The 115,343-nt window shown below is 71.0% G+C and carries 63 protein-coding genes, 1 tRNA gene and 2 pseudogenes (2 of these 66 cut by a window edge); 39 read left to right on the plus strand and 27 right to left on the minus strand.

What is annotated here, in order from left to right; translation table 11 throughout:
- Window positions 1–355, minus strand: the 5' portion of a protein-coding gene (locus ACX114_RS17925) for a hypothetical protein (protein WP_459299322.1). 77 nt of this gene lie to the left of the window's left edge; the window shows 355 of its 432 coding nt (coding positions 1–355); it begins with the start codon at window positions 353–355; its stop codon lies beyond the left edge, outside the window.
- Between the two features lie 219 nt (window positions 356–574).
- On the opposite strand from ACX114_RS17925, the gene ACX114_RS17930 reads away from it, so the two are divergent.
- The 5 genes from ACX114_RS17930 to ACX114_RS17950 all read left to right on the plus strand — a co-directional run bounded on the left by ACX114_RS17930 (window position 575) and on the right by ACX114_RS17950 (window position 9,334).
- Entirely contained in the window at window positions 575–2,935 is a 2,361-nt protein-coding gene (locus ACX114_RS17930; protein WP_459299324.1) for an FdhF/YdeP family oxidoreductase, read from the plus strand.
- Window positions 2,936–2,940: 5 nt separating this feature from the next.
- The gene (locus ACX114_RS17935; protein ID WP_459299326.1) at window positions 2,941–5,166 is read left to right on the plus strand and encodes a hypothetical protein; all 2,226 of its coding nucleotides are present in this window, start codon (window positions 2,941–2,943) and stop codon (window positions 5,164–5,166) included.
- A gap of 187 nt (window positions 5,167–5,353) precedes the next feature.
- On the plus strand, window positions 5,354–7,108 hold the full coding sequence (locus tag ACX114_RS17940) for a hypothetical protein (protein WP_459299328.1): 1,755 nt from the start codon (window positions 5,354–5,356) through the stop codon (window positions 7,106–7,108).
- A 48-nt stretch (window positions 7,109–7,156) separates the two neighbouring features.
- Entirely contained in the window at window positions 7,157–8,401 is a 1,245-nt protein-coding gene (locus ACX114_RS17945; protein WP_459299330.1) for a sigma-54 interaction domain-containing protein, read from the plus strand.
- Between the two features lie 60 nt (window positions 8,402–8,461).
- Window positions 8,462–9,334 (plus strand): MaoC family dehydratase, encoded by an 873-nt coding sequence (locus ACX114_RS17950; RefSeq protein ID WP_459299332.1) that lies wholly within the window; start codon window positions 8,462–8,464, stop codon window positions 9,332–9,334.
- 48 nt (window positions 9,335–9,382) lie between these two features.
- Here ACX114_RS17950 and ACX114_RS17955 read toward each other — a convergent pair whose 3' ends face one another.
- Window positions 9,383–9,619 carry a helix-turn-helix domain-containing protein gene (locus ACX114_RS17955; RefSeq protein ID WP_043321491.1) on the minus strand — a complete coding sequence of 79 codons (237 nt, stop codon included), beginning with the start codon at window positions 9,617–9,619 and terminating at the stop codon, window positions 9,383–9,385.
- A 332-nt stretch (window positions 9,620–9,951) separates the two neighbouring features.
- On the opposite strand from ACX114_RS17955, the gene ACX114_RS17960 reads away from it, so the two are divergent.
- The 6 genes from ACX114_RS17960 to ACX114_RS17985 all read left to right on the plus strand — a co-directional run bounded on the left by ACX114_RS17960 (window position 9,952) and on the right by ACX114_RS17985 (window position 16,135).
- The gene (locus tag ACX114_RS17960) at window positions 9,952–10,359 is read left to right on the plus strand and encodes a (deoxy)nucleoside triphosphate pyrophosphohydrolase (protein ID WP_459299334.1); all 408 of its coding nucleotides are present in this window, start codon (window positions 9,952–9,954) and stop codon (window positions 10,357–10,359) included.
- Window positions 10,360–10,466: 107 nt separating this feature from the next.
- Window positions 10,467–11,300 (plus strand): hypothetical protein, encoded by an 834-nt coding sequence (locus tag ACX114_RS17965; protein WP_459300193.1) that lies wholly within the window; start codon window positions 10,467–10,469, stop codon window positions 11,298–11,300.
- A 148-nt stretch (window positions 11,301–11,448) separates the two neighbouring features.
- Window positions 11,449–13,494, plus strand: a complete 2,046-nt coding sequence (ftsH, locus tag ACX114_RS17970) for an ATP-dependent zinc metalloprotease FtsH (protein ID WP_459300195.1) — start codon at window positions 11,449–11,451, stop codon at window positions 13,492–13,494.
- Between the two features lie 105 nt (window positions 13,495–13,599).
- Window positions 13,600–13,848, plus strand: coding sequence for an RNA polymerase sigma factor region1.1 domain-containing protein (locus tag ACX114_RS17975; protein ID WP_014396380.1), 249 nt, complete (start codon window positions 13,600–13,602; stop codon window positions 13,846–13,848).
- 84 nt (window positions 13,849–13,932) lie between these two features.
- Entirely contained in the window at window positions 13,933–14,520 is a 588-nt protein-coding gene (locus ACX114_RS17980) for a nucleotide exchange factor GrpE (RefSeq protein ID WP_459299337.1), read from the plus strand.
- A 79-nt stretch (window positions 14,521–14,599) separates the two neighbouring features.
- Window positions 14,600–16,135, plus strand: coding sequence for a trypsin-like peptidase domain-containing protein (locus ACX114_RS17985; RefSeq protein WP_459299339.1), 1,536 nt, complete (start codon window positions 14,600–14,602; stop codon window positions 16,133–16,135).
- A gap of 21 nt (window positions 16,136–16,156) precedes the next feature.
- Here ACX114_RS17985 and ACX114_RS17990 read toward each other — a convergent pair whose 3' ends face one another.
- Window positions 16,157–16,792, minus strand: coding sequence for a DUF6066 family protein (locus ACX114_RS17990; protein ID WP_459299341.1), 636 nt, complete (start codon window positions 16,790–16,792; stop codon window positions 16,157–16,159).
- Window positions 16,793–16,988: 196 nt separating this feature from the next.
- Between ACX114_RS17990 and ACX114_RS17995 the strand changes: the two genes are divergently transcribed.
- Window positions 16,989–17,348 (plus strand): PilZ domain-containing protein, encoded by a 360-nt coding sequence (locus ACX114_RS17995; protein WP_014396384.1) that lies wholly within the window; start codon window positions 16,989–16,991, stop codon window positions 17,346–17,348.
- Between the two features lie 83 nt (window positions 17,349–17,431).
- On the opposite strand, the gene ACX114_RS18000 is transcribed toward ACX114_RS17995, so the two are convergent.
- The gene (locus ACX114_RS18000; RefSeq protein ID WP_459299343.1) at window positions 17,432–18,982 is read right to left on the minus strand and encodes a Glu/Leu/Phe/Val family dehydrogenase; all 1,551 of its coding nucleotides are present in this window, start codon (window positions 18,980–18,982) and stop codon (window positions 17,432–17,434) included.
- A 297-nt stretch (window positions 18,983–19,279) separates the two neighbouring features.
- Between ACX114_RS18000 and ACX114_RS18005 the strand changes: the two genes are divergently transcribed.
- From ACX114_RS18005 to ACX114_RS18020, 4 genes and pseudogenes are all read left to right on the plus strand, one after another.
- A tRNA-Thr gene (locus ACX114_RS18005) sits at window positions 19,280–19,355 on the plus strand.
- Window positions 19,356–19,422: 67 nt separating this feature from the next.
- Window positions 19,423–20,519 (plus strand): annotated as a pseudogene (gene sitA5 / locus ACX114_RS18010) (SitA5 family polymorphic toxin).
- On the plus strand, window positions 20,516–20,866 hold the full coding sequence (locus ACX114_RS18015) for a DUF2019 domain-containing protein (RefSeq protein WP_459299345.1): 351 nt from the start codon (window positions 20,516–20,518) through the stop codon (window positions 20,864–20,866). Before sitA5 ends, ACX114_RS18015 begins: the two are co-directional and overlap by 4 nt.
- 220 nt (window positions 20,867–21,086) lie before the next feature.
- Window positions 21,087–21,860 (plus strand): ferredoxin--NADP reductase, encoded by a 774-nt coding sequence (locus tag ACX114_RS18020; protein ID WP_459299347.1) that lies wholly within the window; start codon window positions 21,087–21,089, stop codon window positions 21,858–21,860.
- A gap of 18 nt (window positions 21,861–21,878) precedes the next feature.
- Here ACX114_RS18020 and ACX114_RS18025 read toward each other — a convergent pair whose 3' ends face one another.
- Entirely contained in the window at window positions 21,879–22,112 is a 234-nt protein-coding gene (locus tag ACX114_RS18025) for a tautomerase family protein (RefSeq protein WP_121711566.1), read from the minus strand.
- Window positions 22,113–22,299: 187 nt separating this feature from the next.
- On the opposite strand from ACX114_RS18025, the gene ACX114_RS18030 reads away from it, so the two are divergent.
- From ACX114_RS18030 to ACX114_RS18040, 3 genes are all read left to right on the plus strand, one after another.
- On the plus strand, window positions 22,300–22,548 hold the full coding sequence (locus tag ACX114_RS18030) for a hypothetical protein (RefSeq protein WP_459299349.1): 249 nt from the start codon (window positions 22,300–22,302) through the stop codon (window positions 22,546–22,548).
- A gap of 58 nt (window positions 22,549–22,606) precedes the next feature.
- Window positions 22,607–23,815: an erythromycin esterase family protein gene (locus tag ACX114_RS18035; RefSeq protein WP_459299351.1), complete on the plus strand. Its 1,209-nt coding sequence runs from the start codon at window positions 22,607–22,609 to the stop codon at window positions 23,813–23,815.
- Between the two features lie 113 nt (window positions 23,816–23,928).
- Entirely contained in the window at window positions 23,929–25,152 is a 1,224-nt protein-coding gene (locus ACX114_RS18040) for a DcaP family trimeric outer membrane transporter (RefSeq protein WP_459299353.1), read from the plus strand.
- Window positions 25,153–25,155: 3 nt separating this feature from the next.
- Here ACX114_RS18040 and glsA read toward each other — a convergent pair whose 3' ends face one another.
- The gene (gene glsA, locus ACX114_RS18045) at window positions 25,156–26,214 is read right to left on the minus strand and encodes a glutaminase A (protein ID WP_459299355.1); all 1,059 of its coding nucleotides are present in this window, start codon (window positions 26,212–26,214) and stop codon (window positions 25,156–25,158) included.
- Window positions 26,215–26,345: 131 nt separating this feature from the next.
- On the opposite strand from glsA, the gene ACX114_RS18050 reads away from it, so the two are divergent.
- Window positions 26,346–27,440, plus strand: a complete 1,095-nt coding sequence (locus ACX114_RS18050; RefSeq protein ID WP_459299357.1) for an amidohydrolase family protein — start codon at window positions 26,346–26,348, stop codon at window positions 27,438–27,440.
- 8 nt (window positions 27,441–27,448) lie between these two features.
- A complete protein-coding gene (locus ACX114_RS18055) occupies window positions 27,449–28,795 on the plus strand; it encodes a hypothetical protein (RefSeq protein ID WP_459299359.1) in 1,347 nt (448 codons plus the stop codon).
- Between the two features lie 31 nt (window positions 28,796–28,826).
- On the opposite strand, the gene ACX114_RS18060 is transcribed toward ACX114_RS18055, so the two are convergent.
- The 7 genes from ACX114_RS18060 to ACX114_RS18090 form a co-directional block, all read right to left on the minus strand.
- Window positions 28,827–29,933: a type II asparaginase gene (locus ACX114_RS18060; protein ID WP_459299361.1), complete on the minus strand. Its 1,107-nt coding sequence runs from the start codon at window positions 29,931–29,933 to the stop codon at window positions 28,827–28,829.
- A gap of 89 nt (window positions 29,934–30,022) precedes the next feature.
- Window positions 30,023–31,165 carry a hypothetical protein gene (locus ACX114_RS18065; protein ID WP_459299363.1) on the minus strand — a complete coding sequence of 381 codons (1,143 nt, stop codon included), beginning with the start codon at window positions 31,163–31,165 and terminating at the stop codon, window positions 30,023–30,025.
- A gap of 72 nt (window positions 31,166–31,237) precedes the next feature.
- On the minus strand, window positions 31,238–31,858 hold the full coding sequence (locus tag ACX114_RS18070) for an FMN-binding negative transcriptional regulator (protein WP_459299365.1): 621 nt from the start codon (window positions 31,856–31,858) through the stop codon (window positions 31,238–31,240).
- Window positions 31,859–31,907: 49 nt separating this feature from the next.
- On the minus strand, window positions 31,908–32,705 hold the full coding sequence (locus ACX114_RS18075) for a DUF3014 domain-containing protein (protein ID WP_459299367.1): 798 nt from the start codon (window positions 32,703–32,705) through the stop codon (window positions 31,908–31,910).
- A gap of 35 nt (window positions 32,706–32,740) precedes the next feature.
- A complete protein-coding gene (locus tag ACX114_RS18080; protein ID WP_459299369.1) occupies window positions 32,741–33,265 on the minus strand; it encodes an OmpA family protein in 525 nt (174 codons plus the stop codon).
- Window positions 33,266–33,354: 89 nt separating this feature from the next.
- On the minus strand, window positions 33,355–34,728 hold the full coding sequence (locus tag ACX114_RS18085) for a sigma-54-dependent transcriptional regulator (protein ID WP_459299371.1): 1,374 nt from the start codon (window positions 34,726–34,728) through the stop codon (window positions 33,355–33,357).
- Entirely contained in the window at window positions 34,718–36,835 is a 2,118-nt protein-coding gene (locus ACX114_RS18090) for an ATP-binding protein (protein ID WP_459299373.1), read from the minus strand. Before ACX114_RS18090 ends, ACX114_RS18085 begins: the two co-directional genes overlap by 11 nt.
- Window positions 36,836–37,006: 171 nt before the next feature.
- Here ACX114_RS18090 and ACX114_RS18095 point away from each other — a divergent pair, with 171 nt between their 5' ends.
- Window positions 37,007–37,558, plus strand: a complete 552-nt coding sequence (locus tag ACX114_RS18095; RefSeq protein WP_459299375.1) for a glutathione peroxidase — start codon at window positions 37,007–37,009, stop codon at window positions 37,556–37,558.
- A gap of 2 nt (window positions 37,559–37,560) precedes the next feature.
- On the opposite strand, the gene ACX114_RS18100 is transcribed toward ACX114_RS18095, so the two are convergent.
- Window positions 37,561–38,262 carry an MBL fold metallo-hydrolase gene (locus tag ACX114_RS18100; RefSeq protein WP_459299377.1) on the minus strand — a complete coding sequence of 234 codons (702 nt, stop codon included), beginning with the start codon at window positions 38,260–38,262 and terminating at the stop codon, window positions 37,561–37,563.
- Window positions 38,263–38,439: 177 nt separating this feature from the next.
- On the opposite strand from ACX114_RS18100, the gene ACX114_RS18105 reads away from it, so the two are divergent.
- The 6 genes from ACX114_RS18105 to ACX114_RS18130 all read left to right on the plus strand — a co-directional run bounded on the left by ACX114_RS18105 (window position 38,440) and on the right by ACX114_RS18130 (window position 46,264).
- Window positions 38,440–39,678: an NAD(P)/FAD-dependent oxidoreductase gene (locus tag ACX114_RS18105; protein WP_459299379.1), complete on the plus strand. Its 1,239-nt coding sequence runs from the start codon at window positions 38,440–38,442 to the stop codon at window positions 39,676–39,678.
- A gap of 26 nt (window positions 39,679–39,704) precedes the next feature.
- Window positions 39,705–40,373 (plus strand): carbonic anhydrase, encoded by a 669-nt coding sequence (locus ACX114_RS18110; protein ID WP_459299381.1) that lies wholly within the window; start codon window positions 39,705–39,707, stop codon window positions 40,371–40,373.
- Window positions 40,373–42,097, plus strand: a complete 1,725-nt coding sequence (locus tag ACX114_RS18115) for a sigma 54-interacting transcriptional regulator (RefSeq protein WP_459299383.1) — start codon at window positions 40,373–40,375, stop codon at window positions 42,095–42,097. Before ACX114_RS18110 ends, ACX114_RS18115 begins: the two co-directional genes overlap by 1 nt.
- 618 nt (window positions 42,098–42,715) lie before the next feature.
- Window positions 42,716–44,659: a serine/threonine-protein kinase gene (locus ACX114_RS18120; protein WP_459299385.1), complete on the plus strand. Its 1,944-nt coding sequence runs from the start codon at window positions 42,716–42,718 to the stop codon at window positions 44,657–44,659.
- On the plus strand, window positions 44,656–45,366 hold the full coding sequence (locus ACX114_RS18125; protein WP_459299387.1) for a hypothetical protein: 711 nt from the start codon (window positions 44,656–44,658) through the stop codon (window positions 45,364–45,366). Before ACX114_RS18120 ends, ACX114_RS18125 begins: the two co-directional genes overlap by 4 nt.
- A gap of 73 nt (window positions 45,367–45,439) precedes the next feature.
- Window positions 45,440–46,264 (plus strand): GNAT family N-acetyltransferase, encoded by an 825-nt coding sequence (locus ACX114_RS18130; RefSeq protein ID WP_459299389.1) that lies wholly within the window; start codon window positions 45,440–45,442, stop codon window positions 46,262–46,264.
- A 10-nt stretch (window positions 46,265–46,274) separates the two neighbouring features.
- Here ACX114_RS18130 and ACX114_RS18135 read toward each other — a convergent pair whose 3' ends face one another.
- From ACX114_RS18135 to ACX114_RS18145, 3 genes and pseudogenes are all read right to left on the minus strand, one after another.
- Complete coding sequence (locus ACX114_RS18135) at window positions 46,275–47,630, minus strand: GON domain-containing protein (RefSeq protein WP_459299391.1); 1,356 nt, start codon at window positions 47,628–47,630, stop codon at window positions 46,275–46,277.
- A gap of 185 nt (window positions 47,631–47,815) precedes the next feature.
- The gene (locus ACX114_RS18140; RefSeq protein ID WP_459299393.1) at window positions 47,816–68,290 is read right to left on the minus strand and encodes a non-ribosomal peptide synthase/polyketide synthase; all 20,475 of its coding nucleotides are present in this window, start codon (window positions 68,288–68,290) and stop codon (window positions 47,816–47,818) included.
- Window positions 68,291–68,376: 86 nt separating this feature from the next.
- A pseudogene (locus ACX114_RS18145) lies at window positions 68,377–80,265 on the minus strand (non-ribosomal peptide synthase/polyketide synthase); the annotation flags it as partial.
- A 285-nt stretch (window positions 80,266–80,550) separates the two neighbouring features.
- Between ACX114_RS18145 and ACX114_RS18150 the strand changes: the two are divergent.
- Window positions 80,551–81,024 (plus strand): GNAT family N-acetyltransferase, encoded by a 474-nt coding sequence (locus ACX114_RS18150; RefSeq protein ID WP_459299395.1) that lies wholly within the window; start codon window positions 80,551–80,553, stop codon window positions 81,022–81,024.
- 4 nt (window positions 81,025–81,028) lie between these two features.
- Here ACX114_RS18150 and ACX114_RS18155 read toward each other — a convergent pair whose 3' ends face one another.
- Entirely contained in the window at window positions 81,029–82,081 is a 1,053-nt protein-coding gene (locus ACX114_RS18155) for an oxidoreductase (protein WP_459299397.1), read from the minus strand.
- Window positions 82,082–82,131: 50 nt separating this feature from the next.
- On the opposite strand from ACX114_RS18155, the gene ACX114_RS18160 reads away from it, so the two are divergent.
- A complete protein-coding gene (locus ACX114_RS18160) occupies window positions 82,132–83,154 on the plus strand; it encodes an isopenicillin N synthase family dioxygenase (protein ID WP_459299399.1) in 1,023 nt (340 codons plus the stop codon).
- Window positions 83,155–83,161: 7 nt separating this feature from the next.
- Here ACX114_RS18160 and ACX114_RS18165 read toward each other — a convergent pair whose 3' ends face one another.
- The 3 genes from ACX114_RS18165 to ACX114_RS18175 all read right to left on the minus strand — a co-directional run bounded on the left by ACX114_RS18165 (window position 83,162) and on the right by ACX114_RS18175 (window position 84,914).
- Window positions 83,162–83,803: an RNA polymerase sigma factor gene (locus ACX114_RS18165; RefSeq protein ID WP_459299401.1), complete on the minus strand. Its 642-nt coding sequence runs from the start codon at window positions 83,801–83,803 to the stop codon at window positions 83,162–83,164.
- Between the two features lie 86 nt (window positions 83,804–83,889).
- Window positions 83,890–84,366, minus strand: coding sequence for a redoxin domain-containing protein (locus ACX114_RS18170; RefSeq protein ID WP_459299403.1), 477 nt, complete (start codon window positions 84,364–84,366; stop codon window positions 83,890–83,892).
- On the minus strand, window positions 84,363–84,914 hold the full coding sequence (locus ACX114_RS18175) for a carboxymuconolactone decarboxylase family protein (RefSeq protein WP_459299405.1): 552 nt from the start codon (window positions 84,912–84,914) through the stop codon (window positions 84,363–84,365). Before ACX114_RS18175 ends, ACX114_RS18170 begins: the two co-directional genes overlap by 4 nt.
- 278 nt (window positions 84,915–85,192) lie before the next feature.
- Between ACX114_RS18175 and ACX114_RS18180 the strand changes: the two genes are divergently transcribed.
- The 8 genes from ACX114_RS18180 to ACX114_RS18215 all read left to right on the plus strand — a co-directional run bounded on the left by ACX114_RS18180 (window position 85,193) and on the right by ACX114_RS18215 (window position 106,922).
- A complete protein-coding gene (locus tag ACX114_RS18180) occupies window positions 85,193–85,768 on the plus strand; it encodes a carboxymuconolactone decarboxylase family protein (protein WP_459299407.1) in 576 nt (191 codons plus the stop codon).
- Window positions 85,769–86,011: 243 nt separating this feature from the next.
- Window positions 86,012–91,522 (plus strand): acyltransferase domain-containing protein, encoded by a 5,511-nt coding sequence (locus ACX114_RS18185; protein ID WP_459299409.1) that lies wholly within the window; start codon window positions 86,012–86,014, stop codon window positions 91,520–91,522.
- 2 nt (window positions 91,523–91,524) lie between these two features.
- Complete coding sequence (locus ACX114_RS18190; RefSeq protein ID WP_459299411.1) at window positions 91,525–94,551, plus strand: type I polyketide synthase; 3,027 nt, start codon at window positions 91,525–91,527, stop codon at window positions 94,549–94,551.
- Window positions 94,548–102,596, plus strand: coding sequence for a hybrid non-ribosomal peptide synthetase/type I polyketide synthase (locus ACX114_RS18195; protein WP_459299413.1), 8,049 nt, complete (start codon window positions 94,548–94,550; stop codon window positions 102,594–102,596). Before ACX114_RS18190 ends, ACX114_RS18195 begins: the two co-directional genes overlap by 4 nt.
- A 50-nt stretch (window positions 102,597–102,646) precedes the next feature.
- Complete coding sequence (locus tag ACX114_RS18200) at window positions 102,647–103,597, plus strand: hypothetical protein (RefSeq protein WP_459299415.1); 951 nt, start codon at window positions 102,647–102,649, stop codon at window positions 103,595–103,597.
- An 87-nt stretch (window positions 103,598–103,684) separates the two neighbouring features.
- Window positions 103,685–104,965: a WD40/YVTN/BNR-like repeat-containing protein gene (locus ACX114_RS18205; protein WP_459299417.1), complete on the plus strand. Its 1,281-nt coding sequence runs from the start codon at window positions 103,685–103,687 to the stop codon at window positions 104,963–104,965.
- A 17-nt stretch (window positions 104,966–104,982) separates the two neighbouring features.
- Window positions 104,983–106,230, plus strand: coding sequence for a beta-propeller fold lactonase family protein (locus tag ACX114_RS18210; protein WP_459300197.1), 1,248 nt, complete (start codon window positions 104,983–104,985; stop codon window positions 106,228–106,230).
- Window positions 106,227–106,922: a c-type cytochrome gene (locus ACX114_RS18215; RefSeq protein WP_459299419.1), complete on the plus strand. Its 696-nt coding sequence runs from the start codon at window positions 106,227–106,229 to the stop codon at window positions 106,920–106,922. Before ACX114_RS18210 ends, ACX114_RS18215 begins: the two co-directional genes overlap by 4 nt.
- 1 nt (window position 106,923) lies before the next feature.
- Here ACX114_RS18215 and ACX114_RS18220 read toward each other — a convergent pair whose 3' ends face one another.
- The 6 genes from ACX114_RS18220 to ACX114_RS18245 form a co-directional block, all read right to left on the minus strand.
- Window positions 106,924–107,946, minus strand: coding sequence for a ferritin-like domain-containing protein (locus ACX114_RS18220; RefSeq protein WP_459299421.1), 1,023 nt, complete (start codon window positions 107,944–107,946; stop codon window positions 106,924–106,926).
- 592 nt (window positions 107,947–108,538) lie between these two features.
- On the minus strand, window positions 108,539–109,789 hold the full coding sequence (locus tag ACX114_RS18225) for a hydroxymethylglutaryl-CoA synthase family protein (RefSeq protein WP_459299423.1): 1,251 nt from the start codon (window positions 109,787–109,789) through the stop codon (window positions 108,539–108,541).
- A gap of 42 nt (window positions 109,790–109,831) precedes the next feature.
- Window positions 109,832–110,869 (minus strand): zinc-binding dehydrogenase, encoded by a 1,038-nt coding sequence (locus ACX114_RS18230; RefSeq protein WP_459299425.1) that lies wholly within the window; start codon window positions 110,867–110,869, stop codon window positions 109,832–109,834.
- Window positions 110,870–110,915: 46 nt separating this feature from the next.
- On the minus strand, window positions 110,916–111,662 hold the full coding sequence (locus ACX114_RS18235) for a CoA-transferase subunit beta (RefSeq protein WP_459299427.1): 747 nt from the start codon (window positions 111,660–111,662) through the stop codon (window positions 110,916–110,918).
- Window positions 111,659–112,459, minus strand: coding sequence for a CoA transferase subunit A (locus tag ACX114_RS18240; RefSeq protein WP_459299429.1), 801 nt, complete (start codon window positions 112,457–112,459; stop codon window positions 111,659–111,661). The genes ACX114_RS18235 and ACX114_RS18240 overlap by 4 nt, the downstream gene beginning before the upstream one ends.
- Window positions 112,456–113,139: a TetR/AcrR family transcriptional regulator gene (locus ACX114_RS18245; protein ID WP_459299431.1), complete on the minus strand. Its 684-nt coding sequence runs from the start codon at window positions 113,137–113,139 to the stop codon at window positions 112,456–112,458. The genes ACX114_RS18240 and ACX114_RS18245 overlap by 4 nt, the downstream gene beginning before the upstream one ends.
- A gap of 199 nt (window positions 113,140–113,338) precedes the next feature.
- Here ACX114_RS18245 and ACX114_RS18250 point away from each other — a divergent pair, with 199 nt between their 5' ends.
- Window positions 113,339–115,343, plus strand: partial view of an ATP-binding protein gene (locus ACX114_RS18250; protein ID WP_459299433.1) — the 5' portion only. Its footprint extends 128 nt past the window's final position; only the first 2,005 of its 2,133 coding nucleotides appear in the window; its start codon is at window positions 113,339–113,341; the stop codon falls past the right edge of the window.

The following is a 115,343-nucleotide window of genomic DNA, read 5'->3' on the forward strand; positions in this document are numbered from 1 at the left end:
CCACGGGCAGGCTCAGCGCGTACGCGGTGCCCGAGCAGCCGGTGCAGATGAACGCGCCGTTGCGGCGGATGTTCCAGATGCCGCTGATGTCGTCCACGGTGGTGGAGATGGCCGGCGAGCCCACCAGCTCGAAGTCGTACTCGTTGCCGCCCGCGAACCCGTGGAAGTTCACGAACGCGGTGTTGGTGGACTGGTTCCAGGCGACGACGGTGTTGGAGCTCGTCACCGTGTAGCGCCCGGTGTTGTCGGCGACGTAGAGGCCGCGGCTGGACCAGATGCTGTGGACCACCGGCGCGGCCAGGGCGGGGAGCGACAGGAACAGCGCGGCGACGATGACGGAACGGAAGGCCTTCATGGGGGATGCCTCCTGATGCGGGGTTGACGCGGAGCGCCGGGGGGCACTCCGCGTGAAACCCATGCTGCATGATCCCCGTGAGGCTTGAAAGAGTGGTTTTCCGTGGAGTTGTGGGGACTCAGGATTGCGGGTGCGCGTCCACGTCACGGCCGGGCCGGGGCCCCGGGCCTGCCGGGAAGGCGCGGGCGCGGTAGAGTCCCGCCCGCGCAGAGGTGGGACATGGATCAGGGACAGGACGGGAAGGGGAGCGCGTTGGCGGTGCCGGCGGCCCAGCCTCCGTTGGAGAACCGGGCTCCGGACGTGGGGCCGGTGAAGACGGTGGCGGGCGGCGTGCCGGCGGTGCTGAGCGCGTTCAAGCACGTGCTGGGCGAGGCAGGCCCGTGGCGCGGCGGCAAGCTCATCTGGAAGGTCAACCAGCAGGACGGCTTCGACTGTCCGGGCTGCGCGTGGCCGGACCCCTCCCACCGGTCCGTGCAGGAGTACTGCGAGAACGGCGCGAAGGCGCTGGCGGAGGAGGGCACGCAGGAGCGCGTGACGCCGGAGTTCTTCCGCGACTGGAGCGTGGCGCGGCTCGCGGAGCAATCCGACCTGTGGCTGGGCAAGGCGGGCCGGCTCACGCACCCCATGGTGCTGCGCGAGGGCTCGGCGCACTACGAGCCCATCTCCTGGGATGACGCCTTCGCGCTGGTGGCGGAGGAGTTGAACGCGCTGGGCTCACCGGACGAGGCGGCCTTCTACACGTCTGGCCGCACGAGCAACGAAGCGGCGTTCCTGTACCAGTTGTTCGTGCGGCAGTTCGGCACCAACAACCTGCCGGACTGCTCGAACATGTGCCACGAGTCGAGCGGCACGGGACTGTCGGAGACGATTGGCATTGGCAAGGGGTCGGTGACGCTGGAGGACTTCGACCACGCGCAGGCCATCTTCGTCATCGGGCAGAACCCGGGCACCAACCACCCGCGCATGCTGACGGCGCTCCAGGCCGCCGCGCGCAGGGGCTGTGAGATTGTCAGCGTCAACCCGCTGCCGGAGACGGGGCTCAACCGCTTCAAGCACCCGCAGGAGGTGCTGCACCTGTTCGGCCCGGGCACGGCGCTGAACAAGCTGTTCCTCCAGGTGCGCATCAACGGCGACGTGGCGCTCCTCCAGGGCCTGGGCAAGGCGCTGCTGGACCGCGAGGCGAAGGCGCCGGGCACGGTGGTGGACCGGGCCTTCGTCGAGGGCAAGACGACGGGCTTCGACGCGTACGTGGAGCACCTGGCCACGGTGTCCTGGGACGACGTGGTGGAGCAGAGCGGAGTGCCTCGCGAGCAGATTGAAGAGGCCGCGGACATCCTGGCGCGCTCGGAGCGCACCATCTTCTGCTGGGCCATGGGGCTCACGCAGCACAAGAACGCGGTGGGCAACGTGCAGGAGATCGTGAACCTCACGCTCCTACGCGGCAGCATCGGCAAGCAGGGCGCGGGCGTGTGCCCGGTGCGCGGTCACAGCAACGTGCAGGGCGACCGCACCATGGGCATCTGGGAGCACGCGAAGCCCGAGTTCATGGACGCGCTGTCGAAGGAGTTCGGCTTCGCGCCGCCGCGCCACACCGGCCTGGACACGGTGGGGACCATCCAGGCGCTGCACGACGGGCGCGTGAAGGTGTTCTTCGCCATGGGCGGCAACTTCCTGTCCGCCACGCCGGACACGGAGTTCACCGCGCAAGCGCTCCGTCGCGCGCGGCTCACGGTGCACGTGTCCACGAAGCTCAACCGCGCGCACCTGGTGCATGGCCGGCGCGCGCTCATCCTCCCGTGCCTGGGGCGGACCGAGCACGACGTGCAGGCGTCGGGGCGGCAGTTCGTGACGGTGGAGGACTCGATGGGGATGGTGCACGCGTCGCGCGGCGCCGTGGCCCCCGCGTCCGAGCACCTGCTCAGCGAGCCCGTCATCGTGGCCCGGCTGGCGCAGGCCGTGCTGGGGGCGCGCTCGAAGGTGTCGTGGATGTCCCTGGTGGAGGACTACGACCGGGTGCGCGAGTTGATCCAGCGGTGCATCCCGGGCTTCGAGGACTTCAACCGCCGCGTGCACCAGCCCGGCGGGTTCGCGCTGCCCAACGGTCCGCGCGAGGGCCGCTTCACGACGAAGGACGGCAAGGCGCACTTCACGGTGCACGCGATGCCGCGCCACCGGCTGGAGCCCGGGCAGCTCATGATGATGACGCTGCGCTCGCATGATCAGTACAACACCACCGTGTACGGGCTGGACGACCGCTACCGGGGCATCCACCAGGGCCGGCGCGTGGTGTTCCTGCACCCGGAGGACGTGAAGGCGCGCGGGCTGACGGCGGGGCAGAAGGTGGACCTCACCAGCCACTTCCAGGGCGAGACGCGGGTGGCGCGCGAGTTCCTGGTGGTGCCGTACAACATCCCCCGCCAGTGCGCGGCGACGTACTTCCCGGAAGCGAACGTGCTGGTGCCGGTGGGCAGCTTCGCGGAGAAGAGCCGCACGCCCACGTCCAAGTCCGTGATCATCACCGTGGCCCCCAGCCCCGAGCCCTCCGCCCTGGTGCCCGCGAGCACGTCGAGGTCCGGGTGAGCGTCATGCCGTCGGTTGAAGCCTCCTCCTGGCCGGAGCCGCTCCAGGCCCTCCACGCGCGCGTCGCCGCGACGGCGCCGCAAGAGGCCGTGGCGTCGAGCGCGGAGTGGCGCGAGGACTTCGCCCGCTGGGTGCGCGGGGCTTCGCTGGAGGAGCGCACGCGCGCCCAGGCCGCCGCGTGGGAGCGGCTGTCCCCGGGCGAGCGCACCCCGGCCGAGCTCCTCTTCCTCCTGGCCTCGCTCAGCGAGCTGCTCTGGCCCTACGAGGAGCCGCGCGCGGGGCTCTTGAAGCAGCTGATCGCGAGGCGCGACGCGGCGGTGGCGGCGCTCCGCGAGGCGGGCGACACGGAGAGCGCCGAGCGCGTCCAGCGGGAGAGCACCCTCACGATCTCCACGGTGCTCACGCGCCACCTCAAGCGCCACCCGGAGGCGCTGTCGACGCTGGTTCGCGACGTGCCCTGCACCTACGACGGCCGCGCGCTGCGCTTCCAGGACTCGGTGGAGGTGGACCTCAAGTACGTCATGGGCACGGGCGCGAAGTCCGTGGACCTGCTGGAGCAGCTGCGCTCGCTGCTCCCCGACACCCGCGACGGGGGCCGCGACAAGCTCACCGACTTCATCCGCACGCGCGCCGCGCGCATCCCATGGCGTGAGGCGAGTGAGGTGCTGGGCGAGCGCCTCTTCGCGCTGGCCACGTCGCAGGACGGCCGCAGCGGCATGCGCGGCTTCCTCGCGTGCTACCCCAATGGGCGCAAGGAGCCGGACTGGTGCTCGCGAGCGGGGCTCCTGCTGGCGCGCACCGTGGAGGTGGGCGGACCGCCCGCGGTGGTGGAGAACCTCTGCGACCTGCTCACGCTCTTCGACGCGCCTCCGGTGGACGGCCTGCGTGGCGCACTGGGCGCGCTCGTGCAGAGCGACTTCGAGACGGCCGCCGACCTGGGCCACGCGCGCTTCGTGCTCGACCACTGCCAGGGCACGATGCGCAAGGCCGAGCCCGCGCTGGCGCTCACGCTCCTGTGGCTGGAGGAGCGCCTGTTCCGCGCCTCCGTGCGGCGTGGCGTGCCGGAGGCCTTCGAGCGGCGCACCCGCGCCCGCGCGAAGCTGGAGTCGCTGCCCGGCTTCACGCACCTGGTGTGGTTGGCGGAGGAGTGCGCGGAGATGTGGCCGCGCTTCCGCACGCCCGCGCGGCCCGGTCTGGATGGGTTGGTCGCCTGGCGCAAGGAGATCAGCTGGCGCATGGGCCGCAAGCCCGTGCTGCGCAAGGCGGCCATCGAGTTCCTCCTGTGGTGCGCACCCGATGAGGCCTCGTCGGAGGCGGAACTCACCACGCTGTCGCTCGTCCGCAACGCGACGGATCGGCGGCTGGTGCGCAAGATGTTGGAGCATCCGTCTCCCCGGGCCCGCTTCCGCGCCCGCTCGCTCCAGTCCTACCTCCAGGCCGGAGCAGGGCAGGACAAGCACGCACCTCCCTCCGAGGCTTCCGAGCCCTCGACGCTCACGGCCTCCCTGCGCCACCTGCACGTGACGCGCGCGGTGCCCCTGGGTGGACGCACCTGGCTGCGTGACCGCGACCTGGAGGACGTGCTCGTGGGCGCGGTGGGACGCGTGGAGGCGGAGGCCGCCCAGCGCCATCTCCAGCGCTTCCGTGAGGAGACGCCGGAGCTGATCTCGGGCCTGCTCGAAGGGCTGCGCTCGGAATTGGCGCATGTGCAGGCGGCGCTGGGGTCGCTGGTGGCGTCGCCGCTGTCGCTGTCCATGACGGTGCACCGCCACCCGGAGCCTTCTCCGGAGGCCGCGTCGGAGATCGCCTTCATCGTGTCCGTGGAGCGCGAGGGCTTCGTGCGCACGCGCCGGGTCGTCCGCGTGCCGGTGGCGAAGCTGGAGCAGCGCGGAGAGGGGCAGTGGCTGCCTACGTTCCGCCTGGGCCGCGAGCGCCTGGACGCGCTGCTCTCCCGCACGGAGGCCGCGTTCTGCCTCTTCCTGGTGCCCGCCTTCGTGCGACCGGAGCTGTGGGTGATGCCGGCCCGGCTGGCCCGGGCCTCGATGGAGACGCAGGGCGCCCTGTCCGGCGTGCCGCGCGAGGCCGCGCAGGGGGCCTCCCGGTCCCTGGCGCAGTGGCTGGTCTATGACGTGCTGGGCCTGTGGGTGGGCGACGAGCGCCCCGACGTCATCGACGCCTCCCGCGAGGGGGACGCTGGCGCCGGCTTCGTGGTCGACCTCACCGTCCGCTGACCGCTCCGGAAATGCCCCGGGAAATGTCCGGGAATATCCAGAAGCCCCGGCGTAAAGGCCCACGAGGGGTGCTGGAACACGCCTGGGAGGGGTCCCGGGTCACAGGTCCGTCCGTCGGCTGACGGAAAGGGCATGCCTCCACGCGCGCGTCGTCGCCGTGTCTCCAGGGAAGCGAGAGGCATTCATCATGAAGACTTCATTGCGTGCGGCGTGGGCCCTGCTGGGCCTGGCCGCCACGGTCGGACTGGGTGCGTGTGGTGAGGGCACCGGAGTAAACGCCGAGCACCGGCTCGTGTCGTCCTCCGGCGAGCCCGTGCTCGCGCAGCAGACGTCGGCGCTGTCGGACACGCTGGAGCAGTACGCGGCCAAGTGCGACGCGGCCATCGGCGCCACGGTGCCGGACTTCAACTGCGAATTGGGCACGCTCGTACCCACGACGAACCACCTCAATGGCAAGTGTGACCGGCCCAACCGGCTCAACGAGCAGTGCGACCCGGGCAGCCGCTTCCAGGTGCTGAAGGAGACGGCGGACGTGTCCATCGTCGCGCACTGCCGCAAGCAGGGGAACGCGGCGAACTACTACGGCGACATCGCCGTCATCCAGACGAACAAGAAGAACGGCGCCACCTGCTTCTACCAGGCGCTGGGCACGCTCTACGGCGCGGACGTGAAGGCGCCCTCCAAGGGCACGGGCGCGTGGAGCTGGAAGACGCCCGCGGACACGGCGTCCATCCGCTGCGTGCGCTGCCATGACAACGGGGCGCTCATCCGCTCGCCGTACCTGACGCAGCTGACGGGCGTGAACAAGCTGCCGGGCACGGGGGACTTCGGCTTCAACCACGACCAGCCCTATCGCTTCATCGGCGCGGACTTCGCGACGTGGAAGGCCTACAAGGTCGAGGTCGCCGGCAACGTGTGCCTGGGCTGCCACCGCATGGGCACGAACAACCAGCTGGGCTACGACGACGGCGTGGCGCTGGACCTGGGCATCCGCGCCACCGCGACGTCGGAGGTGGCGAAGAACCCGCACTCGCCCTCGTCGCCCATCTGGATGACGCCGGGCTCCACCTACTACAGCCCGGACAACGCCGCGGCCGCCGCCGCCATCCGCGCCTGCGCGCTGCGCCGCAACGAGGTGCCGCTGCCCAACACGGCCGCGTGCCGCATCACCCAGTACACGGACGTGGGCGTGCCCAACCTCCCGGGCACCTTCACGGCGGTGTGGGAGCCGAGCACGCAGTCCGAGCTCCAGGCCTACGCCCGCACCTACGCGGACTACCGCGAGAAGTATGATCAGCTCTGGTCGCAGGGCTGGCGGCTGCACACGCTGCAGCCGTACGTGGTGGGCACGCAGGTGCTCTACAACGCCGTCTGGCGTCCGAGCACCGAAGGCGAGATCCAGCTCTACGGCGCCACGTACACCGCCTTCCGCGCGAAGTACGACGAGCTGTGGCCGCAGGGCTGGCGCCTGAAGATCCTCCAGCCGTACGTGCTGAACGGGCAGACGTATTACACGGCCGTCTGGCGCCCGAGCACGGAAGGGGAGATTCAAATCTACGGCGCGACCTATGCGTCGTACCGCTCGACGTACGACTCGCTGTGGCCGCAGGGCTGGCGTCTGAAGCTGCTGCAGCCCTACGTGGTGAACGGGCAGACCTACTACACGGCCGTGTGGCGCCCCAGCACCGAGGGCGAGGTGCAGGTGTACGGCGCCACGTACGCGTCCTTCCGCTCGACGTACGACTCGCTGTGGCCGCAGGGCTGGCGTCTGAAGCTGCTGGAGCCGTACGTGGTGAACGGGCAGACGTTCTACACGGCGGTGTGGCGGCCTGGCACCGCGGGCGAGCTCCAGTTGTACGGCTCGGACTACAGCGGCTACCGCGGCTACTACGACTCGCTGTGGCCGCAGGGCTGGCGCCTGAAGATCCTCCGCGCCTACTGAGCGCGGTCCACCATCCGTCATCGGTTCCGGGGGGGAACCGTTTCCTCAATGAACCTGCCGAGCGAGGAGTCCGCCGTGCCGCGTTTCCACTGCGAGATGAAGTCGGAGCAGAAGGGGGCGCGCGCGCGGGCCCAGGATGAACGTCCAGGGACGTACGTGGACGGGGTCCGGTGGCGCCAGTCGCGGGCCCGGGTGCGGAGCGGATCCACGGGGGGATACCTGCCCGCGCGTCACGAAGCGCGGGACGAGACGGTGGCGCCCGAGCCGTTGAATCGCGATGAGGCCCCGCGTGCACTCCGGATGCAGGTGGAGCCCGGGGATGCGCCTCCGCCGGAGCAGGCGACCTTCGGTGAGCTGGTCGCCACCTCCGCCGCGGCGAGGGCCAGCTTCGAGCGCATGGCGTGCGCGGCGGCATGCAACGCCACGGTGCTGCTGGAAGGGGAGACGGGCACGGGCAAGAGCCGCGCGGCGCTCGCCATCCACCGCGCCGGGGCTCGCGCGAACGCGCCGTTCCTCGTCGTGGACTGCGGCGCGCTCCCGGCCAACCTCCTGGAGAGCGAGCTGTTCGGTCACGAGAAAGGGGCCTTCACCGGCGCCATCCAGCGCCGCGTGGGCGCCTTCGAGGAGGCCGACGGAGGCACCATCTTCCTGGACGAGATTGGCGAGCTCCCCGCCGAGCTCCAGCCGAAGCTGCTGCGCGTGCTGGAGAACCGGGAGATCCGCCGCCTGGGCTCCAACACGTACCAGCCGGTCAACGTGCGGGTCATCGCGGCCACGCACCGCGACCTGCGCGCGGAGGTCGAGGCAGGCCGCTTCCGCGCGGACCTGTTCTTCCGCCTCGCGGTGGTGGGCATCCCGTTGCCTTCGCTGCGCGAGCGCACGGAGGACATCCCGCTCATCGTCGAGCGCATCCTCGCGGGGCTGGGCGCCACCCCCGAACAGCTCGCGAAGCTCACCGCGCCGGACTTCCTCACGCGGCTCCAGCGCGCCGCCTGGCCGGGCAACGTGCGCGAATTGCGCAACCACCTGGAGCGCTGCCTCGTCTTCCAGAGCGCGCTGCCGCCCACGTCGCCGGATGCCGTGAATGCCCTGGCCCCCGCCGCGCCTCGCGGGGTGGATGCCTCGTTGACGTACGCGGAGTCGCGCCGCCGGGCGCTGGAGACCTTCGAGCACGACTACGTCGAAGCGCTCCTCAAGCTGCACGGAGGCAAGGTGTCCCAGGCCGCCGCCGCCGCGGACATGGACCGCGTCTACCTGTACCGGCTCCTGCGCCGGCACGGGCTCAAGAGCTGACGCCAGGCGGGGCTCACAAATCCCGCGCGCGGCGGGAGCGGGTGTCGGAGAATCCTCCGCATGTCCGCTCCCATCCTCGACCTGCACTCGCTCCCGTCGATGCCCGCCTCGCTCCTGCGCGCGGCGAATCCCTTCGGGAAGTCCCGGGGCAGCACCACGCTGCCGGCCCTGACGCTGCGGGCGCATGGCTGCCGCGCGACGCCCGTGATGCTGGAGCGTTACCGGACCGCGTGCGGCTTCGACGCCGACGGCTTCCTGCCGCTCCCGTACCCGCAGGTGCTGGCGACGCCGCTGCACATGCAGCTGCTGGGGCAGCCCGACTTCCCGTACTCCGCGATGGGCATCGTGCACGTGCGCAACCGCGTCCAGCAGCACCGCCGCGTGCCGGACACCGCCGCGCTCACCGTGGCGTGCCGCTTCGAAGCCCAACGCGAAGTTCCCGCCGGCCACGAGTTCGACATCGAGACGCGCGTCGAAGCCCAGGAGAGCGGCGAGCTGCTCTGGCAGGCCGTCAGCACCATGCTGCGCCGCAACGCCGGGCGGAAGGACAAGGACAGCGCGCGCAAGGCCCCGCCGCCGGAGGACCCGCGCTTCGCGTCCAGCCGCCCCGCGCCCTGGAGCATCCCCGCGGACACCGGACGCCGCTACGCGCGGGCCTCCGGCGACTTCAACCCCATCCACCTCACCGCCGTCACCGCGAAGCCCTTCGGCTTCTCTCGCGCCATCGCGCACGGCATGTGGACGCTCGCGCGCTGCGTGGCGGAGCTGGGTGAAGCGGCCCACGCGGACGCGCTCCAGCTGGACTGCGACTTCAAGAAGCCCCTCTTCCTTCCGTCCCGGGTGACGTTCCAGACGGCTCGCGAGCTCGCGGGCGTGGCGTTCCGGGTGTTGTCGGAGGAGGGGAAGCCGCACCTCGTGGGGCGGCTGGCCTGAGGAGACGGGCGACGCGCCGGCGGGCCGGAGAGGGGCCCGCCAGACGCGTCAATCACTCAGCTCCGGGAGGTCCGGCAGACTGTCCGGGTCCAGCTTCATCAGGGCGCACAGCCGGCTCAGCGTGGGGATGGTGGGGACCATCACCCCTCGCTCGACGCGGGCCAGCACTTCCACGCCCAGTTCCAGATGCTCCGCGACTTCCTCCATGGAGAGCCCCGCCTGCTGCCGCGCTGCCTTCAGCGCGGCGCCAAGCGCTTCGGCCCGCTCTCTCCGACTCTGTGTCATCCCCCGAGCATGGCGCCATCCGGCCCGCGCGTCACTTGAATCCCACACGCACCCCTCATGGACGGTGGCCCGGCCAGGGAGCGCCTCCCCGGGACGTGAAGTCCCCAACAGCCCGCCGTCCCCCGGTTCCAGGTGGCCCGAGGCCCCCTCCGGGCCCGCCGGAACCCCGTCGGCCCACCCCCGGACGGAGGGGCCGGGTGGGGTGGCCGCGCGTCCCGGGCATGCGCACGCTGCTGCCCAGGAGGGACCTTGCGCATTGGCGCCAGACAGGGGCTGTGTTACGCCGCCGCACCCTGTCTTCCATCTTTGGGACCCCAATCGAGGAGAAGTGAATGACCCGTCGTCACGTGCGCGTCGTCGGCGCGATGCTCCAGAACGAGATGGGTCGCTACCTCATCACCCAGCGTCCTCCCACCGCGTCGCTGCCCCTCTTGTGGGAGTTCCCGGGCGGCCGGGTGGAGGAGGGGGAGCAGGACACGGCGGCGCTCGCCCGCGAGCTGCACGAGGAGATGGGGGTCCGCATCGAGGTGCTCGAGCAGGTCATGCACACCCGCCACGAGTACCCGACCTACGACATCGACTTCCGCGTGTTCCGCTGCCGCCTGAGCCACCCGGACGCGGAGATCCACCACCTGCGCGTGCATGACCACCGCTGGGTGGCGCTGGAGGAGATGGGCCAGTACCGCTTCCCTGACGCGGACGCGAAGACCCTGGCCCGGCTGCTGGACCTGGACCACTGACCGTGCGCCCCTCCACGCGCCTCGTCGCCGCCGCGGGCCTCCTCTTGTCCGCCGCCTGCTCCAGCTCCCGCCCCACGCCCACGGCTTCCGGCGCTCCGGACGCCGGCATGCAGCAGGTGCCCGCCACGGGAATGGAGGGCTGCCTGCTCTACACGGACGGCCGCCAGACGGGCACCGTGCCCCGCCAGGTCCCGGAGCTCTCCGGCCTGGCCGCCAGCCAGCGCCACCCGGGCATCTTCTGGGGGCACAACGACTCCAACAACGCCTTCGAGCTGTTCGCCCTGGACGAGACGGGCGCGGTGAAGGCCACGCTGAGCCTCACCGGCGCGGATCCCCGCGACATCGAGGACATCGCCGTGGGCCCGTGCGCGCCCGGCGGCAACGACTCCTGCATCTTCCTGGCGGACACCGGCGACAACTTCGAGCGGCGCAAGGAGGTGCGCCTGTTCCGGCTGCCCGAGCCCGCTTCCGTCGCCGACGCCACGCTCCCGGTGGAGGCGCTGCCCTTCACCTACGAGGACGGTGCCCATGACGCCGAGTCGCTGATTGTCGACGGCCGCTCCGGGCAGGTGGGGATCCTCACCAAGACGCGCGTGTCCCTGGGCGACCTGTACGCGGTGGAGGGCCTGAAGCCCGGTGCCACGGGCAACGCTCGCAAGCTGGGCACCCTGCGCGTGCCGGATGACGTGGACCGCCTGTCCACCGCCGCCGCCCTGCATCCCTCCGGCGAGCGCCTGCTGGTGCGCACGTACACCCGCGTGTGGGAGCTGCGCCGCCCGGACGCGAAGCGGCTGGAGGACTTCGTCCAGGCGCAGGTGGTGGAGGTCCCCGGCGCCAGCCAGGCCCAGGCGGAGGCCGTGACGTTCCTCCAGGACGGCCGCGGCTACCTGTTGGGCAGTGAGTTCGCGGGCGAGCCCCTGGTCCGCGTCGACTGCCGCTGATCGGACAGTCCCGACCCCGTTCGTCGTCATCCGATCACGCCCTGCGGTTGACGGCTTGGCGGTGGTGACCATCTTTGGCCGGCTGAGGGAACCGTCATCCGACATGGTGTCGCATGCACGGGGGAGGGGGAGGGCGAGCGTGCCGACGATGAAGCCACAGGACCTGCCGCCGGGGATGGGCCCGCGCGGAAAGAAGAGCGACAAGCCAACACCCACGAAAGGTGGGTTCAAGTTCGGCTCACCACTGGGCTACATCCTCCTGCTCGTCCTGGGGTTCCTGCTGTTCCGGAACGTGTTTCAGGACGCGGGCGTGCGCCGGGTGTCGTACAGCCAACTGCGCGACGCGGTGGAGAACAATCAGTTCAGCCGTGTCCAGATTTCAAACGAGTGGGTGAAGGGCTTCCTCAAGGACAATGCCCAGCCCCCTCCGGGCGAGCGCGGCACGCTGCGCAGCGAGCCGAGCGCCCTGCCGTGGATGGCCTACCGCGTCCCCGGTGACGAGGGCCTGGTGCCCCTGCTGGAGCAGAAGGGCATCCAGTTCGAGGCCGTGCCCCAATCCAGCTTCAGCGAGGTGCTGTGGATCTGGCTCATCCCGATGGGCCTGCTCATCCTCTTCTGGAGCTTCATGATGCGCCGGATGTCCGGCGGCATGGGCCAGGGCCCGCAGAGCGTCATGTCCTTTGGCAAGACGCGCGCGAAGGTGCAGGCGGAGGCCGACACCGGCGTGGGCTTCAAGGACGTGGCCGGCGTGGACGAGGCCGTGGACGAGCTCCGCGAAATCGTCGAGTTCCTCAAGACGCCGGAGAAGTTCCGCCGCCTGGGTGGCCGCATCCCCAAGGGCGTGCTGCTCGTGGGCCCTCCGGGCACGGGCAAGACGCTGCTGGCGCGGGCCGTGGCCGGTGAAGCGGGCGTGCCCTTCTTCAACCTCTCCGGTTCGGAGTTCGTGGAGATGTTCGTCGGCGTGGGCGCGGCCCGCGTCCGCGACCTCTTCGCCCAGGCCACCGCGAAGGCGCCGTGCATCATCTTCATCGACGAGCTGGACGCCATCGGCAAGAGCCGCAACTCGGGCGTGGCCGGCGGCCATGACGAGCGCGAGCAGACGCTCAACCAGTTGCTCGCGGAGATGGACGGCTTCGACAGCCGCGCGGGCCTCATCATCCTGGCGGCGACGAACCGCCCGGAGATCCTGGACAGCGCGCTGATGCGCCCGGGCCGCTTCGACCGGCAGGTGCTGGTGGACCGTCCGGACAAGCGCGGCCGCGAGCGGGTGCTGGAGATCCACGCCAAGGGCGTGAAGCTGGCCCAGGACGTGGACCTCAAGGTGATTGCCAGCCGCACGCCGGGCTTCGCCGGCGCGGACCTGGCCAACGTGGTGAACGAGGCGGCGCTGCTCGCCGCGCGCAAGAACCGCGACGCGGTGATGCGGGCGGACTTCGAGGAGGCCATCGAGCGCGTGGTGGCGGGCCTGGAGAAGAAGAACCGCCGCATGAACGAGCGCGAGAAGGAGATCGTCGCGCACCACGAGGCGGGCCACGCGGTGGTGGGCTGGATGCTGCCCTACGCGGAGCGGGTGACGAAGGTGTCCATCATCCCGCGAGGCCTGGCGGCGCTGGGCTACACCATGTCGCTGCCGCTGGAGGACCGCTACCTCATGTCCTTCGACGAGCTGCGCGACAAGATGGCCGGCATGATGGGCGGCCGCGCGGCGGAGGAGATCTTCATCGGCGAGGTGTCCACCGGCGCGTCCAACGACATCAAGCAGGCGACGGAGATCGCCAAGATGATGGTCCGCGACTACGGCATGAGCACGCTGGGTCCGGTGGCGCTGAGCGGTGAGCAGGGGCCGGGCTTCTTGCGGTCCGCGGGCATGCCGGAGTCGCGCAGCTACTCCGAGCAGACCGCGCGGATGATCGACGACGAGGTCCGCAAGATGGTCGCCGAGGCGCTGGACCGCGCCCGGGAGGTCCTCCACACCCACCGCGACAAGGTGGAGGCCCTGGCGGCGCGGCTGCTGGCGACGGAGGTCATCGAGGAGGAGGCGATGATCACCATCCTGGGGCCCAAGGTGCAGGCGCAGCGCGGCCTGCTCCACCCGGAAGCGCGCACGGTCATCTCCGCGCACCCCGTGGGGGGCACGGAGTCCGAGCCCAACGTGCCGCCCACGCAGCACGCCGAAGGCAAGCTCGACTCCTGAGCTACGCCTGCCTGCCCTCCGGGCAGCCCTTCGCCCACCGGATCCACCGCCAGCCTGCGGTGACCGGTGGGCGAAATTACTTTCCAACGACAAGGAGGCGTCGCCGTGGAGAACCGGATCGGAAAGAGCTACGTCGCGCGGAAAGCGTTGTTCGCCAAGGGCCTGAAGGACGGCCGGCTCACGGTGCAGGAGATCGAGGAGGCGCTTCCCGCGGGGACGCTGACGGCCGCCGAGCGGTGGCTCCTCTACTACTCCCTTCGCGCCGCGCAGGTGGAGATCATCGACGAGGTGACCGGGCAGGTGGATCACGGCTTCATGGCGGAAGCGCCGCCCCAGGCCCCGTCCAACCACTAGGCGCGTTGACAGGACCGTCCTCGCGGTTACGTTCGCGCCGCTCATCGAGGTTCGCTTCTTCCAACCCCTGGCGCAGGTTCGATAATGGACGGCAATCCCCGCAGCGACGAGACCCCGGAGACGCAGGCCCCCGCTGACACCCAGGTGGAGGCGGCCGACGACACGCAGGCCGAGGCCGCCCAGGATGGCGAGGTGGCCCGGCTCCAGTCGGAGCTGGAGGCGGCGCGCCGCCGGGTGAACGAGCTGGCCCGGGGGCTCCAGGACCTCACCAAGGACCGCGAGGAGTTCAAGCAGCGCATCACCCGCGAGCGGGAGCGCATGCTGGACGTGGAGCGCGGCAACGTGGCCCGTACGCTGCTGGAGGCCATCGACGAGCTGGACCTGGTGCTCAACGCCAGCCAGCAGGACACGTCTCCGGTGGTCCAGGGCGTGCGGATGATCCGCGACAGCCTGCTGTCCAAGGCCCAGGCCACCGGCATCGAGCGCCTCCAGGTGGTGGGGCGGCCCTATGATCCGAACCTGGCCGAGGCGGCGGACATGGAGGTGACGCCCGTCCCCGCGGACGACCAGAAGGTGGTTGCCGAGTTCCGCGCGGGCTACCGCCTGAAGGACCGCATCATCCGCCCCGCCCGGGTGAAGGTGGCCCGGTACGTGGCCCCCGCCCAGGCCTGACGTCCGCTCGGGCCCGCGACCCCACGGGTGTCGCGGGCCGGGAAGGGGGGAGGCCACCGGTCTGTTGGGCCCTGACGCCATGGCCCGCCGTGTAAGCTGCCACCCCGTGTCCGTCCGACTGTTCAGCGTCCTTTGCGCGGTGGCGCTCGCCCCGGTGGCGGGAGCCGCCGAGGATCCGCTCAAGCCCTGGCTCCAGGCCCGGGTTCGCGAGCACCTGGCCTATTTCGCCTCCCCGACGCCCGCGACGGTGGACGCCCCGTCCACCGCGGGCGTGTCCTCGCTGTGGCGCGAGCGCCCCGCGGGCTACGCGGGCCTGCCGCGCTTCACGCCCCCCACGTCGCTGGCGCCGCTGATCCGCGCGGTGGAGGCGGGCGTGGTGAACATCACCACGGTGGGGCCCGGCGCGGTGGCGGGCGCGGTGAAGCGCTCCACCGGCTCCGGCTTCGTGCTGACGCCCGACGGGCTCGTCGTCACCAACAACCATGTGGTGGCCAACGCGCAGGGCCCGGCGGTGAACCCCAGCGGCTCCGGCGTCACGCCAAGCAGGGACGGCCCCCGCGAGGTGCCGGTGCAGCAGGTGTCCGTGCGGCTGGCGGACGGCCGCGAGTTCCCCGCGGAGGTGGTGGGCCGCGACGCGTCCACGGACGTGGCGCTCCTGCGGCTGAACGGCGCCGGGCTGGGGACGCTGCCCGCGGTGTTCCTGGGCGACTCCGACGCGCTGGAGGTGGGGGACTGGGTGGTGGCCATCGGCAACCCGTTCGGCCTGGACCACTCGGTGGCGCACGGCATGATTTCAGCGAAGGAGCGCGTGCTGGGCGTGGGCCAGTTCGACGACTTCATCCAGACGGACGCCCTCATCAACCCCGGCAACTCCGGCGGCCCGCTCTTCAACATGAAGGGCGAGGTGATTGGCGTGAACACCGCCATCATCAGCGAAGGGCAGGGCATTGGCTTCGCGGTGCCCATCAACCTGGTGAAGGACCTGCTGCCCAACCTGCGGGAGAACGGGAAGCTGGAGCGCGGCTGGCTGGGCGTCGTCATCAACGAGGACGGCGCGGACGCCACCGCCACGGCGCCGGTGGTGAAGGACGTCTACCGCGGCAGCCCCGCCGCCCAGGCGCACATCCGCCCTGGAGACCGGCTGGTGGCGGTGAACGGGCGGCCCATTGGCAGCTACCTCCAGCTCTTGCGCAAGGTGGCGCTGCTGGCCCCGGGCACGGAGGCGAAGCTGACGCTGCTGCGCGACGGCGGCACCCAGGAGGTGGCGGTGCGGCTCGTCGCCCGGCCCGCGCAGGAGGCCACGGAGGGGCTCTCCAACCGGGGCGGCAGCAGCGCGAACGACCTGGGGCTGGTGCTGCGGGATCTGACGCCGGAGGTGGCCGCGCCCCTGGGCTACGAGGCCTTCCTGGGCGCGCTCGTGTCCGGCGTGGTGCCGCGCAGCCCGGCGGAGCAGGCCGGACTGCGCGCGGGCGACGTCGTCATGGAGGTGAACCGCCGCCGCGTGAAGGATGCCTCCGCGGTGAAGGCCGCCCTGGAGCGGGGCAGCGCCGGGGCCAGCATCCTCCTGCGCGTCCAGCGGGGCGACGCGCTCCAGTACATCGCCATCGCCCGCTGATCCGGCGCCGCGGCGCGCGCGCTACTTCGCGCCCGCGTCCTTGCCGTTGAGCCACAGACCCAGCTGGTTGCCGGTGCGGCCCTCGGTGACGAGGACGGCTTCGATGCGGGCGTTGACGCCGTAGTTCTTCCCGCCACCCTTCTTGGGCAGCGTCCACACCGACTGCGGCGTGAAGACGACCTGCGCGCGCACGCCCCGCGCCATGAACATGCGGTTGAACGTGCCGCCGTTCCACATGTCCGGCGCCGTGCCGCTCACCGTGAGGTAGTTCATCACCGGGTTGCCCTGCGCGTCCGTCTTCTTCGGGGCGCCGTGGCACAGGCCGTACTTCCCGCCCGAGAAGAAGGGCGTGATGTTGATGGTGTACTCGTTGGTGCCGGGGTTGAAGTCGCCGGGGGACAGCATGCCCGCGTCGTCCTCGGTGACGATCATGTACAGGCGCTTGCCCGTGTACTTCTTGCGGAAGGCCTCCGCCTGCTGCTTGCACTGCGGATCCACGAGCGCCCCGTCACACTCGCCCACGTACTTCTCCAGGAAGGCCCCCAGCCCACCCAGGGGCTCGGACTCGTCACGCAGCTTCGCGAAGCGCGAGTCGACGTCGGCCAGGGCGAGCGTGGGCACAAGGAGGGCGAAGGCGGCGGCCAGGATGCGATTCACGGCGGGAAACTCCGGAAAAAGGGGGGAAGGACAGCCCTGGGATGGTGCCACTCCCGCCGCGCCGGGGGCAGCGCTTTCCCGTGAACCGGAACATGGTGAGTCACGGTGCGTCAGGGTGGATGTAGGTGATTATTTGCCTACATCTGGCTACCGTGTAGTTTGCCCCTGTCCCCACCTGTTTCGGAGCCCTCCCCGCATGAACACGCAGCCCCAGGAACGCCGCTCCCACCTGCGCTTCGACAAGATTTTCACCGTGTACCTGTCCACCCAGGACGGAATGATGCGGGGCATCGGCCGCAACATCAGCGCGCGGGGGATGTTCATCGAGGTTCGCGACTCGCTGGGTCTGGGCGAGAAGCTGAAGGTGACGTTCGCGGGCGAGGACGGCACGGAGATGACGTGCCTGTGCGAGGTCCGCTACCAGGTGGCGCTGGCCTTTGGCCGCAAGGACGGGCGTCCCGGCAACAGCCGCGGCGTGGGTCTGCGCATCGTGGCCTACGAGACCATGGATGACGCGCCGCTGCTCCTGGTGGACCGCGAGCGGGTGATGCACTGAAACACCACGGGGCACGGCCCTTCCCCCATTGAAGCGGGAAGACACCGTGCCCCGGGGGGCGAAGCAGGAATCGGTGACGCCGGTTACTGCGAGAAGCCCTCGAGGAGGTAGTGGGCCTCGATGCGCTTGAGCGCGAGGATCATCGCGGCGCAGCGGCTGTCCACCGGCTTCCCGATGCAGTACGGGCGGCTGTCGTGCATCTCCGTCTTGCGCGGCTGGTTGCGCGAGATGTCCCGGATGATGCGGTAGTTGCGCTTCATGGCGCGCTCGAGGCGCTGATCGACTTCCGCCTCGCTCCAGCGCTCCATGCGCTTGTTCTGGATCCACTCGTAGTAGGACACCGTCACGCCGCCGGCGTTGGCGATGATGTCCGGGATGAGCTCGATGCCGCGCTTCTGCAGCACGCGGTCGGCCTCCGGAGTGGTGGGGCCGTTGGCGCCCTCGGCGATGAGCTTGACCTTGAGGCGCTCCGCGACGTCCGCGGTGATCTCGCCACCCAGGGCGGCCGGGACGAGGATGTCCGCCTGCACGTCCCAGAGGTCCTTCTTCTCGATGCGCTGCGCGCCGGGGAAGCCCACGACGGAGCGCTTGAGGTTCTTGGGATCCGACACGTACGCGGACAGCGCGTTCACGTCGATGCCGTCGCCGTTGAAGATGGAGCCGTCGGCGTCGTTCACGGCCAGCAGGCGCGCGCCCATGTTCGACAGGATGTTGGCGGCGTGGCTGCCCACGTTGCCGAAGCCCTGGAGGACGAAGGTCTTGCCCTTCACGCTCTCGCCGCGGTCGGCGTAGTAGTCCTCGATGCAGAACGCGACGCCCTGGCCGGTGGCCTTGCCGCGGCCCTCCGAGCCACCGATGCGCACGTCCTTGCCGGTGACGATGCCGCGCAGGTTGTGGCGCTCGCGCTCACCGTCGGAGAACTGGCGGTACAGCAGCGCCATGATCTCCGGGTTGGTGCCCACGTCCGGCGCCGGGATGTCGATGTTCGGCCCGATGAGGCTCTTGAGCCGGTACATGAAGCGCAGGGTGATGGCCTCGATCTCCTCGCGGCCGTACTCGCGCGGATCCAGCTGGATGCCGCCCTTGCCGCCGCCGAACGGGACCTCCGCGATGGCGGTCTTCCAGGTCATCTCCGCGGCCAGGGCCTTGAAGAGATCCAGGGACACCTCGCGGTGGTAGCGCAGGCCGCCCTTGTAGGGGCCACGGGCCTGGTTGTGCTGGACGCGGTAGGCCTTGAAGCGCTGCGACTCACCGGGGACCAGCTGGTACACCAGACCGTCCGGCAGCCGCAGGTGGCCGTGGCGGATGGCCACGTCCGAACCCAGCAGGGCGCGGCCGTTCAGGATGAGGTTGCCGTTGGCCAGGCGCTCCAGGCCTTCGGGGTTGCGCACCTGGGTCACGGAGAGGTCGGCGAAGGACTTCGCCGCCTCGGCGGACAGCGGCACGAGCCGGTCCTTGAGCTTCGCGGTGACGTAGAAGATGTGCTCGTAGTCGGGCTCTTCGAGCTCCAGACGCACCCGCTTGTCCAGGCCGATGAGATCCGCCGCGAAGTGGAAGATCTCCATCGCCTCCGTGTAGATGGTGCGCTTGGGCGTAGGGGCCGGGGCGCGCATGAAAGTCTCTTCGCTGGCCATGATGGAACGTGCTCCTTGAGGGCCCACCCGAATGGGGGCCACTGGGGAAAGCGGCGCCCTTATGAGCACAGGCGCCACGGGGATTCAACCAGTCTGGCGCCAGGCCATTTCTCCAAATTAGGGAGAAAGTTCGCGGGCTTAGCCGACGCGGTGTGTCACCTCAACGAATGCACCGTGTCATGAATGTCAGGGCTTCTGGGGGGTAGAAGCGGGCGTGGGGGCGGGGCCTTGAAAAACCCCGGAGAAACTCCTTGCCGGGTCCGAATGCGGATGGTACTTACGCGCCGCCTTCGGTGCGCCGACATAGCTCAGTTGGTAGAGCAACTGATTCGTAATCAGTAGGTCTCCGGTTCAAATCCGGATGTCGGCTCCAAGAAGAAAAAGGCCGGTTGCCCCTGTGGCAGCCGGCCTTTTTCGTTTTTCGCGCTCCGGGGATTCGCATGCGGCTGCCGTGGTGGGTGCTGTGCCTGCTGTGGGCGCTGGCCGGGTGCGGCGGTGGGGCGAAGGTCGTCCGGCTCGACACGGGCCACGGTTCGCCCACCGTCCATGTGCCTCGTACGAATGGATCCGTTCCTCGGGTCATGCTCGGTGGGGATGCCCTGAAGGAGGCGGTGGTCCGGCTGTCCCCAGCTTCGCCCTGGCGCTCGCGCTGGCGAAGGGGGCGGTGCTGGACGAGCTGTGGGACGCAGTGAAGGACATGGCGAATCCCGAGGCGCTGATGCAGGCGGCGCTCTGGACGGCGGCCACGTATGCGCTGCTCTGGACCGTGCCGGAGCCCGCGACGAAGGGCGTGGCGGCGGTGCTTACGGCGGCGCTCATTGGCTACGTGGGCATCGACACGTTCTGGGCGCTCATCCAGGGCTTCCGGCACCTGATGGCGGAGTCGGACGCCGCGCTGACGTTCGATGAGCTGCGAGGGGCAGGGGAGCGATTCGGCAAGGTGATGGGGCGTCAGGCCGCGCGGGCGTTCGTGATGCTGGCGACGGCTGCGATTGGGAGTACAGGCGCGACCCTGGGGGCGAAGCTCCCGGGCCTGCCAGGAGCGGCTGGGGCCGCCGTACGCACTGAAGCGGAAGCAGGCGTGGTCTATGCGGCCGTGGGTCAGGTCGAGACGGTCGCCATCGCCGCGGACGGCTTCACGTTCGGCCTCGCGCCCGGCGCCGTGGCCATGTCGTCGGGTGGAACGCGCGGCGGAGGGAGCGCTTCCTCTGGATTCAAGGCATGGCAGACACACCGAGGCATGACGAAGGCGCGAGGGAGCGCGGGCCCGAGCAGGGAGTGGCACCACATCGTCGAGCAGACCGACGGGAACGTCCGACAGTTTGGTCCGGAGGCGATACACAATACAGAGAACGTTGTCGCCCTGGATAAGACGCTCCACGACATGGTCAGCGCGTTCTATTCAAGGAAGTATCCCCTCATCACTCGTTCACGCGTCCTGACCATTCGAGAATGGCTGAGCACGCAGTCGTACGCAGCCCAACGCGAATTCGGCTTGCTTGCCATTGAGAACATCAAGAAGGGAATCTGGCGATGACTCTGGAGGGACTTGTCAGGGAGTTTGCCGAGAACGTCGCGGCACAGACGGATGCGATCTTCCAGCCCGGCGCGGACCCCGAGGATGTGCACGGCGACCGATACATCGCGGCTTTTGACGAACTCCGTGCCCGCGGTGATGAAGGAAGAGAGGCGCTTTGCGTCCTCTTGAGCCACCCCAGGATGGACGTGAGAACCACGGCTGCTGCATTCCTGCTCCGCTATCGCACCCCCGAGGCGCGAGCGGTGTTGGAAGCAGCGGCGAAAGGAGAGGGGCTCGTTGCCTTCGGCGCCCAGCAGTCCCTGAAGGGCTGGGAAGAGGGCACCTGGGCCCTGGATCCGGAGTAACGGGCCCGTGCCCGCGCCGAAGGGGACCTCCAGGGCTCCGGAGGAGGGTGGCCCTGGCCGGTGGACCCCCCTGGAGACCTGAACCCGCCGATAAGCGCAAGGCTGCCCGCTGGGCTTCTTCCTCTGGTACGGAGGGGGGAATCTGTCGCACAACGTCGCCCGTTAACTGGCGCGTTCGGGTGGTCTAGAACGCCGCCGGCCCTCTTCTGGAGCAACAACCGTGAGCAGTCTCATGAAGGAGTCCGTGCTGCGCGTGCACCACTGGACTGACACCCTCTTCAGCTTCGTCACCACGCGGGACCCGGGTTTCCGCTTCGCCAGCGGCCAGTTCACGATGATCGGCCTCGAAGTGGAGGCCCGCCCGCTGCTGCGCGCCTACAGCATGGTGAGCGCGCACTATGACGACCACCTCGAGTTCCTGAGCATCAAGGTGCCCGGCGGGCCCCTGACCTCCCGCCTGCAGCACCTCAAAGAGGGCGACAGCATCCTCGTCAGCAAGAAGGCGACCGGCACGCTCGTGCTCAAGCACCTGCTGCCCGGCAAGAACCTCTACATGCTGAGCACCGGCACGGACCTGGCCCCCTTCCTCAGCCTGGTGAAGGACCCGGAGATGTACGAGCAGTTCGACCGCGTCATCCTCACCCACACCTGCCGCCGCGCCGAGGAGCTGGCCTACCACGACCTCTTCCTCCATGAACTGCCCCACAACGAGTTCTTCGGGGAGCTGGTGAAGCAGAAGCTCACGTACTACCCGAGCGTCACGCGCGAGGACTTCCGCAATACGGGCCGCATCACCGACCTCATCCGCAGCGAGAAGCTGTTCAAGGACGTGGGCCTGCCGGTGCTGAACCCGGAGACCGACCGGGTGATGCTCTGTGGCAGCCCCGGCATGCTCGCGGACCTCACGACGATGCTGGAAGAGCGCGGCTTCCGGGAAGGCACCCCCGGAGAGGCCGGCCACTACGTCACCGAGAAGGCCTTCGCCGAGCGCTGAACGGCCACGACCCGCGGACTACTTGAGCGGGTTGTAGCCGGGCTTCTTGTAGAGGCGGTCCCACTGGCCGGCGATCTCCGGCCGGTAGACGGCTTCCGCCCAGTCCGTCGGGGAGACCTCCTCGATGGCGACCGAGATGGAGCCTTCGGCGCTTCCGAGGGCCTCCATCACGTCCTTCACGATCCGCTCGGCGAGCTGGGCCTTCTGCTGCTCCGACTTGCCGGGGTAGAGCTTCACGGTGACATGGGGCATGGGCCGATCCTCTACTTCAGGGACGGGGCTCCGTGCGCTCCCTTTGACAATGAGGGCGCCGTGAAGCTCTACACCCGGGCTTCAATCCCTTTGCAACGGGATGGTTTGCGTGCAAGGCATTGAATTGCATGCGCATGCTTGTTTTCGATATTCAGACAGGCGCGGTACTCACCGAGAGGAGCTCCCGATGCTGACGCGTGTCGTGAAGAGTGCTTTCGCTGTGATGGGGCTGTCCCTGGCTCTGGCCTGTGGTGGCGTGGAGACGGTGGACGTCGATCCGGCGGAAGTCCAGGCGCCCACGACGGAGGCGGTCTCGGATGACGTCTCCGCCCAGAACAAGCCGGGCTGCGGCGCCTGGAAGCAGCCGTGTTGCGAGTTGAAGTACTGCAACCAGGGTTACGAGTGCGATCCCTCGACCCTGAAGTGCCTGCTGTAAAGCCACTCCAACCGCCGGCCATCTGGGTCATGATGGCCGGCCCATGGAAGGGCTGCGAATGAGATACCTGCTGCTCCTGATCCCCTTGCTCTCAGGCTGTGCCACGCCGCCCCGAACCGAGGCCCCTCCGGTCTCCGACGCCGACCGGATCGTCCGGGAGCTCTGCGGCAAGCAGATGGCGCTGCTGGGCGAGGAATCCCACCACGGCAGTTCCAGGACCGTGGCCTTCAAGGCGCAGTTGACCCGCAGGCTGGTGGAAGAGTGCCAGTACGACGCCTTCTTCATCGAGACAGGGTCCTACGACTTCCTCCGCATCCAGGCGCTGCTGAAGGCGGGGCAGCCCGTCAGCGATGACATGCTCGCGACTGCCATTGGCGGCATGTGGGCCAGTCCGGAGATGGCGCCCCTGATTCCGTTCCTGGCCGGGCGGATCCGGGCGGGAACCCTCGTGATTGGCGGAATCGATGATCAGATCAACAGTGGCACCTGGGCGCAGAAGGAGATGGCGCGTGAGCTCATCTCCTTGTTCAACGGCCCAGGGCAGGCGGAGTGCGGAGTGGCGTTCGATCGGCACATGGCCTGGCGGTATGACGAAGCCCACCCGTACACGGCGGAGACCCCGAAATTCCTCCTGGGCTGCGCGACGGAGTTGGAGTCGGCGTTCTCCAGGCCCGGCGCGCCAGTGACGCAGGAGCAGCTCCAGATGGTCCGCAATCTGGTGCGGAACCTCACCCGTGAGGCCTCCGCGCGGGCCCGGAAGCAGGCGCAGCCGGATGCGCCCCGCGACTGGAACGCGGACATCGCGCGAGATCGCTCCATGTTCATGAACCTGGAATGGCTCCTGTCCCAGTCTCCCCAGCCGCGAAAAGCCATTGTCTGGACGGCCACCGTTCATGCCGCGAAGGACATGACGAGCCTGGAGTCGGACGACCGGCAGAGGATTCCGTTCGGCACCTATGTCCGTGAGCGGTTCGGGAAGCAGGCCTTCGTGCTGGGGTTCTCCGCGAGCTCCGGGCGCTATTCCATCGGAACCAGTCCCAACACATTCGACCTCGCACCCGCGACGCCCGACTCGCTGGAGGGCCAGGCGTTCCTGAACCACACCGCGGACACCCGCTATCTGGATGGGCGCCAGCTTCGTGAGCTTGGGTCCAGGTTGGCCCGTCCCCTGAACTACACCTCGTGGATGAAGGCCCCCTGGGCAACGGTCATGGATGGGCTGCTGATCGTCCGGGAGGAGTCCCCTTCGCGCAAGGCGTCCCGCTGACGCCCCTTCGTACGACCTGGATGTGAGCGCGGCCCCATTCCCGGTGCCCGCGCGCACGGTTGAAGGGGCATGCGCCTGCTTCCAGCTTCGAGCCTCCGGGGAAGGGGGCTCTCATGCGGATGGCGCGGTGGCTGGTCGGAGGGCTGTGGGCGTCCTGCTTTTGCGCGCTCCCGGCCCTGGCGGAGGAAGAGGAGAAGCCCACCGGTCCGCAGTTGGAGGTCTATGGCTTCGCGATGACCGACGCGGGCTACAACTTCGAGACCATCGACCCGGCCTGGTTTGACGTCCTGCGGCCCACGAAGCTGCCCTCGTTCGACGGTGAGTTCGGCGGCGAGGGCCGCGTGTTCTTCGGCGTCCGGCAGAGCCGGCTCGGCATCAAGAGCTTCCTTCCCACCCGGCTGGGCGGCCTCAAGGTCCACCTGGAGGCGGATTTGTTCGGGGTCGGCGAAGAGGCGGGCCAGACGACGTTCCGGTTGAGACACGCCTTCGGCGAGCTCGGCCAGTTCGGCGCGGGCCAGACGTGGAGCGGGTTCATGGACCCGGACGTCTTTCCCAACTCCATCGAGTACTGGGGACCCAACGGCATGGTGTTCTTCCGCAACGCCCAGATCCGCTGGCGCCCGCTCCAGGGACCCACGCATGAAGTCCACCTCTCGCTCGAAAGTCCTGGCGGCTCGGCGGACGTCGACAGGTACTCCCAGCGCATCGAGCTGGAGAAGGTCACCGCGCGCTTCCCCGCGCCGGACGTCACGGCCCACTACCGGTACACCGGCGGCTTCGGCCATGTGCAGGTGGCGGGCATCGTCCGCTACCTCCGGTGGGATGACATGAACGACGACGACGTCGACCTGTCCGGGGACACCGTGGGGGCGGGCGTCGCCCTGAGCGCGAACCTGAAGTTCCCCTGGAAGAAGGCCGTGCTCCGGCTCCAGGCCGTCTATGGCAAGGCCATCGAGAACTACATGAACGACGCCGGGGCGGACGTCGCCGTCCGGCTGAACCCGGCCGGCTCCGCGAAGCCGGCCGAGGGCGTGGGCCTGGAGATGGTGAGCACGGTCGCCTTCCTGGACCTGACCTGGAGCGAGTGGTTCACCAGCACGATCGGGCACTCGTGGGTCAACGTCGTGAACTCGAATGGCCAGAGCGACACCGCGTTCAGCGTTGGCAACTACGCCCTGGCGAACGTGCTGGTCCACCCCACCGAGGACTTCTACTTCGGTCCGGAGTTCTCATGGGGACAGCGCCGCGACTTCCGCGGCGGCTATACCTACGATGACTACCGGCTGCAGTTCTCGATGAAGTACTCGTTCGACCACACGTTCAAGAAGGAGAAGTGACGCCTACCGCGCGGCGGGCCGCTTCGCGACGCGGAAGACGTTGCCTCCCAGGTCCTTCACGATGGACTCGATGGCCCGCTGCGAGCGCACGCTGTTGCCCGCCTCGTCCAGGGGCGGAGCGAACGCGGCCACCGCGTACTTGCCGGGCACCACCGCGACGATGCCGCCGCCCACGCCGCTCTTGGCGGGCACGCCCACGTCATAGGCCCAGGTGCCGGAGTCCTCGTAGAGGCCCGCGGTCATCATCACCGCGAGCGTGTGCGCGGCGACGTCCGGGCTCACCACCTTCTTGCCCGTGAGCGGGTTGGTGCCGCCCGTGGCGAGGGTCGCGCCCATCGCGGCCAGGTCCTTCACGTTCACCGCCACCGAGCACTGCCGCGTGTAGACGTCGAGCGCCTCCGCCGGGCTGCCGGGAATCACTTCATAGGCCTTGAGCAGGTCCGCGATGGAGCGGTTGCGGGTGTTGGTCGCCGCCTCGGACTTGTAGATCTCCTGGTCCACGGTGAGGTTGCGCCCGGCGAACGCGCTGAGGTTGGTGATGACGCTGTTCCAGCGCGCGTCCGCGTTGGCGGCCTTCAGGTTCCCCACCGTGGCGATGGCGCCCGCGTTCACCAGCGGGTTGCCGGTGGGCGGCTCCTCCTGCTGCTTGTTGCGCTCAATCGCTTCAATGGAGTTGAAGGGCAGGCCGGTGGCGTTCACCCCCAGCTTGTCCTCCACCTTCTGGATTCCCATCTCCGACATCAGCTTCGCCGCCATGAAGGGCTTGGAGATGGATTGGATGGAGAACGCGTGGTCGGTGTCTCCAATGGAGTAGACCTTCCCGTCCACGGTGAGGATGGCGATGCCGAACAGCTTCGGGTCCACCTTGGCGAGCGCCGGGATGTAGTCGGCGTTCTTTCCCTCGGTGACGCCCTTGTTCGCCGAATAGGCCCGCTGCATGGCGGACTGGAACTCCGCGTCGGTGGGGAGCTGGGCCGTTTGTGCCGAAGCGCTCGCCGTGATCGTGATGGCGGCGATCGCCGCCAGTAGAACGCTCCAGCGACCCTGATTGCTTGCGAGCATGACGCCCCCTCTCGCTGTGAATGGCTTTCACGGCGCAACGTAGTTCTCCAACATCGCTCCTGCACCCGGGGGTGGCTCACCCTGGAGGGCTGGGCGTGCATAGCGTGCGGCTCCCTGCCCGGAGGCCGGCGATGGCTCGACCGCCCAGACCGATGACGCCGTGGTGTCCATGGTTCGCGCTCGGCCTGCTCCTGGCGGCGGACGCCGTGGCGCAGACACCCAAGCGGTCCTTCCTCTTCAACGACTCCCACGTGCACCTGACCAACTACGTCCAGGAGGGCTGCGACATCCGCCACCTGCTGCGCGTGATGGGGGACAAGGTCGGGCGGGCCACGCTGTTTGGCATCCCCCTGCAACAGCAGTGGTCCCACCGCGTGTCAGGGGACGCCGCGCCCACCTACTACCTGCAGACGGATGCGCCGCTCTACTACTACTCCTTCACGGATGCGTTCGTCGCGAACGCGTACCTGTCCCTGCCCAGGGAACAGCGCGCGCGCTTCGAGCCGATGATCACCGGCTTCAACCCGACGGACATGTACGCGGCGGATCACATCCGGCGGGTGCTCACGGTGTACCCCGGGGTGTTCAGCGGCATTGGCGAGTTCACCATCCACAAGGAGTTCGTGTCCTCGAAGGTCGCGGGCGAGGTGGCCAGCCTGACCGACCCGGCCCTGGACCGCATCCTGGACTTCGCCGGCGAGGTGGGCTTGGTGGTGCTCCTGCACAACGACCTGGATGCGCCCTTCGCGGAGGAGGGGTCGACGCCGGTCCACCTGGAGCAGCTCAAGGCCCTGTTCAAGCGGCATCCGAAGACGACGCTCATCTGGGCGCACGTCGGGGTCGGCCGGGTGGTGCGTCCGGTGGAGCATCACCTGGCGCTGATAGAAGCGATCCTGGCGGACCCGGCGCTGCGCCATGTGTCCATGGACATCTCCTGGACCGAGCTCGCGAAGTACGTGGTGGCCACTCCGGAGACCGCCCGGCGGGTGGCGGAGACCATCAACCGGTATCCGGATCGCTTCCTCTTCGGCACCGACGAGGTCTCTCCCGAGAACCAGTCCAGGTACCTGCGCGTCTATGCGCAGTACGCGCCCATGCTGGAGCTGCTGTCGCCGGAGGCCCGCGTGAAGCTGCTCCAGGGCAACTTCGCGCGGATCTTCGACGCGGCCCGGCTGAAGGTCCGCGCGTGGGAGCGCTCCCAACGCGCCCCCGCGGCTGCCCCCTGAGCGCGCCCATGTCCCGACGCTTCCGTCGACGCTGTCTCGCGGCCCTGCTGGCGCTGTTCGCTTGCGCGCTGGCGCTCATCCCCCTGCGCGCCAGGGCCCAGGATGAAGCCCCCGTCACCCCACCGCCGCAGTCCACCCCCGCCGATGACCAGGACCTGGAGCCCGCGGAGAACACCGTCGCTGGCGAGTTCACGCCGGCCCGGGGCTTTCAACTGCTGAAGACCGACTGGGGCAGCCTGAACATCAGCCTCTATGGGCTGGTGCGCTATGTGAATCAGCTCCCGGGGGAGCAGACCTTCACCGACCATCTGGGACGCGAGCGCGAGGTCAAGACCCGCAACGACATCAACTGGCACCGCACGATGGTCTGGTTCTCGGGCTTCGCGCTGCATCCGCGCCTGAACTACACGGTGACGGTCTGGTCGCTGCCCACCACGCAGCAGACGCTGGCCTTCGGCAACCTGCAGTTCAGGTTCAACAAGGCCCTCACGCTGGGCGCCGGCATCGGCCCCACGCTCACCGCGCGTTCGATGCAGGGCTCCCATCCGTTCTGGGCGTCCAGCGACCGGCAGATGGGCGAGGAGTTCTTTCGCGGCGGGTTCTCCTCCGCGGTGTGGCTGAAGGGCGAGCCCCTCTCGCGGTTCTTCTACACGGTCTCCGTGAACACGAACCTGAGCCAGCTGGGCATCACCGCTTCCAATGACTCGCGCGACCTGGCCTACAGCGCTTCCGTCTCGTGGATGCCCACCACCGGTGAGTTCGGCCTCCGCGGCGGGTTGGCGGACTTCGAGGAGCACCAGAAGGTGGCGACGCGCTTCGGCATCTCCGCCGCGCATGCGCGGGAGGACCGGGCGAACCAGCTGGGATCGCCTCCCAACGAGACGCAGATCCGCCTCTCCGATGGGCTCCTGGCCTTCGAGGAGGGCGCGCTCGCGGACGGCGTGACGGTCCAGAAGCTCAACTACCAGGTGCTGGCGTTCGACGTCGGGGCGAAGTACCGGGGCTTCACGTTCCAGGGGGAGTACTTCTTCCGCCGGCTGTCGGACTTCCTGGCCACCGGGCCGGTGCCGCAGGACTCCCTCCTCGACCACGGCTTCTTCGCCCAGGCCATGTACATGGTCGTCCCGAAGTACGTGGGCGTGTACTCCACCGGCTCGCTGGTGTTCGACGACTTCAACCGAAAACCCTGGGAGCTGTCGGGTGGCGTCAGCGTGTTCCCGATGGCCGCGCGCAGTTGGCGGTTGAACCTGCACTTCATCTACGTCCAGCGCAGCCCCACCGGTTCCAACTTCGGCTTCTACACCGCTGGACAGACGGGGCCGACGATCTCGGTGGGCACCGACATCCTGCTCTGACGACGGGGCACGGAGCCATCCTCCGTGAGGCTCAATACTGGTCGAACATCTTCTGCACCCGCTTGGGGTCGCAGGTCTCCGTGAGCGCGAGCTGGGCGAGCACGCGTGACTTGGCGGGGTTGAGCTCGCCGGACGCCACGAACCCCGACTTGTCGTCGTTGATCTCGTTGTTGCGCAGCACCAGGCCTTCCGGAAGCCGCGTGCTCCTCACCACCAGCACGTTCTTCTCCTTCACCGCCTTCTCCAGTCTGGAGGCCGCCTCCTTCGTCATGTTGCCGTCGCCGACCCCGGCGATGACCAGCCCCTGGGCGCCGTCCTCCACCGCCGCGTCGATCAGATCCGGCGACATGTTGGCGTGCGCGTAGATGACGTCCACGCGGGGCAGGTCCTGCCGCTGCTGCACGGTGAACTCCGAGCGCACCGTGTGCCGTTTGTCCGAGGGCTCGAACCAGGTGATCTTCCCGGTGTTCACCAGGCCCTGGGGCCCGCGATCCGGACTGACGAACGTCTCCACGTTGGTCGTGTTCGTCTTCTCCACGTTGCGCGCGGCGTGGATCTCGTCGTTGATGACCACCAGCACGCCCCGACCCCGGGCCTTGGGGGCCGAGGCCACCGCGACCGCGTTGTACAGGTTGCCGGGACCGTCCGCGCTGACGGCCGTCGCGGGGCGCATGGAGCCCACCAGCACCACCGGCTTGTCGCTCTTGGTGACCAGGTTCAGGAAATAGGCGGTCTCCTCCATGGTGTCGGTGCCGTGGGTGATGACCACCGCGTCCACGTCCTTCGACGCGAGCTGCGCGTTGACCCGCTTCGCCAGCTTGAGCCAGACGTCGTCGTTCATGTCCTGGCTGCCGATGTTGGCGACCTGCTCGCCGGAGAGCGTGGCCACGTCCTTCAGGTTGGGGACGGCGGCGATGAGGTCCTCGACCTTGAAGGCGCCGGACTTGTAGCCGTATTCCTTCTGGCTCGCTTGCGCGCCAGCGATGGTGCCGCCCGTGGCGAGGATGACCACCCGTGGCTTCTCCCTGGCCGCCTGGGCTGGCTTGTCCGCCGCGCTCGCGGCGCCCATCATCGCGCACAGCCCGATGATGAAGGCACTCAACGTCCGCCGATGCATGCTGCCCTTGAGATGTCTCACGCGCACCTCCTCGCCACTGGACCCCGCGAAACATGGGCACGGGCCTCGCCAGCATCACGGCCGGGCATGGCAGCGAGCGCACCGCGGCGTCAGAGCACGCTCTTGCCGAGCGCCAGCATCACCTCGATGAAGCGCCGGTCGGCGAGGAGCAGGGGCACCATGGGCGCCATGGCCGCGGCCACGACGGCCAGCGCCGCGCGGATGTCCACCGGGAACCAGCGCATGCCGCGCGCCGTGGTGAAGGACGTGTTCATGTCCGTCTGCGAGGAGAACTCGGGCGCGCCCAGCGGATCCAGTCCCTTCGGGAGCTCGCGGTGGAACCACCGCTGTTCGAAGCGCCGTGAGTGCCAGGCCGCCACGCCCGAGAAGGCATGGTCACCCCGTCGCTTCGCGACCAGGAGCTGACGGAAGAAGAACGCCAGCGGGGCGAAGACGACGACCAGGCAGAGGAGCGCGAAGGCGAACAGGTGGAGGGCGTAGTCGGTGAAGTCCGTGCTGGGGGCGCGCGCCAGACGCTGCGCGGTGAGCGTGGAGGCCACCGCGAGGACGATGATCGAGAAGCTGGCCTGGCATGTGCCCAGGAAGCCCAGGCCGCCCGCCGCGTCCGGATGGATGGACACGAGGGAGAGCGGCAGCCGGGAGACCTTGAACAGGAACACCGCCCACAGTACGCCCCGCCACAGCCAGCGCAGGAGCAGGAAGCGGATGAGGGGCATGCTCACCGCGAGGTACCACCAGCCGGCCAGGGTGAGCGGGCCATCGGGACCGGCATGGATCCAGGCCGGCCGGCTCGGCAGGTAGGGCAGGTGGATGAAGGACGCGGCGAAGGAGATGACCAGCAACCCGGCCTCGATGACGGCGCTTCTTCTCACCCTCGCCACGCCGCGCGCGATGGCCTCGTAGCGGGGCAGGTGCTTCGCATCAATCAGCTCCGAGACGACGAACTGTCGCACGGACGCCGCGAGGTGCAGGTCGATGTAGCGATCCGCCACGATGAGCAGCGGCAGGGACACCAGGAACTCGACATGGGCCGCCACGTCGCGCAGGAAGGCGCGCGTCACGGGCCCTCCGTCCAGGAGCGACAGGGCGAGGAGCGGCAGCCAGCTCACCAGCACCAGGACGAGGATGCGCACGGGCCGCGGCACCCGGTGGAGACGGGCGAAGCGGTGCCGCCGGTCGAGCGAGGTTCCCTGGACCAGCGAGAAGTCGAGCAATGAGGCGGGGACGTCCATGGCCATCCCAAAGCTGGGCCGTGGGCATGGCTCCCGCCAGTCGGTGAAGCAACCAGGCCGGGCAAAGGCAGGTCACCTGCCTCGCTGACGCATCAGCTCGAGCAGGGCCAGGGCATCGCCGCCCTGACCCGCGAGCGCTTCCATGATTCCCGCCTGGTCTTCCGCGGAGCGGTTCTGGCCCAGCTTGAACTTGCCCTGCAATTCCTCGATGGGCAGCTCGAAGCCGACGATCTGCTCCAGCAACTGTGCGCGGGCCTCCTCCGGCAGGTGGGCCGCGTGGCCGAGGGCTCCACTCGCGGGCTCGTAGTCCGCCAGCATCCTGTCGATCAGCTTCGACAGCTCCGCCTGCGTGTCGATGATTCGCGGACGCCCGAGCGCGTGCACCACCGCGTAGTTCCACGTCGGCGCGGAGGGCTGCACCTTGTACCAGGTGGGGGAGATGTACGCGTGGGGCCCATGGAAGACGCAGAGGGCCGGCCGCTCGCTGTCGAAGTCCTTCCAGTGGGGATTGGCGCGCGCCAGGTGTCCCATCAGCGTGCCCTTGTCACCCCGGTCCGGCACCAGCATCAGCGGCACGTGCGAGACGTTGATCCCCGCGCCGTGCGAGATGACCGTGCTGAACGCGTGCTGCTTCATGAACGCGTGCAGCGTGGGAAGGTCCGACTCCTGGAAGCTTCGGGGCGTGTAGAGCATGCGGTCCGGACAGCCTTGCACGCCCCCGAGGATGGAAAGAAGCCGCTCGCTACGGCCTGCGGGCCTGCTCCTGCGACGGCAGGCCCAGGGCGGCGGACAGTTCGGTGAGCTTCGCCTGCACCTTGCGCATGTTCTCCGGACCCATGCGCAGCAGGTGCTTCTCCACCGCGCCCAGCGCTTCCAGGTTCGGATCCGCGTAGACGTAGAGCGCGCCCTTCGGCGTGAGCTCCGGAGGCGTCTTGGGGACGGCGACGCGGGTGAGGCGCCCGATGGCTTGCGACAGGGTCGCGTCCAGGCTCCGGCCCGGCGGGACCAGCTCCGCGTGGGCGGCGTCCAGCAGCGGCTTGAGCTCCTGATACACCTGTCCCGCCTTCTTCGCGTCCAGGGAGGTGATGACGCGGGCCACTCCGTCGTAGCGGGTATGGCTTTCCGGCGCCGCCATCGTGTGGCCATGCCGCCTGGTCACGCGGAAGGTCCCGGTGGGTGCCATGAAGGACAGCGGCATGCGCGGGCTCTGACCTTCGGCGATCAGGTTCACGGACGCGGCGAAGCGGCGGGCCAGGTCCTCGGAGGACAGCCAGCGCGCATAGTCCGCGTCACCGGAGAGTCCCTTCAGCAGGTCCCGCACGCGAGCGTCGGTGCCGGAGAGCTGCACCGGTGGGGGCGCGGGCGGCGCCGGGGGCGTGGGCTCCGCGATGGCCGGCGTGGGGGAGGGAGGCACCTCCGGCGTGCGCAGGAGGAGGTAGCTCGATCCACCCAGGAGCGCCACGACGGCGGCGATGCCCAGGGGCCAGCGCAGGGAGCGGACGGGAGACGGCGGAAGGGGGGCGTTATCGCTGGGGCTCATGTGCGTGGGGACTCGGTGAGGGATTGAGAAAGGGTCTACAGCTCGCCCGCGCGGGCCTGTTCGGCCAGGCGGAAGGAGAACTCCGCGCGGCGGTTCTTCTCCGGGGCGTCCGCGTCCGCGGGGCGCTCCTCGCCGTAGGAGATGACGGAGATGCGCTGGGGCTCGACGCCCAGGTTCACCAGGTAGGCGCGCACGCTGGCGGCGCGGCGCTGGCCCAGCGCCAGGTTGTATTCCGTCGTGCCCAGCTCGCAGGTGTGGCCCGCCACCGTCACCTTCGCGAGGCTGCGTTGACGCAGCGCCTGGGCGATGCGCGACAGCTCGTCGGTGGCCTCGGACGGGAGCAGGGAGGAGTCGAGCGGGAAGTAGATGGGAGAGGCGTTGAGCGCCGCGAGCGCCTGCTCCGTGTCATCCGGCGTGGGCTTTCCTGCGTTGCCACGGTCGCTGGCGGTGGGGGCCGGCGTGTGGGCCGCCGCGTCGGCGGTGCTCGTGTTGGCCGCGCGCCTCGCGCAACCGGTGAGGCCAATCAATGACAGCAGGAGGACCCGGTGGGTTCGGTTCATGCCCTGATACATGAGCAAGGGCTGTGCCGCGGTCCTTTGCGTCTGGAGTCTCGCGCGGGGTGGCGCGATGACTCGCAAAGCGCGTCGTCCTAGCGTTGCGAAACGCCGCTGTCGGTCTTCTCCCTGCGGTGGATGGTGGAGACATCAATCCCCAGCAGCTCCGCCGCGCGCGTCTTGTTGCCTCCACAGCGGGCGACCACCCACGCGATGTATTCACCCTCCAGCTGTCTCAGTGGCACCACCTGACCGTGGGCCGCGGCCAGCGGGTGGACCTCCGGCGCGGCTTCCGCGGTGTGCAGGCGCAGTTGGGCCAGGTCCACGGTGGGCTGCGCGCCCAGGACGACCAGGCGCTCCACCAGGTTCTCCAACTCGCGCACGTTGCCGGCCCAGGGCATGCGCGAGAGCGTGGCCACGACCTCCGGGGCCAGCGCGGTGACGGCGGAGCGCGGATTGCGGGCGCGGGCCTGCGCCACGAAGTGCTCCGCGAGCTTCGGGATGTCCTCCGTGCGCTCGCGCAGCGGCGGCACGCGGAGGGAGACGACGTTGAGCCGGTAGAAGAGGTCCGCGCGGAAGCGGCCCTCCTTCACCCGTGCGTCCAGGTCCTGGTGCGTGGCGGCCAGGATGCGCACGTCCACGCGGCGCGAGCCATCCGCGCCCACCGCGCGCACCTCGCCGTCCTGGAGGACGCGCAGCAGCTTCGCCTGGAGCTCCGGGGGCATGTCCCCGATTTCGTCGAGGAAGAGCGTGCCTCCGTCCGCCTCCACGAAGAGGCCCCGGCGCGTGGTGGTGGCTCCGCTGAAGGCGCCCTTGATGTGGCCGAACAGCTCGCTCTCCAGCAGCGCGTGGGGCAGGGCGGTGCAGTTGACCGCCACGAAGGGCGCCTGGCTCCGGGGCCCCTCGGAGTGCAGCGCCCGGGCGACCAGCTCCTTGCCGCTGCCGCTCTCGCCCCGGATGAGCACCGGCGCCTCCGAGGCCGCCACGCGGTCGATGAGCTCATAGAGCGTGCGCATGGGCGCGCTGTGGCCCAGGAGCGAGCCCAGGCCGCCGCGCTGGGCCACCTGTCGCTTCAAGTCGCGGTGCTCGGTCCGCAGGCGCCGGGACTCCAGCGCGCGCCCCACGTGGAGCAGCACCTCGTCCAGGCGGAAGGGCTTGGTGAGGTAGTGGTAGGCGCCGCGCTTCATGGCCTCCACGGCGCTCTCCACCGCGCCGAAGGCGGTCATCAGGAGCACCGGCAGCTCCGGGTCGTGCCGGCGCGCCGCCGCGAGCACGTCCAGGCCGTCCACCTCCTCCATGCGCAGGTCGCACAGGACGACGTCGTAGACGCGGGCCCGCAGCTGGGCGATGGCGTCCGCTCCGCCCGTGGACAGGTCCACGCGGTAGCCCGCGTCCGTGAGGGGCTCCTTCAACATCTGTCCCATCTCCTCGTGGTCATCCACCACGAGGATGCGCGCGCTAGACGGCATGCCGTTCCTCCCAGCCGGAAGCGGCGGCCACCGGCCACCGCAACGTGAAGACGGTGCCCCGGCCGGGCTCGCTTTCGACCCCCACCTGGCCACCGTGGTTGCGGACAATCTGCGCCACCACGCTCAGCCCCAGGCCCGTGCCCTGGCCCCGCTTCTTGGTGGTGAAGAAGGGGTCGAACACCTGGTGCAGGTGCTCCGGCGCGATGCCCCGGCCATCGTCCTGGATGCGGATCTCCACCGCCTGCGTGTCCCCCGCCATGCACGTCGTGGCGCTCAGCCGCACGTGGCCCCCGGCGCTGCACGCGTCACAGGCGTTGAGGGCGAGGTTGAGGAGCACCTGCTGGAGCTGATCCGCGTCCGCCGCGAGGCTGGGCAGCCGCTCGGGCACGTCCAATTCGAAGTGGACGTGCCGGCGCTCGGCCTCCACGTCGAGCAGCTCCTGGAGGCCCCTCACGACGGGGGCGAGCGGCACGACGCCGGCCCGCGCGGGCTGGAGGCGGGAGAGGTCCAGGAGCTGGCGGATGATGCGGCTCACGCGGTCGATCTGCGTGACGATGGCGTTGAGGCCCCGGCCTTGCGGGTGCTCCACGCCGCCCACCTTCTGGAGCATGTACTCGGCGTGGCCCCGGATGATGCCCAGCGGCGTGCCGATTTCATGGGCCACGCCCGCGGCGAGCACGCCCACCGTGGCCAGCTTCTCCGCGCGCAGGAGCTGGTCCTCCAGCATGCGCACGTTGCTCAGGTCTTCCAGCACCAGCAGCGTGCTCGCCTCTCCATCGTCGTGCTCCAGCGGGACGGCGTGGACGTTGAACTGGTCCTTCTCGTTGAAGAGGCTGAGCGGCTCGCCGTGCAGGCTGCGCACGGCGCCCTTGTCCTTCGCGGCCAGCACCAGCGCCGCCAGCCGCTGCACCGCGGCCGTGGGCGCGGTGGGGAAGGCCTCCGGGAGGGTGCTCCCCACGACGGTGGCCGGCAGGCGCGCGCGCAGGGCCTGGTTCACGGCGCTGATGCGTCCCTCGCGGTCGAGCGCCAGGATGCCGGTGGGGATGTGGTCGAGGATCTTCTGCGTCTTCTCGTGCAGGTGCGCGAACCTCGCGGCGTGGCGCAGGCTCTCCTGGAGCGCCACTGCCCGGCGGTTGGCGACCACGACATGGGTCCCGAACGCGACCAGGAACAGCGCCACGAGCAGCGCGGCCAGCGACAGGCGCAGCACCAGGGTGCGCTCGTGGGCTCGCAGGGCGCTGGTGGAGGAGAGCGTCGCCACGGACCAGGAGGCCTCGCCTCGCATGCGCAGGGGCCGGAACGTGGCCACCGCGTCCGCGGCCCCCAGGCCCAGGCGCGTGGCCTCCGCCTCGTTGAGCCGCAGCGTTCCCGCCGCGCCCGCGCGCATCCTCGCCACCAGGGTGCGCAGGCCCGGCACGTGCTTGCCTTCGGGCTCATCCAGCCGCCGGTGCCAGGACGCGAGCGCCGGGTCGCTCATGGGCGCGGGCGTGCCGTGGGCCCCCAGGAGGAGCAGGCGCGTGTTCTCCTCCACCGTCACCATGCGCAGCGGCGCGAAGAGCGGCTCGGTGTCCACGAGGATGGCGATGGCACCTCCGCTCCCGGGCGTGTCGGAGTCGATGCGCATGGCGAAGACACGCATCCAGCCGGAGGACGCGGCGCCTTCGATGGGGTGCGAGGGAATGACGTGCCCCACCGGGGCCGTGAGCGCCTGCCGCGCGGTTTCCGCGAGCGCCGGAGGATGGACGGCGTCCCTCGGAAGGTGGCGCGATTTGTGGTCCACCAGGAAGAGCCGCTCCTCGCCGTCCGGGCCCATCACCGCGATGGCCCGGTATTGGCCCACGGCCTCCAGCAGGGCGCGCAGCTCGTTGTGGTGATCTCCCGCCGAGCCGGGTTGTGCGAGCAGCTCGCTCGCGAAGCGCAGGTTGTCCCCCAGGTCCTCCAGCGACCGGGCGACGCCGCTGGCGGCCTCCTCCAACTGGGCCTGCCGGTCGCGCGCGAACTGTTCCACGAGCGCCTGCCGGTCGCGCTGGATGAACCACACGGCACCGCCCGCCACGCTGGCCAGGGCAACGAGCAGGAGGACGAGGGGGACGAGGAGCCGGTGCATGGAGTGCGAGGGAGTCCCCACAACGCAAGGCCCGGGCCAGCCGTTCCCTCCAGGGACCGGCGCCTGGCGCCGAGCCACGACCGCCGCAAATCACCACACCGGGGATGGCACTTTGCCTGGACAGGCCTGGGCTAGAGTGGCCGCCCCCTCAGACGGAGACCGAGCCTGAACATGAGCCAGAACCTCTACGACATCCCCCTCACCGGCATCGACGGCGCTCCCAGGACGCTGGGGCAGCACAAGGGCAAGGTCCTGCTGGTGGTGAACGTCGCCTCCAAGTGCGGCCTGACGCCCCAGTACGAAGGTCTGCAGAAGCTCTACGCGAGCCGGCAGGCGAAGGGCCTGGAGGTGCTGGGCTTCCCCGCGAACAACTTCATGGGGCAGGAGCCGGGCAGCGAGGCGGAGATCCAGCAGTTCTGCACCTTGAAGTACGACGTGACCTTCCCGCTGTACTCGAAGATCTCCGTGGTGGGGCAGGACAAGCACCCGCTCTACCACGCGCTGACGGGCGCCATCCCGGAGGCCACGGGCGACGGGCCGATGCGCGCGAACCTCAAGGGCTACGGCATCGAGGCCAACCCGAAGCCGGAGGTGCAGTGGAACTTCGAGAAGTTCCTCATCGGCCGGGATGGCCGCGTCGTGGGCCGCTTCGCGCCGGACGTGACGGCGGAGGATCCGCGCCTGGTCCAGGCCATTGACGCGGAGCTGGCCAAGCCGGCCTGAGCTCAGGCCTCCGGCGCGTTGGCTTCAAGCCGTCCGCAGGCGCGGTTGGCCGGGACGGCCAGGTCGATCTTCTTGGGGCGGGGCAGGTGGAGGTTGTTCATCACCTCGATGAACTCCTCACGGCTCCGTCCCGCGACCCGCGGGTTGTGGCGCTTCTCCTCGCCGATGCTCGTCACCGTGTTGCCGTGGTAGTCGTGCGCGGGATAGACGAGCGTCGCGTCCGGGAGCTGGAAGAGGACGCGGGTGATGGAGTCGTAGAGCTGGCTCGCGCTCCCGTTCTGGAAGTCGGTGCGGCCGTTGCCGCGCACCATCAGGGCATCCCCGGTGAAGACGCGGTCGCCCAGCAGGTAGCTCACGCTGTCGTCCGTGTGGCCCGGCGTGGCGAGCACCTGGAAGGCGCACTGTCCCACGTGCACCGTGTCGCCATGCCGCACCTGCAGGTCGGCGCACCGGGCGCCGCCGGCTCCGGCCACCACCTGACACCGCGTGCGCTCCCGCAGCGTGCCGGACGCGGTGACGTGATCCGCGTGCACGTGGGTGTCGAAGACGTGGGAGAGGACGAGCCCCAGCTCACCGACGAGCTTCAGGTCGCGGTCCACCTGCTCCAGCACCGGATCGATGAGGACGGCCTGGCGCGTGGCCTCGTCTCCGATGAGATACGTGTAGGTCGACGACTCGGAGTCGAAGAGCTGGCGGAAGAGCATGTCGGAGTCTCGGGCGGAGAGGTGGCTTCAGCGCGATTTGCGCGAATTGTCCGACGGAACGTGGGCTCCGATAAAGGGATGTCTGGCGATATTCGGTGTGGACCCGGCAACGTCTGTTCGCATCGCAGGGCAGCTGGCGCGGTGAGGTGGTCGTGGGCAGGCTCGCGGCCTGCTCACATGAACGCTCTCCCATCCCTCAAGCCTTCGTCAGCCTCCGAGCACCACCGGGTGCTGATCATCGGCGGCGGCACCGCGGGCCTCACGGTCGCGGCGCGGCTGCGGCGCAAGGGCGTGCGGGGCGTCGCCGTGCTCGAGCCTTCTTCGCAGCACTTCTACCAGCCGCTGTGGACGCTGGTGGGCGCTGGCGCCGCGGACATCGCGAGCACCGTGCGGGCGGAGGCGGACTACATCCCGAAGGGGACGCGGTGGATCCAGGACCGGGCGGAGGAGGTGGATCCGGTCCGTCAGCTCGTGCTCACGCGGGGCGGCACGCGCCTGACCTATGACTTCCTGGTGGTGGCTCCGGGCATCCAGCTGGACTGGGACCGGGTGCGCGGCCTGCGCGAGGCGCTGAAGACGCCTTACGTGTCCAGCAACTACGACTTCCGGCTCGCGCCGAAGACTTGGGAGATGGTGCGGGGGTTCCAGGGCGGCACGGCCCTGTTCACCCATCCGGCCACGCCGGTGAAGTGCGCGGGTGCGCCGCAGAAGATCATGTACCTGGTGGCGGATCACCTGCGCCGCAGCGGGCTCACCGGGAAGTCGCGCGTCGTCTTCGGCTCGGGGGCCAAGGCGCTCTTCGGGGTGCAGCCCTTCGCGCGGGTGCTGGAGGGCGTCGTGAACCGCTACGGCATCCAGACGCACTTCGGCCACGACCTGGTGGAGGTGCGCGCGCACAGCCGCGAGGCGCTCTTCGCGGTGACGCGCGACGGGCAGCAGGAGTGGGTGACGGTGGGGTATGACCTCCTGCACGTCACGCCGCCGCAGAGCGCGCCGGACTTCATCAAGCGCAGCGCGCTGGCCCACCAGGACGGCCCGAACGCGGGCTGGGTGAAGGCGCACAAGCACACGCTCCAGCACCCGGACCATCCGAACGTCTTCGCCATTGGAGACGCGAGCGACCTGCCCACGTCTCGCACGGGGGCCGCCATCCGGGCCGAGGCTCCGGTGCTCGTGGAGAACCTGGTGGCCGTGATGGACGGGCGCGAGCCCACGGCGCGGTATGACGGCTATGCGTCCTGTCCGCTGGTGACGGGCTACGGGCGGATGCTGCTCGCCGAGTTCGACTACGACGGCCAGCCCGCGCCGAGCCTGCCGTTCATCAACACCTTCGTGGAGCGCCGCGACCTGTGGCTGCTCAAGAAGTACGGCCTGCCGCGCCTGTACTGGGACTGGATGCTTCGTGGCCGCGCGTGAACACTGGAAGAAGTGAACGCTCGACGGTGGGGTCCGCCCGTGCCACCGTCCTGGCCGTGACTCCCTACGATAAGATCTTCGAGAACAACAAGCTCTGGGCGGAGGAGCAGCTCCGCGCGGATCCGGACTACTTCACCAAGCTGTCGGTGTCGCAGCAGCCGGACTTCCTCTACATCGGGTGTTCGGACAGCCGCGTGCCCGCGAACCAGATCATGGGGTTGCCGCCGGGTGACGTGTTCGTGCACCGCAACGTCGCCAACCTGGTCAACAACGTCGACCTGAACGTGATGTCGGTCATCAACTACGCCGTCCGGCACCTGGACGTGAAGCACATCATCGTCTGCGGCCACTACGGCTGCGGCGGTGTGCGCGCGGCGATGCAGCCCAAGGACCTGGGCATCCTCAACCCCTGGCTGCGCAACATCCGCGACGTGTACCGGTTCCACAAGCAGGAGCTGGACGGCATCGCGGACGAGACGAAGCGCTACGAACGGCTGGTGGAGCTCAACGTCCTGGAGCAGAGCATCAACATCATCAAGACGGCCGCCGTGCAGAAGTCCTACCTGACGCGCGGCTTCCCCATCGTGCACTCGTGGGTGTTCGACCTTCGCAACGGCATCCTCCAGGACCTGAAGCTGGACTTCGTCCAGACGCTCCACAACATCCAGGAGGTCTACGACCTCACGAAGGAGTGATGCGCTTCTTCCTATCCCTGCCGGACGGACGTTCCTTCGCGCTGGAGAAGCCGGTGGTGTCCGTGGGCTCCGAGCCCGCGTGCGATGTCGTCCTCTCCGCGCCCGGAGTGAAGGGCAGCCATGCCCTGGTGTTCCGTGACTCGCGCGGGTGGACGGTGTCCGCCGCGAGCGCGGACTGTGACGTCAGGGTTCGTGGCAAGCGGGTGGACCTGGCACCGCTGGAGCCGGGCGAGTCCTTCAGCGTGGGCAGGGCTTCGCTCACGCTGACGGTTTCGGAGGCACCGGTCCGGGTGGAGCCTTCCTCGACACCGTCTCGCCTGGTGGGCGTGCTGACGGACTTCGCTTCACGGCTGCTCGTGCAGCGGCCTGCGTCGGAGCTGCTGGAGGCCGCGCTGCGGGGCATCGCGGAGGTCACGTCCGCGGACGTGGGGTTCCTCGTGTCGGTGGAGGGGGAGCGGCGGCAGGTGCTGGGGGCCACCGGCTCCGTGCCGGCTTCGGTGGTGGTGGACAGCCTGGTGGATCAGGTCGTGGACTCGGGGGCTCCGGTGCTGGTGCCGGATGTCGCGGCGGAGGCGGCGCTCGCGGGGGCTCCCAGTGTGCTGGCGTTGCGGTTGACCTCCGCGCTCGTGCTGCCGCTTCGCGCGGGCTCCGCGCCACTGTGCGCCGTGTACCTGGGACGGCGCCTGGGCAGTCCTCCGTTCTCGACGCGTGAGTTGGAGGAGGCGATGGCGCTGTCGTCGCTCGCGGCGTTGCTGCTGGCCACGTCGCGGGAGCTGACGGAGCTGCGCGCCCAGGTGGACAGCCTCACGCAGCGCATCGCCGCGGCCACGTTCGAAGGGCTCATCGGTGAGTCCCCGGCCATGCGGAACCTCTACCGGCAGGTGGAGCGCCTGGGGCCCACGTCCCTGCACGTGCTCATCCAGGGCGAGACGGGCACCGGCAAGGAGGAGGTGGCTCGCGCGCTTCACCGGCGGAGCGGCCGGCGCGGACGGTTGGTTGCAATCAATTGCGCGGCGCTGCCGGAGTCGCTCATCGAGCGTGAGCTGTTCGGTCATGTCCGCGGGGCGTTCTCCGGCGCGACCTCCGACCGCGCGGGGCTGGTGGAGGCGGCGGATGGGGGCACGCTGTTCCTGGATGAGATTGGAGACATGCCGCTGTCGCTCCAGTCGCGCCTGCTGCGCGTGGTCCAGGAGCACGAGGTGACGCGGCTGGGCGAGCACCGTCCCCGCAGGGTCGACATGCGGGTCGTGGCCGCCACGCATCAACCCTTGAAGGCGCTCGTTGCCCGGGGCGCCTTTCGCGAGGACCTGCTCTTCCGCCTGGACGAGGTCCGCCTGGAGGTGCCCGCGCTGCGGGAGCGCGGAGACGACGTGTTGCTCATCGCGCACCATGTCCTGAAGCAGGAGGCGGGCCGTGCTCGGGGCTTCACGCAGAAGGCGGCGGAGGCCCTGCGTGGTCATCCGTTCCCGGGCAATGTCCGCGAGCTCGTATCCCGCGTGCGGCGCGCGGCCATCCTGGCGTCAGGGGAGCTCATCGGCGTGGAGGACCTGGACCTGGCCGCGGACACGGCGCCGCTGGTGCCCCTGGACGAGGCGCGGGATGCCTTCGTGCTGCGCTACGTGCGCGAGGCCATTGCCCGCAGCGGAGGCAGCAAGAAGGAGGCGGCCCGGGCCCTGGGCATCGGCGTGCGCTCCGTGTTCCGATACCTGGGGGAAGAGGATTGAGGACGGCTCCTCCAGCCTCGCGGCCGATCACCATGCGCATCGCGTTCTCGTTTCTCGTGGGAGTCCTGCTCGTGGGCCCGGGGTGTCCGCTCGACATCCAGGTGCGTGAGGGGGGGGACGCTGACTGTCTGGGGGACGACTGCGTGCGCTCCTGCGCCGCGGACCGGGAGTGTCCCGAGGACCAGCGCTGCTCCGACGTCTTCGCGGAATGCGAACCGGGCCCCCGCCTCACCGAGCACTGCCCCGACTCGCTGGCCTGTTCGACGTACGCGTACTGCGTGAAGGGACGCTGTACACGCGATTGCGACCGGGGCTGCCCCACGGGCTACGAATGCTCTCCGGCTCCGGAGTTCCTGTGCGTCGAGGCCTGCGAGGGCCTGCCCCCCGAGCACCTGGGCGACTCCTGCGAGACCTCCATGGACTGCGACCGCTGCGCCTTCTGCACCGACTCGGGACAGGGACGGCGCTGTCACCAAACCTGCCGGTCGGACGCGGAGTGTCCCGGCGCGAAGCCCGGTGGATGCGTGCTGATCTCCGGCTCCTCCGTTCGCGTGTGCCAGCAGTGAGGCAGCCCTGGCGTTTGCGCCCGGGGATCGCGCTTCCTAGACTGCGCGCGCGATGACGGGCGAACTGCTGGCCGGCCGCTACCAGTTGGAGCAGGAGTTGGGACGGGGCGGGATGGCGACGGTCTTCCTCGCCCATGACCTGCGGCTGTCCCGCCGCGTGGCGGTGAAGGTGCTGCACCCGGGGCTGGACACACGCTTCACCGAGCGCTTCCGCCAGGAGGCGGAGGTGGTGGCTTCGCTCCAGCACCCCAATGTCCTGGCGGTGCATGACTTTGGCGAGGACTCCGTGCGCGGCCCGTTCCTCGTCTGTGAATGGGTGCAGGGGGAGAACCTGCGTGAGCTGGCGCGGCGCCTGGCTCCCGTGCCGCCGGAGGCTGTCGCGCTTCTGGGCTGGGAGCTGGCTCGCGCGCTGGAAGCGGCGCATGCGCGTGGCGTGGTGCACCGGGACGTCAAGCCGGAGAACGTGCTCGTGGCGCAGGGAGGGCCGCTGAAGCTCGCGGACTTCGGCATCGCCGCGCTGGCGGACCGGGCTCGACTGACGAGCACGGGGGCCGTGATCGGCTCGCTGGCGTACATGGCGCCGGAGCGCATCGACACCGGTGCGTGGTCCCCGGCGTCGGATGTCTACGCGGTGGGCGTCGTGTTGTTCGAGCTGTGTGTGGGCACGACGCCGCATGCGGGGGAGGGCAGTGCCCGGCTGGCGGTCTCGGTGATGACCCGCGATGCGCCGCTGTTGGCGGAGGCCGCGCCAGGCACGCCTGCGTCCCTGTCCGCGCTGGTCGCGCGGTGTCTCGCCCGGGATGCGCGAGACCGGCCCATGGAGGGTGGGGCGCTGGCTCGGGAACTGGAGGCCGTGCTGCGGCCGTGGGTGGGTGCTCCCTCCGAAGCGTCACGTGCCTTCTTCCAGGCTCCGGAGTCCTCCGTGGCCCGCTGGCGTGAGGACCGGTTCCAGCGGCTGTTGGACGAAGGCCGCGCGCTGCTCGCCGCGGGGCAGGGCGCCCAGGCTGCCCGGTGTCTCAACGCCGCGATGGCGCTCCGGCCCGGGGCCCCCGAGGTGCTGGCGCTCCTGCGCTCGCGCCCCACGAAGAACGGCCTCGCCGGGCGCGCGTGGGCGGAACACAAGCGCGGGCTCCTGGCGGGTGTGGCGCTCGCGGGAATGCTGGGCGGGTTGGGAATGTGGGCATGGCATGGCTCTAGGGCCTCGACGGTGGCCACAGGGCCGGCACCGGGTTCGGATGCAACAGTGCCGACCGCTGGTCCACAGGCGACCGCCCTGGGAACACCTGCGACGTTGGGCGCCTCGGCCGCAACGTCGAATGTTTCCGCTGCGCCCGCGCCCGCTGATGGCTCGGCCGCAACGTTGGATGCTTCCGCCGCAGTGGAAGGGCCTTCGCGTTCCTTGAATCAGGCGGCGGTTGGGACGCAGGTCAGGACCGCGCGTCCGGAGGCTTCGGGCAGGTCGCTTCGTGCCGCGTCGGCTCCGATCGCTCGCTCCGCTCAAGACTCTTCGCGACGGCCCTCGTCCCCGGTATCCACCGGCGATGACGTGCCCGTGCGCGTGCCGGACGCCCAGGACTTCGCGACGCTCACCGTGACGACACGTCCCTGGGCCGAGGTGTTCGTCGACGGCCAGAGCCGGGGCTACACGCCGAGGCTGCGCGAGCTGCGGCTGTCTCCCGGCTCGCACCGTCTCCGCTTCGCCAACCCCCTGTGTGAGCCCGTCGAGGAGGTGCTCGAAGTGACTGCCGGCACAGCCGTCTCGCGCGAAGTCGCCCTCCGCGTGCGCGACGCGGAGGTCACCATCGTCGCGCCCGTGGCGTCCCGCGTCTTCGTCGACGGTGTGGAGGTCGGCGTGGCGCCGCTGCGCGACCCCTTGAAGCTCTCTCACGGGAGACACCTCCTGTCCGCCCGCGATCCGGGCGGCAACGTGCTGAGGCAATCGCTCGACGCGGTGGCGGGGTCCCGCACCACGGTCGTGCTGGGGGCCGCGCAATGAAGACCGCCATCGTCGCCCTGCTGCTCACGGCGTCCTCCCCGCTGGGACCCGCCCGCGAGGCCTACCAGTCCGGCGACCTGCCTCGCGCCCGGGCCGCGCTGGAGGCCCTGCTTCAGCCCTCACGGCTCTCCCATCCCCAAGAAGCAGCCGAAGCCCATCTGCTGCTCGCGGCGACGCTCCACGCCCAGGAGGACCTGCTCCGCGCGGAGCATGAGACCGTGGAAGGACTCGCGCTCGACTCCGGCGCGAAGCTGGACCCCCTGGTGTATCCGCCGGACTTCATCGCCTTCGTCGAACGGGTGCGCGCGCAGCGACACGACCGCATCGCCTCGCGCGCCGCCCGGCTCCGGCCACCCGCGCTCCTGCCCGGGCCCGCGGCCTCCACCGCCGCTCCCGTCCTCGTCGAATCCCGGCCGGCCTCTCAGGGCTGGTACCTGGTGCCGTTCGGCGTGGGCCACTTCGTGCACGGCCAGCGCTCCAAGGGGAAGGTGCTCGCGGTGGGGCAGGGCACGACGTTCGCCGTGTCCGCCGTCTCCCTGGGCGTGGCCCTGTCCCTGCGCGGCTCGGACGGCCGCTACTCGGCCCAGGACGCGCCCACGGCCCGGGCCTTCAACGTCTCCTATCTCGTGGGGGCCTACGCCTTCGCGGCGCTCTACGCCTACGGCGTGCTGGACGGCCTGCTGTCCTCGCCCCCGCCACCCCCGTGAGGAGCCCGGACGACGGGCTGGGGAACGCCTTCACGCACTGACTCGGCGGCCCGCTCCGGTGTAAATGGGGCGGATGAACGACGTGAACCTGGTGGAGATCGCCCGGCGGTTCGAACACAAGCAGGCCACCTCCGCGGTGGCGCTTTCAACGGCCTCCGCGCCGCTCGCGGACGGCTGGATGGCGTTCGGCGGCGTGGGTTCCTACATCAACAAGTCGTCCGGCTATGGCTTCGAGCGGGACGTCACGGACGCGGAGCTGGACGCGCTGGTGGACTTCTTCGTGTCGCGCGGCGTGGAGCCCAAGGCGGAGCTGAGCCCCTTCGCGCCCCAGTCCCTGTTGAAGGGGCTGGCGGACCGGGGCTTCGTGCTGCGCGAGTTCGAGACGGTGCTGTACCGGCCGCTGCGGGCGGGAGAGGACCTGTCGCGGCTGACGCAGGGAGTTCCCGCCGGGCTGCGCATCGAGCGGGTGGATCCGTCCGACGACGCGGCGGTGCGCAGGTACGTGGAGGTCGCCGGCAGCGGCTTCGTGCCGGAAGGCGAGTCGATGCCGGAGATCTTCTGGGAGATGGGCCTGAAGGCAGCACGCCATCCCAGCACGGACTCGTATCTGGCGTGGATTGATGGCGTGCCGGCGGGAGGCGGGGCCTGCGAGGTGAGCGACGGGCTCACGTCCCTGTTCGGCACGTCCGTGCTGCCGGCGTTCCGGCGGCGCGGCGTGCAGCAGGCGCTCATCGCCGCGCGCCTGGCGCGGGGGCTGGAGAAGGGCAGCGACCTGGCGGCCATCATGTCCTCGCCCGGCATCCCCACGGAGCGCAACTCCATGCGGATGGGCTTCTTGATGGCCTACTCCCGCGCCGTGCTGGTGAAGCCCGGCGCGGGGCTGGTGCCGTCACCCTGAGTGGGCGCGGCTACGGCTGCGGCAGGGTGTACGCCAGGGGCAGCAGGGCACCGTTCTGGTTGAAGGGGTTGTAGCTGCCCTGCGGGCCCACCCAGCCGCAGCCGCCGTAGCCGCGCATCTCCACCACCTGGTTGTTGTCATGGAAGGCCCACCACGAGGACTCGCTCGAGGGGCCGGCCCGGCCGATGCCGCCGGTGGGCACGGAGAACGGCGTGCCTCGCAGGTCCACGTTGGCCAGGCCCGTGCGGCTGCACCCCATGGCCGCCGCGTAGGTCATGGCTGTCACAGGCTCCTTGTCTACGTGCTTGAGGGAGCCGCTGGACGTCGCGAAGGTCTGGTCTCCGGTGTCCACGGCGAGGGTGACGGGGTTCAGCCTGACGCGCGTGTACCGGGTCCGCACGTCGGTGCCGGGCGAGTTCCCTCCCGCCGTGTACTGCGAGTAGTTGGCGCCCTCCTCCGTGTGCACCAGGGGGAGGTACTCCCTGGGCGTGCCGGCCATGTCCTGGCACCAGGCCGTCCAGCGCTTCAGCGGGTCCTTGTTCACGAACAGCGCGTACTCGCCGTCCGGCGCACCGGGGCGGGCCGCCTGGAGCTCCTGACAGGTCGCGGGGCGGTCCCCGCCGCGGTAGTGGAGCTGGAGCAGGCCGCCATGCTGGTTGAAGGGGTTGTAGCTGCCCTGCGGACCCACCCAGCCGCAGAGGCCGTCACCGGACAGCGTGACGACCTGGGCGTCCTCGCTGGAGATGGCGGCGCCGGTCGCGTTCGCGCCGCCCACGCCGAACGACTCCGCCGCCACCGTGAACGGGGTGCCCCGCAGGTCGACGTTGCCCTGGCCCTGGCCGCCGCCGCACGCCATGGCCACGCCATAGGTCATCGCGGTGACGGTCTCCGGCGAGTGCGTCAGCTCTCCCGTGGAGGAGGCGAACGTCTGGTCCGCCGTGTCCACGCGCAGGGTCACCGGGTCGATGCGCAGCCGGGTGAAGTGGGTGCGCACGTCGGTGCCGGGGGAGGCGCCGCCGGCCGTGTACTGCGAGAAGTTGGAGTCGGCGCCCGTGCGAGTGAGCGTGAGGTACTCGGTGGGCGTGCCGGCCATGTCGTGGCAGTACGCGGTCCAGGACGCGCTGGTGTCACCCGCCACGTACAGCACGTAGTCGCCGTCCGGCGCCCCAGGCTGGGCGGCGCGGATCTCCAGGCAGCGGGACGGCCGCGCGGTGAGGGGCTGGGGGTGCTCCGCCAGGGTGCTGGGACTGGTGCTGCCGCTGTCGCTGGCGCCACAGCCGGCGGCGGCGAGCGCCAGGAGGCTCCAGGTCAGGGTCCGCGCGCGGCGCGGGAGGTGGGGGATGGCGGAAGGCTTCTGGACGTTCATGGGTGGGGCTCCTGTGAGCGGTTGCGGGGCCCTCCCATCGCAAGGTCGGGGCCACGCGAGCCGCCAGGGCCTCGCCGTCGGGATTCCGGGGCGTTACGGGTGAACTCAGCCCGACGGATGACGTGGCCGCGCCGCGAACGTGCCAGTCCTGGCACGCGCGCGGGTTCCTCCCAGGAGGCGGCCTGTCATGCCCCCTCGGGGCCCTTCACGTGCGCGCCCGGCGCGTCCTGGAGTGCCTCGGTCAACCGCTCCGCGAGCCGTTCAACGTGTGGGGCTCGCAGCAGCGTGTAGTGGGTGCCGGGGAGCACCTCCCGCGTCAGCTTGCCCTGGACGTGGGCGCTCCAGCCGTCGTCTCCGCGCGCCGGGTCATCGCCCGCCTGGAACAGGAGGACGTGGCCGGTGAACGTTCCGGGGCGGTGGTGCTTCAGGGCACGCAGGTTGCGGGTGAAGACGTGCAGGAGCGTGCGCCCCGCCTCCGTGGCCGCTTCCGGTGTCGCGAGCTGGCCCTGGTCGAGCTCGAACAGCGCGGCCACCTGGCCTGCATCGTCCACGTCGAGCGGCACGCGGTCCTCCGTCGCCGGGCTCGCATCGATGAGGGCCACGAGCTCCACGGCCTCGCCCCGGGCCTGGAGCTGACGGGCCATCTCGAACGCCACCACACCTCCCATGGACCAGCCGCCCAGCCGGTAGGGGCCGTGGGGCTGCACGGTGCGCACGGCGCTCACGTAGAGCGCCGCCATCGCCTCCACCGTGTCGAGCGGCGGACGGCTCCCGTCGAGCCCCTGGGACTGGAGCCCGTAGAAGGGCTGATCCGGACCCAACTGCTTCGCCAACGCCGCGTACGCGAGCACGTTGCCGCCCACTGGGTGGACGCAGAAGAAGGGCCGCCGCGAGCCCTCACGCTGGATGGGCACGAGCGGAGAGAAGACCTCGGGCGCCTGATGAAGCAGCCGGGCCAGCGTCTCCACTGTGGGCGCCTGGAAGAGGGCGGCCAGGGGCAGCTCGCGCTGGAAGCGCTCCCGGATGCGCGCCATCAGCTTCACGGCGAGCAGGGAGTGGCCGCCCAGGTCGAAGAACGGACGCGTCACGCCAATGGGCCGGACGCCCAGCAGCTCCTCCCAGAGCGCCACGAGCTCCCGCTCCAGGTCATCGCGCGGGGTGACCTCCGTGATGTCGGAGGGACGGGATGTCGGCGCATCAGGGACGTGCATCCGGCGAAGCTCCTCGTCCGTCAGCAACGTCCGTTGGTCCAGGGGCGCGTCGGGCGCGGTGAGGACCGTCTCCAGCAGCGTGCTCCATCGCTCCATCAGCCGCTGGACCGTGGCGGTGTCGAAGAGGTCCGTGCTGTACGTGAGCGCCCCCTGGAAGCCGTCGGCTTGCCGCGTGAGGGCCAGGTCCAGATCGAACTTCGCCGCCGTGGAGGGGAGCTCCACCGCCTTCAGCGTCAGGCCCGGCAGGGCGACCTCCGGCTCAGGCGTGTTGTGCAGCGCGAAGAGGGCCTGGAAGAGCGGCGTGCGGCCCAGGTCGCGCTCGGGCTGGAGCGCGTCCACCAGCCGTTCGAAGGGGAGGTCCTGGTGTTCGTACGCGCTCAGCGTCGTCGCGCGCACCTGCGCGAGGACCTTCCGGAACGACATGTCCGCGGTGAAGCGGGCGCGGAGGACCAGCGTGTTGACGAAGAAGCCGATGAGGCCTTCGGTCTCCGCGTGACGACGGTTCGCGATGGGCGTGCCCACCAGCACGTCGTCCTGTCCGGAGTACCGCGACAGCAGCCACTGGAACGCGGCCATGAGCACCATGAAGGGCGTGGCGCCTTCCCGCTTCGCCAGTGCCTCCACCGCGTCACTCAAGGCCGGTGTCAGTTGCACGGGCCACCGCGCTCCCTGCGCGGAGCGACGGGCCGGACGAGGCCGGTCCGTGGGCAGCGTCAGCGCATGCGGCGCCCCTTCGAGCCGCCGCTTCCACCAGTCGAGCTGTCCCTCCAGCACCTGGCCTTCCAGCCACGTGGTCTGCCACCGGGAGAAGTCCGCGTACTGCACGGGCAGCTCTGGCAGCGGCGACGGCTGGCCCTGGCGGAAGGCTTCGTAGAGCGCCACCAGCTCGCGCACGAGCACCCCGAAGGACCAGCCGTCGGAGACGGTGTGATGCGTGCACAGCAGGAGCACGTGTTCTCTTGAATCCAGCCGCAGCAGGGTGAAGCGAGCGAGGGGACCCGTGCCCAGGTCGAAGGGACGCAGCGCATCCGCGTCCAACCGGCGCCAGACTTCGGCTTCACGTGCGTCCGCGGGCAGAGACTCCAGGTCCTCCGTGCGCAGCATTCCCGTGGGGGCGGGATGGATGCGCTGACGGGGCGTTCCGTCCTGGGCTTCGAACGTCGTGCGCAGGGTTTCGTGCCGCTGCACCAGCGCATCGAAGGCCCGCTGGAGGGCGGCAACATCCAGCGCTCCGGACAGCCGCAGCGCGAAGGGCATGTTGTAGAGCGGGCTGCCCGGCTCCAACTGGTCGATGAACCACAGCCGCTGCTGCGCGAAGGACAGGGGCGCGAGTCCGTCCCCCTGTGTCCTCGTCAGCGGTGGCAGCGCGGGCGCGGGCGCGGCATCCGTCAACCGCCGGGCGAGGCCCGCCACGGTCGGCGTTTCGAAGAGGGCGCGGACGCGCAGCTCCACACCAAGGTGCGCGCGTACGCGTGACACCACCTGGGTGGCCAGCAGCGAGTGTCCGCCCAGCTCGAAGAAGTTGTCGTGACGGCCCACGCCGGACACGCGGAGCAGCTCCTCCCAGATGGCGGCGAGGCGCTCCTCGGTGGGGGTCGCGGGCGGTTCGAAGACACGTGCGGCGAGGCGCGACGCGTCTGGCGTGGGCAGGGCCTTGCGGTCCACCTTGCCGTTCGGCGTCAGCGGCAGGACGGGCAGGGCGAGGAGGGCGGCCGGCACCATGTACTCGGGCAGGTGCCTTCGCAGGTGCTCGTGCAGTGGGGCGGTGTCCACGTCCGGCGTGACGTAGGCGACGAGGCGCGCGTCGCCGGGAACGTCCTCGCGGACCAGCGCCACCGCGTCCCGGACGCCAGGATGGGCGCGCAGCGTGGACTCGATTTCGCCCAGCTCGATGCGATGGCCGCGCAGCTTCACCTGGAAGTCCAGGCGGCCCATGAACTCGAGCGTCCCGTCCTCGCGCCACCGGGCCTTGTCGCCCGTGCGGTACAGGCGCGCTCCGGGCTCCGTGCCGAAGGGGTCCGGCATGAAGCGCTCGGCGGTCAGGTGCGGCCGGCCCAGGTAGCCGCGCGCGACGCCTTCACCGGCGAAGCACAGCTCTCCCGGCAGTCCGAAGGGCACCAGCTCCTGCCGTTCGTCGAGCACGTACGCGCGCAGGTTGTCCAGCGGCCGCCCGATGACGGGCAGCACGTGGGACGTTCCCTGGATGTCCCAGACGGTGGCGTCCACGGTGCATTCGGTGGGGCCGTAGGCATTGAAGGCCCGCGTGCGCCGGGTCTCGGCGAGCCGTTGCCACATCACCTCGTCCAGCGCCTCGCCGCCCACCAGCATCAGCGACGGCAGGCGGGGCCGCTCCAGCATCCCCGCGTCCAGCAGGAGCTTCAGTTGCGCGGGCGTGCAGTCCAGCGCGTCCACCCGTGTCCGCTCCAGCCACGTGAGCATCCCTTCCGGCTCCAACCGGAGGTCCTCCGGAACGGGGCACAGGCAGTGGCCACTCAGCAGTTGCAGCACCTGCTCAATGGCGGCGTCGAAGAACAGGGGAGCGTTGATGCTGACGCGGAGTCCCGGGGGCTGCCCCGCGTAGGCGGTCCGCAGCAGCGCGTGGCGCAGGTGCAGCACCGACCGGTGCCGCACCATCACCCCCTTGGGCGTCCCGGTGGAGCCGGAGGTGTAGATGACGTAGGCGAGGTTCTCCGCCCCCGCCGCCGGCGGCGGGTTGTCCGAAAACCTGTCCGACTGTCCGACAGGTTTTTCGTCCATCCGCACCAGGTGGGGCACGTCCGGGTTCCACGCGTCTTGTAGCGCCCGTGTGGTCACCAGCACGGACGCGCCGCAGTCCTTGAGGACGAACGACTTGCGCGCGGCGGGCGCGGCCGGGTCCAGTGGCACGAAGGCGCCCCCGGCCTTGTTTACCGCGAGCAGCGCGACGACGATTTCCGCCGAGCGCTCCAGGCACAGGCCCACCGTCACCTCCGGACCCACGCCCAGCGACTTCAGGTGCCAGGCGAGCCGGTTGGCCCTCGCGTTGAGCTGCTGGAAGGACAGCGTCGTGTCCCCGAACACCACTGCGTCCGCGTCCGGGGTCCGCGCCACCTGGGCCTCGAAGTGGCCGTGCAGCGTGCCGTCACCCTCGAAGGACGACACGCCTCCTGCCAGGTTGCCCAGGAGCTGTCGCCGCTCCTCCTCCGACACAAGGGACAGTCCGGACAGCGGTCCGTCCGGGTTCGTGAGCACCGCCTCCAGCAGTACCCGCAAGTGGGTGAGGAGCCGCGCCATGGTGGGACGCTCGAAGAGGTCCGTGGCGTATTCGAGCTTGCCTCGGAAGCCGTCCTCACGGCGGTCCAGGTCCAGGCTCAGGTCGAACTGGGAGGTCGTGCGCTCCGCGAGGGCAGCGGGACGCACGGTGAGGCCGGGCAGCGACAGCTCCGGCACCGGCGCGTTCTGGAGCGCGAACATCACCTGGAACAGCGGCATGCGCCCCAGGTCGCGCGTCGTTTGCAGGGACTCCACCAGCCGCTCGAAGGGGACGTCCTGGTGCTCGTAGGCGCCCAGCGTCGTGGCGCGCACCTGGGCCAGCAGCTCCCGGAACGTCGTCCGTGCGCCGAAGCTTCCACGCAGCACCAGCGTGTTGACGAAGAAGCCGATGAGGCCCTCGGTCTCCGCGTGGCGGCGGTTCGCGATGGGCGTGCCCACCAGCACGTCGTCCTGACCGGAGTAGCGGTGCAACACCGTCTGGAAGGCCGCGAGCAGCACCATGAAGGGCGTGGCGCCCTCCTGCTTCGCCAGCGCCTCCACGCGCTCGGACAACGCCAGGGGCAGGTGCACCGGCACCGTGTCGCCGCGCTGGGTGGAGACGGCGGGGCGGGGCTTGTCCGTGGGCAGCTCCAGCGCACGGGGCGCTCCTTCGAGCTGCCGGGCCCACCATGCGAGCTGCGCCTCCAGTGCCTCTCCCTGGAGCCACGTGCGCTGCCAGAGCGCGAAGTCCGCGTACTGCACGGGCAGCTCCGGGAGCGCGGGCGGGCGGCCTTCACGCAGGGCCGCGTAGAGGGCGGTGAGCTCTCGCACCATCACACCCAGTGACCAGCCGTCGGAGACGATGTGGTGGAGGTGGACCACCAGCACGTGCTCCTCGGCCGTGAGCTGGAGCAGCAAGGCGCGGATGACGGGGCCTCGCTCCAGGTCGAACGGCCGCTGGGACTCCGCTGTCACCCGGTGCTCCGCTTCGCGCAGCCGGGCTTCGGCGTCCTCCAGCGTGGTCAGGTCCACGCGCTCCAGCGGCACGGTGGCCTGCGCGTGGATGTGCTGCACGGGCTGGCCCGCTTCCGTGCGGAAGGTGGTGCGCAGGGATTCGTGCCGCGCCATCAACGCGTCCAGGCTTCCCTTCAGCGCGGCCTCGTCCAGCGCGCCGAGGAGCCGCAGGGCAACGGGCATGTTGTAGAGGGCGCTGCCCGGTTCGAGCTGGTCGATGAACCACAGCCGCTGCTGCGCGAACGACAGCGGCAGCAGCGGGGGCCTCGGGGCCCGGGTGAGGGGCGGCACGTGCTCGCGGCGGGTCGTGGTGGCGCCCAGATGCCGTGCGAGCGCGGCCACGGTGGGCGCGTTGAACAGCTCACCCAGGGGCAACTCCACGCCCAGCACCGAGCGGATGCGCGACACCACCTGCGTGGCCAGGAGCGAATGGCCTCCCAGGTCGAAGAAGTCGTCGTGGATGCCCACGGCGTCCAGGTGCAGCACCTCCGCCCAGATGGCCGCGAGCTGTGTCTCCACGGCGTTGCGTGGGGCTTCGTGCGTGGACCCGGTGGACCCGGGCGCTTCGGGCGCGGGCAGGGCCTTGCGGTCCACCTTGCCGTTCGGTGACAGCGGCAGGGACGGCAGCGCCACCCAGGCGGACGGCACCATGTAATCCGGGAGCTGCCGCTGCGCGTGCGCCTTCACGGGGTCGGTGCTGGCGCTGTCTCCGTCGAGGACCACGTAGGCCACGAGCCGCTTCTCACCGGGCACGTCCTCGCGTGCGAGCACCACGGCCTCGCGCACGTCCGGAGCCTGGCGCAGCACGGCCTCCACTTCTCCGGGCTCGATGCGGAAGCCGCGCAGCTTGAGCTGGAAGTCCGCGCGGCCCAGGAACTCCAGCGTGCCGTCGTCACGCCAGCGCGCCCGGTCGCCCGTGCGGTACAGGCGGGCCCCCGGCGTGGCGGAGTGGGGATGGGGGATGAACCGCTCGGCGGTGAGGTCCGGCCGCTGGAGATAGCCCCAGGCCAGGCCGTCACCGCCGACGTACAGCTCCCCGGGGAGCCCCGGCGGTAGGGGCTGGAGGTGCGTGTCCAACACCCACGCGGTGGAGTTCGCCAGCGGCCGCCCGATGGGCACCGAGCGCTCCACGGTGTCGTCTGAGCGCAGCGTCTGCGTCGTGGAGAACGTGGTGTTCTCCGTGGGGCCGTACCCGTTGACGAGCACGGCGCCCGGCGCCATCCGCGACAGGTGTTCCCGCACGCGAGGCACGGGCAGCACGTCCCCGCCCGCCAGCACCTGGCGCACTCCCGCGAGCGAGGCGCCTTCGTGGAGGACCATCTGCTCGAAGAGGGCGGCGGTGAGCCACAGCGTGGTGACGCGCTCCACGGCGAGCAGCGTGCCCAGCTCCGACAGCGAGAGCGCATGCGGCGGCGCGAGCACCAGCTTCGCGCCATGCAGCAGCGCGCCCCAGAGCTCCAGCGTGGAGGCGTCGAACGCGACCGGCGCGACCTGGAGGAACACCTGCTCCGGACCGAAGGTGATGAAGCCATTGCCCCGGACGAGGCGCACGATGCCCCGGTGGGGCACGCAGACCCCCTTGGGACGGCCCGTGCTGCCCGAGGTGAACATCACGTAGGCCAGCGCCTCCGCGGGCACCCGCACGTCGGGCGCCGTGGCCGGCTGCTTCGCGACCAGGTCCGCTTCCGCGTCCAGCAACACGAGGAGCCCGGTCACCGCCGGCAGCTCATCCGCCAGCGCTTCCTGCGTGACGAGCACGCTGACGCCCGCCTCCTGGAGCACCCAGGCCGTGCGATCCGCCGGGGCCTTCGCCTCCACGGGCACGTAGGCCGCGCCCGCCTTGAGGATGCCGAGCATGCCGATGACGAGCTCCGGCGAACGCTCCACGCACAACCCCACGCGGTCTCCGGGCCGCACGCCCAGCCGCCGCAGATGGTGTGCGAGCTGGTTCGAGCGCCGATCCAGTTCGCCGTACGTGAGCTCCCGCGCCGTGTCCGCTGACAGGAAGGCCCCCGGGCTCGCGGGCATCCTCACGGCGACGGCGTCCGGCGTGCGCGCGGCCTGCTCCGCGAACAGCGCGGGTACGGAGGCCTCACGCGGATACTCCGTAGTGGTGTCGTTCCAGGAGACGAGCACCTGGTGCCGCTCCTCGGGCGTCAGCAGGGGCAGGCGCGTGAGGGGCGTTCCTGGTGAAGCCACCGCGGCTTCGAGCAGCACGCTCAGATGCCGGGCCATTCCAGCCACCGTGCCGGGCGTGAACAGGGCGGTGTTGAAGTTGAGGCCTCCCGTGAAGCCCTCGGGTGCGCGGTGCAGCAGCAGCTCCAGGTCGAAGCGGATGGCGCCGGGGTCGGCGTTCATCGGTTGGAGCGTCAGGCCGGGCAGGGCCAGCGGCGGCAGCGGCGCGTTCTGCAGCGTGAAGACGACCTGGAAGAACGGCGTGCGGGACGCGTCGCGCGCGGGGTGCAGTGCCTCGACGAGCTTCTCGAACGGGAGGTCCTGGTGCTCGTAGGCGCCCAGGGTGGTGTCCCGCACGCGTGTCAGCAGGGAGCTGAAGGTGTCGTCGCCGCGCAACCGGGTGCGCAGGACGACGGTGTTGGCGAAGTAGCCGATGAGCGCCTCGGACTCGGCGTGGCGGCGGCCCGCGATGGGCGAGCCCACCAGCACGTCATCCTGGCCGGCGTAGCGGCCGAGCAGCACCTGGAACGCGGCCAGCAGCACCATGTATGGCGTGGCGCCCTCGCGCTTCGCCAGGGCCTCCAGGGCTTCGCTGGAAGCCCGTGGCAGGGTGAAGGGCATCAATGCGCCCTGGAAGGTCTGCCGGGCCGGACGCGGATGATCCGTGGGCAGCTCCAGGTGCGAAGGCGCGCCTTCCAACTGCCGCCGCCAGTAGCCGAGCTGCGCGTCCAGCACCGCGCCCTGCAACCAGCCGCGCTGCCACAGCGCGTGGTCGGCGTACTGCACCGGCAGCTCGGGCAACGGGGAGGGAAGGTTCCTGGAGAGCGCGGCGTAGAGCGCGCCCATCTCGCGCACCAGGACGCCGGTGGACCAGCCGTCGGAGATGATGTGGTGCAGGTTCAGCACCAGCACGTGCTCCGTGGGCGACAGCTTCAGCAGCAGGGCCCGGAGGAGGGGACCCTGTTCCAGGTCGAACGGGGTGCGTGCCTCCTCGCGGGCGAGCCGGGTGGCTTCGGTGCCGCGCTGCTCCGGGTCCGGGATGCCGGTGAGGTCCACCTGTCGCAGGGGCAGCGGGCCGGGAGCGTGGATGACCTGCTCCGGGGAACCTTCGTACTCGCGGAACGTGGTGCGCAGGGCCTCATGCCGGCGCACCAACCGGTCGAAGCTCCGCTGGAGCGCGCCGAGGTCCAGCGTGCCTTCCAGCCGCAGCGAGAACGGCATGTTGTAGGCCGTGTCCGCGGTGCCCAGTTGATGGATGAACCACAGCCGCTGCTGCGCGAAGGACAGCGGCAGCACGGCGGGGCGCACGCCACGGGTCAACGGCGTGAGGCCGGTGGGCTCGGACTTCTCCGGCTCGGTGGGCGCGGGCGCCACGGCTCTGGACGGGGCGATGCGCCGGGCGAGCGCCTCCACGGTGGGGGCTTCGAACAACGTGCGCAGCGGCACCTCCTGGCCCAGCCGCGCACGCACGCGCGCGGCCACCTGGGTCGCGAGCAGCGAGTGTCCGCCCAGCTCGAAGAAGCTGTCCCGCACGCCGACCCGCGCGATGCCGAGCACCTGCGCGAAGATCTCCGCCAGGGCCCGCTCGGTGTCGTCGCGCGGGGCGATGGGCTCCACGCGTCCGGCGGTGGGGGCGTCCGGCGCGGGCAGGGCCTTGCGGTCCACCTTGCCGCTGGAAGTGAGCGGCAGGGCCTCCAGGCGGACGATGGCGGAGGGCACCATGTACTCGGGCAGCCGTGAGTGCAGGAACGCGCGCAGTCCGGCCACGTCGAGCGTCCCTTCATCGACGCGGACGTAGGCGACGAGACGCGGTCCTCCCGTGCCCTCCTGGCGCACGACGGCCACGGTGTCGCGCACGCCGGGCCAGGACTGGATCGCGGCCTCGATGTCGCCTGGTTCGATGCGGAAGCCACGCAGCTTCACCTGGAAGTCCGCGCGGCCCAGGTACTCCAGCGTGCCGTCCGTGCGCCACCGGGCGATGTCGCCCGTGCGGTACATGCGGGCGCCGGGCGTGTCGCTGAAGGCATCGGGGATGAAGCGCTCGGCGGTGAGGGTGGGGCGGCGCCAGTAGCCGCGGCCCACCTGCACGCCTCCGATGAACAGCTCGCCCGGGATGCCCACGGGCACCGGTTGGCCGTGGCGATCCAGGACGTACATGCGCGTGTTCGCCACGGGCTTCCCGATGGGAACGACACGCAGGGCTTCGTCGCGCGGGCACTCCCAGGACGTCACGTCCACGGCGGCCTCGGTGGGGCCGTAGAGGTTGTGCAGCGTGGTGTGTGGCAGGCGCGCCTGCGCACGGAGCACCAGGTCCGCGGGCAGGGCTTCGCCGCTGCACATCACCTGGCGCAGGCGCGTCAGGGACTCCAGGCCGGGCTCCTCCACGAAGGCACGCAGCATGGACGGCACGAAGTGCGTGGTCGTCACGCCCTCGCGCGCCATCAGCGCCACCAGGTAGTCCGGCTCCTGGTGACCACCGGGACGTGCGAGCACCAGCCGCGCGCCCGTCATCAGGGGCCAGAAGAACTCCCAGACGGACACGTCGAAGCTGAACGGCGTCTTCTGAAGCACCGTGTCCGACGGCGTCAGGCCGTAGCGGCCCTGCATCCAGCGCAGGCGGTTGACGATGCCCGCGTGCGCGTTCATCGCGCCCTTGGGACGGCCCGTGCTGCCCGACGTGAAGATGACATAGGCGAGGGAGTCATCTCCCGTGAGCGGCGAGGGCCGCACAGTGGGCTCACGCGCGATGGCATCCCACTGGGTGTCGAGCGCGATGGCGTGCGCGGCTTGCGAAGGCAGCGCGGCGCGGAAGCGCTCCTGCACGAGGAGCACGGGCGCGGCGGTATCCGCCAACATCCCGGCGAGCCGTTCCCCGGGCGTGGCCGGATCCAACGGCACGTAGGCGGCTCCGGACTTCAAGACGCCCAGGAGGGCGATGACCATCTCCAGCGAGCGCTCCAGGCAGACGCCCACCAGGGTCTCCGGCCCCACGCCACGCGCACGCAGGTGGTGTGCGAGCTGGTTGGCTCGGGCTTCGAGCTGCGCGTACGTGAGGCGCTGGTCCTCGAACTGGAGCGCGATGGCCTCTGGCGTGCGCTCGGCCTGGACCTCGAAGAGGCCGTGGAGCGTGGCGCCAGCGGGGAAGTCCACGCGCGTGTCATTCCAGCCGCGCAGCACCTGTTCGCGCGCCGCCGGGGTGAGCAGTGCCAGGGTGGAGACCGGTGCGTCCGGCGTCGCGACGACCGCCTTCGCCAGCACGGTCAGGTGCTCCGCCATGCGCTCCAGGGTCGCGGCGTCGAAGAGGGCGGTGGCGTACTCCAGGCGGCAGCGCAGGCCGTCGCGCTGTTCCCAGACCTCCAGGGACAGGTCGAACTTGGACGTCGTCACCGGCACGTCCACACCGCCAATCTGGAGCCCGGCGCCTCCGGTGGTCTGGGCCTCGGGAACATTGATGACGTTGAGGACCGTCTGGAACACCGGCGTGCGGCTCAGGTCGCGAGGCACCTGGAGCACGTCCACCAGTTGCTCGAAGGGCATGTCCTGACGTGCGTAGCCGCCCAGGGCCTGCTGCTTCACGCGTGCGATGAGCTCCCGGAACCCCGGGGCCCCGTCGAGCCTCGCGCGGAAGGCGAGCGTGTTGACGAAGCAGCCCAGCAGGCCTTCCACCTCGGGGCGCGAGCGGCCTGCGATGGGCGTGCCCACCGCGAAGTCGTCCTGTCCGGAGGTCCGGGAGAGCAGCACCTGGAACAGCGCCATCAGGACCATGAAGGACGTGGCGCCTTCACGGCGGCCCAGCGCGAGGAGCGGCTCGGACAGCTCACGCGGCAGGTGGAAGGCGTGCGCGGCGCCCGCGTAGGACTGCGCCGCGGGACGGGGACGGTCGGTGGGCAGCTCCAGCGGCGGCGTGCCCTGGAGCAGGTCCTTCCACCAGCGGGCCTGTTCCTCCAGCACCGGCCCGGTCAGCCATGCGCGCTGCCACACGGCGTAGTCGGCGTACTGCACCGGCAGGGGCGGCAGGACGGAGGGCACACCAGCGCTGGCGCAGGCGTAGAGGACCGGCAGCTCGCGGCTGAGGACCAGGGTGCACCAGGCGTCGGAGACGACGTGGTGCAGGAGCAGGTGGAGGACGTGCGTGTCCGGAGTAAGCCGCAGCAGCAGCGCGCGGGCCACGGGGCCCGTGTCCAGGTGGAAGGGCGTGGCGGTGTACGCCTGGCAGCGGCGAAGCATGGCGGCCTCGCGCGCCCCGGCCGTGTCGCCGGGGACGTCCTCCGTCTCCAGGGGCAGGGCGCCGGTCGCGTGGATGACCTGCACGGCCCCGGTGTCGCCCAGGGCGTACGTGGTGCGCAGGACCTCATGGCGTTCCACGAGCGAGTGGAGAGCCGTCTGGAGCGCGGTCACATCCAGCGTGCCCGTGAGCCGGAAGATGATCGCGTTGTTGTAGGCGGTGCTCTCCGGCTCCAGCTCCTGGAGGTACCAGAGGCGCTGCTGCGCGAACGACAGCGGCAACGGCCGGTCGCGAGGCGCACGCGGGATCGTCTGGAGCGCACCGGAAGCCACGACGGAGGAAGCCGTCGATGTGGCCCGGCCGTCGGCAACGGGCGGATGGGGCACAGCCCCTGGCGGGATGGCTGGCACCTCGCCTGGAGACACGGCTCGCGGTGCGGGCAGCTTGAAGGACGGAAGGTTCATGGCCTCGACGCGGCCATCCGCGCGCAGGCGCACGGCGCGGCCCGTGCGGTAGAGGCTCGCGGAGCCACTCCTCGGATGCGGCACCAACCGGTCCGGTGCCTCCCCCGTTGCCTTCCAGAGGGCGGCGGGCAGACCCGCGCCCGACAGGGCCAGCTCTCCCACGACGCCCGCGGGCACGGGCGCACCGGCCGCGTCCAGCACCCAGACCTCCAGGCCCGGGGGCAGCTTCTCCTCCGGCGCACGCGGCAGCAGGCCTCCATCGCGGGCCTCCCCCGCGAGCAGCACGTCGCCGCCCGCCGTCCGCTGAAGCGCCGACGCCAGCTCCGCGGACGCGTTCTCCAGGACCCATGCCCCCACCGGTGCCAGGGCCTCGCGCGCTCCCGGCAGGTCCGTCAACGCGCGGGCCAGCCGCGCCGTGGTGTTCACCAGCACCGCGCCCGCCTGCCTGGCCAGGGACAGCAACTCCGCCGCATCCGTGTCCTGCTCGCCGCGCACGCGCCGCGAGTGTGACGCCGCATCGGCGGCCACGGCCTCGCGTGCCATGGCCAGGCGTTTGAGCCCTTCGAGGACGACCGGCGTCTCCAGTCCGAAGTCGATGAGACACGTCACCTCGTCCACATCCGAGGCCCGCACGTCGCGCAGCCGCTGGATGCCGCTCTCCACCGTGCCGATGAGGCCGGTGCCCTTCGCGTGGTGCTCGAAGGTGTGCTCCAGCAGCGCGTCGATGTCCTCGCGGGACACCTTGGCGATCTCCCCCTGGTACCCCTGCGCGGCGAGCAGCGACGTGGTGATGTCCGCCGAGCTCCGGAAGTACGCCAGCAGCGGCTTGCGCACCCGCCGGAGGACCTCCGCCTCGTCGTCACCCAGGTACGTGTGCAGCATGCACGTGATGTGGCCCCGGCCCGGGTGGCCGTTGCGGCGCCACGCCTCGCGGTAGAGGGCCACCTTCGGCTTCAGCTCCTCCAGCGAGTGGGCGAAGAGGCCCGTGAGCACGCCCGCGCCCAGCTCGCCCGCGAGCCGGAACGTCTCCGGGTTCGCGGTGGCGGTGAGCCACACGGGCAGCTCACGCTGCACCGGCTTCGGGCGCAGGCCCACCTCCACGGTGACGCCGTTGCCGCCCGGGCGCCGCAGCCGGTCTCCGCGCCACAGGCCTCGCAGCGTCTCCAGATGGCGCAGCAGGATGTTGCGCCGGTCCGCGTAGTTCCCGGGTGCGAAGATGAAGTCCTGCACGTGCCAGCCCGTCGCCACGGACACGTCGACGCGGCCCTGCGACAGGTTGTCCACCACGGCCCACTGCTCCGCGACGAGCAGCGGATCATGCAGCGGCAGCACCACGCTGCCGGAGCGCAGGCGCAGGTGCTTCGTGACGGACGCGAGCGCGGCGGAGACCACCGCGGGCTGCGGGTAGATGCCTCCGAACGAGTGGAAGTGACGCTCGGGCGTCCAGATGGCGGAGAAGCCATTCGCGTCCGCGAACTTCGCGCCCTCCATCAGCAGCTCGTACTTGGGCCCGGTGAGCGAGTCCTCGTCATTGGCGAAGTACGACAGGCTGACCTGGAGCGGACGCGATGCCGCCTCGTCCGAGAAACCCCGGCGCGATGCGGTGGCCTCGGAGGGGAACAGCACGCGCAGGCCGCGAGACAGGGCCCAGAGGGCTTCCAGCTCGGGCTTCTCGGGAGCGGGCTCGGAGGCCGCGAGCCAGGTGGTGCCCGGCGCCGGACGCAGCCGCGCATCCAGCCCCGCGAAGAACCCCGTGAGCGACGTGTGACTCAACGCCCACGCGGGCTGGCCCGCGCCCATGGGCAGGAGCCACGCCAGGGACTCCGGCGACGGAAGCGGCAGCGGCTCCGTCACCGGTGATACGTCTTCCAGCACCTCTTCGACGTGCAGGACGCGTGAGGACTCCAGGCGTGCCGACGTGAAGAGCCCGCGCCAGGTGATGAGCCGGGGCGCGACACCGCCTTCCACGGCATACACAGGCAGTGAGTCCAGGTCCGTGGGCCCGAGCGCCACCGGCGCGCCGCCAGCCTCCAGGATGCCCCACAGCGCGGCCAGCTTCTCCGGCGACGCACGGAGGCAGAGCGCCACGGGTTCTCCCTGCCGCAGTCCCTGCTCCCGCAGCTTCAGGGCGAGCCTTCTCGCGCGAGAGGCCAGCTCCCTCCACGACCAGGTCCGCCCGGCCTGCTCCACGGCGACGGCGTCCGGCTGCCGCAGCGCGTGTTCGCGCAGCCGTGCGGGCAGGACGGGGGCCTGGGTGACGGGCGGGGGCGCGGGCCATGCGAGGCGTTCGGCGTCGGTGGCGAGCGGCAGGCGGGAGAGGGGTTCCTCGGGCCGGGCCAGCGCCGCGCCGAGCAGCACCTGGAGGTGCTCCAGCATCCGCCGCGCGGTGGAGGCGTCGAACAGCTCCGTCGCGTACTCCAGCGCGCCGTGAACGCGGCCGGGCTCCTCGGTGAGGATGAGCGTCAGGTCCGACAGCGTGGCGCCCCATTGCACGGGCGTGCCCGGCACTTCGATGAAGGTGCCTCGCGCGCCGACGGCCGCCAGCGCGTCGCCGCCCATCTCCAGGTTCGAGTGGTAGACGAACACCGTGTCCGTCATGCGCTCCCGGCCGATGTCGCGCCCGGGGACGAGCTGCTCGACGAGCATCTCGAAGGGCACGTCCGGCCGCGACTGCACGTCGGTGACCTCGCGTCGCACGCGGTGCAGGAGCTCGCGGAAGCTCGGGTCATCCCCTACGTGGGTGCGGAACGCGGCCGAGTGCGCCACGTAGCCGATGAGCGGCAGCAGCTCCGGCCGCGTGCGGTTGCCGATGGGCGTGCCGACGATGAGGTCCGACTGCCCGGTGTAGCGGTGCAGGAGCGCGTTCCACGCGGCGAGCACCGTCATGTACGACGTGAAGCCCTCGCTGCGTCCGAACGCGACGAGTGCTTCCGCGAGCTCTGGCGGGAAGTCCAGCACCATGCGCTCGGAGGTGAGCGGGCAGCTCGAGGGCCGGGGACGGTCCGTGGGAATGCCGAGCTGCTTCGGCATGCCTGCCAGGCGCTGACGCCACCACTGCTCCTGTTCAGGGAAGCGCTCTTCCGCGAGAGACTGCCGCTGCCACGCGCCGAAGTCCGCGTACTGCACGGGCAGGGGCGCCAGCGGGGACGGCCGGCCCTGGAGGAAGGCGGCGTAGAGCTGTCCCACCTCCTGGAGGAAGAGGGACGTGGAGAGCGTGTCGCAGACGATGTGGTGGATGGCGCAGACCAGCAGGTGCAGGTCCGCGCGCAGCCGCACGAGCGTGGTGCGCAGCACGGGGCCACGCACCAGGTCGAAGGGGCGCGCGGCGTCCTCACGGGCAATCTGGAGCGCGGCCTCCTCGCGTTCTTCGGGCGTGCCATCCACTTCCACGATGGGAAGCGGGATGCGCACGTGGGGATGGAAGCGCTGCACGGGCCGGCCGTCGACGGCGTCGTAGGTGGTGCGCAGGGCTTCGTGGCGCTGGACGACCTCCTGGATGGCCCGCTCCAGGATGGCGGCGTTGGCGGGGCCTTCCAGGCGCAGGACGAAGGGAATCGTGTACGCGGACAGGCCGGGGAGGTGCTGCTCCAGGCGCCAGACGCGCTCCTGCACGAAGGACAGGGGCAGCGGCGCCGTCCGGGCACGGGGCACGAGCGGTAGTTCGCGCGTGGGCTCCCGGGCTGGGGCCTGCTGGAGCAGCGGTTCAATGCGGGATGCGAGCCCGGCGACCGTGGGCGCTTCGAAGAGGGCCGCCAACGGCACCTGGACGTGGAAGGTGTCGCGGAGCTGGTTGAGGAGCTGCGCGGCCATCAGCGAGTTGCCGCCCAGTTCCAGGAAGTTGTCGTCGCGTCCGACGAAGTCCACGCCCAGGCGCTGACGCCACAGCGTGGCGATGCGGACCTCCACGTCACCGCGAGGTGCGTCCTCACGGCCCCCCGGAGCCGGGAGGGCAGGGTGGTCCACGGAAGGCGACGCCACCCCATGGCTCCCCGGAGCCGGGCGGGCAGGAGACTCCACGGGCGGAGGCGCCACCGCAGCGCTCGTTCTCACGGGCGAAGCGGAGGACAGACCGGGCTTGCCGGTGTGCGCGTTCGAGATCGGAGACAACACGAGCGTGCCGGTGTGCTCGCTCGTGGACGGAGCGCGCGAAGCATGGGGCGACGCGAGCGTGCCGGTGGCGGCGCTTGAGAACTGGTCGCGCGAGGCCGGGGATGACACGAGCGTGCCGGTGTGAGCGCTCGTAGACGGAACTATCGATGCCGATGACGACGCGAGCATGCCACTGGCGGCGCTCGTGAATTGCGCGAGTGTGCCAGTGGAAGCGGGCACTTGTGCCTGCGCTGGCGTGACCATCGCGGACGTGTCGGTCAGGCCCGTCGCCGCTTGAGCACGGGAGGGCGGCGCAGAGACCGGAGGGAGCCCGCCGGCTGGGTCTGTACGAGGCACGGACGCGGTCATCCCGTGCGCAGGGGTAGCGCTCTGTCTCGTGGCTCCCGTCTCCGTGGTCGCACCTTCCTGACCGCGAGGCTCCACCCAGCAGCGCTTGCGCAGGAACCTGTACGTCGGCAGGTGCACGCGGCGGCGCTGCTCGTGGGCGTAGAACGCGGTCCAGTCCACCTCCAGGCCCTGCGTCCACAGCTCGCCCACGCACTGGAGCAACCCCGACTGCTCCGTCGTCGCACCACCCCGGCGCAGCGACGCGAGCGCCTTCACTCGCTCACGATCCTCACCCAGGCACGCGCGAACCAGCGGGGTGAGGTCCTGGCCGGGCCCCACCTCCAGCAGCACGCTGCACCCTTCTTCCAGCAAGGCTCCCACCGCGTCCGTGAAGCGCACGGGCTGCCGCATCTGCGTGGCCCAGTACTCCGGCGCGGACAGCTCGCCCGGACGCGCCAGCGCGCCCGTGAGGCTGGAGACGTACCGCACGGAAGGCTCGTTCCGCTGGAGCGCCCCCACCGCGCGCGCCAGCTCCGCCATCAACGGCTCCACGTCCGCCGAGTGGAACGCATGTCCCGACGGCATGCGCACCGCGCCCGCCTTGCGCTGCTGCAACACCGCCTGGAGGCGCTCCACCTCGTCCACGGGGCCGGAGACCACACACCGGTCCGGCGCGTTGATCGCCGCGAGCGTCAGCCGTCCGGACAGCAGCGGCTGGACCTCCGCCGCCGGCAGTGCCACTCCGAGCATCGCGCCCGGAGGCAACCGGTGCATCAGCTCCCCTCGGACGACGGCCAACCGCAGGGCATCCGGCAACGAGAGCACGCCCGCGATACAGGCGGCGGCGTACTCACCGAAGCTGTGCCCCAGCACGGCGTGCGGAACGATGCCCCACGCCTGCCACATCCGAGCCAGCGCCACCTGCACCGTGAACAGTGCCGGGAGCGCCACCCGGGTGTCGGAGAGCATCGCGGACGCCTCCGCCTCCTGGCCCGCTCCCGGACGCAGCAGCGCTTCCACCCGCGAACGCAGCGGCGCATCCAGCAGCGCCAGGCACGCATCCACTTGCGCGCGGAACGCGGGCACGGACGCATCCAGCTCCCGTCCCATGCCCACCTGCTGCGAACCCTGACCGGAGAAGACGAACGCCACCCGCTTGCGGCGCGCCCCCTCCACGTCCTTCAAGCGCGAAGGCGTGGCCGGCTTGCGAAGCTGCTTCGCCAGGTCCGCCGCGTCCCGGGCGACCACCACACGCCGGTACTCGAAGGCCCGGCGCCCCACCGCCTGCGTGTACGCGGCATCCGCGAACGCTCCTCCATCCGCCCCGACCTCCAGGGAGAACCGCGCCGACAACGCCTCCAGCGACTCCGGCGAGCGCGCCGACAGCACGCGCAATGCCAGCTGCTTCGCCGCCGCCTCCAACTCCTCCGGCGAACGTGCGGACAGGACCTGATCCGCCAGCTTCAACGACGCGGCCTCCAGCGCCTCCGGAGATCGGTCCGCCAGCACGTGCGACGCCAGCGCCAGCGCTCCCGCTTCCAGCGCCTCCGGTGAGCGCGCCGACAACACGAATAGCTGATGCGAGCGCGTCGTGGGCCCGCTCCGCACGACGGGCGCCTCCTCCAGCACGGCGTGCGCATTCGTCCCGCCCACGCCAAATGAGCTCACCGCCGCGCGCCGGGGCTTCTTCCCCCGAGGCCAGGGCCGCAAGCGCGTGTTGACGAAGAACGGCCCCGCGTCGAAGTCGATCCGCGGGTTCGGCGACTCGAAGTGGAGGCTGGGGGGAATCTCCTCCTCGCGCAGCGACAGCGCGACCTTGATGAGCCCCGCGAGCCCCGCGACCGTGTCCAGGTGGCCCACGTTCGTCTTGAGCGACGCCAGCGGGATGGTGCCCCGGTGCTCGGGCCCCAGGCCGTAGGCGCGCTGGAGCGCCGCGACCTCGATGGGGTCTCCCAGCGGTGTCGCCGTCCCGTGTGCCTCCACGTAGCCGATGTCCGTCGCCGCCACTCCCGAACGGCGCAGCGCCTGGGTGATGACGGTCGCCTGTCCCTGCACGCTGGGCGCCGTGAAGCCGGACTTGTCGCGCCCGTCATTGTTGACGGCGGTGGCTCGGATGACGGCGTGGATGGGGTCTCCGTCGCGGACCGCGTCCTCCAGCCGCTTGAGCACCACGGCCGCCACGCCACTGCCGGAGACGGTGCCCTTGCCCTGCGCATCGAAGGCGCGGCAGTGGCCGTCCGGGGAGTAGATCATCCCCTCCTGGTGCACGTAGCCGGTGCGCTGCGGCACCGACAGCCGCGTCGCGCCCGCGAGCGCCACGTCCGACAGGCCGGACAACAGGTTCTGACACGCGACGTGCACCGCCACGAGCCCCGTGGAGCACGCCGTGTACACGAGCATGCTCTCGCCGGTGAGCCCCAGCTTGTAGGACACCTTCGTCGGCAGGCTCTGGTAGGTCGCCGTGCCGTACAGCTCGAAGAACGCCGCCGAGTCCAACGGCAGGTGCCGCTGCACCTCGTTCGCGTAGCCGGACTCGTTCGCGCCCGCGAAGAGGGAGATGACGCCCGGGAAGCGCGCGGGGTCGAGGCCCGCGTCCTCCAGCGCCGCCCACGCGCACTGGAGGAACATCCGCTGCTGCGGGTCGGTCCACTGTGCCTCGCGCAGGGACATGTCGAAGAACGCGGGATCGAACTGGTCGATGTCCGCGAGCACGCCCTGCGCGGGCACGAACCCCGGATGCTGGGTCAGCGATACGCCCGGGGGCAGCCCGGGCATCGGCTCCAGCTCCTCGGGAGTGAAGCGGGAGATGGACTCCACGCCTTCACGCAGGTTGCGCCAGAACTCCTCCACCGACGCCGCGCCAGGGAAGCGCCCGGACATGCCGATGATGGCGATGGCGTTCGACGGCAACGCCTCCGCCGTCTTGCCGCTCACGGACGGCGACGGCATTGGCGTGGCAGTGGCCGCGGAGCTGGAAGGCACGGACGCGGCGACCGAAGCAGGCAGGGGCTTCATGGGCACGGCGGTGGAAGCGGAGCCGGAGCGGTCAGGCATGACGGGCCCGACCGGTGATGCGGCGTCCGCGTCCGCGGCGGAGACCGGCGAGGGCGCAAGGCCAGGCCGCACGGAGTGACCCTCTCGTTCTAGCCGCCGGGCCAGCCCGTGGACCGTCGGGTGTTCGAACAACCAGACCACGGGCACGTCGCGCTGGAGCGCCTCATGCAACCGGCTGGCGACGCGGACCACGGTGAGCGACGTGCCGCCCAGGTCCTCGAAGAAGTGGTCGTGGACGCCGACGCTCCTCGCGCCCAGCTCCCGCGCCCAGATGGCGGCGAGCTGTTCCTCCAGCGGATCCGCGGGCTCCACGAACCGCCCCTTGCGAGCACTCGCCGCGACGTCCGGCGCGGGCAGGGCCTGGCGGTCCAGCTTGCCGGTGGCGGTGAGGGGCAGCACGGGCAGCGGGACGAACGCGGCCGGGACCATGTACTCGGGCAGCCGCTGCCGCAGGTGTTCGCGCAGCGCCTGGACGTCCAGCGCGCCTGCCACCACGTAGGCCACGAGCCGCTTGTCGCCGGGCACGTCCTCGCGCACGAGCACGGCCGCGTCGGTGAGGGCGGGCCAGTCGCGGAGGGCGGCTTCGACCTCGGACAGCTCGATGCGGTAGCCGCGCACCTTCACCTGGGTGTCGATGCGGCCCAGGAACTCCAGGCTCCCGTCCGCGCGCCAGCGCACCCGGTCTCCCGTGCGGTACACGCGCTCTCCGGGCGTGGTGGCGAAGGGGTGCGGGATGAAGCGCTCGGCGGTGAGGTCCGGGCGGGAGAGGTAGCCCCGCGCGAGCCCGTCCCCGCCGATGAGCAGCTCCCCCGGAACGCCCACGGGCACCGGCCGCAGCGAGCCATCCACCACGAACGTCCGCGTGTTCGGCAGCGGAGGCCGATGGGAATCGACTCGGCCGGGACGTCCTCGGGCCGCTCCATGCGGAGGCAGCAGGTGAAGACGGTGGCCTCGGTGGGACCGTAGCCGTTGACCACCGGGACGCCCAGCGTCTCCACCACGCGGCGCGTGTGCGTGGGGGACAGGACGTCCCCGCCAACGAAGAGCTGCCGCAGCCCGCGCAGAACCTCCTGCTTCACGTCCACCACCTGCGCGAACAACCCCGCGGACAGGTAGAGCGACGTGACGCCGTGACGGCGGATGACCTGGCCCAGCAGCTCCAGGTCCGTGGGAGGCCGCGGCGGGAAGACCACGAGCCTGCCGCCAGACAGCAGCGGCCCCCACAGCTCCAACGTCGACGCGTCGAAGGACAGCGGCGCTATCAGCAGGAACGTCTCGTCCGGAGTGAAGCGGGCCCAGGGGGCACCGTGCAGGAGCCGCAGCACGCCCCGGTGCTCCACGGCGACGCCCTTGGGGCGGCCGGTGCTGCCGGAGGTGAAGTCCACATACGCGAGGTTCCGCGAGGAGAGCGCCACGTCCGGAGCCGTGGAGGGCGGGTCCTCCAGGCGCGTCTCCTCCACGAAGACGCACGGCACGCCCTCCGCGACAGGCAGCGAGGCCCGCAGCGCGCGGGTGGTGACGAGCAGCCGGGGCGGCGCGTCCTCCAGCATGAGGGCCAGTCGCCGCGCGGGATAAGCGGCATCCAGGGGGACATAGGCCCCGCCCGCCTTGAGGATGGCCAGGAGCGTGACGACGAGCTCCACGGAGCGCTCCAGGCACACCGCGACCAGCGCATCCGGCCCCACGCCCTGCGAGCGCAGCACCCAGGCCAGCGCATTCGCCCGAGCATCGAGCCGCGAATACGTCAGCCGCGCATCACCCGATTCCAGGGCGATGGCCTCCGGACGCTGTGCGACCTGGAGCGCGAAGCGTTCCACGAGGTTCGACTCACGCGGGTAGTCCACGCCGGTGGCGTTCCACGCCGTGAGCACCTGTTGGCGCTCCTCGGGCGTGAGCCACTCCACCTGGGCCAGGGGAGCGTCCGGAGCGTCGACGACGGCCTCCAGCAACGTGCGCAGGTGGCCGGCCAGCCGCTCCACCGTGGGGCGCTCGAAGAGGTCCGTGCTGTATTCGATGACGCCGCGCAGGCCGTCCGGCGCCTCATGCAGCAACAGCCCCAGGTCGAAGCGGGCCGTGGCGTTGTCCACCGGCACGGGCCGCAGCGTGAGCCCCGGTGCCTTCAGCTCCCCAGCGGGCGCGTTCTGGAGCGCGAACACCGTCTGCACCAATGGGTTGCGGCTCAGGTCGCGAGCCACGTGCAGCTCCTCCACCAGCTTCTCGAACGGCAGGTCCTGGTGCTCGAAGGAGGCGAGCGCCGTGGCCCGCACCTGGGAGAGCAGTGTCCGGAACGAGTCCCCCGGACGCACGCGTCCGCGCAGCACCAGCGTATTCACGAAGAAGCCGATGAGGCCTTCGGTCTCCGCACGGTCGCGGCCCGCGATGGGCGAGCCCACCAGCAGCTCCTCCTGCCGCGAGTATCGCGACAGCAGCACCTGCCACACCGCGAGCAGCGCCATGTACGGCGTCGCGCCTTCCGAACGGCCCAGCGCCATCAGCCGCTCCACTCCCGAGGACGGAAGGTGCACGGGAAGCAGCGCCCCCTTCGTGGACTGGAGCGGTGGACGCGCCTTGTCCGTGGGCAGCTCCAGTACCTGGGGTGCCCCGGCGAGGTGCTGCTTCCACCACGACACCTCCCGCGCCAGCACGTCACCCTGGAGCCAGGAGCGCTGCCACACGGCGAAGTCCACGGGCTGCACCGGCAGCGCCGGCAACGCGGGTGTCCGGCCAGAAGCGAAGGCCTCGTAGGCACCGGCCACCTCGCGGACGAGCACGCCCAGCGACCAGCCATCGGAGACGATGTGGTGCATGCACAGGAGCAACAGGTGCTCCCGTGCGTCCAGGCGAAGCAGCCGCGTGCGCAGCACCGGCCCCCGGCCCAGGTCGAAGGGCAGCGCGGCTTCGTCCAAGGAGCGCCGCTGGGCCTCGGCCTCGCGGGACTCCCGGGGCAGGGAGGTCAGGTCGGTGACCGGCAGCTCCCACGCACCCGCCGGGTGCACGTGCTGGACGGGCTGGCCGTCCTTCATCGCGAACGTGGTGCGCAGGGCTTCATGCCGGGAGACGACGAGCTCCAGGGCGCGGCGCAGCGCCTCCACGTCCAGCGCGCCGTCCAGCCGCAGAGCGGTGGCGAGGGTGTAGTGGCTGCCGCCCGGGCGGAGCTGTTCCACCACCCACAGCCGCTGCTGCGCATAGGACACCGGCAGGTCCCGGTCCCGCGACGTGGCGACGAGGGCCGGGATGCGCGGTCCCTCCACGCGCGAGAGGAGCGACGCCTCCACCCGCTCCGTGAGCCGGGCAACGGTGGGCGCGTCGAAGAGGGCACGCAGCGGCAGCTCCACGCCGAACGTCGAACGCAGCCGCGAGACGAGCTGCGTGGCCAGCAGCGAATGGCCTCCGATGACGAAGAAGTCGTCGTGCAGCCCCACGGACTCCAGGCGGAGCAGCTCCTGGAACAGCGTGGCGATGCGCTGCTGGAAGAGCGTCATCCGCTCCGGAGCCATCGGCCCGGCCGCGACCGAGCGCGCATCTGGAGAGGGCAGCGCCTTGCGGTCCACCTTGCCCACGGGCGTGAGCGGCAGTGCGTCCAGCGACACGAACGCGGAGGGCACCAGTGGCGCGGGCAGCCGTTCGGAGACGAAGGCGCGCAACGCCGCTGCCTCCACCGGCGCGCCCGGCACGAACCACGCCACGAGGCGATCCTCGATGACTCCCGCCACCGCGGCCTTCACCGAGGGGTGCTGCCGGAGGATGGTCTCCACCTCGCTCAGTTCGATGCGGAAGCCGCGCAGCTTCACCTGCGTGTCCATGCGGCCCAGGAAGTCCAGCGTCCCGTCCGCGAGCCAGCGCACCCGGTCGCCCGTGCGGTACAGCCGCGCACCGGGTACGTCTCCGAACGGTGAAGGCACGAAGCGCTCCGCCGTCAGCGCGGGGCGCCCCAGGTAGCCCCGGGCCAGGCCATCACCGCCCAGGTACAGCTCACCCGGAACGCCCACGGGCACGGGCTGCCCATGCGCATCCAGCACGTACGTCTGGACCCGAGTCATCGGCCGGCCGATGGGCACCGACGTCGCGTGCTCCGGAAGGTCCACGATGTCGTGCGTGGTGACGCCCACGGTCGACTCCGTGGGGCCATACAGGTTCACCAGCCGGCCCGGAGGCCCCGCGCGCAACACCGCGCGAGCCGCATCCACGTTCGCGGCCTCACCGGCGTAGAGGACCGTGCGCATCGTGGCGAAGGCATCGGGCACTTCACGCGCGACGGTGTGGAACAGGGCCGTGGCGAACAGGGCCGTGGTGGCGCCCACCTCGCGCAGCGTGCGAGCCAGCTCCGCCGGAGCCAGCGTCACCTCACGCGGCAGGATGACGAGCCGCGCGCCGTTGAGCAGCGCGCCCCAGACCTCGAAGGTGGCCAGGTCGAACGAAGGCGTGCCCGCCTGCACCACGCAGTCGTCCGGCCCGAGCTGGACGTAGTTCGTGTCCCGCACCAGGTGCACGATGGACTGGTGCGTGATGCCCACGCCCTTGGGCGTGCCCGTGGAGCCGGACGTGTAGAGCACGTAGGCCAGTTGCTCCGGCCGCGCGGTGACTTCCACGGAAGCTGGCGCCAGTTCCTCCGCGTCCGGCGCCAGGATCACCGTGGGCAGGGAGTGCTCGGGAAGGGCGCTCAGCAGATCTCGCTGGCCGACCACCGCGGAGATGCCCGCGTCCTCGAACATGAACGCGAGGCGGGAGCGCGGATAGGCAGGGTCCATGGGCACGTAGCAGCCGCCCGCCTCCAGGATGCCGAGCATCCCCACCACCAGCTCCAGCCCTCGCTCCACGCACAGCGCGACCCGAGCCTCCGGAGGGAGCCCGAAGGCGCGCAGGCGCCGGGCCAGCCGACGTGCCCGCTCCGCCAGCGCCGCGTAGGTGAGCACCTGGCCTTCATGCTGGACCGCGATGGCCTCCGGAGCACGGAGCACCTGGGCCGCGAACAGCTCCGGCACGGTGTGGGGCGCGAGCGGACGCCGCGTGGCATTCCAATCCATCAGCACGCGCTGACGTTCCTCGCCGTCGAGCAGCGAGTGCTCCCGCACGGGCGCATCGGGCCGGGCCGTGAGCGCGCCGAGCAGCGCCTGGAAGTGCGCCATCATCCGGGTGACGGTGGCGGGGTCGAAGAGGTCGGTGCTGAAGTTCAGGTCGCCGCTGAACGCGCCGGCCTTCTCCTGGAGGCTGAAGTCCAGGTCGAACTTCGCGGTGGTGATCTCCCCGCCGCGCAGCTCCAGGCGAAGGCCGGGGAGGTCCAGCGCGTCCACGGGAGCGTTCTGGAAGGTGAACGCCACCTGGAACAGCGGAGACCGGCTCAGGTCCCGAGCCCCCTGCATGCCCTCCACCAGCTTCTCGAAGGGCAGCTCCTGGTGCGCGTACGCCGCGAGCGTCGTCGCCTTCACCCGGGCCAGCAGCGTCCGGAACGATGCCCGTGGATCGATGCGCGCACGCAGCACCAGCGTGTTGACGAAGAAGCCGATGAGCCCCTCCGTCTCCGCGCGGTTGCGGTTGGCGATGGCGGAGCCCACGAGCACGTCGTCCTGGCCTGTGTAGCGCGACAACAGCAGCTGGAAGCCCGCGAGCAGCACCATGAACGGCGTGGCGCCCTCACGGGCCGCCAGGGCCTTCACCGCGTCGGACACGCCCGGAGACAGCGCCACGGGAAGCGACGCCCCCCGGAACGACTGCGAGGCGGGGCGAGGCCGGTCGGTGGGCAGCTCCAGCGCGGTGGGCGCGCCGTCGAGCTCCCGCCGCCACCACTCCAGCTCCGCCTGGAGCACGTCTCCCTGAAGCCACGAGCGCTGCCAGAGGGCGAAGTCCGCGTATTGCAGAGGCAGGGGAGGCAGCGCGGGCGACTGACCGGAAGCGAAGGCTCGATAGAGTGCGCCCAGCTCGCGAGCGAAGACGCCGATGGACCAGCCGTCGGAGACGATGTGGTGCAGCGTGAGCAGCAGCCAGTGACGCTGTGAATCCAGCCGGAGCAACACGGCTCGCACGAGAGGTCCGGTGCCCAGGTTGAAGGGCCGCGATGCCTCGGAAGCAGCGTGGCGGTGCGCCTCCACTTCACGGCGGTCCTCGGGGAGGGACTCCAGTGAGACGACGGACAGCGTGAGCGTCGCTTCGTCATGGAGACGCTGGACCGGCGAGTCTCCGTCGGACACGAACGTGGTGCGCAGGACTTCATGCCGGCGCACCAGGGCCTGGAGGGACCGCTCCAGCGCCGAGGCATCCAGCGCGCCATCGAGCACCAGGATGCCGGGCACGTTGTAGAAGGCGCTGCCGGGCTGGAGTTGATCCAGGAACCACAGCCGCTGCTGCGCGTAGGACAGCGGCGCGGGACCGGAGCGCGGCATGGCCACGAGCAGCGGAGTCCCCGGCCGGGAGTCCTCCCGCGAGCGCAGGGCCGCCACACGGACCGCGAGCGTCTCCACCGTGGGCGCGGCGAAGAGGTCACCCAGGGGCAGCTCCACGCCAGATGTCGAGCGCAGGCGCGACACCACCTGAGTCGCCAGCAGGGAGTGGCCCCCAAGGTCGAAGAAGTCATCGTGGATGCCCACGCGAGGAACGTGCAGCACCTCCGCGAAGAGCGAGGCGAGCTGTTCCTCCACTGCGTCGCGAGGCGCGACGTACGTGTCCGCCAAGGCCGAGGGGGCCTCGGGAGCGGGCAGGGCGGAGCGGTCCAGCTTGCCGTTGGCGTTGAGCGGCAAGGCGTTCAGCACCACGAAGGCGCTGGGGATCAGGTACTCGGGAAGCCGCTGCTGAAGCTCCGAGCGCAGCGCCCTGCCGTCCAGGGACTCACCGACGACGTAGGCCACCAGCCGCTTGTCTCCAGCGACGTCCTCGCGCACCACGGCCACGGCTTCGTGCACTCCCGGCAGTCCACGCAGGGCCGCTTCGACCTCGCCCGGTTCGATGCGGAAGCCCCGCAGCTTCACCTGGAAGTCGGTGCGCCCCAGGAAGTCCAACGTGCCGTCCGCGCGCCAGCGCGTCCTGTCTCCCGTGCGGTAGAGCCGTGCCCCCGGCGTCGTGCTGAACGGGTGGGGCACGAAGCGTTCGGCGGTGAGGGCGGGCTGGTGGAGGTAGCCCCACGCCAGTCCCTCGCCGCCGACGTACAACTCCCCGGGCATGCCCGGGGGGACGGGCCGCATCGCCGGATCCAGCACGTAGGCGGTGGAGTGGGGCAGCGGGCGCCCGATGGGAACAGCAATCTCCACGGTGTCGCCCGCCTGCATCCGGTGCGTGGCCGAGAAGGTGGTGTTCTCGGTGGGCCCGTAGCCGTTGATCAACACCGTGCCCGGGCGCATCCGCGCCAGGTGTTCCCGCACGCGGGACGCCGGGAGCACATCGCCTCCCGCCAGTACCTGCGCCACGGAAGCGAGGGCCTCCGGATGGTGCACGGCCATCTGTTCGAAGAGGGCGGCCGTGAGCCACAGCGTGGTGACACAATGCTCTGTCAGCACCTCCGCGATGCGCGCGAGGGACAACTCCCCCGGAGGCGCGAGCACCAGCCGGGCCCCGTGCAGCAACGCTCCCCAGATTTCGAGCGTCGAAGCATCGAACGCGGCCGGTGCGAGTTGGAGGACCACCTCCTCCGGGCCGAAGCGCATGAAGTCGGTGTCCACCACCAGCCGCGACACGGCGCGGTGCGGAACGCAGACGCCCTTGGGCGTCCCGGTGGAGCCCGAGGTGAAGAGGACATAGGCCAGCCGGTCGCCTGTCGTGAGCGGAACCAGCGGCGCTGTCTCCGGACGTGAAGCCAGCCGGGACGCCTCCGCATCCAGCAGCACCAGCGGAGTCATCAACGACGGCAGCTCATCCGCGAGCGCCTCCAGCGTGATGACCATCCCCGCTCCGGACTGTTCCAACAGGAGCGACCAGCGCTCGGGCGGAGCGTTCAGGTCGATGGGCACATAGGCCGCGCCGGTCTTGAGCACCGCCAGCAGCGAGACGATGAGGTCCGGCGAACGCGGCAACAGCACGGCCACGCGGTTGCCCTCGGAGATACCCGAGGCGCGAAGGTGGTGGGCGAGCTGGTTCGCCCGCGCATCGAGCCGTGCATACGTCAGGCTCCCGGACTCGGACACGAGCGCCACCGCGTCCGGCGCACGAGCGACCTGTTCCGCGAAGCGGACCGGGATGGACTGCGCGGAGAAGTCCCTGACGGCGGAGACGCCGCTCCAGTCCTCCAGCACCTGACGCCGTGCCTCGGTGGGCATGAGCGGCAGCCGCGCCACCGGCACCTCCAGCTGTCCGGGAAGTGCTTCCAGCACCGAGGCGTAGCCTTGCATCAACGCTTGGAGGAAGGCCGGGTCGAAGAGGTCGGTGTTGTAGTGGAGGCTGCCGGTGAAGCCGTCCTGCGTTTCCTCCAAGATGAGGCTGAAGTCGTACTTCGACGGCGTGAAGGGAGGAGGCAGCTCACGCAGCGTGACGTCCGGCAGCCGCCACTCCGCGGTGGGCGCGTTCTGGAGGGTGAGGGTGACCTGGAAGAACGGCGTGTGGCTCGGGTCACGTTCGGGCTGGAGCTCCTCCACCAGCTTCTCGAAGGGGACATCCTGGTGTTCGAAGGCGCCGAGCGTCGTGGCGCGCACCTGGGCGAGCAACGTCCGGAATGAAGCGCGCGGGTCGATGCGCGCACGCAAGACCAGCGTGTTGACGAAGAAGCCGATGAGCCCCTCCGTCTCCGAGCGCGTGCGTCCCGCGACCGGAGCGCCCACGCTGACGTCGTCCTGTCCGGCATACCGGGACAGCAGCAGTTGGTAGGCGGCCAGCAGCACCATGAAGGGAGTGGCACCCGTCTGCCTGGCCACGGCATGCACGCCGTCCGTCAGCTTCCGGGACAGCCGCACCGGGAGCGAGTCCCCCGAGAACGTCTGCACCGCCGGTCGAGGCCGGTCCGTGGGCAGCATCAGGAGCGGAGGTGCACCCGCGAGCTGCTCCCGCCACCATGCAAGCTGCGAGGTGAGCACGTCTCCCTGAAGCCAGGATCGCTGCCACGCGGCGAAGTCGGCGTACTGGATGGGAAGTGGCGGAAGCGAAGGCCGCTGGCCGGAAGCGAAGGCCTGATAGAGGGCGACCAGCTCGCGCACGAGCACGCCCGTGGACCAGCCGTCCGAAGCGATGTGATGCGTGAGGACGAGCAGCACGTGCCGCGTCTCCTCCAGCCGCGCCAGCACCGCGCGGAAGAGCGGGCCCCGCGCCAGGTCGAAGGGCCGCTGCGCCTGCGCGGCGACGAAGTCCCTCAGCCGGGCTTCGCGCGCAACGACGTCCCGTGGCCGGGATTCATGCGTGCGCGGCGATGGCAGGTCATCCAGGCTCACGACTTCGAACGGGCAGGTTCCAGGAGGCGCGATGCGCTGGACGGGCCCATGGGCTCCAGCGGCGAATGTGGTGCGCAGCACTTCATGGCGTTCGACCAGCGCATCCAGGGCCTGCCGCAGCGCGGGAACATGGAGCGCACCTTCGAGCAGGACGGTCCCGGGCAGGTTGTACGCGACGCCACCGGGCTGAAGCTGCTCCAGGAACCACAGGCGCTGCTGCGCGAAGGACAGGGCAAGCTCGCCCTCCCGGCTCACGGGCCGCAACGGAGGCGCGCCGGGTCCCTCACTCCGGCTCTGAGCCTCGTCCAGCGCCGAAGCCAGGGCCGCGAGCGTGGACGCCTTGAAGATCGCACGCAGCGGCAGCTCCACCCGAAGCGCCGCTCGGATGCGCGAAAGGAGCTGCGTGGCGAGCAGCGAATGCCCTCCCAGCGCGAAGAAGTCATCGTGCACGCCCACGCGCTCGACGCGCAGCAGCTCCGCCCAGAGCGAAGCCAGCCGCTCTTCCGTGGGCGTGCGCGGCGCCACGTACTCCGGAGCCACCGCCGAGGCGACCTCGGGAACGGGCAGCGCTCTGCGGTCGACCTTGCCGCTGGACGTCAGGGGCAGGGCCTCCATCGAGACGAAGGCACCGGGCACCATGTACTCAGGAAGCTTCTCGGAGAGGAACGTCCGAAGGGCCTCCGTCCCCGGAACGTCCGGCCCACCGACGAGATATGCCACCAACCGCGTGTCGCTCGCCGTGACGCCCGCGAGCGCCACGACGACGGCCTGCCGCACGGCCGGGTGCTGCTCCAGCGCGGACTCGATCTCTCCCAGCTCGATGCGAAGCCCGCGCACCTTCACCTGGAAGTCGGTTCGTCCCAGGTACTCGATGGCGCCATCCGGCAGCCACCGGGCGAGGTCCCCCGTGCGGTACAGCCGGGCCCCGGGCGTGTCGCTGTAAGCATCCGGGATGAAGCGCTCCGCGGTCAGGTCCGGGCGGCCCAGATACCCGCGGCCCACCTGCACGCCCCCGATGAACAGCTCACCGGGAACACCCTGGGGCACCGGCCGCAGCGAAGCGTCCAGCAGCCGGATCGCCGTATTCGCCACCGGATACCCGATGGGCACGGAACGGCCCAGCTCGCCACGGACGCACTCGTACGCGGTGACCTCCACCGCGGCCTCGGTGGGGCCATAGAGGTTGTGCAGCCGGACATGGGGCAGCCGTGTCAGGCACCGTTCGGCCAGCTCCAGCGGCAGCGCTTCACCGCTGCACACCACCTGGCGCAGCGACACGCACTGCTCCAGGCCGGGTGTTTCGAGGAACGCCTGGAGCATGGACGGCACGAAGTGCGTGACGGTGATGCGCTCCCGCGCGATGAGGTCCGCCAGATAGTCCGGCTCCTGGTGTCCTCCGGGCCGAGACACCACCAGCCGCGCCCCCGTCATCAGCGGCCAGAAGAACTCCCACACGGACACGTCGAAGCTGAACGGCGTCTTCTGCAACACCGCATCGCCCGATGACAGCGGCAGCGTCCCCAGCATCCACAGGAGCCGGTTGACGATGCCCGCGTGCGCGTTCATCGCGCCCTTCGGCCGCCCCGTGCTGCCGGAGGTGAAGATGACGTACGCCAGCGCGTCCTCGGAGGCCACCGGCGGCGGCGCACTGGACGGCTGCCGTGCCACCTCCGCCCACTGGGAGTCCAGGCGGAGCACCGGCACGGCGTTCCCATCCGGCAGCCGCGCCATCAGCCGCTCCTGGATGAGCACCACGGCGGGCCGGGCGTCCTCGAACATCCACGCGAGCCGCTGCGCGGGCAGGGACGGATCCAGCGGCACGTACGCCCCTCCCGCCTTCAACGTCGCGAGCAGCGCCACCACCAGCTCCAGCGACCGCTCCAGCATCAGCCCGACGCGAACCTCCGGCCCCACACCCACGGAGCGCAGGTGCCACGCGAGCTGATTGGCCCGGGCATCCAGCTGCGCATAGGTGAGCGCCGTCTCTCCGAAAGTGACAGCCACCGCGTCCGGAGTGCGTGCGACCTGCGCTTCCACAAGCTGATGCAGCAGCACCCCACGAGGAAACGCCTCCCGGGGCCCGTTCCACGCATGGAGCACGCGCTGCCGCTCGGCCGCATCCAGGAGGGACAGCTCCGACAGGCGCGCATCCGGCCGGGAGACGGCGTCCTCCAGCAGGACGCGCAGGTGCCCCATCAGCCGCACCATCGTGGCCTCATCGAAGAGGGCGGTGCGGTACTCGGCGGTGAGGCGCACGCCGTCCGCCTGTTCGAAGGCGAAGAGGGTGAGGTCGAACTGCGCGAAGCCGCTGTCTACCAGTTGCGCGTCCAGCGACAGCCCGGGCAGACGCACGGCCGGAAGGGGCGTGTTCTGCAGGACGAACATCACCTGGAAGAACGGCGGCACGTCCAGGTGGCGCGGAGGCTGGAGCACCTCCACCAGCTTCTCGAAGGGCACGTCCTGGTGCGCGAAGGCCTCCACCGACGTCGCCTGCACGCGGCCCATGAGCGAGCGGAACGACGGATCCCCCGCGAGCGATGTGCGCAGCGCGAGCGTGTTGACGAACAACCCGACCAGCGGCTCCAGCTCCGCGCGCGAGCGTCCGGCGACGGGCGTTCCGACCGTGAGGTCGTCCTGCCCGGAGTAGCGCAGGAGCAACACGTTGAAGCCCGCGAGCAACACCGTGAAGAGGGTGGTGCCCTCCTGCGCCGCCAGGGCCGCGAGCCGCTGGACCAGCGCCGCGGGCAACATCGCGGACACGGTCGCGCCCCGGCTGTCCGCCCCTCCCGCGCGAGGCCGATCCGTGGGCAGCGACAGGAACGCCCGCGCATCCAGCCGCGAGCGCCACACGTCCAGCGACGCCTCCAGCGCCTCGCCCTTCAACGACTCCCGCTGCCACACGGAGAAGTCCGCGTACTGCAACGCCAACGCGGGCAGCTCCGGCGTTCTGCCCGAAGTCAGGGCCTCATAGAGGACGCCCAGTTCGTGCACCAGCAGTCCCATGGACCAGCCGTCGGACACGGTGTGGTGCAGCGCGAGCAGCAACAGGTGTTCGGTGGAGGAGACGGCGAAGAGCACGGCGCGCAGCAGCGGCCCCTGCTCCAGGTCGAACGGCGCGCGAGCCTCTTCGTGCAACCTGCGCCAGGCCTCCGCGGCATCCGCCACGGGCACCACGGGTAGGGGCACCTCCAGCTCCGGCGCGATGCGCTGCCACGGCCGTCCGTCCTGCTCCACGAAGGTGGTGCGCAGCACCGCGTGGCGGCGCGCCACTTCGTTCAGGCTCCCCACCAGCGAGGGCACATCGAGCAGTCCCTCCAATCGCACCGAAAAGAGCAGGTTCAATCCCGCCTGCCCGGGCGCCAGCCGCTCCTGGAACCACATGCGCTCCTGGCCGAACGACGCCGGGACCCGGGACGTAGGGCGGCGCTTCTCGCGCAGCAGTTCCGCAAGACGCGCGCGCTTCTGCTCAGGGGTGGAAGCCATGGGCCAGGGACTCCTTGGGAGGGGGGCTCGCGAACGCTCGTGGAGGAGATGTGACGGGGGGTCTCCGGCTCGCGAGCGCGCGGGATAGTAGACAGGCCCTCCGACACACCCGCAGCGATTTGGGCGAGAGGGCCTGGCTGTCAGCCCGCTCTGAAGCGCGGCCGTGCGGGCGGTGGGCACAGAGCGGGAATTCGGCTCCACGCCCGGTCTCTGGTGACATGTTTCAGCGGTGTTTCACCGTGGTGGTGAAACGCTCGCGCCTGACGTTTCCACTAGACTTCGGGAATGCCCGAGCCCTTCCGGATCCGCGAAGCCGTGCCCACCGACGCCGGGCGGATCACCCAGGTGCTGCGCGACGCCTTCGAGGAATACCGGGGACGCCTGGATCCGCCCTCCAGCGCGCACGACAAGACAGAGGCCGTGGTGCGGCGCGAGTTGTCGGACGGTGGCGCCTTCGTCGCGGAGTCCGACGGCATCCTCTTCGGCTGCGTGTTCTTCCACCCGAAGGTGGATCACCTGTACCTGGACCGGCTCGCGGTGCTGCCCTCGCACCGGGGCCAGGGCGCGTCGCTGCGCCTCATGGAAGCGGTGGAGTCCCGAGCGCGCGAGTTGGGCCAGACGCGCGTGCGGCTGTCGGTGCGGCTCGCGCTCACGTCGCACCACGCGTGGTACGCGCGCCAGGGCTACGTCTTCCATTCCCATGGGACGCACGCGGGCTACGCGTCGCCCACGTTCCGGGTGTTGGAGAAGACGCTTTGATTCTTCAGTCGCGTGAAGGCAGCGGAACGCGGCGGCCTTCCACGTCGCTCTGGATGGCGGCCTGGATGACCCGAACCGTCTCGCTCGCGCTCAGCGCCGTCACGGGAACCGGTGCGCCGTGGAGGATGGCGGCGCCGAGCTGCCGGTAGAACTGGCCGTAGTCTCCAGGGACCGTGGCGACAACTTCCCCCGACGCCAGCAACCGGCCGTGGCGCTCCGGGGGTTCGCGGCCGAAGTCCGGATGGCCGGGACGCAGGCCCGCTTCGAGCTGTCCCTCCTGCGGATCCAGCGCGTGCTTCACGTACGCATCGCGGTCGCCCTGCAACACGAAGCGGGGCCACGGCGCGTGCACCACGGAGCCGGAGTGCAACACCACGCGCAGCGCGCCGTAGCGCAGCACCAGGTGGAACCAGTCCGTGCCCCGCGCGCCCGGACGTTGCCGGCCCAGGTCCGCTACCACCGACTCTGGCAGGCCGAAGAGCTGCACGGCCTGGTCGACGAGGTGCGAGCCCAAGTCCCAGAGCGTCCCACCGCCGGGCACGTCCTGCTCCTTCCAGCGATCCTTCACCTGCGGCCGGAGGCGGTCGAAGTGGCTCTCCAGGCTGTAGAGTGTCCCCAGCCGTCCCTGCTCCAGCAAATGCCGCACGGTGAGGAAGTCACCGTCCCAGCGCCGGTTGTGGAACACGGTGAGGCAGAGCCCTCGCTCCTTCGCGAGCGCGTCCAGCCGCAGCGCCTCGTCCGCGTCCAGCGTGAAGGGCTTCTCCACCACCACGTGCTTGCCCGCGCGAAGCGCCTGTTCCGTGAGCGAGGCATGCGCCGCGTTGGGCGTGCACACGACGAGCACGTCCAGGTCTGGATCCGCCAGCAGTGACTCCACGGTTCCCGTGCGGACGCCCGGCCAGTCACGGGCCACGGCCTCCGTGCGGCTCGACGCCACGGCGGCCAGGACGAAGGCGGGTTCCGCGGCGATGAGGGGCCCATGGAAGCGCGAGCCGGACAGGCCATAGCCAAGGAGGCCCACCCGCAGCGGGGAGCCAGGGACGCGAGCGGAGGTCATGGACCGCGAGGGTAGCGGGAAGGGGCCCCGGTCTGGCTAGAGTCCGCGCCATGGACACCGTGCCCCTCATCGACGTCCGAGCCCTCGTCGACCCCGCGTCGAGCCTCCAGGCCCGAAGGGAGGTCGCCGCTCGCATGGGCGCGGCCTGCCGGAACACCGGCTTCTTCTACGTCGTGGGCCATGGCGTGGACGTGGGGCTTCAGACCCGGTTGGAGGCGCTGGCTCGGGACTTCTTCGCGCGGCCGCAGGAGGAGAAGCAGCGGGTGCGCATGGCGCTCGGGGGCAGGGCGTGGCGGGGCTTCTTCCCCGTGGGCGGGGAGCTCACCTCGGGCCGGCCGGACCGCAAGGAGGGGTTGTACTTCGGCACGGAGCTGCCGCCGGACGATCCGCGCGTGCGCGCCGGCACCCCGCTGCACGGAGCGAACCTGTTCCCCCGGGAGCCGGTGGAGCTGGGCGGCGCGGTGCTGGCGTACATGGCGGCGCTGACGTCGCTGGGACACGCGCTGATGTCCGGCATCGCGCTCAGCCTGGAACTGGAGCCGGACTTCTTCGCCACCCGGTACATGGCGGATCCGACCGTGCTCTTCCGCATCTTCAACTACCCGCCAGGCCCGGAGGTGGACGCGCAGGGCCTGCCGGTGTGGGGCGTGGGCGAGCACACCGACTACGGCGTGCTCACCATCCTCAAGCAGGACGACGCGGGCGGGCTCCAGGTGAAGACGCGCCAGGACGGGCACACTCGCTGGGTGGACGCGCCGCCGGTGGAGGACGCGTTCGTGTGCAACATCGGCGACATGCTCGACCGGATGACGCGCGGCGTGTACCGCTCCACGCCGCACCGGGTGCTCAACCGCGCCGGCCGCGACCGGCTGTCGCTGCCGTTCTTCTTCGATCCGGACTGGACGGCGGAGGTGCGCGCCATCGACTCGCCCGCCCTGAAGGACGCGGGCGCGGACGACCACGCGGAGCGGTGGGACCGGCGGAGCGTCCACGCCTTCCAGGGCACCTACGGGGACTACCTGCTCGGCAAGGTGGGGAAGGTGTTCCCCGACCTGGGCGCCGAGGTGCTGTAGCGCCCGCTCAGGAGTGCCTGAGGCGCTGGGCCGCGGCGGTGTCCTGTAGGGACTGGGGCGCGGTCTCCGCGGCGGCCATGTCGGGCGGCCCCGGGTCCTTCATCGCCAGCACCAGGCACTCCCGCAGGCGCTGGCGCGCGCGGAACAGCAGGATGCGCGCGTTCTCCGGCGAGATCTCCAGCAGCGTGGAGACCTCCTCGCCTGGACGCTCGTCCAGGAGCCGGAGGCGGATGACGGCCTGCTGCATCTGAGACAGTTGCTGGACGCAGCGCACCAGGCTCACCCGCGCCTCCGCCTCCGCCACCAGCGTGTCCGCCGAGGGCAGGTCGGAAGCCACGTCGGACAGCTCGATGTCGGTCGGCAGCGCCCGGCGCGCCAGCTTGCGCCGCTGGTTCAGCGCGGCGTGGGCCACCAGCGTGGACAGCAGGCGCTCGACCTCGGCGGAGCGGGCCGACAGGGTCGTGGCCTCCGGCATCTTCAGGAAGGTGACGAAGGCGTCCTGGACGCAGTCGAGCGCGTCCTCGGGAGGCAGACCCCGGCGCCTCGCGGCCGTCACCAGGCGCGCGCGGTGCTGGTGGACGAGCAGGGTGATCCAGGAGAGGAACTGGGCGCGTTCGGTGGCGGCATCCGGGGAGCTGTCATCAGGCATGGCTCCGCCATCCTAACCCCCTTCGGCGAAAGCCGCCGAAGGGGGAAGGCCGGAAGACCCGGATGACGCATGACGACTTGCGTCGTCTAGGCGGGGCGATGCGCTCCGCGTGCGAGCGCGGTCATCAGTTCCTTCTCGTTGAAGCCCAGCGGCGGCAGGGCGGACTGCCTCCCGTAGACGACCTCCCGGGAGGGGGCCAGCAGCACGGTGCCGCTCGGCTGGAGCTTGCCCCAGAGGATCGGCTCCAGGCCTGCTTCCGCGTGCGTGCCCGAGCCGCTGGTCAGCACCGGCACCGGCAGCCCCAGCCAGGTGGACAGCTCCCGCGCTTCCTCGGGACCGTCCGGGATGACCGAGATCACCTTCGCCTGGTTCGCCGCGATGTCACCCTGGCGCTTCGCCAGCGTCTTCAGGTGGTTGCGGCACACCGGACAGGCGGCGTTGCGGAGGAAGAACACCACCGCCGCCTCGCCGCCCATGGCCTCGGCCAGCCGCGTGGGCTTGCCCGTCCCGTCCCGCAACTCCAGGTCGGGAAAGCGGGCCCCGGGCTCGAAGGTCGCTGTCACGCGTGGATTCCGTCGATGACCGCCGCCGGGACCAGGTCCACGGGCGGGATGTCGATCTCCGTCTGGGCCAGGTGGTTGAGGTAGTTGCCGAAGGTGGTGGCGACGACCTGCGCCAGGATCTCCACCACGTCGCCGTCGGTCCAGCCCGCGGCGCGCACCGCCGCCAGCTCCGCGTCCGTCACCGCGCCGCGGCGCGCCGCGATCTGCCGGGAGAACTGGAGCGCCGCCTCCACCTTGGCGTCCGGCGCCTTGCCAGAGCGCGCCTGATCCAGCTCCAGATCCGAGAGGCCCGTCTTGCGGCCCAGCGCGGTGTGGTGCGAGACGCAGTAGCGGCAGCCCTGCGCGTTGCCCACCGCGAGCGCGATCTGCTCACGGACGCGCGGCGTCAACTGGCCCTGGCCCAGCGTCCCGTGCAGCGCGAAGAAGGCGCTCATCGCCGCGGGCGAATTGGCGAGCACCCGGACCGGCGGAGGAAGGTTGGCGCCCAGCTTCTCCTTGATGGGTTTGAGCGTGGCGTGCGAAGCGTCGACAAGGTTCAGACGGGACATTGAGAACTCCTGAGGCCGCATGATTGCGGCTTGCCAGTGATTAAGGTCGCGACCCCTGGCCGGCGTTACGCCGGACCAGTCGATTCTTCCTGAATTTTCTCAAGTGCTTGAAACTACTGGTGTTTTTTGGGGTGATAATCATACAGAAAATCCCCATAAATCAGCCATAAATGGCGCATAGAGAGAATCCAAATGAATGCAATTCTTTGTTGAAACGCATTTCTTACGGTGGCATTGTCAATTGAATCCAACATTCCAATTCGTGGGGAGGATGAGTCTTGGGGCGACTGAGGATTCATACGATTGAGAGCGCGCCGGAGCAGTCCCGTCCGGTGCTGGCCGCGGTGGAGAAGTCCGCCGGTTTCCGTTCGAACCTGCTGGGGCTCATCGCGGAGTCGCCCGGTGTGACGCAGGCCTTCGCGCAGATGGGGCCGCTGCTGGCGCAGTCCTCCCTGGGCCCGGTGGAGCGCGAGGTGGTCATCATGACCATCGGCTGGGAGAACGACTGTTCGTACTGCATGGCCTTCCACACCTTCTTGTGTCGCAAGCTCCAGGTCCCGGATGCGCTCGTGGCCGCGCTCCGGTCGGGGACGACGCTGCCGGATCCGCGGCTGGAGGTGCTCGCGGAGTTCACCCGGACGGTGGTCCGTGAGAAGGGGTACGTGGGAGACGACCTCTGGAGCCGGTTCACGGCCCAGGGCTTCACGAACGCCAACGCGCTCGACGTCATCCTCGCCCTCTCCCAGCAGGTGCTGGTGAACTACGCGAACCACCTGGGCGGCGTGGAGCTGGAGCCGGCGCTGAAGGAATTCGCGTGGACCCGCCCGGCCGGGGCGGCGGCGCGCACGGCGTAGTGCCCGGGGCCCCGGGCAACGCCCCGGGGCTTCCTCCCAGACATCCGATGTTTCGCGCCCAGGCTCTTCGCGCTGGCGCGCGAGTCCGCGTTCGCGGTGACGGTCTTGTCATGTCTTGAGTGGCTTCAAGCGCGGGCGGGGTCTGCCCTGCGCTGACGTGGAAACCGAGCCCTTGGGGAAGGGCTGACTGGGGGAACTGCCTTGGGTGCGCCGACGAACTCTGCTCCTGTCACGGATGCCTCCGTGCTGTCCGCGATCAGGTCCCACCTGCTGGAGGCATTGGCGCGCCGCAACGGCCTGTCGCCGGATCAGATCGACTCCCGCCGGCCCTTCAGCCACTACGGCCTGGACTCGCTGGGCGCGGTGGCGCTCGGAAGGGCGCTGACGGAGCTGGCGGGACGCGACGTGTCTCCCACCGTCTTCTGGCGCCACGCCAGCGTGGACGCGCTGATGCGGCACCTGGCCACGGGGGATGCGGACGCCGCGGCTGTCGTGGAGGCCGCCGGACCTTCCGTGGCCCGCGACGAGCCCATCGCGGTGGTGGGCATGGCCTGCCGCCTTCCGGGCGCGCCGGACCTCACCGCGTTCTGGGAGCTGCTGCGCACCGGACGCGACGCGGTGTCGGAGGTCCCCGCCGGGCGCTGGACGGACGGGCGGTTGCAGCAGGCGGATGCTGGCGGGGCCAGCGCGCCCGTGCCGCGCCGCGCCGGGTTCCTGCCGGACATCGCGATGTTCGATCCGCTGTTCTTCGGCATCTCCCCGCGTGAGGCGGCGGAGATGGATCCGCAGCAGCGCCTGTTCCTGGAGCTGGCGTGGGAGGCGCTCGAGGACGCGGGCATCGTCCCGCGCGAGCTGCACGCGACGGCGACGGGCGTGTTCGTCGGCGCCATCTGGCGGGACTACGCGGAGCTGGGCGGCGCGGAGCCGGGGCGCATCACGCCGCATACGGCCACCGGGCAGGCGCTCAACATGATCGCCAACCGGCTGTCGTACGTGCTGGGCCTCCAGGGGCCCAGCCTCGTCATCGACACGGCGTGCTCGTCGTCGCTGGTGGCGGTCCACCTGGCCTGCCAGAGCCTGTGGGCGGGGGAGAGCACCACGGCCATCGTCGGCGGCGTCAGCGTGATGGCCTCGCCGCACACCATGGTGGCGCTGTCCCGCTTCGGCGGCCTGTCGCCGGACGGCCTGTGCAAGGCCTTCGACGCGAGCGCGGACGGCTTCGGGCGCGGAGAGGGCGGGGGCGTGGTGGTCCTCAAGCCGCTCTCCGCCGCGCTCGCCGCGGGCGACACCATCCGCTGCGTCATCCGCGCCACGGGCAGCAACAACGATGGGCCGAGCAACGGCCTCACGGCGCCCAACCCGGAGGCCCAGGAGAAGCTCGTGCGGCAGGTCCTCGCGCGCTCGGGCGTGGCTCCCGGCGCGGTGGGCTACGTGGAGACGCACGGCACGGGGACGGCGCTGGGAGACCCCATCGAAGCGGGCGCGCTCGGGGCCGTGTTCGCGAAGGCGCGCGGAGAGGGCCCTCCGCTGGTCATCGGCTCGGTGAAGACCAACATCGGGCACCTGGAGGGGGCCGCGGGCATCGCCGGCTTCCTCAAGGCCTGCCTGTGCGTCGAGCAGCGCACGGTGGTGCCCAGCCTCCACTTCACGCGGCCCAACCCGCTCATCCCGTTCGAGGAGCTCCGGCTGGAGGTCTCGCGGGAGACCCGGGCGTGGCCGGTGCAGGACGGGCCGGCCGTGGCGGGCGTCAGCGCGTTCGGCTGGGGCGGCACCAACGCCCACGTCGTGCTCCAGGAGGCTCCTCCGTCGCGGCTCGCCTGGGTGGGGCTGGCGGCGCCCGATGCCGGGGGCCTGAAGGCCGAGGCCCGCCGCGCGCTGGAGGCCCTGCGGTCCGGGATGCCGCTCGACGCGCTCCACGCGGCGCTGGCGCCGGAGGCTTCTAGCGGCCCGGAGCGGCTCACCGTGTGCGTGCGCACCCGGGGCGAGCTGGAGGCGCGCCTGGGAGGGTTCCTGGACGGCGTGGCGGGGACGGTGACGCTGGGGACGGCGCCTGGCAGGCCTCCGAAGGTCGCCTTCGTCTGCGCGCCGCAGGGCGGCCAGTGGGTGGGCATGGGCCGGCGCATGCTGCTCACGGAGGACGCCTTCCGCGCGGCCTTCGAGCGTGTGGACGCGGCGCTGGCGGTCCACTCCGGCCAGTCGCTCCGGGAGGAGCTGTTCAAGGCGGAGGGCGTCGCCCGCTACGACGACGTGGACGTGGTGCAGCCGCTCCTCTTCGCGTTCCAGGTGGCCCTGGCGGAGCAGTGGCGCGCCTGGGGCATCACCCCGGACGTCGTGGTGGGGCACAGCCTGGGGGAGATCGCCGCCGCGCACATCGCGGGCATCCTGGACCTGGAGGAGGCGGCGCTCGTCATCCACCACTACAGCCGCCTGCAGAAGCTGCTGGCGGACCGGGGCGGCATGGCCGTGGTCAACCTGCCGCCCGACGCGCTGACCGGGCTGCTGGAGGCCACGAATGGGGCGGTGGTGCTGGCCGGCCACAACGGCCCCCGGTCCACCGTGCTGTCCGGCGACCCGGCCGCGCTCGACGCGCTCCTCGCGGAGCTGAAGCGCCGCAAGGAGCTGTGCGCGCGGATCCGCGTGAACGTCGCCGCGCACAGCCCGCAGATCGACGAGATCCTCCCGGAGCTGGAGGCGGTGCTCGCCGGGCTGCGCCCGAAGCCCGCGCGCCTGCCGATGATCTCCACCGCGCTGCGGCGGCGGATGGAGGGGCCGGACGTGGACGGGCGCTACTTCGGCCAGAACCTGCGCACGCCGGTGTGGCTGGCCCCGGTGCTTGAGTCGCTGGTGGCGGACGGCGTGGACGCGCTGGTGGAGCTCAGCCCGCACCCCGTGCTGGTGGGCGCCCTGCAGCAGGCCGCCGAGGGCCGGCAGCCGCCGCCTGTCGTCCTGCCGTCCACCACGCGGGACGAGGACGAGCGGCTGGCCCTGTACGAAGCGCGCGCCACGCTGTTCCGGCTGGGATGCGCGGGGGCGGCCCCCCCCGCCGCCCGCGACGCGCTGGTGCCGCTGTCCGCCCATACCCCGCAGGCGCTCCGGGAGCTGGCGGCGCGCATGGCCGGGACGCTTCGCCAGGCGCCCTGGACTCAGGTGGAGGACGTCGCCGCCACGGCCGCGCTGCGCCGGACGCACCACGCGGAGCGGCTGGCGGTGGTCGCTCGGGGAACGGAGGACGTGGCCCAGGCGCTGGACGCGTTCGCCCGGGGCGAGCCCCATGAGCGGCTGGTGACCCCGGCGCTCGCGAAGGCGCCCTCGGTGGTGTTCGTCTTCCCGGGGCAGGGCTCGCAGTGGCACGGGATGGCGCGGCAGCTCTTGCGTGACGAGCCGGTCTTCCGCGCGGAGCTCGGGCGGTGCGACGCCGCCATCCACGCGCTCACCGGCTGGTCCGTGCTGGAGGAGCTGGAGGCGTCCGAGTCCGCGTCCCGGATGGCCCGGGTGGACGTGGTGCAGCCGGTGCTCTTCGCCGTGGAGGCGGCGCTGGCCGCGCTCTGGCGCTCCTGGGGCGTGCGGCCGAAGGCGGTCATCGGCCACAGCATGGGCGAGGTCGCGGCGGCGTATGTCGCGGGCGCGCTGAACCTGGCGGACGCCGCGCGGATCATCTGCCGCCGCAGCCAGTTGCTCCGCCGGGTGAGCGGGCAGGGCGCCATGCTCGCCGCGGAGCTCACGCTGGACGAGGCCCGGGAGGTCCTGCGCGGCCACGAGGCGCAGGTCGCCGTGGCCGTGAGCAACAGCTCCCGCTCCACCGTGCTGTCGGGCCAGCCGCAGGCGCTGGAGGTCATCTCCCAGGCGCTCCAGGCCCGCGGCGTCTTCTGGCGCTGGGTCAAGGTGGATGTCGCCTCCCACAGCCCTCAAATGGACGCGCTCAAGGCCGAGCTGCTGGAGGTGCTGGCGGAAGTGCGGCCCATGCCGTCGGCGGTGCCCATCCACTCCACGGTCCTGGACGCGGTGACGGACGGCCGCGACTTCGACGCGGGCTACTGGGTGCGCAACCTGCGCGACCCCGTCCTCTTCGCCTCGGCGGTCCGGCGCGCGCGCGAGGCGGGGCACGACGTCTTCATCGAGATGAGCCCGCATCCCATCCTGCTGCCCGCCGTGGAGCAGGAGCTGGCCGACGTGGACCAGCCGGGCGAGGTGCTGCCGTCGCTGCGGCGCAACGAGTCCGAGCGCGAGACGCTGCTGCGCTCCATGGCGGCGCTCTACACGCGAGGACTGGAGCCCGCCTGGAGCGCCATCACCCGCGCGGGGCGCCCCGGGGTGCCGCTGCCTTCCTACCCCTGGCAGCGCGAGCGCTTCTGGCTGGAGACAGCGCCCGTGGTCCGTGCTCCCGTCGCCGCCAGCCGCCCGAGTGGCGAGGGGCTCCTGGGTAGCCACTTCCCGTCCGCCGTGGAGCCTCGGCTGCACCACTGGCAGGCCGGGTGGGGCGCGGACGTGTCCGGCTTCCTCGCCGACCACCGCGTGGGCGGTGACGCCGTGGTTCCTGGCGCCGTCTTCCTGTCCATGGCGCTGCGGGCCGCGAAGGAGGCGCTGGGGACCGCGCCCGTGGCGCTGAGGGACATCGCCTTCCCGCAGCCGTTGATTCTGGGCTCCGAGCCCGCGCCGCGCGTGCAGACCGTGCTCTCCGTGCGCGACGCGCAGCGCGAGCTCCAGGTGTTCTCCCAGGGCGAGGGCGGCACGTGGGTTCCCCACGCGCGGGCCCTGGTGGACGCGGGGCCGGCGGCGGCGATGGGGCGGGAGCGGGCGCAGGAGGCGCTGGCGCTCCGGGACGCGCTGCGCGGCTCCGCGGTGATGCTGCTGGACTCCGTGCGGTACTACGAGCTGCTGGCGGGCTGCGGGCTGGAGTACCGCGGCGCCTTCCGTGGCGTGGACTGCGTCTGGTCCCGCGAGGCGCAGGCGCTGGGGCGCATCCTTCCGCCCTCGACCGCCGTGGACCTGGAGCTGGCCCGGGTGGCCTGCATCGACTCCGCGCTCCAGCTCTCCATCGCCACGCTGCCGCCCAGCCTCGTGTTCCGGGGACGGCAGCTCATCAGCGTGGGGGTGGACGGGTTCGCGCTCCACCGCCTCCCGGAAGGGGCCTTCCACGTCCACGCGCAGCGCCGTCCGGGCGGCGAGGGGCCGGTGTTCCTGGTGGACGTGGTGGCGTTCACCGACGCGGGCGAGCCCCTGTTCCACGTCGACGGGCTGAAGGTCCGCGTGCTCGACGTGGCGCGGCCCGCTGTCGCCCGGAATGACGAGGCCCGCCCGGCCGCCGCTGCGTCCCGGACGCTGTTCGATGAGCTGGGCGCGCTGGAGCCCTCGCGGCGGCGGGCCCGCGCCGAGGACGAACTGCGGCAGGTGGTGGCCACGGTGCTCAAGCTGGCCCCGGCGCGTGTCCCCGTGGATCAACCGCTGCGCACCCTGGGCATGGACTCCGTCATGTCGCTGGAGCTGCGCAACCGCATCGAGGCGCGCACCGGCATCCGGCTGTCCGCCACCGCGCTCTGGAACCACCCCACGGTGGAGGCGCTGACGGGCTTCGTCCTGAGCCAGGCCCCGTCCGCGCCCGTGGCCCGGCCCGCTCCGGCGCGCGCCATGCCGCCCGCGCCCGTGCCCGCCGCCCCCGTCATGCCCGTGGACGCGGCCTTGCCTTCCGACCTGGAGCTGGAGCGGCTGCTGGAGGCCGAGCTCGCCCAGGTCCACCACCTCATCAAGGAGTCCTGACCATGACGGCCCCACTGCCCACCGCGAATGATCCCACGCTGCTCAAGCGCAGCCTCGACGCGCTGAAGGACCTCCGGGCCCGGTATGAGTCCCTGGAGTCCCGGGGCCGGGAGCCCATCGCCATCATCGGCCTGGGGTGCCGCATCCCCGGGGGCGGAGAGACCCCGGAGACGCTCTGGAAGATGCTGTGCGGCAAGGTCGACGCCGTCAGCGAGGTGCCCGCGGACCGGTGGGACCTGTCGCGCTACTACGACGCGGACGTAGCCACGCCGGGGCGGATGCACATGCGCTACGGCGCGTTCCTCGACGCGCCCGACCGCTTCGACCCGTACTTCTTCGGCATCTCGCCCCGGGAAGCGGAGCAGATGGATCCGCAGCAGCGCCTCTTCCTGGAGGTGGCGTGGCACGCGCTGGAGGACGCGGGCCTGAGCGCGAAGGCGCTCGCGGGCACGGACACGGGCGTCTTCGTGGGCGCCAACGGGAACGACTACCTCCAGCTCCAGCTCTCCGAGCCGCAGGTGCTGGGCACGTACTCGCTGGTGGGTGGCACCAACTGCATCATCCCCAACCGGCTCTCGTACCTGCTGGACCTGCGCGGGCCGAGCATGGCCTTCGACACGGCCTGCTCCTCGTCGCTCGTCGCGGTCCACCAGGCCTGCCAGAGCCTGCGCAACGGGGAGAGCTCCACCGCCATCGCGGGCGGGCTCAACCTGCTCTTGTCGCCCGTGGTGTCGGTGGCGCACTCCAAGGGCCTGCCGCTGGCGCCGGACGGGCGCTGCAAGACGTTCGACGCGCGCGCGGATGGCTACGTCCGCGGCGAGGGCTGCGGCGTGGTGGTGCTCAAGCGCCTGTCGGACGCCATCGCGGCCGGGGACCCGGTGTGGGCCGTCATCCACGGCTCGGCCGTCAACCAGGACGGGCTCAGCAACGGTCTCACGGCCCCCAACGGCGGGGCCCAGCGCGCCGTCATCCGCAAGGCGCTGGAGCGCGCCCGGCTCACCGGCTCGGAGGTGGGGCTCATCGAGGCGCACGGGACGGGCACGTCGCTGGGCGACCCCATCGAGGTGGAGGCCCTCTCCGAGGTCTACGGCGCCGCGGAAGGCGAGCGGCGGCCCTGCGCGCTCGGCTCCATCAAGACGAACATCGGGCACCTGGAGGCGGGCGCCGGCATCGTCGGCATCCTCAAGGTCGCGCTGTCGCTCAAGCACGGCGTCATCCCGGCGAACCTGCACTTCCAGGCGCTCAACCCGCACATCTCGCTGGAGGGCACGCGCCTCTTCGTGCCCACGGAGTCGACGCCGTGGACGGACCCTGCGGAGCGCCGGTACGGCGCGGTCAGCTCGTTCGGCGCGGGCGGCACCAACGCGCACGTCGTGCTGGGCACCCTGGAGTCCGCGCGGCCCGAGGCCCGCGTCCGGCCCTCGCTGCCTGGCGCGGAGCGCGCCCACCTGCTGGTGCTCTCCGCCCGCAGCCGCACGGCGCTGGCGAACGTGGCCCGGCGTCTGGCGGACCACCTGACCCACGGCGCCGGCCAGCATGAGACGCTGGAGGACATCTGCGCCACGGCCGCGCTGCGCAGGACGCACCACGACCACCGGGTGGGGCTTGTCGTCCGCACCCGGGAGGAGGCCCTACAGCAGCTGCGCGCGCTCCAGCAGGACGTCCGGCCCCCGGGCGCATGGACGGGCACCGCTGGAAGGCCGGGGCGGCCGGTGTTCCTCTTCCCCTCGGAGCCCCGGCTGGCGGGGGCCCGGCTGGCGGCGCTGGGCCGCGACTGTCCGGTGTTCGCCCAGGCCCTGGAGCGCTGTCGCGGCGCGCTCCAGCAGGGGCAGGGCGCGGACGGGGTGGGGGAGCACTTCGCCGTGCAGGTGGCGCTCGCCGAGCTGTGGCGCTCATGGGGCGTGGAGCCGGGCGCGGTGCTCGGGCAGGGCGTGGGAGAGATCGCCGCGGCCCACGTCGCGGGAGCGCTGTCGCTGGAGGACGCCGCGCGCGTCGCTCGTGAGTGCGGCGCCCTGGTGGCGAAGGGAGAGGCGGCGGCCGGAGCGCTGAGCGCGGCGCTGGCGGGACTGATGCCCCGGCCCACGACGGTGCCCCTGTACGCGGCGGACGGGACGGTGCTGGATGGCGAGTCCCTGGGCGCCGGCGCCTGGACGCGGTGCCTGCGCCGGCCCGCGCAGGCGGTGCCGGGCATCGAGGAGGCGCTGCGCGCGGGCCACGTGCTCTTCGTGGAGCTGGGCGCGGAGCCGGTGCTCACGGCGCCGGTGGCGGAGGCCGCCGCGCGCCAGGGACTGACGGACGTGCTGGCGGTGTCCTGCCTCCGGGGGAGCCAGGATGCGCTGGGGGCCCTGCTGACGTCCGCGGCGGCGCTCCACGCGGCGGGCCTGGGCCTGCGCCTGGAGCGGCTGCTGGCGCCCCACGGGCACTTCCTGCGGCTGCCGACCTATCCCTTCGAGCGCGAGTCCTTCTGGTTCAAGGAGCGGCCCGTCACGATGCTCGCGTCGGTGCGCTCCACCAGCCTGGAGCTGCCCCGCGCGGCGGTGCGTGACACGCCCCCCGAACCCGCACGCCGCCCCGCGGAAGCCCGCGCTCCGGCCTCGCCGCAGCTGGCCGGCTGGGCGGAGCTGCCGGAGCGCGAGCGCGCCACGAAGCTGCGCGGCCTGGTGCACGCGGAGGTGGCGCGCATCCTGAAGTTCGACGCCGCCCGGCTCGACCCCAAGGGGGGCTTCTTCCAGATGGGCATGGACTCCGTGATGGCCGGGCAGCTGCGCAACCGGCTGGAGCAGCAGCTGGGACGCAAGTTCGCCGTGACCGTCATCTTCGAGAACCCCACCGTGGAGCGGCTGTCCCGGCAGTTGGGCACGTTCGTCACGCCACCCCCGGCACCCGCGACACCGCCGCGTGAGCCGCAGCCCCTGGCGTCCCAGGGCCTGTCCCCGGCGACGGGAGGTGGCGCCGAAAGCATCGCCGACCTCCTGGCCCGGGAGCTCGAAGAGACCTCCTCCATTTCCAGCAAGGATCACCTGTCATGAGCACCCCGCCGGTCTCCACCGAAGCCTCCAACCGCGACGAACTGCTCCAGCGTGCCCTGGAGCGCATCCGTGACTTCCGCGGGAAGCTCGACGCCGTCGAGTCCCAGCGCTCCGAGCCCATCGCCGTGGTGGGCATGTCCTGCCGTCTGCCGGGCGGAAACGACGACCCGTCCTCGCTGTGGCGCTTCCTGCGCTCCGGTGGCGACGGCATCCGCACCTTCCCCCAGGAGCGCGGCGCCACCCCGGACGGCCAGCGCTTCAAGGGCGGGTTCCTGGAGCAGGTCGACCGGTTCGACGCGGGCGTGTTCGGCATCTCCCCGCGCGAGGCCGCGACGTTGGATCCCCAGCAGCGCCTGTTCCTGGAGGTGAGCTGGGAGGCCCTGGAGAACGCGGCGCAGCCCTTCGACAAGCTCGAGGGGAGCATGGCCGGCGTGTTCGTGGGCATCACCAACTACGACTACTGCCAGAAGCTGATGCAGGAGACGCCCATTGATCAACTGGACGCCTACTGCCTCACCAGCAACGCGTCCACGTTCGCGGCCGGGCGCCTGTCGTACTGGCTGGGCCTGCGCGGTCCCAGTCTGTCCGTGGACACGGCCTGTTCATCTTCCGCCGTCGCCCTGCACCAGGCATGTCAAAGCCTACGCGCGGGGGAGTGTTCGCTAGCACTGGCGGGTGGCGTCAACGTGCTGCTGTCGCCGGAGTGGTTCGTGGTGCTGTCGCGCGCGGGCATGCTGTCGCCGGACGGCTACTGCAAGACGTTCGACCGCGACGCCAACGGCTACACCCGAGGCGAGGGCTGTGTCGTCTTCGTGCTCAAGCGCCTGTCGGACGCGGTGGCGGCGAAGGACCACATCCACGCGCTGATCCGCGGCTCGTGCGTCAACCAGGACGGCCGCAGCGGCGGGCTCACGGTGCCCAACCCCGCGGCGCAGCAGGACGTCATCCGCGGCGCGCTCAAGGCCGCGCGCGTGGGGGCGGACCGCGTCAGCTACGTCGAAACGCACGGCACGGGGACGCCGCTCGGCGACCCGATAGAGGTGCGCGCGCTGGGCGCGGCGCTGGGCGAGGGGCGCGCGGAGGGCGACCGCATCCACATCGGGTCCATCAAGGCCAACATCGGGCACCTGGAGCCGGCGGCGGGGGCCGCGGGCCTCATGAAGGTCATCCTCGCGCTCCAGAACGAGGAGCTTCCGCCCCAGGTCCAGTTCCGGGAGCTGAACCCGGAGATCGACCTGGAGTCGCTGCCGGTGGCCATCTCCACCCGGCCGGAGGCGTGGCCGCGCGCGGAGCGTCCGCGCATCGCGGGCGTGAGCTCGTTCGGCGCGAGCGGGACCAACGCCCACCTGGTGGTGGAGGAGGCCCCGGCCGTGATCCGCCCGGCGCGGACCTTCGAGCCCGGCACGCAGCTCTTCACGCTGTCCGCGCGCAGCCCGGCGGTGCTGGCGCGGCTGGCGGGGCGGCACGCGACGCACCTGGCGGCGAAGCGCGACCTGCTCCTGGAGGACGTGTGCTTCAGCGTGAACACCGGCCGGGCCCGGTTCGCGGAGCGCGTGGCGCTGCCCGTGGACGACCTGGAGTCGCTCCAGCACGCGCTGTCCGCCATCGCGGCGGGTGAGCTGCCGGCGGGCGCGTCCCTGGGCCGCGCGCAGGTGGGGCAGGGGCCGAAGGTGGCCTTCCTCTTCACCGGCCAGGGCAGCCAGTTCCCGGGCATGGCGGTGGAGCTGCACGCCTCGCAGCCGGTGTTCCGGCAGGCGTTGGATCGCTGCGCGGAGGCGCTGAAGTCCCACTGGGACGTGCCCCTGCTCACGCTCCTGCGCGGGGAGGGCTTCACGGCGGGGCTGCTGGATCAGACCCGCTACACCCAGGCCGCGCTCTTCTCCGTGGAGTACGCGCTGGCCATGCTCTGGAAGAGCTGGGGCGTCGTGCCTTCGGCGGTGCTGGGCCACAGCGTGGGTGAGTACGTCGCGGCCTGCGTCGCGGGCGTCTTCGAGCCCGAGGCGGCCGTGGCGCTGCTCGCCGTGCGCGGCGCGCTCATGCAGGCGCTCCCGGCGGCGGGCGCGATGGCGTCCGTCTTCGCCAGCGAGGCCCAGGTGCGCGCGGCGCTGGAGGGCAAGGCCGACCGCGTGTCCGTGGCCGCGGTGAACGCGCCGGACAACATCGTCATCTCCGGCCAGGCGGACGCAGTGGAGCAGGTGCTCCAGGCGCTGACGGCGCAGGGCCACAAGCACAAGCGCATCAACGTCTCGCAGGCGTTCCACTCGCCGCTGCTGGATCCGATGCTGGACGCGCTGGAAAAGGCCGCGTCCGGGCTCACGTTCCAGGAGCCGAACCTCCCGCTCATCTCCAATCTGACCGGCCGGCCCGTGGAGCCCGGCATGCTGGGGCCGCGCTACCTGCGCGACCATGCCCGTGAAGCCGTGCGCTTCCAGGCCAGCATGGAGTGGCTGTTCGAGAACGGCTTCGACACCTTCGTGGAGGTGGGCCCCGCGCCCCACCTCATCGGCATGGTGAAGCGCTACGCCCCCGCGGGCGACCGCGCCTTCCTGCCCTCCATGCGCAAGGGGCTGTCCGCCCAGCGCTCCATGCTGGAGAGCGCGGGCGCCCTCTACACGCGCGGCGCCGACCTGGAGTGGGACAGCCTGCACGCGGGCCTGGAGCCGCGCCGGGTCCCGCTGCCGACGTACACCTTCGACCGGAAGCGGTACTGGTACGCAGCCCCCACGCCCGGTGCCGCAGTCCGGTCCCCGGCCTCCGTGCAGGAGGAGGCGGGGGCCACGACGCTGCTGGGCCACCGGTTGCCGTCGCCGCTGCCTTCGGCGCAGTTCCGCGTGCGCTACGACGCGGCCCAGCACCCGTGTCTGGCGGACTGCCGGATGGGCGGGATGCGGGTGGTGAACGTGGGCGTCTTCCTGGAGGCCGCGCTCCAGTCCTGGCACGCGCTGACGCCGGGAGCTGGCGCCTGCCGCGTGGAGGGCCTGTCGGTCCGGCGCGGGCTCCTCATGGACGATGAAGAGACGCGCGTCGCGCACCTGGTGGTGGATCCGCCGGATGCGAAGGGCGAGCGGAGCTTCGCGCTCCACAGCCTGCCGCCGGGGGCTTCCGAGGACTCCGGCGCCTGGGCGGTGCACGTGGAGGGACGGCTGGCGGAGGCCCAGGAGGAGAAGGGCCTGGAGTCCGTGGACGCCATCCTCGCGCGCTGCGGGCAGACGCTGGACGGCGCGGAGTTCTACGCGCGCATGGAGAAGCGCCAGTTGGTGCTCGGGCACTCGGCGCGGTGGATCGAGCAGGTCCGCTTCCGCGAGGGCGAGGCGCTCGCGACGATGCGCGCGCCGGACGCGAAGGAGGCGGAGGGCTACCGCGTCCACCCGGGCCTGGTGGACGCGCTCTTCCAGGCGGTCTTCGCGTGCCTGCCGGGCGACGTGCCCGAGGACGCCATCTACATGATCGTCGAGGTCGCCCGCTTCGTCGTCGGTCCCGCCACCCCGGCGGCGGCGACCCGGGCCCACGTGCGGCTGCGCCCCTGGAAGGACGGGGACACGACGATCGTCGCGGACGTGGACGTGGCGGACGCGCAGGGCCGCGTCTTCCTGCGCGCGGAAGGGGCGCTGCTCAAGCGCACGACGGTTCAGGCGCTCCAGAAGGTGACGCGCGCGGAGGTCACCCCGTCGGCGGGCGCCGCCCGTCCCGCCTCGTCGGGCCTGCGGGACGTGCTCGCGCGCCTGCCAGTGGCGCAGCGCACGCCCCGGCTCGTGGAGTGGCTGCGCGCCCAGGTCGCCGTCATCCTGCGCGCCTCCGCCGCGGACGTGGACGTGGACGCGCCGCTGGCGCACGCGGGCTTCGACTCGCTGATGGCGCTGGAGCTCAAGAGCGCCGTCGCCAACGAGCTGAACGTGGCGCTGTCGCTCGGCGGGCTCCTGGCGGGCGCGAGCCTCAAGGCCCTGTGCTCGGAGATCCTCGGGCAGCTCTCGCTGGAGGCTTCTCCCGAAACCAGCTCGGCGGAGCTGGCGCGGACCGCGAGCGCGGAAGCCGCCCCGGTGGAGGTGCTGGTGCATGACGGCGAGGGGCGCCACCAGCCCTTCGGCATGACGGACCTCCAGCAGGCGTACCTGCTGGGCCGCACGCGCTCCTTCGAGCTGGGCGGCGTGTCCACCTACTTCTTCCTGGAGGTGGACCTGCTGGGCGTGGACCTGGAGCGGCTGGGCACGAGCCTGGACGTCATCATCCAGCGCCACGACATGCTGCGCGCGGTGGTGACGCCGGACGGACAGCAGCGGGTGCTGCCCACGGTGCCCCCGTTCGTCATCCGCACGGTGGACCTGCGTGGCCAGGACGCCGCCCAGGTCGAGCGCGCGCTCGCGGCCCTGCGCACGGAGATGGCCACCCAGGTCTTCCAGACGGACCGCTTCCCGCTGTTCGACGTCCGGGCCACGCGCCTGGACAACGAGCGCACGCGGCTGCACCTGGGCTTCGACGCCCTGGTGGTGGACGCGTGGAGCACGTCGCTGCTCTTCAAGGAGTGGTCCGCCGTGTACCGCGAGGGTGCCGGGGCGCTGCGTCCCATCGACATCACCTTCCGCGACTACGTGCTGGGCGTGCAGGCGCTGGAGTCCGGCCCCGCGTACGCCGCCGCGGAGAAGTACTGGCTCGAGCGCGTCCCCAAGCTGCCGCCCGCGCCGGAGCTCCCCATGGCCCGCCACCCGGGCACGCTGGAGCTGCCGCGCTTCACGCACCGCTCGTTCCGGCTGCCCAAGGCGCAGTGGGCGCGCTTCAAGGAGCTGGCGCGCGAGGCGGGCGTCACGCCCTCCATGGTGATGTGCGCGGCCTACGCGGAGGTCCTGGCCACCTGGGGCCGCAGCCGCGCCTTCACGCTCAACGTGCTGTTCTTCAACCGCGTGCCGCTGCACCCGCACGTGGACCGGGTGCTCGGCAACTTCAGCGCCACCACGCTCCTGGAGGTGCAGGTGGAGCGCGCGGAGTCCATCGCCTCGCGGGCGCAGCGGCTCCAGCAGCAGCTGTGGAACGACCTGGACCACGCGTCGTTCAGCGGCGTGCGCGTGCTGCGTGAGCTCAACCGGCGCGACGGCGACATGCGGCGCGCCCGCATGCCCGTCGTCTACGCGAGCACCATCAACTTCCACTCGCGCGAAGGCGACGCCGCTCCGGCCGGCCTCGCGCAGCACCTGCTCACCATGGGCACGGGCGGCGAGGAGATCCACAGCAGCATCCGCACGCCCCAAGTGTTCCTGGACCACCAGGTGGTGGAGGACGGTGGTGGGCTCGTCCTCAACTGGGACGTGGTGGAGGAGCTGTTCCCGGCGGGGATGATCGACGCCATGTTCCAGGCCTACTCGGGCCTGGTGACGCGGCTGGCGGCGGAGCCCCAGGCGTGGACGGAGCGCACCCGGCTGCTGGTGCCTCCGGAGCAGCTGGACGTCCGCCGGGAGGCCAACGCGACGGCCGCCCCCGTGGCCCAGGGCCTGATGCACGAGCCGTTCGTGAGGGCCGCCGCGCTCCAGCCGGACCGGACCGCGATCATCACCTCGCGCCGCACGCTCACCTACGGGGAGCTGGACGCCGCCTCCAACCGCGTCGCGCACTGGCTGCGCGAGCAGGGGGCGAAGCCCAACGCGCTCGTGGCCCTGGTGATGGAGAAGGGCTGGGAGCAGGTCGTCGCCGCGCTGGGCGTCCTCAAGTCCGGCGCCGCGTACGTGCCCATCGACGCGCACCTGCCTCCGGCGCGCCTGCGCTACCTCCTGGAGAACACGGGCGCCCGGCAGGTCCTCACCCAGTCCTGGCTCAAGCTGGAGCTCTCGGGCGTGGACCCCAGCGCGGTGCTGGCCATCGACGGGCCAGAGGCGCAGCGGCCGTCCGCGGACGCGCTGCCGAGCGTGCAGCGTCCGGACGACCTGGCCTACGTCATCTACACGTCCGGCTCCACGGGGCACCCCAAGGGCGTGATGATCGAGCACCGGGCGGCGCTCAACACGCTGCTGGACGTCAACACGCGCTACGGCGTCGGCCCGGACAGCCGGGGCTTCGCGCTGTCCGCGATGAACTTCGACCTGTCGGTGTGGGACGTCTTCGGCCTGCTGGCCGCGGGCGGCGCGCTGGTCATCCCCGAGCCCGGCGAGCTGCGTGAGCCCGGCCGCTGGCTCCACCTGGTGCGCGAGCACCGCGTGACGGTGTGGAACAGCGTCCCGGCGCTGATGGAGATGATGGCCGACCACCTGGCGGGCCTGGGGGAGACGTGGCCCCAGTTGAAGACGGTGATGATGAGCGGCGACTGGATCCCCGTGTCGCTGCCGGAGCGCATCCGCGCCGTGGCGCCGAACGCCGCCGTCTACAGCATGGGCGGCGCCACCGAGGCGGCCATCTGGTCCATCGTGTACCCCATTGGCGACGTGGACCCCGCCTGGCCCAGCATCCCCTACGGCAAGGCGATGCTGAACCAGCAGATGCTGGTGCTCGACGACGCGCTGATGCCGTGCCCCACCTGGGTGCCGGGGCAGATCTTCATTGGCGGCGTGGGCGTGGCGCGCGGCTACTGGCGGGACGAGGAGAAGACGCGCGGCAGCTTCATCCGCCACCCGCTGACGGGCGAGCGGCTGTACCGCACGGGCGACCTGGGCCGCTTCCTGCCGTCCGGCGACATCGAGTTCCTGGGCCGCGAGGACTTCCAGGTCAAGGTCCAGGGCTTCCGCATCGAGCTGGGCGAGATTGAGAACGCGCTGCTCCAGCACCCGGGCGTGCGCGCCGCCGTCGCGTCCGCCGTGGGGGAGAAGCGGGGCAACAAGCGGCTCGTGGCGTACGTGGTGCTGGACGCGGAGGCCCCCCCGGCGCTGGACGCGCTGCGCGAGGCGCTGCGCACGAAGCTGCCGGAGTACATGGTGCCGCAGACCTTCGTGACGCTGGACTCGCTGCCGCTCAGCGCGAACGGGAAGGTGGACCGTGGAGCGCTGCCGGCCCTGGAGGGCACGCAGCCGCAGAAGCAGACCGGCGTCCGGGTGCCGCCGCGCACCGAACTGGAGAAGACGCTTGCCGGCCTCTGGGAAGGGCTCCTGCCGGGGCCCGTGGGCGTCCACGACAACTTCTTCGAGGTGGGAGGCAACTCGCTGCTCGCGGTGCGGCTGATGGCGCGGCTGCGCCAGGAAGTGGGCCGGGAGCTGCCGCTGGCGACCCTCTTCGAGATGCCCACCATCGCGCTGCTCGCCGCGTCCCTGGCCGGACCGGAGGCTCCGCGGCGCGAGGGGCATGGCGCGCTGGTGCCCATCCAGCCTTCGGGCACGCGGCCTCCGCTCTTCCTGGTGCACCCGGTGGGCGGCAGCGTCCTCTGCTACGCGGAGCTGGCGCGGAAGCTGGGGACGGATCAGCCCGTCTTCGGGCTCCAGGTGCCGCCCGGCGCGCCGGCCCGGTCCATCGAGGCCATGGCCGCGGCGTACCTGGAGGCGCTGCGCGACGTGCAGCCGCGCGGCCCGTATCACCTGGGCGGGTGGTCCATGGGCGGCGTCGTCGCCTATGAGATGGCGCGCCAGCTCCAGGCGGCGGGGGATACCGTCTCCACGCTCGCGCTCATCGACGTGCTCGTCCCGCCGGCGGGGCAGGGCGGGGACGTCATGGACGAGGCGGCGCTGATGGCGCGCTTCGCCGAGGACCTGGCCGCCCTGTCGGCCCGCCGCGTGTCGGTGGATGCCGGCGCGCTGCGGGAGCTGCCAGCGGACGCGGTGCTGGAGCGCGTGGTGGAGGACCTGCGGGCGCAGGAGGCCATCGCTCCGGAGCTCGACCGCGCGACGCTGGGGGCGCACGCGGAGGTGTTCAAGGCGAACATGCGCGCCCTCACCGCGTACCAGGCCCGGCCCTACGCCGGCCGCGTCTGGTTCTGCCGGGGCGCGCAGCCCGGAGGCGCCTCGCGGCAGAACGCGGAGGCGTGGCTGCGGCTCACCTCGGGCGGCCAGCTCGTGGAGCTGGAAGGCAACCACTACACCCTGTTCAGCCACGGGCTCGATGCGCTCGTGGGTTCGCTGTCGTCTGCCCTGCGCGCCTGAGCCAGGGCTTCTGCTTCGTTCATCTCGTTTCGTTCACAAGGAGTGCAACCGTGTTTCATCGTCTGAGTCCGTGGATTGTGGGTGCGGCCCTGCTGGGCATGGCCGGCTGTTCCGATGAAGGGGAGACCGTCGACGCCTGTATCGACAACAAGGTCCAGAAGGTCTCCGAGAAGGAGCTGTCCAAGAAGTTGAAGGACGGCGCGTACCGCGGCACGTGCGACCTGATGGAGAACCGCGTGTCGTTCGGTGATGGCTACGTGCAGTCCATCATCCACAAGAACGCGGACGGCTCCGTGAAGGCCATTGGCGTCACCGTGGATCAGGCCGCCATGGACACGCTGCCCATGCTGCCGCACCAGCCGACGAATGACGGGCAGACGTGCTGGGACATGAACAACGACGGGGTGACGGACCCGGAGAAGGAGTGCAACGGCGGCCATGAGCGCGTGCTCTGGTTCCCCAAGATGAAGGACGTCCCCTTCCAGTGGATCATGTTCAACTGGCAGGGCCGGGGCCACGGCCCCATCGGCGCGTTCGACAAGGGGCACTTCGACCTGCACTTCTTCATGCAGGACTTCGTGACGCGTAACTTCATCCGCACCGGCCCGTGCGGCGTCTACACGGACTGCAACGACTACGCGAAGGCCATCAAGGATCCGCCGGCGCCCTTCTACCCGACGGGCTTCGAGAACCAGAAGGGCGTGTCCGCGCGCATGGGCAACCACCTGGCGGACATCGCCGAGTCGCCCTTCAACGGCGAGCCCTTCACGCAGGCGTTCGTCTACGGCGCCTACGACGGCCACATCACGTACTTCGAGACCGTCGTCGAGGGCGGCTTCGCCAAGAGCAAGCCCGCCGAGGACTGCCGCCCCATCAAGGCGCCTCCGGCGATGGAGGTCTCCGGCCTCTACCCGACGCGCTACTGCATCCGGTACCGCGAGGACAAGAAGGACTACCTGATGACGCTCGAGGACTTCGAGTACCGCAGCGCGCCCAACTAAGCGCCTCCCACCATGCGAGCGGCCGTGCCCCGGAGCGGATCCGGTGGGCGGCCGCTCGTTGTTTCCTCTCCGCGCTGGAGCCTCACCGTGAAGACGACATCCATCCTCCTGTCCTGGAGGCTGCCGCTGCTCCTGTCCCTGTGGGCCGCACCCGCCGGGGCGCATTGGGGCATGCCCGACGAGGCGAGCAGCATCAGCGTGCGACGAGGGCACGAGGACGACTGGATCATGGGGGACGCTTCTGGCGCGCTCATCTCCCGAGACCAGGGGACGACCTGGCGGTGGATCTGTCCGGAGGGCATGGGCATCGCCATCTGGCGTCCGGAGCGCTACTTCTGGCTGTCCGGTGGGGCCATCCTGGCCGCCACGGGGAGCGCGCTGATCCGCTCCGACGACAGCGGCTGCTCATGGACGCCGCATGCCTATTTCAAGGACACGTGGGTCACGGGACTGGCGGTGCACCCGGTGGACGAGCGGTTCCTGTACATCAGCACGGGGCGGCCGTCCCTGAGCAACGGGCTGTACCGCTCCGAGGACGGCGGCGAGTCCTGGGTCCAGGCGCTGGCGCCGACGCCGGGGTCCCGCTACTCCGCCATCCGCGTCGCCGCGTCGGATCCGCTGCGCATCTACGCGTCGGGCCAGGACGCGGAAGGCCAGTTCCTGGCGCGCAGCGACGACGGCGGGCGCGTCTGGTCGCGGCTGCCACAGCCGCTCGCCGCGTTGAAGCTCCCGTATGACCTGGTGCTGCTGCGCGTGAGCGACGCGTCACCGGACGTGCTGTGGGCGAAGGTCTCCGCCCAGGGGCACGACTGGCTGCTCAAGAGCACGGACGGTGGCGTCACGCTGACGGCGGTGATGGACACCTACGAGCGCATCGGCAGCGTGGAGGCGTCCCCGGACGGGCGCACGGTCTGGGTCTCCACGACGACGCACATGTTCCGGGGGCAGGATGACGGCCCCTTCACGGAGCTGACGGAGCCGAACGGGAACGCCTGCGCGCTGAAGCGCGACGGGACGCTCTATGGCTGCGGCCCGGGCTGGACGGGCGGCTGGGCGCTGGCGAAGAGCGTGGACGAGGGCACGACGTGGCAGCCGATGTTCAAGCTGGGCGACGTGCAGGGCGCGCACCTGTGTCCCGCGTCAACGCCCGTGCAGCAGCGCTGCCCGGCCCTGTGGCCGCAGTTGGCGCAGCTCTACGGCGCGGGTCCGGACGGGGGCGTGGGGCCCACGCCAGACGCCGGCCCTTCCGAGCAGCCCGTGACGCCCGCGTCCCCGGATGGCTGCGCCACCGCGCCGGGTCTGGTGCCAGGCGCGCTCCTGGTGCTCGCGGCGGCGTGGGGGCGTGGATCCCGGAGACGCCGGTCATGACGGCCTCCAGGCGTCGCATGGGCCACGCCGTCAGGGCGTTGCTGCTCGCCCTGCCGGTGGGGGTGCTCGGGGCCTGTGGGGAGACGGACCCGGAATCGCTCCAGGTGCCGGAGCTGGAGTACGGCGTCGAAGCGCCGTGGCCGGTGTCCACGCCGCCGCCGCCCGTGGGGCCTGCTGGACGGCTGATCATCACCAACAACCTGGAGGACACCCTCAGCCTGTTGGACCTGGGCGGGATGGAGTCACCCACCTGGGGCGAGCTGGCGCGCGTCCCGGTGGGGCTCAACCCGGTGGAGCTGGAGGGGCCGCACCACACGGCCGTCTCGCCGGAGAATGACTTCTATTACGTGGGCATCTCCAACTACGTGCCCGGCTCCGGCTCCGGACCGCACGGGACGCATGGTTCGGGGACGGCGGATGGCTACTGCCTCAAGCTGGACGCGGCCACCCACACGGTCGTGGGCTCCGCGCGCGTGGATCCGAACCCGGGCGACGTCATCCTCAGCGCGGACGGGCGGACGCTCTTCCAGACGCACTTCGACCTGCTGAAGATCGCGGAGGTGGCCCGGCGGGGAGGCAAGGAGTCGGAGATGGACGCGCGGATGGCCATCCTCGACGCGCGGACGATGACCCGCACGGCGATGGTGCCCGTCTGTCCCGCGCCCCACGCCGTGCGCCTGTCCCTGGATGGCAAGCGCGCCTACGTCGCCTGCTGGTCGGACGAGGTGGCCATCGTCGACCTGGAGCAGGCGGACCACCCGGTGCGCCGCGTGAAGGTGGCGGAGAACACCGGCACGGCCGTGCGGCCCCTTCACCAGCCCTATGCGCTCACGGTGTCGCCCACGACGGGCGCGGTGTGGGTCAGCTCGCTCGCGAGCCGCGCGGTGCAGTACCTGGATCCGGTGACGCTCACGATGGATCCCCAGCGCACGGTGTGGCTGCCGGGCGCGCCGATGTTCGGGGTCTTCACGTCCGACGGGCGCACGCTCTACATGCCGTACCAGTCGGTGGACTCCATTGCCATCATCGACGCGGCCCATCCGGAGGCGGTGCCGGGGGAGATTCCGCTGGCGCCCAGCGGCTGTCTCAACGTGCACCAGCTGATGCTGACGCCGGACGAGCGTTACGCGCTCGCGGTCTGCGAGGGCGACCACGTGGGGCCGGGCACGCTCCACGTCGTGTCGCTGGAGGAGCGGCGAGTGGTGAAGACGGTCCAGGTGGGGCTCTTCCCGGACTCGGTGGCGCTGCTGCGGAGCCGGCCATGAGGTGGCTCTGGGTGCTGGGCGCGCTGCTGGCGGGCTGTGGCGGCGCGACGCCCGCGGCGGAGTTCGGTGAGACGCTCTTCCAGGACGCCAGGCTGTCGGACAGCCAGTTCAACAGCTTCTCCTGCGCGACCTGCCACGCCACGAGCGCCACGCCGGATCCGGACCGGATGCTCGCGGGCTACCCTTTGGAGAACGTGGCGTTCCGCGAGACGTGGTGGGGCGGCTACGAGAAGGACCTGCTGAGCGCGGTGAACTTCTGCTACCTGAGCTTCATGCGCGGCGTGTCCCCCCTCACGCGGGAGGACCCCAAGGCGCGGGCCCTGTACGAATACTTGGTGCGGATCAGCCCGGACACGGACGCACCCGCGCTGCCCTTCACGGTGGTGAAGGACATCCAGGACGTGCCGGCCGGTGATGCGGGAAGGGGCGGCGCCGTGTACCGCGCCGCCTGTCAGACGTGCCATGGGGCCACGCACACAGGGGAGGGGCGGCTGACGACGTTCGCGTCGGTGTTGCCGGAGATAACGGACACCTACGCCGAGGCCTTCCCCGGCATTCCCCCGCGGCTGGTGATCATCGAGAAGCTGCGTCATGGCAGCTTCTTCGGCGTCGGCGGCACCATGCCGCTCTACAGCCGGGAGGCACTGTCGGACGAGGACCTGGCGGCGGTGCTCGCCTTCCTGGGGTTGTGACTCAGGCCCAGAGCGACTGCTCCAGTGAGTCGAGAAGCGCCGCCGCGACTTCGGGCGATGGCAGCCCGGCGTCGGCGGTGAGCCCGGGGTCGAGCGGCACGGCCATCTCCGCGCGCAGCACGGCCAGCGCCTGGCGCCGGGCCTCTCGCAGGGTGGAGCGTTCCTCCTCGGACAGCCTGGGCGCCGCCCACGCGTCGATGTCCCAGGACAGGCCCGCGTGCCGGGTCTCGTCGTCGGCGATGCGCGCCATGGCCTCGCGGATCTCCGGGTCGCGCGCGTGCAGCGCCTGATGGTGGGCCAGCAGCGCGCTGTAGGTCTCTCGCACGCACCCCTCCACGGCGTTGTCGAACAGCACCTCGCGCAAGGACCTCAACGGCACGTCGGCCACGGAGGGCAGGGGAGGCTCGGCCCCGAAGCGACGCGCGAGCCGGGTGGTGGCCTCCGCGTGCCGGACCTCGTCCTGCGCGCTGGCGAGCGCCGCGTCCTGCAACGCCTGACCCGCACCGTGCAGGGACAGCTCCTCGCGCAGCCGGAGGAAGGCATGGACGGACGCGGCCTCCAGCCGGGCGGCATTGGCGAACCAGGCGCCCCGGGCGTCCCCGTGGCCTTCAGCCCGTGACTCCTGGAGTCCCACGGGCCTTCTGCCGGGATAGCAGCCGCTGTCGCCGTACTTGACGATGATGGGCTCGTACTCGACGACCTCCCCCGAGGACGAGACGCGCACCGGCTTCCGGGCCGACCAGGTCCCTGGACCACAGTCGTGGCCATGCTGGACCAGGATGGTGAAGCCCTCGTCGGGGTTGACGCCGACCGCTGGAGGGAACTCGGTGGGAGAGCAGACGTCGTTGCCCGCCGCGAATGCCAGCAGGGCGGCCTCCTCCGCCCGGTCGATGGTGCCCAGCGCCTGCCTGAGAGAGTCCGTCGTGTTGTAGACCCTCACCTCGTCGCCCCGGGTGGTCACGAGGTAATAGGCAATGCACTCGGACTTGGGAAACCCACGGCAATCCGCTGCAAAGCCTTTCAAGCCTCCGTCCTGCGCCTGGAGCACCTCCCAACAGGCCTCCTTGTCGACGGCGGTCTCGCAGACGTTTCCCGTGGAAAAGACAGGCTTGAATCCCGTGCTCCGATACGTGTTGGAGGAGGTTCGCAAGCGCCCATTGAGTGGCCGGCGTTGCGCCCTGTTGACGACGAATTCCCAGGTGTACGAGAACCTCCTCAATTCAACGAAGTCTGGCGCGGGCACGATCCAGGCCCTGTCGACCGTGGGGACCGCGTCGGGGAAGGAGTAGCCCTCTCTCAAGGGGGCGTCCACGCACCCTCGGATCCGGCGGTAGTTCGTCGCCAGGAGTCCAGGGGGCACGTCCGGCTTCACGTGCCGTTCGCCGTGGCATCCGGCAATCACTAGCGGCGTGGCCAGCGATGCCTTCAATGCCCTGGCGAACAGCCGCCGCAATCGCTCCGCGTTCAATGACAACCCCCGTGGTGGCAGCCCGGCCCCTGCGCTGCCCCCAAACCCTATCAAACCGGTCCGGAACCGTGCCCCTGAAAAGCAGACGGGCGATGCACGCTGGGAAGCGCGCATCGCCCGTGGGGCCTTCAGAGGACGCCGTGAGGTCTTACGCCCCCGCGTACTTGCGGCGGAACTCGTGGATCTCCGCCAGCCGGAACGTGCCCGGCTCCGGGGCAATCGCCTCCGGCGCGTCGTAGGGCAGGTTCATCAGCCGCTCGTACTCCTCCACCGACACGCGCTCGCGCTTCGCCAGCACCGTGTCCAGGTCCGCGCGGGCCATGCGCTCCGCGGCCTTCTCACCCACGACGCCGGAGTAGAACTCCGCGCAGGAACCGCTGCCGTAGGACAAGAGGCCAATCCGCTGGCCCGCCAGCGCCACGCCCTCCGCGTGCAACTGGCCCGCGAGCGCCAGGTACAGCGACGCCGTGTAGACGTTGCCCACCCGCGCGTTCAGCCCCAGCGACTTCGCCACCTGCGCGTCGTAGCTGGCCTGCGACTTCGCCGCCTCGTCGCGCGCTTCCGGCGTGGCCGGCCCGTTGCCGGAATCCTCCAGGTCGCACAGCCGCACCTGCGCGTGCGCCTTGCGTGCCATCTTGCAGAAGGGCACGTGGTAGAGGATGCGCGAGAGCTGCTCGCTGGGCAGCTTCGAATCCCAGCGCACCAGCCCCTGCTCCATGGCGCGCTCGCGCCAGCCCCGGTACGCGCCCGCCATGGCGTCCAGGTAGCAGGTGATGGAGTAGTGCCCGTCCACCAGCGCCTCGCGCCGGCCCACCGGCCGCCAGAAGTCGTACACGTCCGCGGTGCTCACGCCGTTGAGCCCCACGTCCACCGCGAGCAGGTCCGGCGTCTCCGACACCAGCAGCGCCACCGCGCCGCCGCCCTGCGTGGGCTCGCCCGCCGTCTTCAGGCCGTAGCGCGCGATGTCCGTGCACACCACCAGCGCGGAGCGGCCCGCCCCGGCGCCGGACGCAATCCACTCCACCGCCGCCATCAGGCCCGCCGTGCCGCCGTAGCACGCGTGCTGCGAGTCGAACGTGCGCATGGAGCGCGGCAGCTTCAGCAAGCCGTGCACGTGCGACGCGATGGGCTTGGAGTGATCCACGCCCGTCTCCGTGCCCACCACCAGCATGCCCAGCTTGGACGTGTCCACGCCCTGCTGCTGGATGAGGCGCGCGGCCGCCGTGGCCGCCAGCGACACGGAGTCCTCACCCGGGTCGTTGACCGCCATCTCCTTCGCGCCCAGGCCCGCGGTGAACTTCGCCGGGTCCACGCCGCGCGCCCGCGCCAGGTCTTCAATGTCCACGTACCGCCGGGGGACCGCCACCGCCAGCGCTTCGATTCCAACCCGCTTCTTCATGGGGAGCTCCTCAAGATCAAAAGGTCATGAATCCAGACGGCCTCACGCCGCCGGGGGCACCAGCACCAGCCGGCCCGCCACTTCCCGGTTCTCCAGACGGAAGTGCGCGCGGCTCGCGTCCGCCAGCGCCACCTCTTCCGACACGAAGGGGCGGATGAGGCCCTTGGCCGTCAGCCGCAGCGACTCGTCCAGCTCCTCGCGTGTCGTCGCGTACGCGCCCAGGATCTCCAGCTCCTTCACGATGACCAGGCCCGGGTTGAGGTTCACCACCCCGGACTCCAGGTTGCCCACCACCACCACGCGTCCACCGGGCGCCATGGCCTTGAGCGTCTGGTCGAACGTGGCGCTGCCGACGATCTCCACCGCCACGTCCACGCCCTGGCCCTGCGTGCGCTTGCGCGCCTCCGACCCGAAGTCCAGGCCGCGCGAGACGATCACCTCGTCCGCGCCGGCCTCCTTGAGGGCGGCGACCTTCGCCTCGCCGGACGTGATGGCGATGACGCGCGCCCCGTCCACCTTGGCCAGCTGCACGGCCGCCAGGCCCACGCCGCCGCTGGCGCCCGTGATCAGCACCGTCTCACCGGCCTTCACCTTCGCCCGCGTGCGCAGCGTGTGCACGGCGGTGCCCAGCGTGCAGCACACCGTCGCGGCCACCGCCCAGGGCAGGTCGGACGGCACGCGGCCCAGGCCTCGCACCGGGGCCACCATGAACTGCGCGTAGCCGCCCTGGAGCTCCTCGCCGAAGAAGCGGTTGTCCGTCTTGCACAGGCTGTTGCGGCCGGAGAGGCACAGCGCGCACTCGCCGCAGGACATGCGCTGGAGCGTCGCCGCGCGGTCGCCCACCTTCCAGCCCACCGTGTCCGGGCCCACCTCGACGACCTCGCCCGCGGCCTCGTGCCCCAGGATGGCGGGCACGTGCGTGCGGGGCAGGTTGCCGCGGCGGTTGATGACGTCGTGGTAGCAGACGCCGCACGCGTGGACCTTCAGCAGCACCTCGCCCTTGCCCGGCCGGGGAACCGGCAGGGTCTCCAGACGCAGGTTTTCTGCACTCCCAAACTGGCGAAGAACGACGGCTTCCATGCGGTGCCTCTTTTCCGTGCTGCTTGAAGGTTGGGGGAGATGTGCTTCAGCCGCCGACGAGCGCGTCGCGCAGGTTGCGAGGGTCCAGTGCGCGGATGGCCGACACCGTGCGCGCGTCCGGAAGGGAGGTGACGGGCAGGGCGTCCGGCACCGAGAACTCGAAGCCGGTCCGCTCGGCGATGCCGTCCACCGTGGCCCAGGGGTGACGCGCCAGCAGCCGCGCACCACGGGGCCCGCCCAGCTCATACGTGCCCAGGTCGGAGATGAGCCGCACCGGACGGCTGGGGTCGCGCGTCGTGGCCACCTGGACCTGGGGGACCAGGTTGCGCCGCGACTGCCGGGGCACCAGCAGCACGGGGTTCTTCACCCACTGGCGCAAGGTCGCCGCGCCCGCCACGCCGGGGAACTTGGTGCGCGGCTTGTCCAGGCTGCCGGACGCCGTCATGTTGGTGCGGCCCGCAGGGTCCACCTCCGCCGCGCCAAAGAAGACCGTGTCCACCCGGCCGCGCCGCGCGTGGTCGAACAGGTCCGCGATGCTCACCTCCGCGGACCGGCCGTCCAGGTAGCGCAGGTCCTCGGACGAGGGGAACAGCTCCGGCAGCGCCGGATCCAACGAACCGACACACGCCAGGTACGTCAGCCCCGGCGCATGCGTGGCCCGGGCCACCGCGATGGCCAGGATGACCAGCGGCGACGCCACGCCCGTGGCCACCACCGACCCGTCTTCAATCTCCCGCGCCAGCAGCGACACCACCGTCTCCGCGGGCGTCGCGTCCACCGTCGTCGTCGTCATGCCGCGCTCCGCGTCGCGCGCAGCGACATGAGGAAGCCCTTCGCGTCGCCCGCATCCGCCGCGGCCAGGTAGGCCGCGAGCATCGCGTCGTCATGCGGGTACTGGCCCAGGCAGCCCGTGGGCAGCGCACCGCCGGGGGCGAGCACCACGCGCTCCACCTGGAAGGCGGGGAGGGTGACGCGCGACAGCTTCGGCACGCGCTCCTCCACCGTGGCGATGATCCGCTTCGCCGCGCCTGCGACGAGCAGGTCCGTGGTGGGGTCCTCGATCAGCAGGTTGCCCTTGTCGTCCGCCGCCCGCGCGTGGATGAGCGCGACGTCCGGGTAGTACGCGGGCTCCACCGGCACGCGGCGGCCCGTGAACGGATCCTCCACCGTGCGCGGCGCGTCCACTTCCGCCAGCTCCGACACGTCCGCGTCCGGCGCGGGGATGAAGGGCAGCCCCATGGACGCCGCGCGCAGCCGCTGCACCACGCGGTAGCCGTCGTGCTCGCGCCACTCAATCTCGCCCGCCTCGATGGCCCGCTTGAGGCAGGGCAGGGGGCGCACGCGGTTCTCCAGCACCAGCGCGCCGAAGGGCAGCTCCACGCGCTTGAGGCACCCGCCCGCCACCAGGAACTCCGCCGGCAGCGGGTTGGGGAGGGAGATGAGCTGCAGGCCGCGCTTCTCCTGCGCCACCAACTCCAGCACCAGCGCCATGGGCGCGCGGCCCAGCATGAACCCGCCGGCCGCGAGCGACGCGCCGTCCGGGATGGAGGCCACCGCCTCCGACAGGGAACTCCAACGGGCGCGGTTCACTGGGGCTCCTCCCCGGAGGCCGTGCGCGGCACCATGCGCAGCGCGGGCGCGTCTTCAGTCGAAGGGGCCGGAGCGCTCACGGCCGAAGCGGCGGAGGGAAAGAGCAGCTCCACCATGCCGTCGGCGATCTGCTCCTCGGTGAGGCGCCCGTCCGGCTTGAACCACTTGTAGACCCAGAGGATCATCCCCAGGAACGAGAAGGCCGCGACGGTGGGGTCCACCACGCCGCGCAGGCGGCCCAGGCGGTTGGCCTCCGCGAACGCATCCTCCAGGAAGCGCACGTAGCGCTTCTTGCGCCGGTCGATGTACTCGCGCGCTTCACCGGTGAGCGTGGCGTGCTCGTGGAGGATGATGATGACCTCCTTGCTGCGGCCGCTCGTCACCAGGTGGATGTTCTGCCGCATGCACTGGCGCAGCCGCTCCACCGGATCCGCCACGTCCTGAACGGGCGCGAGGACCTGCTCCTCGAACACGTCCATCCCGTAGTTCATGATGGCGAAGAGCAACTGCTCCTTGTTCTGGATGTGGTGGTAGAGCCCCGCCTTGGTCATCCGGCACGCGGCGGCGATCTCCTGCATCGACGTGCCCTCGTAGCCGCGCTCGCAGATGAGCCGCGCCGCCGTCTCCAGGATGGCCCTGTACCGCTCGCCCTCGTCCGGTTTGCGCCCCGTGGGTGTCATGCGTGCCTTCCCTTGCCGGCCTGCCTGCTCCTGCCGGGCTGAAACCACCTACCGACCGGTAGGTCACTTCACCTACCGACCGGTAGGTAGCACTCCGCGACGCGGTTCGTCAACGGGCAAGTACCGGGGGACAGGTGGGACAAAAGCTTTTGGAAACAAGGACTTGGGCCCACCCAACGGGTTAGGTTGCGGGTCACCCATGCGGTCCACGCTCCTGCCCATCCTCCTCTTGTGCGCCGCGCTGGCGAGCGTGGGGGTGGGGGTCTGGACGCTCGTGAAGCGCAGCCGGACGACCCTGGTGGAGCAGTTCGCGGGGGACCGGCAGAAGCAGTTGGACGAGGCGGTGGGCGGCGTCACGGACTCGTTAGAGGAGGTGGGCAAGAACCTGCGCTTCGCCGGCGAGCTGATGTCCCAGCCGGGGACCCTGGCGGAGCACCGGCGGGAGCTGCGCGCGCTGCTGGAGGCGGTGGGCCAGTACAAGGCCATCGCGGCGTACGACGGCGACGGCGCGGAGCGGCTGCTGCTCCTGGACCGCAAGCCGGATCCGCAGGTGTCGCGCGAGGGGCTGGTGGCGGAGATGGCCGGCACGGCGCGCCGCGCGCTCCAGCGTCCGCCGGGGGACCTCACCACGTCGCCCGTCCTGGACGCGGCCAACGGCGGCTGGCTGCGCATCCTGGCCACGGCGCTGCCCGCGACGGACGGCAAGCCCGAGGGCGCGGTGGCGGTGCTGGTGGACACGGAGTCGTTCTTCGCGCCGCTGCGCATCGTCACGTCGGACCTGGAGGCGCGGATGCTGCTCGTGGGCACGCACGGCCAGCCCACGCCCGCGAGCGACCCGGCCCTGGCGGAGTGGTTCGGCCGCGCGAGCCAGAAGGACTCGGGTGTACCGGGCTTCGCGTTCCTGGTGTCCCGGCTGAAGGCCGGCGCGCGCGGCATGCTGCCCCTGTCCGAGCAGGAGGCGGAGCGGCTGGGGATGGGGCGCGCGGAGGTGGTGGCCGTCTACACGCCCATCCGCATTCGCGGCGGCAGCCACTGGGCGGTGGCGACGCTGGTGTCCACCGCGGCGCTGCGTTCGCACGAGCAGTCGCTGGTGGTGCGGCTGTTGGGCGCGGGCGCGCTGGTGGCGTTCTTCCTGGTGGCCTTCGCGGTGTACGTGGTGCTGGCGCGGCGGCGCGCGGTGGCGCTGAGGGAGAGCCGCCGGCACGCGGCCCAGCTCGCCGCGCTCCATGACCGGACGCGGAAGATTCTGGACCACCTGCCCACGGGCGTACTCGCGCTGACGGAGGACGGGCGGATCAGCGCCGTCAACCAGGCCCTGCGCTCGCGAGTGCCCGGCAACGTGACGGGCGCGCCGCTGGCGTCCGCGTTCCCGGGGGCGGCGGCGCCGGTGGTGGAGCGGCTGTCCGCGCTGGTGGCGTCCGCGCGGCAGGAGGACCGGCCGCTGAGCCTGCTGGGTGAACCGCTGGCGCTCTTCGGAGAGGAAGGCACGTACAACCTGCACGCGGTGCCGCTGACCGCGGAGGACCCCAAGGAGGAGACGCGCGCGCTCCTGGTGGTGGAGGACCTGAGCGACGTGCGCGCGCTGGAGACGCAGTTGCTCCGCGCGGAGAAGCTGGCCACGGTGGGCGTGCTGGCGGCGGGCATCGCGCATGAAATCGGCACGCCGCTGGGCGTGGTGCGCGGCCGGGCGGAGTACGTGCAGAGCAAGCTGGGCCCTTCGCATCCTCAAGGGCCGGGGCTGGGCGTCATCGTCGAGCAGATCGACCGGGTGAGCCGCACGCTGCGCCAGTTGCTGGACTTCTCCCGCCTGCAACCGGCGATGGTGCGGCCGGTGGCGCTGGGGCCGCTCGTCCGCAGCGTGCACGAGCTGTTGCAGGTGGAGGCGGAGCGACGGCGGGTGAGCTTGAGCGTGGACGTGCCGGAGTCCGTGCCCTCGCTGGCGGCGGACGCGGATCAGCTCCAGCAGGTGCTCATCAACCTCGCGCTCAATGCCTGCGATGCGTGCAACGAGGGCGGGAAGGTGGAGGTCTCCGCCTCCGCGCTGGCGGGCCCGGAGGAGGGCACGTGGGGCCTGGTCGCGCTCACCGTGCGTGACGACGGATGCGGGATTCCGAAGGAGCGCCTCAACCAGGTGTTCGACCCGTTCTTCACGACGAAGAAGCGCGGGCAGGGCACGGGGCTGGGGCTGACGATGGTGGCCCACG

The sequence above is a fragment of the Corallococcus sp. M7 genome, from assembly GCF_054512695.1.

Bases quoted from the DNA above. Each gene is read 5' to 3' on its own strand.
- ACX114_RS17930 (WP_459299324.1), top strand. From the start codon at position 575: ATGGATCAGGGACAGGACGGGAAGGGGAGCGCGTTGGCGGTGCCGGCG.
- ACX114_RS17935 (WP_459299326.1), top strand. From the start codon at position 2,941: ATGCCGTCGGTTGAAGCCTCCTCCTGGCCGGAGCCGCTCCAGGCCCTC.
- ACX114_RS17940 (WP_459299328.1), top strand. From the start codon at position 5,354: ATGAAGACTTCATTGCGTGCGGCGTGGGCCCTGCTGGGCCTGGCCGCC.
- ACX114_RS17945 (WP_459299330.1), top strand. From the start codon at position 7,157: ATGAACCTGCCGAGCGAGGAGTCCGCCGTGCCGCGTTTCCACTGCGAG.
- ACX114_RS17950 (WP_459299332.1), top strand. From the start codon at position 8,462: ATGTCCGCTCCCATCCTCGACCTGCACTCGCTCCCGTCGATGCCCGCC.
- ACX114_RS17955 (WP_043321491.1), bottom strand. From the start codon at position 9,619: ATGACACAGAGTCGGAGAGAGCGGGCCGAAGCGCTTGGCGCCGCGCTG.
- ACX114_RS17960 (WP_459299334.1), top strand. From the start codon at position 9,952: ATGACCCGTCGTCACGTGCGCGTCGTCGGCGCGATGCTCCAGAACGAG.
- ACX114_RS17965 (WP_459300193.1), top strand. From the start codon at position 10,467: ATGCAGCAGGTGCCCGCCACGGGAATGGAGGGCTGCCTGCTCTACACG.
- ftsH (WP_459300195.1), top strand. From the start codon at position 11,449: ATGAAGCCACAGGACCTGCCGCCGGGGATGGGCCCGCGCGGAAAGAAG.
- ACX114_RS17980 (WP_459299337.1), top strand. From the start codon at position 13,933: ATGGACGGCAATCCCCGCAGCGACGAGACCCCGGAGACGCAGGCCCCC.
- ACX114_RS17985 (WP_459299339.1), top strand. From the start codon at position 14,600: ATGGCCCGCCGTGTAAGCTGCCACCCCGTGTCCGTCCGACTGTTCAGC.
- ACX114_RS17995 (WP_014396384.1), top strand. From the start codon at position 16,989: ATGAACACGCAGCCCCAGGAACGCCGCTCCCACCTGCGCTTCGACAAG.
- ACX114_RS18000 (WP_459299343.1), bottom strand. From the start codon at position 18,982: ATGGCCAGCGAAGAGACTTTCATGCGCGCCCCGGCCCCTACGCCCAAG.
- ACX114_RS18015 (WP_459299345.1), top strand. From the start codon at position 20,516: ATGACTCTGGAGGGACTTGTCAGGGAGTTTGCCGAGAACGTCGCGGCA.
- ACX114_RS18025 (WP_121711566.1), bottom strand. From the start codon at position 22,112: ATGCCCCATGTCACCGTGAAGCTCTACCCCGGCAAGTCGGAGCAGCAG.
- ACX114_RS18030 (WP_459299349.1), top strand. From the start codon at position 22,300: ATGCTGACGCGTGTCGTGAAGAGTGCTTTCGCTGTGATGGGGCTGTCC.
- ACX114_RS18035 (WP_459299351.1), top strand. From the start codon at position 22,607: ATGAGATACCTGCTGCTCCTGATCCCCTTGCTCTCAGGCTGTGCCACG.
- ACX114_RS18040 (WP_459299353.1), top strand. From the start codon at position 23,929: ATGCGGATGGCGCGGTGGCTGGTCGGAGGGCTGTGGGCGTCCTGCTTT.
- glsA (WP_459299355.1), bottom strand. From the start codon at position 26,214: ATGCTCGCAAGCAATCAGGGTCGCTGGAGCGTTCTACTGGCGGCGATC.
- ACX114_RS18050 (WP_459299357.1), top strand. From the start codon at position 26,346: ATGGCTCGACCGCCCAGACCGATGACGCCGTGGTGTCCATGGTTCGCG.
- ACX114_RS18055 (WP_459299359.1), top strand. From the start codon at position 27,449: ATGTCCCGACGCTTCCGTCGACGCTGTCTCGCGGCCCTGCTGGCGCTG.
- ACX114_RS18065 (WP_459299363.1), bottom strand. From the start codon at position 31,165: ATGGACGTCCCCGCCTCATTGCTCGACTTCTCGCTGGTCCAGGGAACC.
- ACX114_RS18070 (WP_459299365.1), bottom strand. From the start codon at position 31,858: ATGCTCTACACGCCCCGAAGCTTCCAGGAGTCGGACCTTCCCACGCTG.
- ACX114_RS18075 (WP_459299367.1), bottom strand. From the start codon at position 32,705: ATGAGCCCCAGCGATAACGCCCCCCTTCCGCCGTCTCCCGTCCGCTCC.
- ACX114_RS18080 (WP_459299369.1), bottom strand. From the start codon at position 33,265: ATGAACCGAACCCACCGGGTCCTCCTGCTGTCATTGATTGGCCTCACC.
- ACX114_RS18085 (WP_459299371.1), bottom strand. From the start codon at position 34,728: ATGCCGTCTAGCGCGCGCATCCTCGTGGTGGATGACCACGAGGAGATG.
- ACX114_RS18090 (WP_459299373.1), bottom strand. From the start codon at position 36,835: ATGCACCGGCTCCTCGTCCCCCTCGTCCTCCTGCTCGTTGCCCTGGCC.
- ACX114_RS18095 (WP_459299375.1), top strand. From the start codon at position 37,007: ATGAGCCAGAACCTCTACGACATCCCCCTCACCGGCATCGACGGCGCT.
- ACX114_RS18100 (WP_459299377.1), bottom strand. From the start codon at position 38,262: ATGCTCTTCCGCCAGCTCTTCGACTCCGAGTCGTCGACCTACACGTAT.
- ACX114_RS18105 (WP_459299379.1), top strand. From the start codon at position 38,440: ATGAACGCTCTCCCATCCCTCAAGCCTTCGTCAGCCTCCGAGCACCAC.
- ACX114_RS18115 (WP_459299383.1), top strand. From the start codon at position 40,373: ATGCGCTTCTTCCTATCCCTGCCGGACGGACGTTCCTTCGCGCTGGAG.
- ACX114_RS18120 (WP_459299385.1), top strand. From the start codon at position 42,716: ATGACGGGCGAACTGCTGGCCGGCCGCTACCAGTTGGAGCAGGAGTTG.
- ACX114_RS18125 (WP_459299387.1), top strand. From the start codon at position 44,656: ATGAAGACCGCCATCGTCGCCCTGCTGCTCACGGCGTCCTCCCCGCTG.
- ACX114_RS18130 (WP_459299389.1), top strand. From the start codon at position 45,440: ATGAACGACGTGAACCTGGTGGAGATCGCCCGGCGGTTCGAACACAAG.
- ACX114_RS18135 (WP_459299391.1), bottom strand. From the start codon at position 47,630: ATGAACGTCCAGAAGCCTTCCGCCATCCCCCACCTCCCGCGCCGCGCG.
- ACX114_RS18150 (WP_459299395.1), top strand. From the start codon at position 80,551: ATGCCCGAGCCCTTCCGGATCCGCGAAGCCGTGCCCACCGACGCCGGG.
- ACX114_RS18155 (WP_459299397.1), bottom strand. From the start codon at position 82,081: ATGACCTCCGCTCGCGTCCCTGGCTCCCCGCTGCGGGTGGGCCTCCTT.
- ACX114_RS18160 (WP_459299399.1), top strand. From the start codon at position 82,132: ATGGACACCGTGCCCCTCATCGACGTCCGAGCCCTCGTCGACCCCGCG.
- ACX114_RS18165 (WP_459299401.1), bottom strand. From the start codon at position 83,803: ATGCCTGATGACAGCTCCCCGGATGCCGCCACCGAACGCGCCCAGTTC.
- ACX114_RS18175 (WP_459299405.1), bottom strand. From the start codon at position 84,914: ATGTCCCGTCTGAACCTTGTCGACGCTTCGCACGCCACGCTCAAACCC.
- ACX114_RS18190 (WP_459299411.1), top strand. From the start codon at position 91,525: ATGACGGCCCCACTGCCCACCGCGAATGATCCCACGCTGCTCAAGCGC.
- ACX114_RS18195 (WP_459299413.1), top strand. From the start codon at position 94,548: ATGAGCACCCCGCCGGTCTCCACCGAAGCCTCCAACCGCGACGAACTG.
- ACX114_RS18210 (WP_459300197.1), top strand. From the start codon at position 104,983: ATGGGCCACGCCGTCAGGGCGTTGCTGCTCGCCCTGCCGGTGGGGGTG.
- ACX114_RS18215 (WP_459299419.1), top strand. From the start codon at position 106,227: ATGAGGTGGCTCTGGGTGCTGGGCGCGCTGCTGGCGGGCTGTGGCGGC.
- ACX114_RS18225 (WP_459299423.1), bottom strand. From the start codon at position 109,789: ATGAAGAAGCGGGTTGGAATCGAAGCGCTGGCGGTGGCGGTCCCCCGG.
- ACX114_RS18230 (WP_459299425.1), bottom strand. From the start codon at position 110,869: ATGGAAGCCGTCGTTCTTCGCCAGTTTGGGAGTGCAGAAAACCTGCGT.
- ACX114_RS18235 (WP_459299427.1), bottom strand. From the start codon at position 111,662: ATGACGACGACGACGGTGGACGCGACGCCCGCGGAGACGGTGGTGTCG.
- ACX114_RS18245 (WP_459299431.1), bottom strand. From the start codon at position 113,139: ATGACACCCACGGGGCGCAAACCGGACGAGGGCGAGCGGTACAGGGCC.